The sequence below is a fragment of the Nocardia beijingensis NBRC 16342 genome, assembly GCF_001612785.1.
GTDB classification, from domain to species: domain Bacteria; phylum Actinomycetota; class Actinomycetes; order Mycobacteriales; family Mycobacteriaceae; genus Nocardia; species Nocardia beijingensis.
In genome coordinates, this window is sequence record NZ_BDBC01000003.1 from 229,592 (window position 1) to 344,934 (window position 115,343).

At 70.4% G+C, this 115,343-nt stretch carries 75 protein-coding genes and 1 pseudogene (2 of these 76 running past the window's edge); 36 read left to right on the forward strand and 40 right to left on the reverse strand.

Annotation, left to right across the window (positions count from 1 at the left end; translation table 11 throughout):
• The 7 genes from cobM to NB3_RS02270 form a co-directional block, all read right to left on the reverse strand.
• Window positions 1-715 carry the 5' portion of a precorrin-4 C(11)-methyltransferase gene (cobM, locus tag NB3_RS02240; protein WP_067795892.1) on the reverse strand. The gene continues 53 nt to the left of window position 1, outside the view, so the window shows 715 of its 768 coding nt (coding positions 1-715); the start codon lies at window positions 713-715; the stop codon falls past the left edge of the window.
• Between the two features lie 84 nt (window positions 716-799).
• Window positions 800-1,285, reverse strand: a complete 486-nt coding sequence (locus NB3_RS02245; protein WP_067795601.1) for a hypothetical protein — start codon at window positions 1,283-1,285, stop codon at window positions 800-802.
• Entirely contained in the window at window positions 1,282-2,655 is a 1,374-nt protein-coding gene (locus NB3_RS33885; RefSeq protein ID WP_157111447.1) for an AAA family ATPase, read from the reverse strand. The genes NB3_RS02245 and NB3_RS33885 overlap by 4 nt, the downstream gene beginning before the upstream one ends.
• 131 nt (window positions 2,656-2,786) lie before the next feature.
• On the reverse strand, window positions 2,787-3,212 hold the full coding sequence (locus NB3_RS02255; protein WP_067795607.1) for a PPOX class F420-dependent oxidoreductase: 426 nt from the start codon (window positions 3,210-3,212) through the stop codon (window positions 2,787-2,789).
• A gap of 185 nt (window positions 3,213-3,397) precedes the next feature.
• On the reverse strand, window positions 3,398-3,733 hold the full coding sequence (locus NB3_RS02260; RefSeq protein ID WP_067795610.1) for a zinc ribbon domain-containing protein: 336 nt from the start codon (window positions 3,731-3,733) through the stop codon (window positions 3,398-3,400).
• Between the two features lie 105 nt (window positions 3,734-3,838).
• Entirely contained in the window at window positions 3,839-4,456 is a 618-nt protein-coding gene (locus NB3_RS02265; protein ID WP_067795613.1) for a response regulator, read from the reverse strand.
• A complete protein-coding gene (locus NB3_RS02270; RefSeq protein WP_067795616.1) occupies window positions 4,453-5,619 on the reverse strand; it encodes a sensor histidine kinase in 1,167 nt (388 codons plus the stop codon). The genes NB3_RS02265 and NB3_RS02270 overlap by 4 nt, the downstream gene beginning before the upstream one ends.
• Before the next feature lie 130 nt (window positions 5,620-5,749).
• Here NB3_RS02270 and NB3_RS02275 point away from each other — a divergent pair, with 130 nt between their 5' ends.
• The 4 genes from NB3_RS02275 (at window position 5,750) to NB3_RS02290 (ending at window position 8,943) form a co-directional block, all read left to right on the forward strand.
• The gene (locus NB3_RS02275) at window positions 5,750-6,796 is read left to right on the forward strand and encodes an ABC transporter permease (protein ID WP_067795620.1); all 1,047 of its coding nucleotides are present in this window, start codon (window positions 5,750-5,752) and stop codon (window positions 6,794-6,796) included.
• A 103-nt stretch (window positions 6,797-6,899) separates the two neighbouring features.
• The gene (locus NB3_RS02280; protein ID WP_084485623.1) at window positions 6,900-7,679 is read left to right on the forward strand and encodes an ABC transporter ATP-binding protein; all 780 of its coding nucleotides are present in this window, start codon (window positions 6,900-6,902) and stop codon (window positions 7,677-7,679) included.
• A gap of 28 nt (window positions 7,680-7,707) precedes the next feature.
• Window positions 7,708-8,241 (forward strand): DUF8020 domain-containing protein, encoded by a 534-nt coding sequence (locus NB3_RS02285; RefSeq protein ID WP_084485660.1) that lies wholly within the window; start codon window positions 7,708-7,710, stop codon window positions 8,239-8,241.
• Window positions 8,242-8,466: 225 nt separating this feature from the next.
• Window positions 8,467-8,943 (forward strand): hypothetical protein, encoded by a 477-nt coding sequence (locus tag NB3_RS02290; protein ID WP_067795626.1) that lies wholly within the window; start codon window positions 8,467-8,469, stop codon window positions 8,941-8,943.
• A gap of 12 nt (window positions 8,944-8,955) precedes the next feature.
• Here NB3_RS02290 and NB3_RS02295 read toward each other — a convergent pair whose 3' ends face one another.
• Both NB3_RS02295 and NB3_RS02300 read right to left on the reverse strand, forming a co-directional pair.
• Window positions 8,956-10,062, reverse strand: a complete 1,107-nt coding sequence (locus NB3_RS02295; protein ID WP_084485626.1) for an epoxyqueuosine reductase — start codon at window positions 10,060-10,062, stop codon at window positions 8,956-8,958.
• Window positions 10,063-10,229: 167 nt separating this feature from the next.
• Complete coding sequence (locus NB3_RS02300) at window positions 10,230-10,601, reverse strand: hypothetical protein (protein WP_067795632.1); 372 nt, start codon at window positions 10,599-10,601, stop codon at window positions 10,230-10,232.
• A 257-nt stretch (window positions 10,602-10,858) separates the two neighbouring features.
• Between NB3_RS02300 and NB3_RS02305 the strand changes: the two genes are divergently transcribed.
• Window positions 10,859-12,160, forward strand: coding sequence for a helix-turn-helix domain-containing protein (locus tag NB3_RS02305; protein ID WP_067795635.1), 1,302 nt, complete (start codon window positions 10,859-10,861; stop codon window positions 12,158-12,160).
• Between the two features lie 73 nt (window positions 12,161-12,233).
• Here NB3_RS02305 and NB3_RS02310 read toward each other — a convergent pair whose 3' ends face one another.
• The 4 genes from NB3_RS02310 to NB3_RS02325 all read right to left on the reverse strand — a co-directional run bounded on the left by NB3_RS02310 (window position 12,234) and on the right by NB3_RS02325 (window position 15,497).
• The gene (locus NB3_RS02310) at window positions 12,234-13,046 is read right to left on the reverse strand and encodes a class I SAM-dependent methyltransferase (protein WP_067795638.1); all 813 of its coding nucleotides are present in this window, start codon (window positions 13,044-13,046) and stop codon (window positions 12,234-12,236) included.
• A 10-nt stretch (window positions 13,047-13,056) separates the two neighbouring features.
• Window positions 13,057-13,518, reverse strand: a complete 462-nt coding sequence (locus NB3_RS02315; RefSeq protein WP_067795641.1) for a GbsR/MarR family transcriptional regulator — start codon at window positions 13,516-13,518, stop codon at window positions 13,057-13,059.
• A gap of 32 nt (window positions 13,519-13,550) precedes the next feature.
• Window positions 13,551-14,492 (reverse strand): alpha/beta hydrolase, encoded by a 942-nt coding sequence (locus NB3_RS02320; RefSeq protein ID WP_067795644.1) that lies wholly within the window; start codon window positions 14,490-14,492, stop codon window positions 13,551-13,553.
• 90 nt (window positions 14,493-14,582) lie between these two features.
• Window positions 14,583-15,497, reverse strand: a complete 915-nt coding sequence (locus tag NB3_RS02325) for a LysR family transcriptional regulator (RefSeq protein ID WP_174553154.1) — start codon at window positions 15,495-15,497, stop codon at window positions 14,583-14,585.
• A gap of 141 nt (window positions 15,498-15,638) precedes the next feature.
• Between NB3_RS02325 and NB3_RS02330 the strand changes: the two genes are divergently transcribed.
• Complete coding sequence (locus NB3_RS02330) at window positions 15,639-17,015, forward strand: MFS transporter (RefSeq protein WP_067795651.1); 1,377 nt, start codon at window positions 15,639-15,641, stop codon at window positions 17,013-17,015.
• Window positions 17,012-17,758, forward strand: coding sequence for a 3-hydroxybutyrate dehydrogenase (locus NB3_RS02335; RefSeq protein WP_067795654.1), 747 nt, complete (start codon window positions 17,012-17,014; stop codon window positions 17,756-17,758). Before NB3_RS02330 ends, NB3_RS02335 begins: the two co-directional genes overlap by 4 nt.
• Window positions 17,759-17,766: 8 nt before the next feature.
• Here NB3_RS02335 and NB3_RS02340 read toward each other — a convergent pair whose 3' ends face one another.
• Window positions 17,767-18,360, reverse strand: a complete 594-nt coding sequence (locus NB3_RS02340) for an SACE_7040 family transcriptional regulator (protein WP_067795657.1) — start codon at window positions 18,358-18,360, stop codon at window positions 17,767-17,769.
• Window positions 18,361-18,453: 93 nt separating this feature from the next.
• On the opposite strand from NB3_RS02340, the gene NB3_RS02345 reads away from it, so the two are divergent.
• The 6 genes from NB3_RS02345 (at window position 18,454) to NB3_RS02370 (ending at window position 26,663) form a co-directional block, all read left to right on the forward strand.
• Window positions 18,454-20,052, forward strand: coding sequence for a carboxyl transferase domain-containing protein (locus NB3_RS02345; RefSeq protein WP_067795660.1), 1,599 nt, complete (start codon window positions 18,454-18,456; stop codon window positions 20,050-20,052).
• Between the two features lie 5 nt (window positions 20,053-20,057).
• The gene (locus NB3_RS02350) at window positions 20,058-22,106 is read left to right on the forward strand and encodes an acetyl/propionyl/methylcrotonyl-CoA carboxylase subunit alpha (RefSeq protein WP_067795894.1); all 2,049 of its coding nucleotides are present in this window, start codon (window positions 20,058-20,060) and stop codon (window positions 22,104-22,106) included.
• A complete protein-coding gene (locus NB3_RS02355) occupies window positions 22,103-23,263 on the forward strand; it encodes an acyl-CoA dehydrogenase family protein (RefSeq protein ID WP_067795663.1) in 1,161 nt (386 codons plus the stop codon). The genes NB3_RS02350 and NB3_RS02355 overlap by 4 nt, the downstream gene beginning before the upstream one ends.
• Entirely contained in the window at window positions 23,260-23,745 is a 486-nt protein-coding gene (locus tag NB3_RS02360; protein WP_067795667.1) for a MaoC family dehydratase, read from the forward strand. The genes NB3_RS02355 and NB3_RS02360 overlap by 4 nt, the downstream gene beginning before the upstream one ends.
• 124 nt (window positions 23,746-23,869) lie before the next feature.
• Window positions 23,870-24,682 carry an HpcH/HpaI aldolase/citrate lyase family protein gene (locus tag NB3_RS02365; RefSeq protein WP_084485629.1) on the forward strand — a complete coding sequence of 271 codons (813 nt, stop codon included), beginning with the start codon at window positions 23,870-23,872 and terminating at the stop codon, window positions 24,680-24,682.
• Between the two features lie 31 nt (window positions 24,683-24,713).
• Window positions 24,714-26,663: an acetoacetate--CoA ligase gene (locus NB3_RS02370; protein ID WP_067795673.1), complete on the forward strand. Its 1,950-nt coding sequence runs from the start codon at window positions 24,714-24,716 to the stop codon at window positions 26,661-26,663.
• On the opposite strand, the gene NB3_RS02375 is transcribed toward NB3_RS02370, so the two are convergent.
• The 3 genes from NB3_RS02375 to NB3_RS02385 all read right to left on the reverse strand — a co-directional run bounded on the left by NB3_RS02375 (window position 26,664) and on the right by NB3_RS02385 (window position 27,717).
• Window positions 26,664-27,137 carry a PIN domain nuclease gene (locus NB3_RS02375; RefSeq protein ID WP_067795676.1) on the reverse strand — a complete coding sequence of 158 codons (474 nt, stop codon included), beginning with the start codon at window positions 27,135-27,137 and terminating at the stop codon, window positions 26,664-26,666.
• A complete protein-coding gene (locus tag NB3_RS36655; RefSeq protein WP_084485632.1) occupies window positions 27,134-27,343 on the reverse strand; it encodes a type II toxin-antitoxin system VapB family antitoxin in 210 nt (69 codons plus the stop codon). Before NB3_RS36655 ends, NB3_RS02375 begins: the two co-directional genes overlap by 4 nt.
• Before the next feature lie 191 nt (window positions 27,344-27,534).
• A complete protein-coding gene (locus tag NB3_RS02385) occupies window positions 27,535-27,717 on the reverse strand; it encodes a hypothetical protein (protein WP_067795679.1) in 183 nt (60 codons plus the stop codon).
• A 210-nt stretch (window positions 27,718-27,927) separates the two neighbouring features.
• Between NB3_RS02385 and NB3_RS02390 the strand changes: the two genes are divergently transcribed.
• The 4 genes from NB3_RS02390 to NB3_RS02405 all read left to right on the forward strand — a co-directional run bounded on the left by NB3_RS02390 (window position 27,928) and on the right by NB3_RS02405 (window position 33,493).
• Window positions 27,928-29,268 carry a cytochrome P450 gene (locus NB3_RS02390; RefSeq protein ID WP_067795682.1) on the forward strand — a complete coding sequence of 447 codons (1,341 nt, stop codon included), beginning with the start codon at window positions 27,928-27,930 and terminating at the stop codon, window positions 29,266-29,268.
• A gap of 280 nt (window positions 29,269-29,548) precedes the next feature.
• Window positions 29,549-30,790 (forward strand): TetR/AcrR family transcriptional regulator, encoded by a 1,242-nt coding sequence (locus tag NB3_RS02395; protein WP_067795901.1) that lies wholly within the window; start codon window positions 29,549-29,551, stop codon window positions 30,788-30,790.
• A gap of 149 nt (window positions 30,791-30,939) precedes the next feature.
• Complete coding sequence (locus NB3_RS02400; protein WP_067795903.1) at window positions 30,940-32,184, forward strand: TetR/AcrR family transcriptional regulator; 1,245 nt, start codon at window positions 30,940-30,942, stop codon at window positions 32,182-32,184.
• Between the two features lie 421 nt (window positions 32,185-32,605).
• Window positions 32,606-33,493, forward strand: a complete 888-nt coding sequence (locus NB3_RS02405; protein ID WP_067795684.1) for an aldo/keto reductase — start codon at window positions 32,606-32,608, stop codon at window positions 33,491-33,493.
• A gap of 78 nt (window positions 33,494-33,571) precedes the next feature.
• Here NB3_RS02405 and NB3_RS02410 read toward each other — a convergent pair whose 3' ends face one another.
• The gene (locus NB3_RS02410) at window positions 33,572-34,408 is read right to left on the reverse strand and encodes an SDR family NAD(P)-dependent oxidoreductase (RefSeq protein WP_067795687.1); all 837 of its coding nucleotides are present in this window, start codon (window positions 34,406-34,408) and stop codon (window positions 33,572-33,574) included.
• 69 nt (window positions 34,409-34,477) lie between these two features.
• Window positions 34,478-35,176, reverse strand: coding sequence for a DUF2306 domain-containing protein (locus NB3_RS02415; RefSeq protein WP_084485635.1), 699 nt, complete (start codon window positions 35,174-35,176; stop codon window positions 34,478-34,480).
• A 91-nt stretch (window positions 35,177-35,267) separates the two neighbouring features.
• Here NB3_RS02415 and NB3_RS02420 point away from each other — a divergent pair, with 91 nt between their 5' ends.
• Window positions 35,268-35,993, forward strand: coding sequence for a TetR/AcrR family transcriptional regulator (locus tag NB3_RS02420; protein WP_067795692.1), 726 nt, complete (start codon window positions 35,268-35,270; stop codon window positions 35,991-35,993).
• A gap of 154 nt (window positions 35,994-36,147) precedes the next feature.
• Here NB3_RS02420 and NB3_RS02425 read toward each other — a convergent pair whose 3' ends face one another.
• Together NB3_RS02425 and NB3_RS02430 are read right to left on the reverse strand one after the other, a co-directional pair.
• Window positions 36,148-36,414, reverse strand: a complete 267-nt coding sequence (locus tag NB3_RS02425) for a hypothetical protein (protein ID WP_067795694.1) — start codon at window positions 36,412-36,414, stop codon at window positions 36,148-36,150.
• A gap of 6 nt (window positions 36,415-36,420) precedes the next feature.
• Window positions 36,421-36,609: a hypothetical protein gene (locus NB3_RS02430; RefSeq protein ID WP_067795697.1), complete on the reverse strand. Its 189-nt coding sequence runs from the start codon at window positions 36,607-36,609 to the stop codon at window positions 36,421-36,423.
• 256 nt (window positions 36,610-36,865) lie between these two features.
• On the opposite strand from NB3_RS02430, the gene NB3_RS02435 reads away from it, so the two are divergent.
• The gene (locus NB3_RS02435) at window positions 36,866-38,212 is read left to right on the forward strand and encodes a helix-turn-helix domain-containing protein (protein ID WP_067795700.1); all 1,347 of its coding nucleotides are present in this window, start codon (window positions 36,866-36,868) and stop codon (window positions 38,210-38,212) included.
• A gap of 74 nt (window positions 38,213-38,286) precedes the next feature.
• Here the strand turns inward: NB3_RS02435 and NB3_RS02440 are convergent, their stop codons facing one another.
• The 10 genes and pseudogenes from NB3_RS02440 to mftA all read right to left on the reverse strand — a co-directional run bounded on the left by NB3_RS02440 (window position 38,287) and on the right by mftA (window position 88,276).
• Window positions 38,287-38,505, reverse strand: a complete 219-nt coding sequence (locus NB3_RS02440; protein ID WP_067795702.1) for an MbtH family protein — start codon at window positions 38,503-38,505, stop codon at window positions 38,287-38,289.
• A 33-nt stretch (window positions 38,506-38,538) separates the two neighbouring features.
• Complete coding sequence (locus NB3_RS02445; RefSeq protein ID WP_067795705.1) at window positions 38,539-63,786, reverse strand: non-ribosomal peptide synthetase; 25,248 nt, start codon at window positions 63,784-63,786, stop codon at window positions 38,539-38,541.
• On the reverse strand, window positions 63,786-66,293 hold the full coding sequence (locus NB3_RS36900; protein WP_307693328.1) for a condensation domain-containing protein: 2,508 nt from the start codon (window positions 66,291-66,293) through the stop codon (window positions 63,786-63,788). Before NB3_RS36900 ends, NB3_RS02445 begins: the two co-directional genes overlap by 1 nt.
• Entirely contained in the window at window positions 66,191-81,565 is a 15,375-nt protein-coding gene (locus NB3_RS02450; RefSeq protein ID WP_307693329.1) for a non-ribosomal peptide synthetase, read from the reverse strand. Before NB3_RS02450 ends, NB3_RS36900 begins: the two co-directional genes overlap by 103 nt.
• A gap of 390 nt (window positions 81,566-81,955) precedes the next feature.
• Window positions 81,956-83,326: a GAF domain-containing protein gene (locus tag NB3_RS02455; protein WP_067795708.1), complete on the reverse strand. Its 1,371-nt coding sequence runs from the start codon at window positions 83,324-83,326 to the stop codon at window positions 81,956-81,958.
• Between the two features lie 125 nt (window positions 83,327-83,451).
• A complete protein-coding gene (mftG, locus tag NB3_RS02460; RefSeq protein WP_067795710.1) occupies window positions 83,452-84,903 on the reverse strand; it encodes a mycofactocin dehydrogenase MftG in 1,452 nt (483 codons plus the stop codon).
• Between the two features lie 72 nt (window positions 84,904-84,975).
• A complete protein-coding gene (gene mftF, locus NB3_RS02465; RefSeq protein ID WP_067795713.1) occupies window positions 84,976-86,376 on the reverse strand; it encodes a mycofactocin biosynthesis glycosyltransferase MftF in 1,401 nt (466 codons plus the stop codon).
• Between the two features lie 231 nt (window positions 86,377-86,607).
• A complete protein-coding gene (gene mftC / locus NB3_RS02470) occupies window positions 86,608-87,918 on the reverse strand; it encodes a mycofactocin radical SAM maturase (RefSeq protein ID WP_307693357.1) in 1,311 nt (436 codons plus the stop codon).
• 51 nt (window positions 87,919-87,969) lie between these two features.
• Window positions 87,970-88,164, reverse strand: a pseudogene (mftB, locus tag NB3_RS36665) (mycofactocin biosynthesis chaperone MftB); the annotation flags it as partial.
• Between the two features lie 16 nt (window positions 88,165-88,180).
• Window positions 88,181-88,276, reverse strand: coding sequence for a mycofactocin precursor MftA (gene mftA, locus NB3_RS34750; RefSeq protein WP_157111451.1), 96 nt, complete (start codon window positions 88,274-88,276; stop codon window positions 88,181-88,183).
• Window positions 88,277-88,675: 399 nt separating this feature from the next.
• Here mftA and mftR2 point away from each other — a divergent pair, with 399 nt between their 5' ends.
• Complete coding sequence (mftR2, locus tag NB3_RS02480; RefSeq protein WP_084485638.1) at window positions 88,676-89,314, forward strand: mycofactocin system transcriptional regulator MftR2; 639 nt, start codon at window positions 88,676-88,678, stop codon at window positions 89,312-89,314.
• Window positions 89,315-89,375: 61 nt separating this feature from the next.
• Window positions 89,376-90,431 (forward strand): ferredoxin--NADP reductase, encoded by a 1,056-nt coding sequence (locus NB3_RS02485; RefSeq protein ID WP_067795720.1) that lies wholly within the window; start codon window positions 89,376-89,378, stop codon window positions 90,429-90,431.
• A 33-nt stretch (window positions 90,432-90,464) separates the two neighbouring features.
• On the opposite strand, the gene NB3_RS02490 is transcribed toward NB3_RS02485, so the two are convergent.
• From NB3_RS02490 to NB3_RS02505, 4 genes are all read right to left on the reverse strand, one after another.
• Complete coding sequence (locus tag NB3_RS02490; RefSeq protein ID WP_067795723.1) at window positions 90,465-91,202, reverse strand: DNA alkylation repair protein; 738 nt, start codon at window positions 91,200-91,202, stop codon at window positions 90,465-90,467.
• Window positions 91,203-91,322: 120 nt separating this feature from the next.
• Window positions 91,323-92,084, reverse strand: coding sequence for a glutamate racemase (locus NB3_RS02495; RefSeq protein WP_067795725.1), 762 nt, complete (start codon window positions 92,082-92,084; stop codon window positions 91,323-91,325).
• 302 nt (window positions 92,085-92,386) lie between these two features.
• Complete coding sequence (locus NB3_RS02500) at window positions 92,387-93,940, reverse strand: FAD-dependent monooxygenase (protein WP_067795730.1); 1,554 nt, start codon at window positions 93,938-93,940, stop codon at window positions 92,387-92,389.
• A 253-nt stretch (window positions 93,941-94,193) separates the two neighbouring features.
• Window positions 94,194-94,769, reverse strand: coding sequence for a dihydrofolate reductase family protein (locus NB3_RS02505; protein ID WP_067795733.1), 576 nt, complete (start codon window positions 94,767-94,769; stop codon window positions 94,194-94,196).
• A gap of 72 nt (window positions 94,770-94,841) precedes the next feature.
• Between NB3_RS02505 and NB3_RS02510 the strand changes: the two genes are divergently transcribed.
• Window positions 94,842-95,420, forward strand: coding sequence for a TetR/AcrR family transcriptional regulator (locus tag NB3_RS02510; protein WP_067795736.1), 579 nt, complete (start codon window positions 94,842-94,844; stop codon window positions 95,418-95,420).
• A 90-nt stretch (window positions 95,421-95,510) separates the two neighbouring features.
• Here the strand turns inward: NB3_RS02510 and NB3_RS02515 are convergent, their stop codons facing one another.
• A complete protein-coding gene (locus NB3_RS02515; RefSeq protein ID WP_067795739.1) occupies window positions 95,511-96,707 on the reverse strand; it encodes an NAD(P)/FAD-dependent oxidoreductase in 1,197 nt (398 codons plus the stop codon).
• Between the two features lie 216 nt (window positions 96,708-96,923).
• Here NB3_RS02515 and NB3_RS02520 point away from each other — a divergent pair, with 216 nt between their 5' ends.
• The 3 genes from NB3_RS02520 to NB3_RS02530 all read left to right on the forward strand — a co-directional run bounded on the left by NB3_RS02520 (window position 96,924) and on the right by NB3_RS02530 (window position 98,952).
• Complete coding sequence (locus NB3_RS02520) at window positions 96,924-97,280, forward strand: SPW repeat domain-containing protein (RefSeq protein WP_067795741.1); 357 nt, start codon at window positions 96,924-96,926, stop codon at window positions 97,278-97,280.
• Window positions 97,280-97,909, forward strand: a complete 630-nt coding sequence (locus tag NB3_RS02525; protein WP_067795744.1) for a TetR/AcrR family transcriptional regulator — start codon at window positions 97,280-97,282, stop codon at window positions 97,907-97,909. The genes NB3_RS02520 and NB3_RS02525 overlap by 1 nt, the downstream gene beginning before the upstream one ends.
• Window positions 97,910-98,160: 251 nt before the next feature.
• Window positions 98,161-98,952, forward strand: coding sequence for a hypothetical protein (locus tag NB3_RS02530; RefSeq protein WP_084485640.1), 792 nt, complete (start codon window positions 98,161-98,163; stop codon window positions 98,950-98,952).
• A gap of 77 nt (window positions 98,953-99,029) precedes the next feature.
• Here NB3_RS02530 and NB3_RS02535 read toward each other — a convergent pair whose 3' ends face one another.
• Window positions 99,030-99,851 carry an alpha/beta fold hydrolase gene (locus tag NB3_RS02535; protein WP_084485642.1) on the reverse strand — a complete coding sequence of 274 codons (822 nt, stop codon included), beginning with the start codon at window positions 99,849-99,851 and terminating at the stop codon, window positions 99,030-99,032.
• 131 nt (window positions 99,852-99,982) lie between these two features.
• On the opposite strand from NB3_RS02535, the gene NB3_RS02540 reads away from it, so the two are divergent.
• The 3 genes from NB3_RS02540 (at window position 99,983) to NB3_RS02550 (ending at window position 103,148) form a co-directional block, all read left to right on the forward strand.
• Entirely contained in the window at window positions 99,983-101,251 is a 1,269-nt protein-coding gene (locus tag NB3_RS02540; protein WP_067795916.1) for an epoxide hydrolase family protein, read from the forward strand.
• A gap of 72 nt (window positions 101,252-101,323) precedes the next feature.
• Window positions 101,324-102,334, forward strand: coding sequence for an adenylate/guanylate cyclase domain-containing protein (locus tag NB3_RS02545; RefSeq protein WP_067795918.1), 1,011 nt, complete (start codon window positions 101,324-101,326; stop codon window positions 102,332-102,334).
• Window positions 102,335-102,380: 46 nt separating this feature from the next.
• Entirely contained in the window at window positions 102,381-103,148 is a 768-nt protein-coding gene (locus tag NB3_RS02550) for an RluA family pseudouridine synthase (RefSeq protein ID WP_067795748.1), read from the forward strand.
• Between the two features lie 385 nt (window positions 103,149-103,533).
• On the opposite strand, the gene NB3_RS02555 is transcribed toward NB3_RS02550, so the two are convergent.
• Entirely contained in the window at window positions 103,534-104,136 is a 603-nt protein-coding gene (locus NB3_RS02555; protein WP_067795751.1) for a TIGR03086 family metal-binding protein, read from the reverse strand.
• 52 nt (window positions 104,137-104,188) lie between these two features.
• Between NB3_RS02555 and NB3_RS02560 the strand changes: the two genes are divergently transcribed.
• From NB3_RS02560 to NB3_RS02570, 3 genes are all read left to right on the forward strand, one after another.
• Complete coding sequence (locus NB3_RS02560) at window positions 104,189-104,623, forward strand: MarR family winged helix-turn-helix transcriptional regulator (protein ID WP_067795754.1); 435 nt, start codon at window positions 104,189-104,191, stop codon at window positions 104,621-104,623.
• A gap of 163 nt (window positions 104,624-104,786) precedes the next feature.
• The gene (locus NB3_RS02565; protein ID WP_244891738.1) at window positions 104,787-105,572 is read left to right on the forward strand and encodes a metallophosphoesterase; all 786 of its coding nucleotides are present in this window, start codon (window positions 104,787-104,789) and stop codon (window positions 105,570-105,572) included.
• 66 nt (window positions 105,573-105,638) lie between these two features.
• On the forward strand, window positions 105,639-106,316 hold the full coding sequence (locus NB3_RS02570) for a phosphodiesterase (RefSeq protein ID WP_067795757.1): 678 nt from the start codon (window positions 105,639-105,641) through the stop codon (window positions 106,314-106,316).
• On the opposite strand, the gene NB3_RS02575 is transcribed toward NB3_RS02570, so the two are convergent.
• On the reverse strand, window positions 106,313-107,374 hold the full coding sequence (locus NB3_RS02575) for an AraC family transcriptional regulator (RefSeq protein ID WP_067795760.1): 1,062 nt from the start codon (window positions 107,372-107,374) through the stop codon (window positions 106,313-106,315). The two genes, NB3_RS02570 and NB3_RS02575, sit on opposite strands and share 4 nt — an antisense overlap.
• Before the next feature lie 85 nt (window positions 107,375-107,459).
• Between NB3_RS02575 and NB3_RS02580 the strand changes: the two genes are divergently transcribed.
• The 4 genes from NB3_RS02580 to NB3_RS02595 all read left to right on the forward strand — a co-directional run bounded on the left by NB3_RS02580 (window position 107,460) and on the right by NB3_RS02595 (window position 113,200).
• Window positions 107,460-108,926, forward strand: a complete 1,467-nt coding sequence (locus NB3_RS02580; protein WP_067795763.1) for a flavin-containing monooxygenase — start codon at window positions 107,460-107,462, stop codon at window positions 108,924-108,926.
• A 78-nt stretch (window positions 108,927-109,004) separates the two neighbouring features.
• Window positions 109,005-111,131 (forward strand): ATP-binding cassette domain-containing protein, encoded by a 2,127-nt coding sequence (locus tag NB3_RS02585; protein WP_244891739.1) that lies wholly within the window; start codon window positions 109,005-109,007, stop codon window positions 111,129-111,131.
• Complete coding sequence (locus NB3_RS02590) at window positions 111,131-111,871, forward strand: energy-coupling factor transporter transmembrane component T family protein (protein WP_067795766.1); 741 nt, start codon at window positions 111,131-111,133, stop codon at window positions 111,869-111,871. The genes NB3_RS02585 and NB3_RS02590 overlap by 1 nt, the downstream gene beginning before the upstream one ends.
• A gap of 675 nt (window positions 111,872-112,546) precedes the next feature.
• Window positions 112,547-113,200, forward strand: coding sequence for a DUF8020 domain-containing protein (locus tag NB3_RS02595; RefSeq protein ID WP_067795768.1), 654 nt, complete (start codon window positions 112,547-112,549; stop codon window positions 113,198-113,200).
• A 123-nt stretch (window positions 113,201-113,323) separates the two neighbouring features.
• Here NB3_RS02595 and NB3_RS02600 read toward each other — a convergent pair whose 3' ends face one another.
• On the reverse strand, window positions 113,324-114,592 hold the full coding sequence (locus NB3_RS02600) for a lipase family protein (RefSeq protein ID WP_067795770.1): 1,269 nt from the start codon (window positions 114,590-114,592) through the stop codon (window positions 113,324-113,326).
• Between the two features lie 249 nt (window positions 114,593-114,841).
• Between NB3_RS02600 and NB3_RS02605 the strand changes: the two genes are divergently transcribed.
• Window positions 114,842-115,343, forward strand: the 5' portion of a protein-coding gene (locus NB3_RS02605; RefSeq protein WP_067795772.1) for a cysteine hydrolase family protein. The gene runs 143 nt beyond the window's last position; 502 of the gene's 645 nt are visible here — the first part of the coding sequence; the start codon lies at window positions 114,842-114,844; its stop codon lies off the right edge, out of view.

A 115,343-nucleotide genomic window follows, 5' to 3' on the forward strand; every position in this document is an offset into this window, starting at 1 on the left:
GGGATTCCGCGCACGACACCGAGGGCGTGAGCGCACGGCCCACCAGGATCACCGCGGCCTGCCGCAGCCCGGCGGCCTCGACCTGGTCGGCGATGTCGTGCAGGGTGCCGCGCAGCACCAGTTGGTCGGGCTGGCTGGCGCGGTAGACGACGGCGACCGGGCAGTCCGGGCCGTAGTCGGCGGACAGCTCGGCAGCCAAGCCACGGATGCGGGTGATGGCCAGGTGCAGTGCGAGCGTGGCGCCGGTGGCGGCGAAGTTCGCCAGCGCTTCGGACTCCGGCATCGCGGTGGAGCGGGCCTGCGCGCGGGTCAGCACGACCGACTGGACCAGCTCGGGCACCGTCAGCTCCGCGCCGAGCACCGCCGCCGCGGCGGCATAGGCGGGCACGCCCGGTGTGACGTCCCACGGCACCCCGTGCGCGTCCAGCCTGCGGGTCTGCTCGGTCAGCGCCGAATACAGCGACGGGTCGCCCGAGCACAGGCGGGCCACGTCCCGGCCGTCCCGGTGCGCCCGCACCAGACGCTCGGTGATCTGGTCGAGGTCCAAGTGCTGGGTATCCACCAGCTCGGCATCCGGCGCGCAGTACGCCAGCACGTCAGGGTCCAGATACGTCCCCGCGTACAGGCACACAGGCGACGCGCGCAGCAACTCGACCGCGCGCACCGTCAACAAATCGGCCGCGCCCGGCCCGGCCCCGATGAAGTGCACGGTCATGCGCGCGAGTGTAGGCACGGTGGGCATCAACCAGACGTCCGACTACGTTCACTGCACAAGCGAACGCCTCCAGCCCCAGTGCTGTCAGTCCGTCCCCGCCAGGGGACTGTAGGCGCGTAGCCCGTCGTCGAGGGTCCATATGGTGGTCGGTATTCGCGAACGCATCTCGAAACTCTGTCGCTCCGCCAGCACGCACAGATCTCCCAATCCGACACCATTCTGGGCGTGTGTCACGTAATCTGCCCCGGAATCAGCGCCTTCGAGCAATCTTTCCAGGAATTCCTTATTCCAAGGCACGTCGTGAAGCACCCACGGCGCCTTTCCGGCGCAGATCAGTTTCAGGATATCTTCCAGCCGCTGGGCTGTCTTTCTACGCAGCCCGCCATTGGACAACTGCGCAATGAAATTCCCCGTTTCTATCACAGCGGTGATCGGCAAGATGAACCGCTGATCCAGAGCGATCCGCTTTTTCAGCTCTTCTCGTACTTGCTCTGCGGCTTGGTCACGCCCAGGCACCGGAACAAGATTGCACAGAATGCTGGTATCAATGAAGACGACCTGCTGTATCAACGGATACCCAGCAATCTCTCGAACTCGCCGAAATCACCTGCGTCTTCACCAGGTGCGCCGACCAACTTCCCGGCACTTATTGCCTTTCCGAGCGATCCTTCGGCAAGCGCTGTGGTGTACCCAGGTACTTCCATCAACCCCGTCAAGAGACTGTAACCGGTGTTCGGATCTCGATGACAGACCACGACGTTTTCGTTGAGCGACCCTTCGGCGGCATCGAGGATCGCAGGACTGTGCGTGGTCACGAGCACGCTCGTTCCCGGCGTATCACTGCTCGTCCTGACTAGATCGAGCACGCGCCGAGCTTGTGAAGGATGGAGACCGTTCTCGAGTTCTTCGATGACGATGAGTACTCCGCCACCAAGTTCTTCTTCGTCGGCCAATTCCGTGCGCGCCCGAACCAAAGAATCGACATCCAAGCCGTATCGGGACGACAGTAGCGCGGTCGCAATCGCGGTGAATCGCAAGAGGCCGTCGCTCATCTCCCGCGCCGGAGTTCGTTCGATTATTCTTTGTTTCCCGTGTTTTTCATCGAGCGCCAGCATCACGTCACCCAAATCCGACGAAACAAAACTTATACTTTGCACGCCTTCGTCGTCGGCAACCGCTCGAACCAGACCCTGGACACGATCGAATGCGGCTGGGTCACGAATCATCAACGTTCGCAGTGCAGCCGAAAGATTCTCACCCGTCCGTCGCAGCTCCGCATCTCGCTCGGGAACGAACCCACGCATAAGATGGGGCACAGGATCGAGGTGGAAAATTCCCCTCAGCGCTAGTAGCACCGCCTCCACCCCTCTGATTACCGAGAGTTCAGCGCCGTTTGTCCCGGCAAGCGCGAGCGGTACCTGACCGATGATCAGCCGACTGTCCCGAAAAGTAAACGGGGTGTTCGGACCACGCTTACCGTTGTGCAACTCAGCCACGATCCCGGTGCCGGGCGCACCGGGTTCGCGAGTCTCGATGAGCGATCCATAGGTAACCCTGCCGCTCCGCACCGCCTTCGCGGGACCACACAGCTTCTCCGCCACCACACGTAAATCGGGCTGGACCTCGACCGCAAGGTCGTAGTCGTAGCGATCGCCATCGAGTTCGACTGAGCACCCGAGTTCAAAGCGCTGCGTCCCATGCGGTGGACAACCCGCCGATCCGCCCCTGACCATGCCTCCCTCACGCCTGCGGCCGTCGAGCGCGTCCGCCAAGTCCTCGCCTTCGGCGAGACGCGCCAGAACCTCCAGACCGTCGAAGGCGTTCGACTTTCCGGAGCTGTTGCGGCCAATCAGAATTGTCGTGCCCTTCAGCGGCAAAGTCGCACCGCGAAACGACTTGAACGCGGTCAGGCGCAACTCGATAAGGCGAGATGGGATCACACCGTCAGCATATGCGGCCAGTGTTCGCCAAGGCCTCTACTATTCACCGATCTCGATGCTCGCACAGCAACTCGACCGTGCGCTACTGACGGATCTGCCGCGCCGGCCCAGCCCGTCCGTCGATGCCCTGTTCAGGCGGTGGCGTCGAAGTGGGCGATCACCTTGTCGGGGCGGAGGCGGACGACGAGTTCGCCGGGGACGCCGTTGCGCTTGCCGAATTCCTCGGCGCGGTCGGCGCCCATGTAGCGGCCGCCGATCTCGGTGGCGGTGCGCAGCAGTTCGTCCGGGTCTTCCGAGAGCGTGACCGTGCCCCGCAGCTGGACCGACGCGTAGGGCGGCTCCTCCAGGTCGACGCACACCGCGACGCGCCCGTCCCTGGCGAACGCCTTGCCCTTCACGGTGGACTTGCCGGTGTTGAAGACCAGTTCGTCGCCTTCGACGACGAACCAGACCGGCGTCACCATCGGACTGCCGTCGGCCGCCACGAACGCCACCTTGCCGGTGCGGGTGCCGTGGGTGAGAAACTCGCGCACTTCGGGATCGGAAAGAGAGGCCATCTGCTCACCCTAGGTGTCGCTTCGCGATCGCTCGGCACGGTTGATCAGATCGGCACCGTTCGGCTGATGGCGGTCGTTCGATCCGCTGCGGACCACGGTTGAACTGCGTCGACGCGGTAAGGGCCCGCAAGCGAAGCCTGGGGGTCGATGCGCCGGGCTGCCTCGGTTGTCGCGCGTACGCCGGGTCAGCGCGGCCAGTTGGTGTCGGGCGTGTGCGGCGCGGGCTGCTGAGGCCACTGCGCGCCGGGGCCGCCCGCGGCGGGCGGCTGGTATTGGCCACTCTCGGCGTTGGCGCGGGCGAGCAGGTCGGCGACCTGCGGTCCGGCGACCGGCGACGACGCGCCGCACCAGGTGCAATCCACGTGGTGTTTGGTGCTGATCGGGAAGAGCGGAATGAAGAAGAGCGTGAATTTGGTGACGAGTTTGCGCAGCGCGTGGGCGGCGGGATTGCCGCAGCGACCGCAGATCAAGGTGATCATGGCGAGCGTGTGGACACGCTTCTGCCAGCCCCAGATCAGCATGTGAAACCCCCAGAGATAGAGAATCCGATGCGGTCACAGTAGTGGATCCGACAGGCGTCGGCCGCAGTCCCGAACGGCGGCATCGCGAACTCGGTCGCGTCCACATCACAGCATGCCGCGTTCGCGCGCCCGCGCCACCGCCGAGGTGCGTGAGCGCACGCCGAGCTTTCCGTATATATGCACCAGGTGCGACTTGACGGTGGTCTCGCTGAGGAACAGCTGTCTGGCGATCTCGCGGTTGGACCGGCCGTCGGAGACCAGGCGCAGCACTTCGATCTCACGCCTGCTCAGCGTGGTGTCGGCGCGGCGAACCCTCGTCATCAGCTTGGACGCCACGGCGGGCGAGAGCACGCTGTCCCCCGCCGCGGCCGCCCGGACCGCGGCGAGCAGTTCGGCGGGCGGCGTGTCCTTGAGGATGTAGCCGCACGCGCCCGCTTCGACGGCGCCGAGGATGTCGGCGTCGGTGTCGTAGTTGGTCACCACGAGGACGTTCGGCGGCGTCGCCAGTGCACGCAGCCGCGCGGTCGCCTCGACTCCCGACCGCCCTGACCCGAAACTCAGGTCCATCAGCACGAGATCGACCGGCGTGGTCGCGCAGAACGCGACAGCGGCCGCCGCGGTGGCCGCCTCGCCCACGACGGTGATGTCGTCGGCGACGTCCAGCAGCGCCCGCAGACCGGCGCGAACGATCGCGTGATCATCGGCGAGCACCAGGCGGATCACTCGCGCGCCTCCGTTTCGAGCGGGAAGGACACCGTGACCGCCGTGTGCCCCGGTTCGGATTCCACCGCCATGACGCCGCCCTGCTCGTGTACCCGCGACCGCATGGCGGCCAGTCCGAACGATCCCGACGGGCTTCGCTCGAGCACTTCGGCAGCGATGCCGACCCCGTCGTCGACCACGTCGAGATGGACCGCGTCGTCCGCATAGGTGAGCGTCACGCGCATCCGGCTCGCACCGGCGTGGCGGATCACGTTGGAGACCGCGCCTTGCGTGATCCGGACCAGCGCGGCTTCGATCGGCATGGGCAGTCGTTCCGGCGGGCCCTCCACGACGAACCGTGCGTCCAAGCCGGGCGTGGCGGCGCGCTGGGTGATCCGCTCCAGCGCCTCGGCCAGCGACTGCCCCTCCAGCGCGGCCGGAGCCAGCTCGGCGACGAGGCGTCTGGTCTCGGCGAGGTTCTCCGCGGCCGCCTCCCTGGCGAGCCGGATCCGTTGCAGCGCGGGGTGATCGGGCGCTTCCTGCTCGACGGCGTGCAGCAGCAGTTGAATGGAACTGAGCCCCTGCGCGACCGTGTCGTGGATCTCGGCGGCCAGCCGCTCACGCTCGGCGAGTTTGCCCGCCGTGCGCTCCCGTTCCGCCAATGTCGCTCTGGCGCTGAGCAATTCGTCGATCAAACGCTGCCGGTCCGCGGCCTCGCGGAACAACGCCTGATAACCGAGCCCGATGCCGACCGCGACGGCCGCTCCGATGACCGGCCCGACGACACCGGCCGCCGACCAGCCCCGATGCAACCCGAAACCCACGACCGCGACAGCGGTCGCGGCGGCCACGGCGCAGAGGTTCCATGGGCGCGGCAACAAGTGCAGGTACAGGAAGAACAGGCCGAACGCGAGGTAGCCCGCGTCGGGCGCGAGCACGACCAGCCCGAGCCACAGCGCCGTCAGCGCGCCCAGCCACGCCGGGATCGCGCGTCGTCTCCCGGCGAACGCCGCACCCGCGAAGTACGTCGTGAGGAAGGCCGCGGTGAGGCCGACGGTCGCGGCCGGATGCGCGGCGCCGGGCAGGACCGCGCGCACCGCGACAACCACCGCCAAGCCGGCCATCAGCACGTGCAGGCCGAGCCGCAACGTGGTGAAAACCGGGGTCAGCGGGGACGAGTGCACGGTGCCAGCTTATGGACGGCTATCGCGGCGACATCCATCGAAAGGCGGAAAATCACCGCCGACTTTCGTTCGTCCGCCCTTCCTCCCCCGGCGCGATGGAAGCGGCCCGGCACGGCGCGAGGGTGAAGACATGTTCGTCGCACTCCGAGACCTCCGCGCCGCTCGTGGCCGGTTCGCACTGATCATCCTCGTCGTCACGCTGGTGGCGGTGCTGGTGAGCTTCCTCAGCGGGCTCACGGCCGGACTCGCGCACCAGAACGTCTCGGCCGTCGCGTCGCTGCCCGGTGACATCGTCGTCTTCGCCGACACCGGCGGCGCTCCCTCGTTCGACGGGTCCGTGCTGACCGAGGACCAGATCACGGCCTGGCGCGCCGCCGCCGACGGCGTGACGCCGGTGGGCATCGCTCGCGGCAAAGCGACCGGTGACGGCCGCGCGCAGGCGCAGGTCGCTCTGTTCGGCACGGACACAGCCTTCGGCAACCACTCGGCGACCGAAGCGGGCACAGTGCTGCTCAGTACCGGCGCGGCCGCCGATCTCGGTGCCGCGCCCGGCGATTCCGTCGCGATCGGCGGACGCGCCTTCACCGTGGCGGCCGTGCGCGGCGACGACTGGTACAGCCACACGCCCGTGGTCTGGACGACGCTCGCCGATTGGCAGGCGCTCAACCCTCGTTCCGGCGCGGCCACCGTGCTGGCGGTGTCGGGGGCGGCCAATCCGGAGGCGGTGAACTCCGCCGCGCACACCAGGACCGTCGAATCGTCCGCCGCGCGGGCGGCGATCGGCTCCTACCAGGCCGAGAACGGCTCGCTCACACTGATGACCGTCCTGCTGTTCGCGATCTCCGCGCTGGTGATCGGCTCCTTCTTCACCGTGTGGACCATTCAGCGGATGCCCGACATCGCCACGCTGAAGGCATTGGGCGCGACCTCGGGCGCACTCGTCCGCGACGCCCTCTGCCAAGCGGCGGTCGTGCTCGCGACCGGTATCGCGGCAGGCCTCGGGATCACCGTCGCCGCGGCGGCGCTACTCGGCGACGCGGTGCCGTTCGTGCTGAATCCGGTCACCACGCTGCTGCCTTCGGCCGCTCTCATCCTCCTCGGACTGCTCGGAGCGGCATCCGCCCTGCGCTTCCTGTTCACCGCCGACCCGCTCACCGCACTCGGTGGGGGCCGCTGAACCACGGCGCGCCAGCACCGCACATTCCGACCATCGATCGCAACCGACACGCACCCTGCGAGCACCCGCGCCGCTTGCCCGCCCACGCCACCGGAGTTCCCAGATGACCACACTCACCCTCGCGGACGTAACGCTCACCTACCCTGACGGCGCGGGCCGCCTCACCGCGCTGGACCGAGTGAACCTGCGCGTTTCCTCCGGCGAGATCGCCGCCGTCACCGGCCCCTCCGGCTCCGGCAAATCGAGCCTGCTCGCCGTGGCCGCCACCCTGATCCGCCCGGACTCCGGGCACCTCCGACTCGACACATCGGACGGACCGGTGGATCTCGCCACCGTGAGCCGCCGCGAGGCCGCGGCACTGCGCCGTTCGTCCATCGGCATCGTCTTCCAGCAGCCGAACCTGATTCCGGCGCTCACCGCCCTCGAGCAGATCGAAGTCATGGCGCACCTAGGGCAACAGATCGGCACCTCGCGCCGCCGACGTCGCGAACTGCGCGCTCGGGCATCGGCTCTGCTCGATTCCGTCGGCCTGGCCGACCAGCGGGACAAGCGCCCCGCCCAACTGTCCGGCGGCCAACGCCAACGCGTGAACATCGCCCGTGCCCTGATGAACGACCCGTCCCTGCTGGTGATCGACGAACCCACCAGCGCGCTGGACACCGAACGCGGCGCGGCGGTGATCGACCTGATCGTGTCGGTCGCCCGCGACCACGCGACCGCGACTCTTCTGGTCACCCACGACCGCTCCCACCTTCACCGGATGAACGCCGTTTACCGCATGGTCGACGGACGCCTCGCACCCGAAACCGCTCCGACCGGTAATCCACCGTTCGACCCCGATCGGCATTCTGCCGCTGGAGTGAATACCGCCGCCACGGCGTGATCGGCGGTCGGGAGACAATTTCCGATTGGTGGCTACCGCCCTGTTGGCCGTCGCGTCGACGGGCATAGCGATGGCCACGGCACACGGTGAGGGCACCCTGGCAGACCTCACGGTGAACGGGGTGGATGGACCGATCTCCTACACGACGACCCTCGCGGCGGATCACCGCACCGCCACGGTCGATCTGGCTTCGGGACGGTTCGAGGTGACACCGGCAGCGGTCAACGTGCTGTCCGACGACGGCGCGATCGTCGGTGCGATCCCGACGACGCTGCGGATGGAGAACGGCCAGAACTTCAGCGTCATACCGTCGGTAGACCCGTCGGCAAGGACGCTGACGCTCACGCCGGCGGCAGGTGTTCCGTCACCCGCCGCGGTCACACCCGAATTGCAGGGCCTGATGCATGACGCCCTGTTCGGTGGCGCCTTGGTGGGCGCGGCGATCGGTTGCGCGATCGGCATCGCCATCGGCATCTGGTTCTTCGTGGTCGGCGCTGTCGTCGGCTGCGCGGTCGGCGCTGCCATCGGAGCCTGGATCGGCTTCTTCTTCACGCCGTTCTGATCGATACGGGAGCAATCCCATCCAGGTGTCGGCACAGGCCGGGCGGATCACGAATCCGCCCGGCCTTATCAGTCGGGATGGCCGTCGAGTCGGCGAACCGATACCCGCGTCGATCGCCCACCGCCTGCCGCACCGCCCCGCCTTACGACCATGCCGCGTGCAGCCGAGGCCCATGAGCGATGGCCAGGGTTGGCGAATAAATAAGCGTGCGCATATCATCTACGAATGCTTACCAATGACTCGGACAGCCGCTCCGACAACAAGACCAGCGAGCCTGTTCAACAGCCGTTTTCCGACGGCACCGTGCTGATGCCCTGGCAGGCGGGTCCGCTCCACGACACCGGAGGCGCGGTGTTCGTCAGCGTGACCGACTTCCTGGCCGCCTCGGAGGAAGACGTGCAGGCGATCTACCAGACGGCGATGCGCCTGGGACGGAACTGGCCGGTGATGCACGGCGCGGTCGGCTTGTGGCTGTGGGGTCGGCCGTCGGAGGCGCGCGGCGGCTCCATCTCGGTGTGGGAGACCGAGCGGGACATGCGGCGGTTCGTGCGATGGCCGGTGCACGCCGCCATCATGCGGAAGTGGCGCGGCCGAGTCGGTCTTGCCACCGACTCGTGGCAGGCCGCGAAGTTCGAAGCGGAGGAAGTGCTGGCACGGGCGCGGAACACGATCGAACTGCGCCCGCACCCACAGGCGGGGTGACGCCCCCGGTGCTCAGTCCGCCGTGCCGCGCGGGCGAGGCCGGGGGCCGATCTGATCGAGCAGCGTGTTCACCTCGTCCGGGAAGCCGTTCGTCACCGGCTTCGGCGTCTTCGCCGGGAAACGGCGGGTGACGTGCTCCTCCGCGGCGGACCCCGGCAGCACGTAGACGGGTTCGGACTTGTTCTGCAACGGCCGCACCACCTCCGCCAAATGCCCCTTCCGGTCGTCGAGGAAAGCTCCGATCACATCCTCTCCAGCCGGGCAGACGGCCATGCAGTAACCGGCCTTGTAGTTCGGTTTGAACGACAGACTCTGCCACATCGAGAACGACTCACCCGTGGTCACGCGTTCGCGATACTCGGCGCGGTCGGCGCTGTCGGCGATGGTTTCGGCCCAGTCGGTGAATCCACCCATGAATTCTCGATAGTTGTGCGTATAGCACGCCTGGAAATCGAATCCGCCGTCGTCGGTGATCGCGCCGACCGGGCAGGCGGACACGCACAACTTGCACTCCAGGCACGGGTTGAAATCCAGCGCGGCGCTCGGCTCGTCGACCACGGCATCGGTCACTACGGTGCCGAGCAGGATGAAGTTGCCGAACTTCGGATGGATGACGTTGCGGTGAATGCCCATCACGCCCAGGCCCGCAGCCTGTGCCACCACTTTGTGCGCGATCACCCAGACGCGACCGGGGAATTGATCGACCTCCATCGGATATCCCGGCGCCGGATACACGGCGCGGTAGCCCGCGTCCTGGAGTGCCCGCGTGATCCGGCGCGAGACCTCATTCGTTTCGTCGTCGGCGTGGTTGAACTCGGTATTGGCCAGGCTGCGCTGGGGGCTGCGCAGATTGTCGCGATTCATTCGCACGCAGAAGGCGATGTATGTGCGTGCCGAGGGCAGTATTCCGCGCGCGTGCTCGCGTTCTTCGGCCACGCGCGGATCGTCGACCGGAACGAAGCCCACGTCGTCAGCGCCCGCGGCAAGACAGATTTCGCGCAGCTGGGCGGTCGACAGCACCGGATCGGGCGCGGGCCGCGGGTGCTGCGCCATCCGCTGAACGGTCGGATGCTGCGCCAACCGCCGCGGACTCCCTGGTTCCTGGTTCGTTTCCGACATCGAACTCTCCTATCCCTGCACGACCGAGACGGCCTCGAAGAGATAGACGTTCCGGGACAGCGAAACTCATCGCGGGACCACCGCTGGGTTCTTGTCGGTTCCCATCTTCCGAGACGGGCGGTCGTCGCATCGGTGACGACCCAGGCGAGGACAGCTCGGCCACCGGGTCAGGGTGACCGCCGTTGGCGTCCGTCCGATCCCCTATGCGCACCCGAAGGGCCACGCGGCGGGGTCGGCGCCATCCCCCGCGGCCGGATGTGCCGGGATTCCAGCGTGATCAGCGCACATACCGCCATGATCTCCTCCGCTCGGAATTCCACATGTTCCAGCGTCGGAGTGATCACCGCGACCGCGCCGACGCGAACCACCACGGTGCGCAGCGCCGCGAGCGAAGCGGGCGCGGTCGGTCCGGCGACCAGAGTCCGCGCCAAATCGAACCCCGACGCCTTCGCCAGCGCGCGGATTTCCATCTCGTGCCTGCGCGCGCGGCGTCCGGAGATATCGCGGCGCAGATATCCGACCACTTTCGGCTTCATCATCACCTCTCGTTCGATGGGAGCGCCCGCCGCCGGGGGCTCTCGCCCCCGTCCGCGGCTCACCGCGTCCGAAGTGCCGTGCCCGGCACGGCATCACCCCGGCGGCGCGCGCACGTCAAAGCCTCGAGGAACGAAGGGTTCACCGCGACGCTGTCAAGCGCGCGCGACCAGGTGTGCGACATCTGCGGTTGTCGCACCTCACCTGCGTGATCGTGCTTAAAGTCCGCCCATACACCGGATTTCGGCTCAGGGGGACCAAAGTGACGGACAACGAGATCGACGGCGTGTGGAAATCACCGCGATTCCGCAAGTTGCTCGCCGAGGGGCGGCCCGGTCAGGCCCTCGCCCTTGTTCGCAGAGAAATGGGTTTGTCCCAAGCTGATTTCGGCGCACTCCTGCATTGGGACCGCACCCACGCGGGCCGGGTGGAGCGAGGGGAGGTTGGAACCATCTTCGACGTGCGTGAGTTGGTCCGCGCCGCCGACGCACTGGGCGTGCCGCGCACGGCATTGCTTCCAATCTTGCTGGGGGCGGCCGATCCGAGGACCATCAAGGGTGGGGGTGAAGGAGCCGACGATATGGACCGCAGACAATTCGGCCTGGCAGCGACGATCACGACGTTGGCGGCGAGCGCTCCGGCAGATATGGCGCCGACGCAGGTCGGGTCCAGCCATGTCGGCTACATCCAGACACTGACTCGACGTATGTGGCAGCACGACAATCATTTCGGCGGTGGGGATATCGCCGAGTTCGCACTCCGTCAATACGGTTTGGCTCGTCGTCTCCTCGACCACGGCACCTTTGGCCGGGACACCGGCGTACGGTTGTTGGCCGAGACGAGCCGGCTCGCTCGGTGCGCCGGCTGGCTCTGTCTCGACGCCGGTCGCCCGGCCGTCGCCCGGCGGTGCTACATCGAAGCGGTACTGATGGCCGAGCAAGCCGACAACGACGAGTTGCTCGCCAATGCGCTGGCCAGCCTGACATTCCTGACCACGGACAGGCCGACCAGCCGTGAGCCCGTGCGGCTGGCCCAGCGCGCCAGCCACCTGGCTCGAAGTATCCCCTCGGCCCGGCTCAATGCCGTTCGCTCCGCGCGGGAGGCCGTCGCGCACGCTGCGATCGGGGAACGACAGGATTTCGAGAAGGCGATGACGCGCGCCTGGCGTGAGGTCGACCGCGGACTCGACGATGTCGACGAGCCGGTGTGGCTGCACCACGTCACCCCGTTCGAGATCCGGTCCATCGAGGCCAGAGGCCGCGTCTATTTGGGACAGCACGACCGCGCGGTGGGCATCTACCGGGAAACCCTCGGCCATCACGGCCAGCGTCCGCGGGACGAAGCGTCCTACCGCGCCTACTACGCCGCCGCCCTCACCGGCCTCGGCGACATCACCACGGCGATCACCGAAGCCCACACCGCCCTGACCCTCCTGGAAGGACCCGTCAACTCCCCCCGCCTCCTGGCCGAACTCCGCCCCGTCCGCGTCGCCGCCACCCACACCAGAGGCGACGACGCCGAACACTTCCGCCACCGCTTCGACGCACTCGCCCACACGGCGTGACCTGGGTTCGACCGGATCTGTGCGGTTGCAGCGCAGCCGGCACTGCCCTCGCGGTGCTGAACAACGAACTCGGCTAGAAGGCGTATCGGAGTATGCGGTTGGCTTGCCGGGACAGTGCCGGGCTCAGGGCTGTGGCGCGGGTTATGGCGCGTAGCGGTTGGGGGAAGAGGGCGACTTCGGGGGCTCGGGTGAGGAGTTGTTCTTCGATCAATTTCAGGCCAGCGCCCCAGGTTTCGGGTTCGTGGGGGTCGTCGAATCCTTGGGCGGCGCTGATGCCGAGGGCTTTGATGGAAGGGTGGTATTTCATGGCCCAGGCGGCGAAACGGGTGTAGCCGTTGAGGGCGAGTTCACCGGCGGGGAAGTGTGTGGTCGCCTCGCGGATCAGGGTGTGGAAGGTGTCGCCGGGCAGGAAAGGCAGCAGGCCCTCGGCGACGATCATGGCTGGTCGATCGGCGGGCAGCTGCTCGGTCCAGCCCGGTTGGGTGAGATCGACGCCCAGCAGATGGGAGCTGTGCGGAAGCAATTGCGCGCGCAGTTCGATGACTTCGGGGTAATCGATGTCGTACCAGTCGACGTCGGCGGATGGATCGCATCGGAGCATGCGGGTGTCCAAGCCGCAGCCCAGATCGAGTACCACCGCATTTCGGTGCGTCGCGGTGAACGCTCGTACCGCTTCGTCGAGTTTCTTCCCGCGTAGCGCCGTTCCGCAGATGAGGCTGGGTTTCAGCTTCAGTTTGGTGTAGTCGTAGTCGATTCGGTCGGCCAGCTCGGCCTGGTGGGTGTCGCCCAGGATCGGGGTGCGCGTGGTCGCGTCCACTGCTCGGGCTCGCAGGGTGAGGAGCAGGGTTTCCTGAATCGGGTTCAGATCGGGTCGGATTCGGAGCACGATCGGTCCTTCATGTCGTGGTGTCCTCGGACCGGGCGGCGATGTCGCGCAGCCAGGTCAATGCCTGCTGAGCGGCCCGGATGCGTTCGGTGAGCGCGGGATCGGCGCCGCCGACCAAGGCGAGTCCGTCCTCGGCGATGTCGCCGAAGGCGCCGAGGCCGGCGATCTTGCGATGGATGACCTTCTCCCAGGCGTCGTCCTCGATGCGGTAGTAGGCGGTGCGGTCGCCGGGGATCCGCACCTTGCGGACGAGGCCGATGGTGGTCAGCAAGCGCATGTTGGAGGTCAGCGAGGCGCGGCTGGCGTGGATCGCCTCGGCGATCCGGCCCGCGGATTGCTCAGGCGGATCGCAGATCATCAGAAGGCCGAGAATGCGGCCGGTGATGGGAGGCAGTCCCCATTCCTCGACGCAGAAGGTAGCGACTCGCTCCACCCACTTCAGCGTGGCGTCCTGTGGGTCCGTGTCCGGCATGCTGTGTCCTCCTGCGCTGTCTTTCGGCTCGATTACTGTGGCACAGCGGTCACCGACTCCCAGGTAGGCGCCGGGGTGGGAGTGATGATGCGGGTCCGGCGCAGGTGCCGGTCGAACCACTCGACGGCCAGAGCCATGGCCTCCTCGAGCCCGGGACCGGTGTAGAGACCGAGCACGTCGTAAGGCAGCACCTCGAGTCGTTTCGGCTCGCCGGCCTTGGCGAACGCGCTCTGCGCCTCCTCGAGCATGTGGTACGGGTCCCAGCCGCCGTTGGCGATCATCAGCAGCGGGGTCGGCGCCAGGCGATGAATGATGTCCTCCGGTGCGAAGGTCAGGAGATGTTCCGCGGAGTCGAGGGTCTTCTCGTTCCGGTAGTTCGGGAACATCTCGGCGGCGAGATCCGGTGTGTTCTCGACGTTTTCGCCCTGCAGCGTCAGGTGCGGCACCCGAGCGCTGTCGTGGCCGGCATATCGGCGCTGCCAGTCCTCGTCCAACCGGTCCCGCAGCGCGCCGACTCCCTCCCTGCCGAGCAGCCGCTCCAGATAGCGCCATCCGTTCCACACGCTCGGGCTCTGCACCACAACGCATTTCACGCGCCGGTCCAATACCGCGGCTTGCGTCGCCACCGAGCCCCCGATGCTGACCCCCCAGACGCCGATCCGATCCGGGTCCACCTCCGGGCGGGTTTGCAGATACGACACCGCGCTACGGAAATCTTCTGCCTGTCGCTGTGGGTAGTCCTGGCCGCGAGGCTCCCCCGCGCTGGCCCCGACCGTGCGATAGTCGATCGCCAATACCGCGAACTTCGCCCGCACGAAATACGGTGCGAAAACCCGCAACGCCTCCTTCACCATCACCCCGGAATGCCCCAGCACCAGAGCGGCGACCGGGCCGTCCGCCGCGGGTAGATACAGATCGCCCGCACACGCGGTGCCGAGGCTGTTGAACGTCACGTGCTCGATCTCTAGATCCATCAAAGCTCCCTTCGTTGCTAGTCGTTTCAGTCTCCACTGAAATGACTAGCAATGTCAATCTCTCGGCCGATGCCGCCGAAGCGACTCCGATCACCGACGACCGAGGAGGGTGTCGCGCTGATCGGCGACCACGGCCCGGATCGCCGTCACGACGGCGGCCACTTCCGGGCGGCGCAAGGTTTCGGTGCGGGCGACCAGCCAGTAGCCGAGCGTGACGGTCACCGAATCCGCCAGCACCCGAACCAGATCCGTGTGGCGATCGGCCATGAAGCAGGGCAGCAGCCCCAGGCCCGCCGACGCGCGGGTGGCCTCCACGTGCACGAAAACGTTGGTGGAGGTGACCGATTCACGCATCGCGGGCACGAAGCTGGAGGCCAGATCGAGGTCGTCCACCTGGAGCATGGAGTCGATGAAGTAGACCAGCGGATATTGGGACAGGTCCTCGACCGTCGCGGGCGCGCCGTGCTCGCGCAGGTATTCGCGGGAACCGTAGAGGCCCAGACAGTAGTCGGCCAGATGAGTGGCGGTGGCGCGGTGCACTTGCGGCTCGCCCACCACGATCTCGAGATCGAGCCCCGAACGCTGTTGTGAGGCGCGCCGGGTGATCGCCACGATCTCCACCGAGATCTTCGGATGCCGCCGCTGCACCTCCGCCGCCGCGGGCGCGGCGATGTAGGCGCTGAAGCCGTCGGTCGCCGAGAGCCGGACCACTCCCTCCAGCACCCGGTTGCCCTCGGCGTCCGCGGCCAGCGACTTCACCGCCGTCTCCACCGCCTCGGCGGCGGCCAGCGCCTCCCTGCCGAGATCGGTCAGCTCCCAGCCCCCGGTCACCCGGGTGAGCACCCGGCCGCCGAGCGTGTGCTCCAACGCGGCGATGCGCCGGGAGATGGTGGTGTGGTTGATGCCCAGTTCCTCGGCCGCCGTCACGAACCGGCCGGAGCGCCCGACGGCCAGCAGGACGAGAAGGTCGTCCGCGCTGGGACGACCGGGAGAGGCCGGGCGCATATCTGCATCTTTGCAGAGACGCACTGCACAAATGGTCATTGCGGCACGATTCCTCTGCACCAATACTCGGTGCAGCCAAGCATTGTGGGGGCCGTCACATCGGGATCCGAAGTGTGGCCCCGGGCACGAAGGAGAAGTGCGATGAGGGAGCACGACGCCGTAGCGGCGGATTCGGGCACGACGACCAGCGGTCTACGCCGCGTGGTCGCCGCGTCGATGGCGGGCACGGTGGTGGAGTGGTACGAGTTCTTCCTGTACGGCACCGCCGCCACGCTGGTGTTCAGCAAGGTGTTCTTCGCCAAGGGCACCAGCGACTTGGACGCCATTCTCGCCGCGTTCGTCACCTACGCGGTCGGTTTCGCGGCGCGACCGCTCGGCGGCGTGGTGTTCGGGCATTTCGGTGACAAGTACGGCCGCAAGAAGCTGCTCCAGTTCAGCCTGGTGCTGGTGGGCAGCGCGACGTTCCTGATGGGCTGCCTGCCCACCTTCGGGCAGATCGGCTACTGGGCGCCCGCGCTGCTGGTGGCCCTGCGGTTCATCCAAGGCTTCGCGGTCGGCGGGGAGTGGGGCGGCGCGGTGCTGCTGGTGGCCGAGCACAGCCCGAGTCGCGGTCGCGGATTCTGGGCGAGCTGGCCGCAGGCGGGCGTGCCCGCGGGCAACCTGCTGGCGACGGTGGTGCTGCTGGTGCTCACCTCGACCCTGTCGGACGAGGCGTTCCTCGGCTGGGGCTGGCGCGTGGCGTTCTGGCTGTCCGCGGTGGTGGTGCTGATCGGCTACTACATCCGCACCAAGATCACCGACGCGCCCATCTTCGTCGCGGCGCAGCGGGAGGCCGAGCAGATCAAGGCGACCTCGCTGAGCGTGGTGGAGGTGCTGCGCCGTTATCCGCGCGGCGTGTTCACCGCGATGGGGCTGCGCTTCGGCGAGAACGTCATGTACTACCTGGTGGTCACGTTCACGATCACCTACCTGAAGACGCAGGTGCACGCCGACACCCAAGTGATCCTGTGGTGGCTACTGGCCGCGCACGCGGTGCACTTCGCGGTGATCCCGCTGGTGGGCGGCCTTTCCGACCGCATCGGCAGGCGACCGGTCTATCTGATCGGCGCGCTCACCGCGGGCACCTGGGGCTTCTTCGCCTTCCCGATGATGGACAGCGGCCACAACGCGGTCATCATGTCCGCCATCATCATCGGCCTGATCTTCCACGCCTTCATGTACGCCGGACAGCCCGCGATCATGGCCGAGATGTTCCCCACCCGGATGCGCTATTCCGGTGTGTCCCTCGGCTATCAGGTCACCTCGATCGTGGCCGGTTCGCTGGCGCCGATCATCGCCGTCCGGCTGCTGAACACCTACCACTCCGCGGTGCCGATCGCCTGGTACCTGGCGGGCGCGGCGGCGGTGAGCGCGATCGCCGTGCTCGTCGCACGAGAGACGAAGGGGCTGACCTTGGAGAGCATCGATCACGCCGACGCCGAGACCGTCGGCGCGCGCACCGAAGTGACCGTGCGATGAGCGATCTGGCGGGGCGCAGCGCCCTGGTCACCGGCGGCGCGAGCGGCATCGGCGCGGCATGCGCCCGCGCGCTCGCGGCGCGCGGCGCCACCGTCACGGTGGCCGACGTCGACGAGGTCGGCGCGAAGACCGTGGCCAGGGAACTGGGCGGGAAATCGTGGGCGGTGGATCTGCTCGACGTCGCGGCGCTGGAGGAGTTGGAACTCGAGGCCGACATCCTGGTGAACAACGCCGGGGTGCAGCACGTCAGCCCGATCCAGGACTTCGCGCCGCAGCGCTTCCGCGACCTGCTCACGCTGATGGTCGAGGCGCCGTTCCTGCTGGTGCGCGCGGCGCTGCCGCACATGTACCGGCAGGGCTGGGGGCGGATCGTCAACATCTCCTCGATCCACGGCCTGCGCGCCTCCGAATACAAAGTCGCCTACGTGACGGCCAAGCACGGGCTGGAGGGGCTGTCGAAGGTCACCGCGCTGGAGGGCGGTCCGCACGGCGTCACCAGCAATTGCGTGAACCCCGGCTATGTGCGGACGCCGCTGGTGGACAAGCAGATCGCCGATCAGGCCAAGGCCCACGGCGTGCCCGAGCAGGAGGTGGTGGAGAAGATCCTGCTCACCGAGAGCGCGATCAAACGGCTCGTCGAGCCGGAGGAGGTCGCCTCGCTGGTGGCCTGGCTCGCGTCGCCGGAGGCGGGCATGGTGAACGGCGCGGCCTACACGATGGACGGTGGGTGGAGCGCGCGATGAGGGCGCGCTCACCCCAGCGCGGTCAGCGCCATCCTGCGCAGCACCGGCCGGGCCCGCGCCGCGGTCGCCTCGCTCGCGCTGTGCGGGGTGGAGTTGATCAGTCCGAAGGCGGCGTGGGCCTGCACCCGCGCCGCCTCTTCGGGTAGGTCCGGATGCAGCTCGCGCAGCACGCTCACCCAGATCTCCACGTATTGGCGCTGGGTGCGGCGGATCTCGCGGCGGGCGGGGGCGGGCACGTTGTCCAGGTCACGGTCCTGGATGCGGATCAGTTCCGGCTCGCCGAGCGCGAAGTCCAGGTGGTGATCGACCAGTCCGGCGAGCGCCTGCTCGGCGGAATCGGTGCCCGCGACCACCTTCTTGCCGCCGTCGAGCAGGCGCTGGCTCACCCCGACCAGCAGTTCGACCAGCAGCGCCTCCTTGTTCGGGAAGTGCCGGTAGACGGCGGGGCCGCTGATGCCGACGGCGGCGCCGAGGTCGTCCAGGCGCATGCCGAGGAAGCCGCGGTCGGCGATCAAGCGCGCTCCCGCTTCCAGCAGTTGCGCCCTTCGCTGCGCCTTCAACTGCTCGCGACGCGTGGGCGCGACGGATTCGGCACTGGTCACACGCGGTCCTTTCCGCCGATCTGGACAGTTCGGTTAATCAAGACTAACCTGAATTCCAGTTATCGTCGACTAACTGGACGACAGGATGGCGTGATGACCGTTACCGAAGAGGCCGTCGGGAACCGTGCCGCGCACGCGGCGCTGGTCGACGACCTGCGCGCCCGGCTGGCCGCCGCGGCGCTGGGCGGACCCCAGAAGGCGCGCGATCGTCACGTCGCGCGCGGCAAGTTGCTGCCGAGGCAGCGAGTGGACCAACTGCTGGACCCGGGGAGCCCGTTCCTCGAACTCTCCCCGCTGGCCGCGACCGGAATGTACGGCGACGAGTCCCCCGGCGCCGGGATCATCACCGGGATCGGCCGGGTCTCCGGCCGCGAATGCGTGATCGTGGCCAACGACGCGACGGTCAAGGGCGGCACCTACTACCCCATGACGGTGAAGAAGCACCTGCGCGCGCAGGAGATCGCGTCGCAGAACCGGCTGCCGTGCGTCTACCTGGTCGACTCGGGCGGCGCGTACCTGCCGCATCAGGACGAAGTGTTCCCCGACCGGGAGCATTTCGGGCGGATCTTCTACAACCAGGCGACCATGAGCGCCAAGGGAATTCCACAGATCGCCGCGGTGCTCGGCTCGTGCACCGCGGGCGGCGCCTACGTGCCCGCGATGAGCGACGAGGCCGTGATCGTGCGCGACCAGGGCACCATCTTCCTGGGCGGCCCGCCGCTGGTGAAGGCCGCGACCGGCGAGGTGGTCACCGCCGAGGAACTCGGCGGCGGCGAGCTGCACTCGCGTACCTCCGGCGTCACCGACCATCTGGCCGAGGACGACCAGGACGCGCTGCGCATCGTGCGCCGCATCGTGGCCACACTCGGCCCGCGCACGCCGGTGCCGTGGGACGTGCGGCCCGTCATCGCGCCCGCCGCGCCGGAATCCGAGCTCTACGACGTGGTTCCTGTCGATCTGCGCACCCCTTATGACGTGCGCGAAGTGATCCACCGGCTGGTTGACGGCACGGCCGAGGGCGAGAGCGGCTTCCACGAGTTCAAGGCCGAATACGGCAAGACCTTGGTCACCGGGTTCGCGCGCATCCACGGGCATCCGGTGGGCATCGTCGCCAACAACGGCGTGCTGTTCAGCGAATCCGCCATGAAGGGCGCGCATTTCATCGAGCTGTGCGACAAGCGCAGCATCCCGCTGCTGTTCCTGCAGAACATCACCGGCTTCATGGTCGGCCGCGACTACGAGGCGGGCGGCATCGCCAAGCACGGCGCGAAGATGGTCACGGCGGTGGCCTGCGCGCGGGTGCCCAAGCTCACCGTCGTCATCGGCGGCTCCTACGGCGCGGGCAACTACTCCATGTGCGGGCGCGCGTATTCGCCCCGTTTCCTGTGGATGTGGCCGAATGCCAGGATCTCGGTGATGGGCGGCGAGCAGGCGGCGTCGGTGCTGGCGACGGTGCGCGGCGACCAGCTCGACAGCAGCGGTCGGCCCTGGTCTGCCGAGGACGAGGAAGCGTTCAAGGCCCCGATCCGGGAGCAATACGAGAGCCAGGGCAATCCCTATTACTCGACGGCCAGGTTGTGGGACGACGGCGTGATCGATCCCGCCGACACCAGAACCGTGCTGGGGCTCGCGCTGTCGGTGTGCGCGCAAGCTCCGCTCGAGCCGGTCTCCTACGGCGTTTTCCGGATGTGATGACGATGCTGAACAAGTCCGTTCCCGTCGGGTTCGATACCGTGCTCGTCGCCAACCGCGGTGAGATCGCGGTCCGGGTGATCCGCACCCTGCGCGCGTTGGGCATCCGCTCGGTGGCCGTCTACAGCGACGCCGACGCCGACGCCCGCCACGTCCACGAAGCCGACACGGCGGTGCGCCTCGGCCCGGCCCCGGCGCGGGAGAGCTACCTCGCCATCGACCGGGTGGTGGCCGCCGCCGTGCGCACCGGCGCGCAAGCGGTGCACCCCGGCTACGGATTCCTCTCGGAGAACGCCGCTTTCGCCGCCGCGCTGGCCGAGGCTGGGATCGTGTTCCTCGGGCCGCCTGCCCGCGCCATCGAGGTGATGGGCGACAAGATCACCGCGAAGAACACCGTCGCCGCGTTCGGCGTCCCGGTGGTGCCCGGCATCGCCACACCGGGCCTGACCGATGACGATCTGATCGCGGCGGCCGCCGAGGTCGGCTATCCGGTGCTGGTCAAGCCGTCCGCGGGCGGTGGAGGCAAGGGCATGCGACGGGTCGACGATCCGGCCCGGCTTCCCGAGGCGCTGCGCAGCGCCCGGCGCGAGGCCGCGGCCGCGTTCGGGGACGACACGCTGTTCCTGGAACGCTTCGTCACCCAGCCGCGCCACATCGAGGTGCAGATCCTCGCCGACCAGTTCGGCAACGTGCTGCACCTGGGCGAGCGCGAATGCAGCTTGCAACGCCGCCACCAGAAGGTGATCGAGGAAGCGCCGTCGCCGCTGCTGGACGCGGCCACCAGGGCCAGGATCGGCGCGGCGGCGTGCAACACCGCGCGCAGCGTGGATTACGTGGGCGCGGGCACGGTGGAGTTCATCGTCTCCGCCGACCGGCCCGACGAGTTCTTCTTCATGGAGATGAACACCCGCCTGCAGGTCGAGCATCCGGTCACCGAGCTGGTCACCGGCGTCGACCTGGTGGAATGCCAGGTCCGGGTGGCGGCCGGGCAGAAGCTGGCGGTGGCGCAGGACGACATCCGCATGGTCGGGCACGCGATCGAGGCCAGGGTGTACGCCGAGGACCCCGGTCGCGGGTTCCTGCCCACCGGTGGCACGGTGCTCGACCTCGACGAGCCCGTGGGCGACGGAGTCCGGGTCGATTCCGGCCTGCGGATCGGCACCCGCGTCGGCAGCGACTACGACCCGATGCTGTCGAAGGTCATCGCGCACGCCGCCGACCGCTCCGCCGCGCTCGCGAAACTCGATCGGGCGCTGGCCGACACCGTGCTGCTCGGCGTGACCAGCAACATCGAATTCCTGCGCTTCCTGCTCGACGACGAGGACGTGGCCGAGGGACGGCTTGACACCGGTCTGCTCGACCGGCGCCTCGCCGACTTCCGGCCCGCCGCGGTAGGCGACGACGAGTTCGTCGCCGCGGCGGCCTGGCACTGGCTGCGCCGCTGGCCCGCCGCGCCGCGTGACCCGTGGGAAGTCCCGTCGGGCTGGCGGATCGGGGCCGACGCGCCGACGCCGATCCGGCTCGCGGGCGGCGAACGGGTCGAGCACGTCTATCTCTCCGGCACCCCGGACGACGGCACGGTGCGGGTCGACGACGGCGAAAGTCGTTCGCTGACCGCATCGTTCATCGCATCCGGCGATCGGTGCGCCGGCGTTCTCACACTCACACTGGACGGACTGCGCCGCACCTACCGGGTCGCCGAGCAGGACGGCCTGCTGTGGGTGGCCGGACCGTCCGGCATCGCGACGCTGCGCGAAGTGGCGGAGGTCAACGTGCGCGGCGGCGACGAGCACGTGGGCGACGCCGAGATCCGCTCCCCCATGCCCGGCTCGGTGATCGCGGTGCCGGTCGCCTCCGGCGCCACAGTGGAAGCGGGCGATCCGGTGGTCATCGTGGAGGCGATGAAGATGGAGCACTCGCTCACCGCGCCGGTCGCCGGAACCGTCGAACTGCTGGTCGAACCGGGCGCGCAGGTGCGCCTGGACCAAGTGCTTGCGCGCGTCGTCGCGCAGGCCGCGACGAATCACCCCGAACGAGAAGGAATCCCCGCATGACCGACTTCCTGTCCACCGGCACGCTGCCGGAGGAGTACCGCGACCTCGCGCTGACCGTGCGCGACTTCGCGCGGTCGGTGGTCGCTCCGGTGGCGGCCGAGCACGACGCGAACCACACCTTCCCGTACGAGGTGGTCGCGGGGATGGCCGAGATGGGCCTGTTCGGACTGCCGTTCCCGGAGGAGTACGGCGGCATGGGCGGCGACTACTTCGCGCTGTGCCTGGCGCTGGAGGAACTGGGCAAGGTCGACCAGAGCGTGGCGATCACACTGGAGGCGGGCGTCTCGCTGGGCGCGATGCCGATCTATCGCTTCGGCGACGACAAGCAGAAGCAGGAATGGCTGCCGCAGCTGACCAGCGGCCGCAACCTCGCCGCGTTCGGGCTCACCGAGCCGGGCGCGGGCAGCGACGCGGGCGGCACCAGGACCACCGCCGTCGCCGACGGCGGCGAATGGATCATCAACGGCAGCAAGCAGTTCATCACCAACTCCGGCACCGACATCACCAAGCTGGTCACGGTGACCGCGGTGACCGGGACCACCGGCGGCAAGAAGGAGATCTCCACCATCCTGGTGCCGACCGACACGCCCGGCTTCGTCGCCGAGCCCGCCTACAACAAGGTCGGCTGGAACGCCTCCGACACCCATCCGCTCAGCTTCACCGACGTGCGCGTGCCCGAGGAGAACCTGCTCGGTGAACGCGGGCGCGGCTACGCGAACTTCCTGCGCATCCTCGACGAGGGCCGCATCGCCATCGCCGCGCTCGCGGTCGGGGCCGCGCAGGGCTGCGTGGACGAGAGCGTGCGCTACGCCAAGGAGCGCGAGGCGTTCGGCCAGGTCATCGGGCGCAACCAGGCCATCGCGTTCAAGATCGCCAGGATGGAGGCGCGGGCGCACGCCGCGCGCACGGCCTACTACGACGCGGCGGCGCTGATGCTGGCGGGCAAGCCGTTCAAGAAGCAGGCGTCCATCGCCAAGCTGGTGGCCAGCGAGGCCGCCATGGACAACGCCCGCCACGCGACGCAGATCTTCGGCGGCTACGGGTTCATGAACGAGTACGCCGTCGCACGGCACTATCGCGACAGCAAGATCCTGGAAATCGGCGAGGGGACGACGGAGGTGCAGCTGATGCTGATCGGACGGGAGCTGGGCCTGTGACCAGGCGGACAGTCGTGCAGCGCGGCCTGTGGTTCGAGGAGTTCGACACCGAGGTGGTCTACGAGCACCGGCCCGGCCGCACCATTACCGAGGCCGACAACGTCCTGTTCACCACGCTCACCATGAACACCCAGGCGCTGCATCTGGACGCGGCGTTCAGCGAGCAGTTGCCCCCGTTCAACCAGCGGCTGGTCAACTCGATGTTCACCCTGTCCACCTTGATCGGGCTTTCGGTGGCGCAGCTGACCCAGGGCACCATCGTGGCCAATCTGGGCTTCTCGGAGGTCGCGTTCCCCAAGCCGCTGTTCCACGGCGACACCATGTACGCCGAGACCGTGGTCACCGACAAGCGCGAGTCGAAGAGCCGTCCCGGCGAGGGCATCGTGACCTTCGCGCACACGGCGCGCAACCAGCACGGCGACATCGTCGCGACCGCGGTGCGCAAGACGCTGGTGCGCAAGGCGCCGGAGGGCGCGGCATGAGGGGGCCGGGTGCGCGGCAGCCCGGCGTCGGCACACCGGGCTCCGCACATACCCATGACCAACCCCGCATGAGCGGTCGGACCTCGGGATGGCAGTGCCGCGCGCATGCCGGAGGTGATGCGGCGTGAGCTGGGAGATGGCGGGCCCGGCGTGGTTGTTCTGCCCGGCCGATCGTCCCGAACGCTTCGCGAAGGCGGCGGCCGCGGCCGATGTGGTGATCCTCGACCTCGAGGACGGCGTCGCCGCGCACGACAAGGCGGGGGCGCGCAAAGCGCTGCTGGACAACCCGCTGGACCCGGAGACCACGGTGGTGCGGGTCAACGCGGCGGGCACCGAGGATCACACGCTCGACCTGGCCGCGCTCGCCGAGACCGCCTATCGGAGGCTCATGCTGCCCAAATGCGAGTCGGCCGAGCAGATCGCGGCGCTGGCCGAATACGAAGTGATCGCGCTGATCGAGTCACCGCTCGGCGCGCTCACGGTCGGCACGGCGATGACGGCGCCCAACGCGATCGGCGTCATGTGGGGCGCGGAGGATCTGGTCGCCGGGCTCGGCGGCACCGCGAGCAGGCGCGCCGACGGCGGCTATCGCGACGTGGCCCGGCACGTGCGCTCCACCGCGCTGCTGGCCGCCAAGGCGTACGGCAAGTTCGCGCTGGACTCGGTGTACCTGAACATCCGGGATCCGGACGGGTTGCGAGCGGAGGCCGAGGACGCGGTCGCGGTGGGTTTCGACGCCAAGGTCGCGATCCACCCGAGCCAGGTGCCGGTGTTGCGAGCCGCCTACGCACCCTCCGGCGAAGAAGTCGCCTGGGCCCGCCGAGTGCTGGCGGAAGCGCCGAACCACCGCGGCGTGTTCGCCTTCGAAGGCAGGATGGTCGATGGCCCCGTGTTCCGGCACGCCGAGCAGATCGTGCGGCGCGCCGACCGCGCCTGAGCACCGAGTTTCCACAGTCGAGAGGACCGCGATGCAACCACAATGGGTGCCGACCGAAGCCGACATCGCCGCGGCGAGGATCACCGACTTCGCCCGATTCGTGGCCGAACGCACCGGTGTGCGCGCGGCCGACTATCACGCGCTGTGGCAGTGGTCGGTCGAGGATCTCGCCGGGTTCTGGCACGCGCTGTGGGACTACTTCGAGCTCGGCGACATCGCGGGCGAAGTGCTGGCGAGCGCGCAGATGCCCGGTGCGCAGTGGTTCCCCGGCACCCGGCTGAACTATGTGGACCAGGTGATCCGGCAGCTGCGCACCGACCGGCCCGCGATCAAGGCGGTCAGCGAGGACGCGCCGATCCGTGAGGTGTCCTGGGCCGAATTGATCGACCACACCGCCGCTTTCGCGCGAACGCTGCGTTCGCTGGGTGTGCGGCCGGGCGACCGGGTGGCGGGTTACCTGCCCAACATCCCGGAGGCGGTGATCGCGTTCCTGGCCACCGCGAGCATCGGCGCGGTCTGGAGCGCCTGCGGACAGGACTACTCGCCGAAAGCCGCGCTGGACCGGCTCGGGCAGCTGGAGCCCACCGTCCTGGTCACCGCCGACGGCTACCGCTTCGGCGGCAAGGCGCACGACAAGCGCGACGACATCGCCGCGTTGCGGGCGGGCCTGGACTCGCTGAAGGGCACGATCGCGATCTCCCGGCTCGGGCTGGACGTGCCGGACACGACCTCCTGGGACGAGGCGGTGACCACCACGGACGCGCTGCCTCCGGTGATCACCACCGAGGCGGTGGACTTCGACCATCCGCTGTGGATCGTGTTCTCCTCCGGCACCACGGGCCTGCCGAAGGGCATCGTGCACGGCCACGGCGGCGTGCTGCTGGAACACCTCAAAGCCGTTGCCCTGCAATCGGACATCGGCCCCGACGACACCTTCTTCTGGTACACCAGCCCGAGCTGGATGATGTGGAACTTCCAGATCGCGGGCCTGCTCACCGGGGCCACCATCGTCACCTACGACGGCAGCCCCACCGCGCCCGCGCCGGACGCGCTGTGGCGGATCGCCGCCGAGGTCGGCGCCACCGTCCTCGGCGCGAGTCCCGGCTACGTGCTGGCCTGCATCAAAGCGGGCTCGGTGCCGCGCGCCGACCACGACCTGTCGGCGCTGCGCACCGTCGGCATCACCGGCTCCTCGCTGCCCACCTCATCGGCGCTGTGGCTGGGCGAGAACGTCGGCGAGCACGTCCAGGTCTCCTCGATCAGCGGCGGCACCGACGTGGTGTCGGCGTTCATCGGCGGCGTGCGCACCGTGCCCGTGTGGCCGGGCGAGCTGTCCGCGCCCTTCCTCGGCGTCGCGCTGGACGCCTACGACCCGGAGGGGCGGCCGGTGCGCGGCGAGGTGGGCGAACTCGTCGTCACCGCGCCGATGCCGTCCATGCCGGTCTCCTTCTGGCGCGACGAGGACGGGAAGCGTTATCACGACGCGTATTTCGACATGTTCCCCGGCGTGTGGCGGCACGGCGACTGGATCACCATCACCGACCACCACAGCGTGATCGTGCACGGACGCTCGGACTCGACGCTCAACCGGCACGGCATCCGAATGGGCAGCGCCGACATCTACCAGTCCGTCGAACGGCTCCCGGAGATCGCCGAAGCGCTGGTGATCGGCGCCGAGCAGCCCGACGGCGGATACTGGATGCCGCTGTTCGTCACCCTGGCGCCCGGCGCGGATCTCACCGACGAGCTGAAAGCACGCGTCACCAGCACGATTCGCACCGAGGTATCCCCCCGCCACGTGCCCGACGAAATAATCCTGGCCCCCGGCATCCCGCACACCCGCACCGGCAAGAAGCTCGAGGTGCCGATCAAGAAACTGTTCCAGGGCGCCGACCCGAGCCGCGTCGTCGAACGCAGCGCCGTGGACAACCCGGACCTGCTCGACTGGTACGCCACCATCCGGCCCGGCGGGCGCGGGTGACTACGACTGCGCGCGTCCGGGACCGCGTACGGCGACTTCCTGGTTGAGGCTGCCCTGTGGCACCACCCAGACATGGGGCTGCCTCGTCACCGACGCGATGTGTTCGAAATCCGCGTCATAGTGGACCAGTACGGCCCCGTGGAACTCGGCGACCGCGGCGGTGAGCAGATCCACGATCCCCGCGGCTCGGTGGTGACCTTTGCGCGCCATCAATTGCTGAACTTCGCGCGCACGGTCGGCGATGGTCTCGTTGATCGGGAGGTTGACGTAGAGGGAGCGCCGTCGTTGTGCGATGTTCTGCACGTCGGCGAGGTTGCGCCCCGAGTAACCGGCCTCCAAGTCCACCGTCACGCAGGTCGCGGCCGCACGGTCGGCGATCAGGCCGGCGATGACCGTGCGTACCGGCTCATGCGCGAGCCTGGCGCTCGCGGAGGTGTCCACCAGATGCAAACGGAGCGGAGTGGTCTCGGTCAACGGCGGGCCTCGCGCATGACGTCCGCGTCACCTATGTCAGGGCCGACTCCGAACCCGTACGGGTCGGTCAAGACCTGCTCGATCCGGCGGCGCCGGTCGGCGACGAATTCCAGCGCCGCGTTGACCGTGTCCTTCTTGGTGGTGGTGCCCAACTCCTTGGCGGCTAAGGCTAGAGCTTCGTCGTTGAGATCGATCATCGTCTTCATATATGCAAGGATATATCCAGCGAAACCTTGGCAGCAATACTGCGCACCGGCGTGGTCGCACCCGGCGCGGGAAGTGCACGGTCACGGTGCGTGCGGGTGGGCTGCGCGCGACGACCCGCCCGACCTGGACTGAATGGGGATGCCGAACGTGAGGCTTCCAGGCTGTTACGAGTTCGGCTGCGGCGCAGGATTTATCCGCGGTAGGCGCGGCCGCCGATGGACGCGGTGAAGACCGCCGCACGTGCGCCGCGGGCGGCTTCCAGGTTGCGCTTCTCCTGCGGGGTGAGCCGATAGCGCGCCGTGATCCGCCGCATCGCGGCGATCACGGCGCCGAGCACCGGTATGGGGTCCACCGGGCGCAAAGCCAACGCCATGACGAACTCCTTACCAGAAAGACGAACCGGTACAGGCGAATTCGGCTGAATCTGAGCGGCGGCGTTCAGGCGCAGCGCATTCGGTACCCCGGTCGGGACGAGCGAGCGCGCCGGTCGGCGATCCGGCTTTGGCAGGGGCATGGACCGGCGTCCTGGTTTCTCCTAGCGTGGAGGCGACAGTCGGTTCGACATCCGCGTGGAGGTGGCATCGTGGCCGCACAGGACGTCCGAGAACGTACCGGGCCCGCGGGGTTTCCGCCGGGCCCCGCGCTGCCGCCGCTCGTGCAGAGCGCGTTGTTCCAGCGGGACCGGGCCCGCTTCCTCACCGCGATGGCGCGCCGCCACGGTGACGTCTTCACGCTGCGGATCCCGCCGTTCGCCGACCGGGTGGTGGTGTACTCCCGCCCGGAACACATCAAGGAGATCTTCGCGGGCGATCCGCGCGACCTGCACGCGGGCGAGGGCAACCAGATCCTCGGCACGATCATGGGCCCGCACTCGCTGCTACTGACCGACGAAGCCGAGCACGCGCGGGCGCGCAGGTTGCTCATGCCCGCGTTCAACGGCGCGTCGCTGCGCGGCTACCGGGCGCTGATCACCGAGATCGCGGCCGCGCAGGCCGGCAGCTGGGCGGCAGGCTCCACGGTGCGCATGCTGGACCGGATGAACGCGCTCACCCTCGAGGTGATCACCCGGGTGGTCTTCGGCGTCACCGACGAGCGGACCAGATCGGAGCTGAACCCGCGCCTGAACCGGATCGTCCACCTGAACCCGCTGATCTTCCTCGGATTCAAAAGCGACCGATTGCGCCGGATCGGGCCATGGAAAAGCTTCGCCGAGAACCTCGCGGCGGTGGACGCCTTGCTCTACGCGGAGATCGCCGAACGGCGGCGGGCGGCCGATCTGACCGGGCGCACCGACGTGCTCTCGCGCCTGCTCCAAGTCGGCGACGGCGACGCGCCGCTCACCGACGCCGAACTCCGCGATCAGCTCATCACGTTGCTGCTGGCCGGGCACGAGACCACCGCGTCGGCGCTGTCCTGGGCGCTCTACGAACTCGCCGCCGATCCCGAGACCCAGCGGCAGGCGGCGGAGGCGGCGCGCACCGGCGACGAGCGATATCTGGACGCGGTGCTCAAGGAAGCCATGCGATTGCACACCATCATCTCCGGCACCAATCGAAAACTGACCAGGGACATGACGATCGGCGGACAGCGGCTTCCGGCCGGCACCGTGGTCGCCACGTCGATCGTCCTCGCACACCGGCGTACCGAGGCCTACCCCGACGTCGCCGTCTTCCGCCCGGCCCGTTTCCTCGACGGCGAAGTGGCGCCGAACAGCTGGCTGCCGTTCGGCGGCGGCGTGCGGCGGTGCATCGGCGCGGGATTCTCGCTCCTCGAAGGCACGACGGTGCTGCGTGAAATCCTCGTCCGCCACACTCTTTCGCTTCCCGCGGGAAGCGCGCGGGAGCGCGGCAAGATCCGCAACATCACCACGGTGCCGAGCGGCCGGGCGCGGGTGGTCGTCGACCGGCGGACAACCAGTATGTGAACAATCATTCTTTGCCGCTTCAGCTCTTGTACTGGAAATATATTCGTGTAAGTTTGTCTCTGTTCGACAGAACTGGACCACGGAACGGCGCGCATGGTGCCCCGCGCTTCGGCCGAGTCCGGTCGTCGACCTCCGGACGCGGCGGCGCGCGCATCCCGCCTTGTCGCGTGCCGCCGCACACCGGAGAACAGGTACAGCTCCCGGGGGCCGCTCATCCCCGGGAGCCGTATCCCGTGACACGGCGGGCCCGGTATACGGCCAGGTCGTTACGATGTTCGTCATGAGTGTCGACAATCGCCGTACGGCGCGGAAGGCGAGCAGCGGCGACTCGGCACCTCGCGAGATCCGGCGCAGGCCGAAGAACCGCCGGGCACAGATCGCCGCGGCCTCGGCCGCCGCGTTCGGCGCGCTCGGCTACCACGGCGTGAGCATGGACGACATCGCCTCCGGGCTCGGCATCAGCTCGGCCGCGCTGTATCGCCACTATCCGAGCAAGTACGCGCTGTTCCGGGAGGAACTGCTGCGCGTCGGCCAGGCGATGACCGAATCGGTCGAGCTGCCCGACGAGGCGGCCGAGTGGACGGCCGAGCAGCGGTTGCGGCACGTGCTCGACGCGCTCATCGCGGTGACCATCGACAACCGCCCCACCGTCACGCTGGTGCGCTGGGAGGTCAGGTACCTCGAGCCCGACGACCAGATCACGCTGAACGAACAGCAGGCCACGGTGCTCGGCGCGCTGGGCAGCCAGCTGGCCGCGCTGCGCCCCGATCTGACCGAGGAAGACGTGCGCGTGCTGCGCGCCGCGCTGCTCAGCACGATCACCAGCATCGCCGACCACCACGCCGCCCTGCCCGCGAAAGCCCTTGCTCGCCTGCTGCATTCGGCTTGCTGGTCGGTGGCGCACGCGAAGCTGCCCGCGACGCGCGCGGTGGAGCCGGTCGCGGTGGTCGAGATCCCGAATTCGTTCAAACACGAACTGCTGCTGCGCAAAGCGGTGGAGTTGTTCCACGAGCGCGGCTACCCCAACGTCAGCGTGGAGGACATCGCCACCGCCGCAGGGCTTTCCGCGGCCTCGGCGGTGTACCGGTTCTACCGGGGCAAGAGCGACATCCTGGCCGCAGCGTTCCGCCGTGCGGCCGAGCGGGTTTCCGGCGCAGTCGGCCCGGCGGTGGCGGCGGCCACCGATTCCGAGGACGCACTCACCGCGCTGATCAACCAATACGTCGCAGGGTCTTTCGCCGAACGCGCCCTCACCTTCGTGTATTACACGGAATTTCAGCATGTTCCCGCCGAGGAACGCACGGTGCTCCGCAATATCCAGCGGCTCAGCGTCGAGGAGTGGGCTCGGTTGCTGCGCGAGGTGCGCCCGGAGCTCGCTCCGGCGGAAGCGCGCATCCTCGTTCACGCGGCCTTCGCGCTGGTCGTCGACCTCGGCCGCTCCTTCGGCAACGAACCGCTGGCCGCCCAGGACCGGGTGCGCCTGCTGATGCAGCTGGTGCTCTTCGGACGACCCGCGCGATAGCCAGATAAGTTAGCCGAAATTCTCGACTTGGCGAATACATAGTGCGACATGAAGGCGAGATCACCGAATTTTTGTGATCTACCATTCATTTCTTCCCCACACCGGGTAGCGTCGATGTACCGAACGTTGTGTTGGGCTACCATCGCGGCATGGGTGCCCAGGACCGCCATGCCGCGGACAAGGCGGCCGACGGGACACCGGCACGGGTGATCCGGCGCCGACCACGCGACCGCCGAGCCCAGATCGCGGCGGCGTCGGCCGAGGCGTTCGGGGCGCTGGGCTACCACGGCGTCAGCATGGACGACATCGCCTCGCGGCTCGATATCAGCTCCGCGGCGCTGTACCGCCACTATCCGAGCAAATACGCGCTGTTCCGCGAGGAAGTGCTCCGGTTGGGCACGGTCAGCGCGGAAGCGGTCCGGCTTCCCGACGCCACGGGACTGCCCGCCGAGCAACGGCTCGCACGGGTGCTCGACGCCCTGATCGAGGCCGCGATCGCCAACCGGCGCAGCGCGGCACTGCTGCGCTGGCAGCGGCGCTATCTGGAGGAAGAGGACGCGGCGACGCTGGCCGATCAGCTCGCCGGCGTGAACGCGACGCTCACCTCCCTGCTCGCCGAGACCAGGCCCGCGCTGGCGAAGGCCGACCGCGCCGTGCTCGCCGCGGCGGAGCTGAGCGTGCTCAGCAGCATCGGCGACCATCACGTGTCGATCCCGGTGCGGGCACTTACCACGCGATTGACCGCGGCCTGCCGTGCGCTCGCCGCGTGCGAACTGCCGCCCCCCGGCAGCGCCGAGGCCGAGCACGGCACCGCGACCGAGATCCCGCTGACCTTCAAACACGAGCTGCTGCTGATGCGCGCGGTCGAACTGTTCCACCAGCGCGGTTACCCGAACGTCAGCGTGGAGGACATCGCCAACGCCGCCGGACTGCCCGCCTCTTCGGCGGTGTACCGGTTCTACCGGGGCAAGGGCGACATCCTCACGGCGGCGTTCCGCCGGGCCGCGGATCGGGTGTCGGCCGCCATCGGCCCTGCCGTCTCCGCCGCCGAGACGCCCGAACAAGCGCTCGACACGCTGATCGAGTTGTATGTGGCGGGCTCGTTCGCCGAGCGCGAGCTGACCTTCGTCTACTACGCCGAGATCAGCAATGTGCCGCCGGAGGAGCGCACCGTGCTGCGCAACATCCAGCGCCTCAACGTGGAGGAATGGGCCAAACTGCTGGCCGAAGTGCGGCCCGAGCTGTCCGCCGCCGAGGCGCGGCTGCTGGTCCACGCCGCTTTCGCCCTGGTAGTCGACCTTGGCGAACGCTTCGGCTCCACCGACCCGGCCTGCTCCCCTCGCCGCGTCATCCGCCTGATGCAAACGATCCTCTTCGACCGGCCAGCGCCGTAGCCCGGCGCTCCACGGCGACGTCCACCGATCTACGGACGGAGGCGGTAACGCACCGGCTCAGCCCACGACAGCGCGTCCACCGTGAGCGGCACATGGATGCGGCGAATCGCGAGTGCGGCCCGCGACGGTGTGCCACTCCGCCGACGTCGACCAGCCCGGCGAGCGGGAACTGGCGCACCGTGGATGAACCGCCGCCCAAGCGGACGTCTCCTGTCGGCTACCTGGGCGTGGCCGATGGCCGGACTTCAGGCGCAGGTCCTCGGCCGTGCTGGAGGACGCGGACGGTTTACGCCACCGGCGAACAGCGCGGCGGGAATCGACCTCGTGACGGTGCTGTTGGGGCAGGAAGAGCGATCGGCCCGACCGGCGCGGCGTTCGTAGAGCATCGATGCAGTTTTCCGACTTCGGAAGGACGAATCCCATGAGCACAGATCTCGACGCGCAACCCGCCGCGGCCTCCGGAACCTTCGCCATCGGCGGCGATCTTCCGGTGCGTCGGCTGGGGTATGGCGCGATGCAGCTGACCGGCCCCGGCGTGTGGGGTGACCCCAAGGACCCGGACGAGGCGGTGCGGGTGCTGCGGCGCGCGGTGGAACTCGGCGTGAACTTCATCGACACCGCCGACTCCTACGGCCCGTTCGTCAGCGAGCAACTGATCCGCAAGGCGCTGCACCCGTATCCGGAGGGCCTGGTGATCGCCACCAAGGCCGGTCTCACCCGGCAGGGCCCCAACGAGTGGCGTCCGGTCGCGCGGCCCGAATACCTGCGTCAGCAAGCCGAACTCAGCCTGCGCCATCTCGGCGTCGACCGGATCGACCTGTACCAGCTGCACCGCATCGACCCGCAGGTGCCGCTGGCCGATCAGCTCGGTGAACTCGTGGCGCTCCAGCAGGAGGGCAAGATCCGGCACATCGGCCTGTCCCAGGTGACCGTCGAACAGCTGCGGCAGGCGCGCGAACTCGCCACCATCGTCTCGGTGCAGAACCTGTACAACCTGGCCAACCGCGCCGACGAGGACGTGCTGAACTACGCCGAGCGGGAGAACATCGGCTTCATCCCGTGGTTCCCCATCGCCACCGGCGAACTCGCCGCCCCCGGCGGTCCGCTGGCCGCCATCTCCACCGAGCACGGCGCGACCCCGGCCCAGCTCGCGCTGGCCTGGCTGCTGCGCCGCTCCCCCGTCGTGCTGCCGATCCCGGGCACCTCCAGCGTCGCGCACGTCGAGGAGAACATCGCCGCCGCGCGCATCGAATTGACCGACGCGGAATTCGAGGCGTTGTCGGCCGCCACCGGGTCTGCCGGGAAATAGTCGGCACGGCCGTCGGAGGGGGCACCCGGTGTGTGCGGGTGCCCCCGAACGCGACCAATTAGTGGTTCGCGTGTGTTTTCAGGAATCGAAGCCGGTATTCAACCCCAGCTCGGCGGTCGCATCCAGCTCGGCGGCTACTCGCGCCAGCTTGTCCCGGATACCTTGCACGGCGTCCGGGCCCAGTGCCAGGCGCAGCGGTGCGCCGGGCCGGCGGACGGTGGCCAGGACCGCGGCGGCGGCTTTGCCGGGGTCGCCTTCCTGCTGCTGATCGGACTCGGGCAACCCGTCGCGGACCACGCCCGCGGTGGCGGCGTAGTCGGGGATCGCGGAGCTGATGGCCAGCGCGGCGGGTTTGGCGAAACCGGTGCGGAACGCGCCGGGCTCGACGATGAGCACCTGAATGCCCAGCGGCTCGACCTCCTGGGCGAGGGCTTCGCTGGCCAGCTCCAGCGCGCCCTTGGCGGCACTGTAGATGCCGACGCCCGCGAAGGACATGAACCCACCCATGCTCGTCACCTGCACGATCGCGCCCGATCGGCGCTCCCGCATCTGGGGCAGCACCAACCGGGTCAACCGCAGCGGGGCGTGGAACATGACCTCCATGGCGGCGCGCTCATCGGCCTCGTCGGTTTCCTCGATCGCGCCGACGATGCCGTATCCGGCGTTGTTGACCAGCACGTCCACGCGCCCGGCCTCCTTCACCGCGCGCTCGGCGGCCGCAGGGTCGCGCACGTCCAGCGTCACGACCCGCACCCGATCCGGCTGCGCGGCGACGAGTTCGGCCATCGTCTCGGGGCGGCGCACGGCCGCCACCACCTCGTCGCCTGCCGCGAGCACGGCGCGGGTGAACGCCGCACCGAAGCCGCTGTTGGCGCCGGTAATCAGCCAGCGCCGCACCGTGTTCTCCGTAGTCATGATCGCTCCTTCTCACTTTCCCGGCCCGATGAGCGCGGTCGCTTCAAATATCGATGCCGCGGCGCCGCGTCATCGGGGAACCGTCGCGGGGCGGGGGCGCCGGTCCAGCCACCATTGCGCGATCAGCAGCGACGAGGTCCAGCCCAGCCAGGTGCCGATGCCTGCGATGGTCTGGACGAGCAGCGTCTCGTCCCCATGGAAGGTGGTGTCCAGCAGCGGGTTCAGCAGCAGGAACAAGATCGCCCCCAGTACGCGGTTGAGCATGATCGACAGCGTCAGCGCGAAACTGCGGATCATCCACCGCCGGTGGTCGCCGAACCGGCGCTCACGGGCCGCCCGCAGACCGGCGAGCGTCGTGATCAGCCACAGCAGCGCCAGCATCACATTGCTCACTCGGGCGACCGGGCCGAACGGGCTGGTCGCGCCGATCACCACCCCGGCGAGCCCGGCGGGCAGCACACCCGCGAAAACATAAGCGCGGCCGATGATTCGATGCAGCCGCGGATGCCGCCCGCGAAACCACGGCCAGACCTGGAAGCCGCAGCTCAGAATGGCCGTCGACGCACAGATCACGTGCACCACCAGCAGGGGGTAGTGCAGGGCGAAACCCGGGTCGGGCACGCGCGACAGTGAACGATCGAAAGTCAGGTAGGGCGGAAGGGAGAACGCGACGAACGCGAACACCAGCACCAGCAGCGGTCCCACCCGTGGGCGTTGCCACCAGGAAGTATGGGCGAGGCGAGGCGATTGCCGGGTCGGAACACTCATGAGGGACCATCCGGGGAGTAACCGAGAAGCATGACTGCGTATAAGATACGCAATTGCGTATGCCATACGCAATGCCCATGAGGAGTGACTTGTGAGCGATGAGCTACCCGCGGTCGCGCGGTTGTTGTGGTCGGGCCAGCGGGCATCAGGGCGCGGGCCGCGGCCCGCGCTGACGCTCGACCGCATCGTCACCGAAGCGATCGCGGTGGCCGACGCGGACGGCATCGGGGCCCTGTCGATGCAGCGGGTCGCCAAGCAGCTCGGCGCGGCCACCATGTCGCTCTACCGGCACGTCCCCGGCAAGGACGACCTGATCTCGCTCATGCTCGACGCTGTGATGGCGACACCGCCGCAGCTGCCGTCCGGCGGCTGGCGGCCCGCGATCGAACAATGGGCCCGTGCCATGCGGCAGCTGTATCTGCGCCACCCCTGGGTGCTGGCCGTCGGCACGGGCAACCGCTACATGGGACCGAACGAAGCCTTGTGGGGAGAAATCGCCACGCGCGCATTGCTCGACGGAGGCCTGCCACCGAGCCTGGTGACCGAAACCTTGCTGTCGATGAGCGCGTTCACCGCGGGAGTGACCCGCCTCGAGATCGACCCGACCAAAGGGCGTGACGCTCCCGGCCACGCGGGGCCGGTCCTGGATCCTGCGGTGCTGACCGAGTTCGGTGGCATCGAGCGCTTTCCGGCCCTCGTCGCCGTCGCCACCGAGAGTGCGCCGGAACGCGTGGGTGCGCACGCCGCCGCAGCAGCGGTATTCGAATTCGGGCTCACCGCCCTCATCGACGGCGTCGCCAACCGCATGCGCGGATGATCTCGGCACCGGGGCGTCCTCGTAGCCCCGCGGTACGGGGATACGAGGACGTCGGCGCTGTCGGGGCTCCCTCGCCGTAGTCCCGAGCAGGGGGGGTGAATCTCGTCGGGGGGCGGATCACGCCGGCCGACGAGTTCGGCACGCCGACGCGAGGTCAGCGCGAGTATCCGTCGGCCCGGTTGTCCGGGACGACGCGGCCGGAGGCGACCAGGGCGCGGAAGGCGGCCCGCTTGCGCGGGCAGACGTCGGCGCGGCACGGCCGGTGGCCCTGCATCACCCGGTGCGCCTGTTCGACGGTGAACGGCTCATCGGGCGGCCGGTGCGCGTCCTCGGCGCCGCCGTCCGGCAGGCAGGAGCCGACGCCGAGGATCGCGGCCACCAGCAAGGTGCACACGCCGAGCATGCTCAGCAGCGGATTCACGACCGCTCACTGGTCTGCGGCCTGACGGGAACAGAAGGCCGACGCGGATAGGTACTGCCTGCACTGGGCACCGTGCCCGGCGTGGACGGCGCACAGGAAACGCGCGCGGTCATAGGTCAGGCCCAGCGGCTCCTGCGTGCAGTCGCGGCCCTGGATCAGCCACAGCTCTCGGACATCCGAGTGCAAAACGTCCATCGTCAACCTCCATCAGCGCAGTGCACCCGGCATCGGGAAGGCGCCGCCGGAGCCGCGCTCGACACGGATGGATCGGGCCGTGTCGGGACCGTGCGCCGGGCTCCGGGCAACGGGCGCCCTCGACAGGGTTTGGGCGGACCCCCGATGCCGGGTGCGATTCAACAGTGCGCGTTGCGATTCGGTAGATAACAGACCCGAATGCGGTAATTGCGAGTACTTTCCGTTTGTAGCGGCCTGGAGCGAGGAAGAGAGACCTATGGTGGAGGTCGACTGGACGGGCGAAGCTGTACATGCGCTTCGCACGGCGATGAAGCGAAGCCGTTACGAATTCGCGCGTCTGGTGGGCGTCACACCGCGCACCGTGGTCCTGTGGGAGAACGGCCGAACAACCCGGATGCACGCCGCTAGCCAGCGTCTCCTGGACAGGGTCCTGTCGGGCGTCGATTCCGTCGTCGCCGAACGATTCGAACGCGCGATCACCACGCGCCAGGAGACGGCCCCCGACTACGAAAGCGCCGATTCGGCGCCCGAAAGGCACACCAAGCTCGGTAGGGAAATCGGGCTCGACAAGGAAGTCGAGGAAGACGACGTGAGAAGGCGAGAACTGCTGGCCTGCATCGGCGCGGGCCTGGCAGGCCAGGCGGCGGACCTGGTGGCGAGTGAACCCGAACGGATGCTGGCTACCCTCGACGCTGGGTCGATCAGCGAGCGGCGGCTGGCATTCCTGGAGCAGTCGGCCGAGGTCCTGGGCACGCGGGTGGTCCAGGTCCCGCCGCACGAGCTGTTGCAGACGGGGCTGGAGCAATTCCGTTTGGTGCGTGGCTGTCTCGGCGAACGGCAGCCGACCCATCATCAGGTGCGGCTGGTGCGCACGGCGGGGCGGCTGGCGAACGTGGTCGGCGAGATCCTGTTCAACGAGGGCCACTTCGGTCAGGCCCGCATGTGGTACGCCACCGCCATCCACGCCGCGCAGGACATCGGCGACCGCTATTCGGAGGACATCGCCCTGGCCGGGCTCGCGTATTTGCCGACGTATAGCGATAAACCGAAGGAAGTTTTGCAGTTACTCGACGGGCGCTTGCAAGAAAATCCGTCCTACGGCCCGGCCGCCGCGTGGTTGTGGGGAATGGCGGCGCGTGCGCACGCCAGTCTCGGTCACGCCGATGAATTCGCACGGTGTATAACCCGATCGGCGTCGGCGTTGGAAGACGTCGGCACAGAAGACCTTTCGGTCGGTATCTTTTCTTTCCGCCCGGAGAAACTCGCTTTTTATCAGGCGATCGGATATTCCCGTCTCGGTCGCGCCGAGGAGACCGCCGTGGCGGCCGCCCGCGCGATGGCGCTGTACGACCCGTCGGAGACCATGGAACCGGCCTTGGTGCGCTTCGAGCACGCCACGGCGCTGCTGGCCTCGGGCGAGGTCGAGGAGGCGTGCGCGGTGGCCACCGGCGCCATCACGAACGCGCACACCTACGTCGGGCTCACGGTCACCAAGCGCGCCAGACAGTTCGACTCGGCGCTCGGCGGCCTGCGCACCAAAGCCGTCGCGGAATGGCGGCAGCACGCGCACGCGGTGATCGACGCGGCGCGCGCCGAGGTCTGAGTCCGCGGAGACGAGGCGGGGCGCACCGGTCGGCAGGGGGGATGTGGACCGGCGCGCCCCGCGCATTCAGGTGGTCATTTCCCCTCGCTGGACATGGCCTCGATGAGCGACTTGGGACGCATGTCCACCCAGTGCGTCTCGACGTACTCCAGGCAGGACTTGCGGTTGGCGGCGCCGTAGGCGATGGACCAGCCGCCGGGGACGGCGGCGAAGACCGGCCAGAGCGAGTGTTCGCCCTCCTGGTTGATCAGGACGTAGAACTTGGCGTTGTCGTCGTCGAACGGGTTGGTCATTTCGGATTTCCTTCCTGAGTCGGTTCATGGGGGCTAGGGGCGGTCGGTGTCGGCCAGCGCCGTGGTGAGGACGTGGCCGATGCGAGCCAGCGCGGATTCCGAGGTCATCCGCCAGTGCGAGGCGTGCACCGCGTGGTTGTGCACGGTGCCGTCCACGGCGTCCGCCCAGCTCGCCGCGCCCGCCGCGCCGGTGGGGTCGTCCAGCGCGGCGGTGAAGTACACGAGGTTGCCCTTGTAGGGGCGGGGGCGGTAGCGCCGGATCAGCTCGAGCGACCCCGCGCCCGCGCCGAGCACGCGGTCGAGGCGGTCGGCGCCGAAGGAGGCGAACGGCTCGGGTAGGTCGGCGATTCTGCGGGCCAGACGGGGCAGGTCGAGGTCGGCGTCCTCGTCGTCGGCCGCTTCGCCGAGCAACCCGCCGAGCAGGTCGGCGACCGGCAGCGCCGCCGCCGCGTCCGCGGCGACCCGCAACGAGCTGTCCATCATGGCCAGCACCGCGACCCGCTGGCCCTGCTCTTGCAGCTGCACCGCGACCGCGTGCGCGAGTACGCCGCCGAGCGACCAGCCGAGCAGGTGATACGGCCCTTCGGGCTGCACGGCGCGGATCTCGCGCACGTAGCGGCTCGCCCAGTCGTCGATGGACTCCGGCAGCGCCGCCGCCGAGTTCAGCACCGGCGACTGGATGCCGTACACGTCCCGGTCCTGTTCCAGGTGCGCCGCGAGACCCGCGAACGACCACGCGACACCGCCTGCCGGGTGGATGCAGAACAGCGGCTCCCGCGCGCCGCCGGTCCGCAGCGGAAGCACGACGTCGAACGCGGCGGCCGCGTCCACCCGGCCGCGACCGGACCGGTGCTGCTCCAGCTGGGCGATCAGCCGGGCGGGCGTCGGCGCGGCGAACAGCCACAGCACCGGGATCTGCTCGCCGAGCGCCCCGCTCAGCCGGGCGGCCAGGCGGGTGGCCAGCAGTGAGTTGCCGCCGCGCTCGAAGAAGTTGTCGTCCAAGCCGACCCGCTCGGCGGCGAGTACCTCGGCGAAGCCCGCGCACACGGCACGCTCCAAGTCGGTACCGGGGGCGCGGAATTCCCGCGCGTGCGTTTCGGGCCGTGGCAGGGCGGCGCGATCGACCTTGCCGTTCGCGGTGAGCGGCAACGTCTCCATCTGCCGCAGCGCGGCGGGGACCATGTAGCTGGGCAGGACATCGGCCAGCGCGGCCCGCACCGCGCCCGGCTCGAGCCGCTCGGCGGCGGTGAAATAGCCAGCGAGGATGCCGTTCTCGCCGTCGGTGTCGTAGGCGACGACGATCGCGGCGCCGATCTCGGGCAGCGAGCGCATGGCGTGCTCGATCTCGGCGAGTTCGATGCGGTAGCCCCGGATCTTCACCTGGAAATCGCGCCGCTCCACGTACTCGAGGTTGCCGTCGGCGGACCAGCGCACCATGTCGCCGGTGCGATACAGGCGGGCGCCCGGGGGGCCGAACGGGTCGGCCACGAACCGCTCCGCGGTGAGCGCGGCGCCGCCGTGGTAGCCGCGGGCCAGCTGCGCTCCGCCGAGATACAGCTCGCCGGTCACCCCGGCGGGCACCGGGTGCAGCCGGTCGTCGAGGACGTAGACCCGGTTGCCGGATTGCGGTGTGCCGATGGGCACCAGCGCTTGCCGGACGCCGGCGGCGGTACGGAACCGGGTCACCGATACCGCGGCTTCGGTGGGACCGTAGAGATTGTCGATCCTGGCCGTGGTGAGCGCCTCGGCCCGCCGCAGGGTCGCGGCGGGCAACGCCTCGCCGATGACCAGCAGTCGGCGCAGCGAACGCGGCAGGCGGCGCTCACCGGACGCTTCGGCCAGCAGCGCCAGCAGCGACGGCACCAGCGTCAGCGTCGTCACCGAAGCGCGGCGCACCAGATCGAGCAGCCCCGCCGGGTCGCGCTGCGCCTCCTGGGGCGCGAGCACGAGCCGGGCGCCGGTGCGCGGCGCCCACCAGTACTCCCACACCGACAGGTCGAACGCGGCCGAGGTCAGCACCAGCACCGCGTCGTCATGGCCGAGCCCGTACTCCGACTGCATCCAGTCCAGCTGGTGCGCGACCGCCGCGTGCGGCACCGCGACGCCCTTCGGCGCGCCGGTCGAACCGGAGGTGAAGATGACGTAGGCGGTGTTCGCGGGCGACAGCGCGGCGATCCGTTCGTCGTCGCGCACCGGACCGTCGGAGACGGCGCCCGCGACGGTCGAGATATCCAGCACCACACTGTGTTCCGACGCCGTCGTGGGCAGCATCGGCACCCGCGCCGAGGTCAGCACCAGCTGCGGCGCTGCGGCGGCCAGCACGCTCGCGGTGCGTTCCAGCGGATGCGCCGGATCGAGCGGCACGTACGCGCCGCCTGCCGTCACCACCGCGTACATCGCGACGAGCAGGTCTACGCTGCGCGGAATGGCCAGCGCCACCAGCTTCTCCGGGCCGATGCCGCGCCCGATGAGGACGCGGGCCAGGCGATTGACTCGCGCGCCGAACTCCTGGTAGGTGACCGTCGCGTCGTCGTCGACGATCGCGATGGCATCCGGCGACCGGGCCGCCCGCTCCTCGAACGCGGCGACCAGCGTGGCCGGGGCGAAGGCGAGCTCGGCCCGGTTCCAGGTGACCAGCACGCGCTCGGTCTCCGCCGGGTCGAGCAGCGTGAGATCGCCGACCGGCAGCCGTGGGTCCGCGCAGACCGCGTCCAGCAGTCGTTGCAGGCGAGTGGCGAAACCGGCCACCGTGGACTCGTCGAACAGGGCGGTGGCGTAAGTGATCGACGCCGCCATGCCTGCCGGGGCCCCGTCGGGGCCGTAGCGATCGGTGACGATCAGGTGCAGGTCGAACTGAGCGACCTCGGAGTCGAAATCGGCCGCGGTGGCCGTCAATCCGTCCAGGGAGAAGTCGGCCTCCGCCTGGTTGTGGAAGGAGAAGCCGACCTGGAACAGCGGGTGGCGGGCGGTGGAGCGCTCCGGGTTGAGCACCTCGACCAGACGCTCGAACGGCACGTCGGCGTGCGCGAAGGCCGCGACGTCGGCGGCCCGCACGCGAGCGAGCAGGCCGGTGAAGTCCTCGCCCGCGTCCACCCTGGCGCGCAGCACCAGCGTGTTGACGAACATGCCGACCACGTCGTCGAGTTCGGGCGCACCGCGTCCGGCCACCGGAGTACCCACCGCGATGTCCGAGGTGCCCGACAGGCGAGCGAGCAGCACCGTGAACGCCGCGTGCAGCACCATGAACAGCGTCGCGCCGCAGGCCCGGCCGAGATCGGCCAGCCGCGCGTGCACCTCGGGAGCGATCGCGAAATCGACGTGCCTGCCGCGCGTGGAGACGACGGCCGGGCGCGGCCGATCGGCGGGCAGACTCAGTTGCGCGGGCAGCTCGGCCAGCGTCTCGGTCCAGAACCCGATCTGCCGTGCCAGCGGCGAATCGGGATCGTCCTCCGCGCCCAGCATGTCGCGCTGCCACGCGCTGAAATCGGTGTACCGCACCGGAAGCGGTGACCAGTCCGGCGCGACGCCGCGTTTGCGCGCGGCGTAGGCGGCCATGACGTCGCGCGCCAGCGGCGCCAGCGACGAGCCGTCCGCGGCGATGTGATGCACCACCACCACGAGCACGTGCTCGGTCCCCGCCGCGTCGCCGTCGACCGGAGCGAACAACCGGGCGCGGACCGGGACGGTCTCGGTGACGTCGAAGCCGCCGCCGACGAAATCGGCCACCGCCGCGGCCAGGTCGTCGGCCTGCACGGCGATCGGCGCGAGCACGGGCGTGCTGTCCGCGACGGGCAAGACGACCTGCACCGGCCCGGACGCGTGCAGCGGATACACGGTGCGCAGCACGTCGTGGCGGGCGACCACATCGCCGATCGCCGCGTTCAGCGCCGCCACGTCCAGCTCGCCGGTCAACCGCACCGCCAGCGGGATGTTGTAGGCGGTGGACTGCCGATCGAGGCGGTTGAGGAACCACATGCGCTGCTGGGCGAGCGACAGCGGCATCGGACCGGTCACCGCGCGCCGGGTGAGCGCGGCACGCGCGGAGGTGCCCGAGGCGTCGTCCAGCGCGCGGGCCAGCGCTTCGACCGTCGAGTGCTCGAACACCGCGCGGACCCCGACGGCGACCGAGAGCCGGTCACCGAGCCGGGCGGCCAGCTGGGTCGCGGTCAGCGAATTGCCGCCGCGGGCGAAGAAGTCGTCGTCCAGGCCGACGCCGCCGTCGAGCCCGAGCACCTCGGCGATCGTCCGCGCCACCGCCCGCTCGGTCGCGGTGCGGGGCGCGCGGAACTCGGCGGCGCGGAACTCGGGTCGCGGCAGGGCTTTCCGATCCAGCTTGCCGACCGGGGTCAAGGGCAGCTCATCGAGCACGAGCACGCTGCTCGGCACCATGTACCCGGCGAGCGACCGCGCGGCATGCGCCAGCAAGTCGGCGATGTCGATCGTGCGACCCGCCGCAGGCACCACGTAGGCGACCAGCGACACCGCGCCGGAAGTCTCGGTATGGCCGACGGTGACGGCCGCGCGCACCGTCTCGTGCGCCGCGAGCACGGCGTCGATCTCACCGAGTTCGACGCGCAGGCCGCGCACCTTCACCTGATGGTCGGATCGTCCCACATAGCGCAGTGCGCCGGAACCGGTCCACCGCACCAGATCTCCGGTGCGATACAGCCGCCCACCTTCGGGCCCATAGGGATCGGCGACGAACCGGGACGCGGAAAGCCCTGGTCGCGCATGGTATCCCCGGGCCAGGCCTGGACCGCGCAGGTACAGCTCGCCGGTGACGCCGATGGGAACGGGTCGCAACCCGCCGTCGAGCACCACCGCGGACATGCCGTGGATCGGGGCGCCCAGATCGAGCGGATCGCCGGGCCGCAGCGCCGCGCTGATCGTCGCGATGACGGTGGTCTCGGTCGGGCCGTAGGTGTTGTGGAACGACCGGCCTGGCGCCCAGCGGCGCACCGTGTCCTGGCCGTAGGACTCGCCGCCGACCGTGAGCTGCCGCAGGCAGTCCAGCTCGGCCGGGTCGAGCGTGGGCAGGACGGCCGGGGTGAGGAACGCGTGCGTCACCCGCTGGTCGCGGATCAGCGCGGTGAGTTCCGCTCCGCCGTAGACACCGGGTGGCGCGATCACCAGCGCGGCCCCCGCGGACACGGCCAGCAGCAGTTCCAGCATGGACGCGTCGAAGCTGGGCGAGGCCACGTGCAGCACGCGCGCGTCCGCGGTGACCAGGTACCGGTCCCGCTGGGCGATGGCGACTCCGGCGAGGCCGGTGTGCGTGGCGACCACGCCTTTGGGCGTTCCGGTCGAGCCGGAGGTGTAGATCATCCAGGCCGGGTTCGCGCATCGCACGGGACGGACCTGTTCGGCGGCGGTGATCGGCGCTCCGCTGTTGCGGCGCATCCGCGCGGCGGTGGACGGGGCGTCGAGCACCAGCCAGTCGACGTCATCGGGCAGCGCCGCGCGGCAGGTGGCGATCGTGAGGCCGAGCGCGGCGCCGGAGTCGGTCAGCATGTGCGCGATCCGTTCGGCCGGATAGGTCGGGTCGACCGGGACGAAGGCGGCGCCCGTCTTGGCCACCGCCCACACCGCGAGCACGGAGGTGATCGAGCGCGGCACCGCGACGGCCACCACGTCCTCGGCCCCGAGTCCGTGACCGACGAGCATGCGCGCCAGCCGCGACGACTGCTCGTCCAGCATCCGGTAGGTCAGCTGCCGCTCGCCCGCGACCAGCGCGACCGCGTCGGGGTCGATCGCGACCGCGGCGGCGAGCAGGTCGGCCAGGGTGCGCGGTGGCACCGGCGCGTCGCCCGCGCGGCCGAGCAGGTCGGCGCGTTCGGCGGGCGCGAGCAGGTCGGCGGCGGCGATCGGCGCGTCCGGACGGGCCGTGAGCGCGCCGAGCAGCCTGCCGAAGCGGCGCAGCAAAGCGCGTGCGGTGGCGCCGTCGAACAGGTCGGTGGCGTAATCGAGTTCGACCGCGAGGTGGCCGTCGGCGTCCGGCTGGGCGGACACGGTGAATTGCAGGTCGAAACGGGCCACCGGCTCGTCGAATTCGACGGGGGAGAATTCGAGGCCGGGCACCGTGAAGGCGTCCGCGGCCGCGTTCAGGTAGCTCAGCGCCACGGTGAACAGCGGATGCCGAGCCGGGGAACGCTCGACCCCGAGTTCGTCCACCACCCGGTCGAACGGCACGCTCGCGTGTTCGAACGCCGCGAGGTCGACGGACTTGATCCGGGTGAGCAGCTCGCTGAAGGACTCGTCGGCGCGCACGTCGGCGCGCAGCACCACGGTGTTGACGAACATGCCGACCAGGTCGTCCAGCGCCGCGGCGCCCCGCCCGGCCACCGGTGTGCCGATCGGGACGTCGCCGGAGCCGGACAGCCGCGACAGCAGGACGGCGATGGCGGCGTGCACCACCATGAACGGCGTCGCCTCGTGGCGCAGCGCCAGCTCGCGCACCCGCCCCGCGACGCCGCCGCCGATCCTGGCCCGCACGTTCGCGCCGCGCTTGCTCGCGACCGCCGGACGCGGACGGTCGGTGGGCAGGTCGAGCTCGCCGGGCAGGTCGCGCAGTGTCTCGGCCCAATACGAGAGCTGCGGCGCGGCAGCGGTTTCCAGCTCGGCGGCTTGCCACAGGGCGTAGTCGGCGTACTGGGCGGTGAGGGTGGGCCAGACCGGTTCCGTGCCGAGCACGCGGGAGAGGTAGGCCGTCAGCAGATCGCGCAGCAGCGGGCGCATGGAGTAACCGTCGGCGGCGATGTGGTGCACCACCGCGACCAGTACGTGACTGGTGGCGTGTTCCCGCAGCAGTGTCGCGCGCACCGGAACGGCGGCGGTGACATCGAAACCCGCGTCGAGGAATTCGGCGATCCGGTCGTCGGCGGCGCGACCGTCCAGCGCTTCGACCGTCAAGCGCACCGCGGCGGCGTCCGCGGGCAGGATCACCTGGTGACCCGCGCCGGTCGCGTCGGCCGGGTACACGGTGCGCAAGGTCTCGTGCCTGGCCACGACGTCGGCGAACGCGCCGATCATGGCGTCGGCGTTCAGTTCCCCTTCGATGCGCAGCGCGACCGGGATGTTGTGCGCGGCGGACGCCGGATCGAGCCGGTTGAGGAACCACATGCCGCGCTGGACCGGCGCGAGCGGAATCCGGTCCGGCCGCGAACCGGCCACCAAGGGCACCGCATGTTCGGTCGCGGCGGCCTGCGCGCCGAGCAGTGCGGCCAGCGTCCCTACCGTCGGCGCGTCGAACAGCAGCCGCACCGGGACGCGGCGACCGAGCCGGTCGGCCAGCCTGGCCGCGACCCTGGTGGCGCTGAGCGAGTTGCCGCCCAGGGCGAAGAAGTGGTCGTCCACGCCGATCGGCCCCGCGCCGAGCACCGTTTCGAATGCCTCGGCCACCAGCCGTTCGGCCAGGGTGACGGGCGCGAGATAGGCGGCTCGGTCGAAGACGGGGTCCGGCAACGCTTTCCGGTCCAGCTTGCCGGAGGCGTTGAGCGGGAAGGCGTCCAGCGTGACCAATGCCGAGGGCAGCATGTACGACGGCAGCGTGCGCGCGGCGGCGCGCAGCACCTCGGCGTCCGACAACTCCGTGCCCGGCTCGGCGGTGACGTAACCGACCAGGTGGTCGTCGCCGGTGACGGTGGTGACCACCCTGGCCGCCGCCTGCGCCACCCCTGGCGCGGCCGCGAGCGCGGCCTCGATCTCGCCGAGTTCGACCCGCTGACCGCGGAACTTCACCTGGAAATCGGTGCGGCCCAGGTACACCAATTCGGCGGCGTCTCCCCGGGTCTGCCAGCGCACCAGGTCGCCGGTCCGGTACATCCGCTGCCCCGGCGCGCCGAACGGGTTGGCCACGAACCGGTCGGCGGTGAGGTCCGGCCTGCCGTGGTAGCCGCGCGCGAGCTGCACACCCGCGAGATACAGCTCCCCCGCGACGCCGGGCAGCGTCGGGCGCAACCGCGAATCCAGCACGTAGACCCGGCTGTTCCATTCCGGATTGCCGATCGGCACGGCGGTGCGGTCGCGCTCGCCCGTGACCTCGCGGTGGGTGATGCTGACCGCCGCTTCGGTGGGGCCGTACAGGTTGTGCAGCCGTGCGGCGCTCACCGCGCCGAACGCCCGCACGGTCTCGGCGGGCAGCGCCTCGCCGATCAGGAACACCGTGCGCAACGACGCGAGCGCGGCGCCGCGCCCGGTGGAGGCGACGTATCCGGCGAAGACGCTCAGCATCGACGGCACGAAATCGGTGACGGTGACTTGTCTTTCATCGATCACCGAGGTGAGGTAGGCCGGGTCGCGGTGGCCGTCGGGAGCGGCCAGTACGAGCGTCGCGCCGACGCGCAGCGGCAGGAAGTACCCCCACAGCGACACGTCGAACGTGGTCGCCGTCTTCTGCAAGTACACATCGTCGGCGGTGAGCGCGTACCGCGACTGCATCCAGGTCATCTGGTTGACGATCGCGGCGTGCGACACGCTGACGCCCTTGGGTTTCCCGGTCGATCCGCTGGTGAAGATCACGTACGCCGGGCTGCCCGGGTGGATCGGCCCGCGACGCTCGTCGGCGGTGATCGGGTCGTCGGAGTAGCGGTCCAGGGCGACGGCGTCGACCAGGACGGTGGCGACGGATTCGCCGGTATCGATCCGGTCGGCGGTCGTGGTGAGCACCACCGCGGGCATGGCGGTACCGAGGATGTGGGCGATGCGCCGCGCGGGGTGATCCGGGTCGATCGGCACGTACGCGCCGCCCGCCTTGAGCACCGCGTACATCGCGATCACCAACTCCGGTGCGCGCCGGATCGCCAGTGCCACCAGCGCTTCCGGGCCGACGCCCGCCGCGATCAGGTGGCGGGCCAACCGGTTGGCGCGCCGGTCCAGCTCGCCGTAGGTCACGGTGGCCGCAGGCGACGCGCCGTCGGGCACGAACACCAGCGCCGGGTCGTCCGGCGTCGCGGCGGCCTGCGCCTCGAACTCGTCGAGCAGCAGTTCGTCGGCCAGCGCGGTGTGCGCGGAATCGTTCCACTCGGTGACCACGCGACGCAGTTCGCCCGCGTCGAACAGATCGATGTCGCCGACCACCTGTTCCGGGTCGGCGGCGACCGCGGCCAGCAGGCGGGTGAAGCGCGCGCCGAAGGTCGCCACGGTGGCGGCGTCGAACAGGTCGGTGGCGTAGGTGAAGCGCAGCGCGTCACCGCTGACGGTGAGCTGAAGATCGAACGGCGTGGTCTCGTAGTCGAAGTCGTGCTCCGTCACGGTGACGCCGGCCATGTCCAGGGTGACCGGCGCGAGGTTCTGGAAGAACAGCGCGATCTGGAACAGCGGGTGCCTGGCCTGCGAGCGCGGCGGGTCGAGCGCCTCGACCAAGCGCTCGAACGGCACGTCGGCGTTGGCGAAGGCGTCCAGGTCGCGCTCGCGCACCCGGCCCAGCACAGCGGCGAAGGTGTCCGAGCCGGGGACCTCGGTGCGCAGCACCAGCGTGTTGACGAACATGCCGATGAGGTCGTCGAGTCCGGCCTCGCCTCGGCCCGCGACGGGTGCGCCGATCGCGATGTCGGCCGTGCCGGACAGCCTGGCCAGCAGGGTGGCCAGCGCGGCGTGCACGACCATGAACGGTGTGGCCTCGTAACGCGCGGCCAGGTCGGCGATGCCGGCACCGATTTCCGGCGGGAGCGCCACGGTCGTGCTCGCCGCGGCGTGCGAGGCGACGGCGGGACGGGGCCGGTCGGCGGGCAGGTCGAGCTGGGCGGGCAGGGCGCGCAGCGTCTCCCGCCAGTACGCCAGCTGGCGCGCGGCCACCGAACCGGGGTCGTCCTCGGCGCCGAGCACCTCGCGCTGCCAGAGCGCGTAGTCGGCGTAGTGCAGGCCGAGTTCGGTCCAGTCCGGGGCGGTTCGGGTCGCGCGGGCCGCGTAGGCGGCGGCGAGATCGCGGGCCAGCGGGCCCATCGAGAAGCCGTCGGCCGCGATGTGGTGCACCACCAGCGCCAGCAGGTGATCGCTGTCGGACCGGGTGACCAGGCCGATGCGCAGCGGCACCTCGGCGGTCAGGTCGAACGGGGCGGCCACGAACTCCCGCAGCGCGCCCTCCGCCTCCAGCGCCTGGATCGCTGGCGCCTCGTCGACGTCGAGAATGCGCTGGTAGCCGATGCCTTCGTAGTCGGGATAGACGGTGCGCAGCGTTTCGTGCCTGGCGACCACGTCGCCGACGGCGGCGGCCAGGGTGCCGGGGTCGAGGTAGCCGGTCAGTCGCACCACCACCGCGATGTTGTGCACGGTCTCGGCGGGATCGAAGCGGTTCAGGAACCACATGCGCTGCTGCGCGGGCGACAGCGGTATGCGCTCCGGGCGCGGCCGCGGCGCGAGGGCGGGCTTGCCGCCGGTCCCCGCGAGCCGTCCGGTCCGCGCGGCCAGCGCGGTCACCGTCGGCGCCTCGAACAGCAGGCGCACCGGGATCTCGGCGTCCAGCTCCGCGCCGAGCCGGGCGGCGACCTGGGTCGCGATCAGCGAGTTACCGCCGAGGGCGAAGAAGTCGTCGTCCGCCCCGACCCGCTCGACGCCGAGCAGCGCCGCGACGATCCGCGCGACGGTGGCCTCGGCGCGGGTGACCGGAGCCCGGTAACCGGCGGTGGCGACCTGCGGCGCGGGCAGCGCCGAGCGGTCCAGCTTGCCCGATGCGTTGACCGGGAGCCGCTCGAGCACGACGAACGAGCTCGGCACCAGGTACGCGGGCAACACGGCGCTCAGCGCGGCGCGCACGTCATCGGTGTCGATCGTGTGGCGGCCGGAGGCCACCAGGTAGGCCACGAGTCGATCACCCAGCCGTTCGTCGGAACGGACCAGCACCACCGCCTGCGCCACCGCGTCCAGCGCCAGCAGCGCCGACTCCACCTCGCCCGGCTCGATCCGCAGGCCGCGCAGCTTCACCTGGAAGTCCGTACGACCAAGGTATTCCAGCTCGCCCTCGGCGGTCCAGCGGACGAGATCACCTGTGCGGTACATCCGCGCACCGGCGGGTCCGTACGGGTCGGCCACGAACCGGTCGGCCGTCAGCTCCGGGCGCGCCACGTAACCCTGGGCCAGTTGCGCGCCCGCGAGGTACAGCTCCCCCGCGACGCCGACGGGCACCGGCCGCATCCGGGCGTCCAGCACCAGGAGGCGGGTGTTGGCCACCGGTCTGCCGATCGGCACGGACACCACGTCCTGATCGGTCACCTCGTGATAGGTGACGTCGACGGCGGCCTCGGTGGGGCCGTACAGGTTGTGCACCCGCGCTCCGATCACCTCTCGCGCCCGCTGCGCGGCAACCGCGGGCAATGCCTCGCCCGATGCGAAGACGTTGCGCAGCGTAGTGCACTTTTCCGTGCGCGGATCCGCCAGGAAAACGCCCAGCATGGCGGGTACGAAGTGCGCGATCGTCACGCGCTGCTCGATGATCAGCCGCGCCAGATACGCGGGGTCGCGATGCCCATCTGGACGGGCGACCACCAAGCGCGCGCCGAAAGCCAAGGGCCAGAAAAATTCCCAGACCGAAACATCGAAGGTGGCCGGGGTCTTCTGCAGCACCACGTCGTCCGCGGCCAGCGGATAGGCCGACTGCATCCAGGTGAGGCGATTCACGATCGCCGCGTGGGTGACGGCCACGCCCTTCGGACGGCCGGTCGATCCTGAGGTGAAGATCACATACGCGGTGTGGCCGGGGGCGGGAGCACCGAGCCGGTCGGTGGCGGTGAGCGGGTCGGCGGAGTAGCGCGACAGGTCGAGCCGGTCGACGCGGACCTGCCGTGCCGCGCCCGCGTCCAGGTCGAGGCCCGAGGTGAGCACGCACACCGGCCGCGCGGTGGACAGCACGTACTCCAGCCGCTCGGCCGGATGGTCGGGGTCGAGCGGGACGTACGCGCCGCCCGCGATGGTCACCGCGTAGACGCCGACTACCAGGTCCAGCGACCGTCGCATGCCGAGCGCCACCGGTGTGCCGGGGCCGACGCCCTGGGCGGCCAGCCAGCGCGCCAGCCGCCGCGCCCGCGCGGCGAACTCGGCGTAGGACAGGGTGCGCCCCTCCACCGTCACCGCGGGCGCGTCCGGAGTCCTGGCCACCTGGGCCTCGAACAGCGAGATCAGCGTGGCGGCCGGGTCGACGGGGACGGCGGTGTCGTTCCAGCGGTCGAGCACGAGGGCCCGTTCGGCGTCGTCCATGAGGTCGAGGTCGCCGACGCGCACCGAGGGGTCGGCCACCGCGGCACGAAGCACGCGCGTGAAGCGAGCGCCGAACGTCTCGACGGTGGCGGGGTCGAACAGGTCCGTGGCGTATCGCAGCACGCCGCGCAGCGCGTAGCCGGTCTCGACGCGGTGTTCGGTCAGTTCCACCGCCAGGTCGAACTGCGCGACGCGGTTGTCCAGCGGATAGGCCGACACCGTGAGACCGGGCAGGCGCAGCACGGTGTCGTCGTGCTGCTCGAAGGTGAGCAGCGTCTGCACCAGCGGCGAATGCGCTTGTGAGCGAACCGGGTTCAGCTCCTCGACCAGGCGCTCGAACGGCAGGTCGGCGTGGGCGAAGGCCCGCACGTCGATCTCGCGCACCCGGCCGAGCAACGCGGCGAACGACGCGTCCGCCGCGATCGGCGTGCGCAGCACCAGGGTGTTGACGAACATGCCGACCAAGTCGTCCAGCGCTGCTTCGCTCCGGCCGGCGACGGGCGTGCCGATGGCGACGTCGCCGATTCCGGTGAGCCGGGCGAGCAGGGCGGCGTAGGCGGCGTGCAGCACCATGAACGTCGAGACGCCGTGCCGCCGGGCGAGTCCGGCGATCGCGCCGGTGAGGTCGGCGGGGATCGCGAATTCGACGGTGGCGCCGCGCCCCGAGGCCACCGCCGGGCGTGGACGGTCGGCGGGCAGTTCCAGCACGGGGGCGAGTCCGTCGAGTTCGGCCCGCCAGTAGGCGATCTGGCGCGACAGCGGCGAGTCCGGATCGTCGGCGGAGCCGAGCGCCGCGCGCTGCCAGAGAGTGAAGTCGGGGTATTGCACGGGCAGCGGCGGCCACGACGGCGCCTCCCCCGCGACGCGCGCGGTGTAGGCGGTCATGAGGTCGCGGGCCAGCGGCGCGGTGGAGACGCCGTCGGCGGCGATGTGGTGCACCACCACGGCCAGCACATGGTCTTCGGGCGTGACGCGGAACAGGCTCGCGCGCACGGGGATACCGGTGCGCAGGTCGAAGCTCGGGCCGATCGCCGCGAGCACCGCGTCGCGCAGGGTCGGCTCGGTCACCTCGATCGGGTGCGATGGCAGTTCGGGCACGTCCGCACCGCTGCGAACGACCTGGGCGGGCCCGTCGGCGTCCGCGGGGAAGACGGTGCGCAGCGATTCGTGCCGCTCGATCACGTCGCGCACGGCCGCGCGCAAAGCCGCGAGGTCCAACGCGCCGGTGAGCCGGATGGTGATCGGGATGTGGTAGACCGCCGAGTCGGGGTCCAGCCGGTGCAGCAGCCACATCCGGGTCTGCGCCAGTGACAACGGAATGCGCTCGGGTCGTTCGCGGGGGACGAGCGCGGGCCGGTCGACGTCCACCCGTTCCGATCCCGCCACTCGCAGGGCGAGTTCGGCGACGGTCGGCGCTTCGAACACCTCGCGCACGGTCAGCGCGCATCCGAAAGCCGCGTTGACCCGCGCGACCAACCGCATGGCCAGCAGCGAATTGCCGCCGCGGGCGAAGAAGTCGTCGTCCGCGCCGATCCGCTCCGCCCCGGTGAGGTCGGCGACCAGCGTGGCGAGCACCGCCTCGGTCCCCTCCCGTGGCGCGCGGAACGCTCCTGTCGCGCCGATGAGTTCGACGGCGGGCAGCGCCGACCGATCGAGCTTGCCCACCGTGGTCAACGGCATCTCGTCGAGCACGACGATGTGGGCGGGCACCATGTAGGCGGGCAGTTGGGCTCGCGCCGCGTCGAGCACCGCCTCGGGCGTCAGGCCCGCGCCGGTGACGTAGCCGACCAGACATTCCTGTCCCCCGCCGTCGCGGGTGACGAGCACCGCCGCGTTGGTCACGCCGGTCGCGGCGGCGAGGACGGCCTCGATCTCGCCCAGCTCGATCCGCTGGCCGCGCAGCTTGACCTGGAAGTCGTTGCGGCCCAGATACACCAGATCGCCGTCGCGGTTCCAGCGCACCAAGTCGCCGGTCCGGTACATCATGCGGCCTGGCACGCCGAACGGATCGGCGACGAATCGCTCCGCCGTCAGGCCGGGGCGGGCGTGATAGCCGCGCGCCAGCTGGTCGCCCGCGAGATACAGCTCGCCCGTGACGCCGATCGGCACCGGGCGCAGCCGGGCGTCCAGCACGTAGGCCCTGGTGTTCCAGCACGGGCGGCCGATGGCCACGTCACGCCCGGATTCGGCGTCGGCGTTGGTGAATTCGTGGTAGATCGCCGAGATCGCGGCCTCGGTCGGGCCGTAGGCGTTGTGCACCGCGCCGTCGAAGCTGCCGCGCAGCGCGGCGAGCAGGTCCGGGGTGAGCGCCTCGCCGCCGCAGTGCAGGTGCCGGAACGACCGCAGCGCGTCGCCCATGCCCTCGCCGATCAGCGCGGCCAGCACCGAGGGCACGTACTCCGCGATGGTGATCCGGTGTTCGCGCAGCAGAGCCGCGAAGTAGGCCAGGTCCAGGTGCCCGCCGGGCCTTGCGATCACCAGCGGCGCGCCGACCGCGATCGGCAGGAAGCATTCCCACACCGACACATCGAAGGTCAGCGGAGCCCGTTGCAGGATGCGGTCGGACGCGGTGACCTGGTAGCGGAATTCCAGCCAGCGCAACTGGTTCATGATCGCGCGGTGGGTGACCGCGACGCCCTTCGGCCGCCCGGTTGAGCCGGAGGTGAACAACACGTAGGCGGTGTTGTCCGGGCGCAGCGCGGCCGTACGCTCGGCATCGGCTATCGGGCCGTCGTCGAGGTCGTCCGAGTCGAGATCGGCGAGATCGAGCACCGGCACACCGTCGAGCGCGGGCAGCGTCGCGCCGCCTGCGGTCAGCACCAGCCGCGGCGCCGCGCTCGCGACGATCTGCGCCAGGCGTTCGGCCGGATGCGCCGGATCGATCGGCAGATACGCCGCGCCCGCGCGCACGATCGCGTACATCGCCACGAGCATGTCGATCGAGCGCGCCGCGGCCAGCCCGATGATGTCCTCCGGGCCGGCACCGGCGTGCATCAGCCTGCGGGCCATGCGGTTCACCCGGGAGGCGAATTCGGCGTAGGTCACCGCTTCGTTCTCGTAGCGCACGCCGACGCGGTCGGGCGTGGCCGCGACGCGGGCGGTGAGCAGGTCGTCGAGCGTCTCGGCGGGCAGCGGGTGCGCGGTGGCGTTGCGGTCCGACAGCAGCAGGCCCCGTTCGGCAAGTGACATCAACTCGACCGCTCCGACCGTGGTGCGCGCGTCGCGAATCATGGCGCGCAGCACCCGTTCGAAGGCGGCGATGAACCCGGCGACGGTCGGTTCGTCGAACAGGTCGAGCGCGTAGTGCAGGTGCACGTCGATGCCGTCGGGCGCGCCGTCGGGGGTGTAGCGGTCGGTCAGCGTCCAGTCCAGATCGAGCTGGATCGGCGCGGCGCCCACCTCCAGCGCCGCGATGGCCAGCCGGTGCAGCCGGAACTCGGGCGCGGTCTGGTTCTGCAAGGTCAGCGCGACCTGATACAGCGGAGCGTGTGCCTGCGAGCGGACCGGGTTCACCACCTCGACCAACTGCTCGAACGGCACCGCGGCGTGGTCGAAGGCGGCCAGGTCGGCCGCGCGCACCGACTCCAGCGACTCGGCAAGGGTCGCGTCCGGATCGACCTCGGTGCGCAGCACCAGCGTGTTGACGAACATGCCGACCAGCTCGTCCAGCGCTTCCTCGCCGCGCCCGGCGACCGGAGCGCCGATGACGACGTCCCGGCCCGCGCCGTAGCGGCTCAGCAGCACGGCCAGCGCGGTGTGCAGCACCATGAACGGGGTCGCGCGGTGCGCGGCGGCGAGTTCCTGGATCTGCTCGTGCAGGGCGGCGTCGAGCCGTCCGGTCAGCGCGCCGCCCCGGTTGGTGGCGACCGCGGGGCGGGGCCGGTCGGACGGGAGCGTCAGCACTTCGGGCAGCCCGGCCAGCCGATCGGTCCAGTAGGCCAGCTGACCTGCCAGCACCGAGGCCGGGTCGGCGGCGGAGCCGAGCGCGGCGCGCTGCCAGATCGCGAAGTCGGCGTACTGCACCGGCAGCGTTCCCTGCGCCGGAGCCGTGCCCGCGCACCGCGCGACGTACGCGTTGGCCAAGTCCCGGGTGAGCGGGGCGAACGACCACCCGTCGGCGGCGATGTGGTGCACGACGAACAGCAGGACGTGCACTTGATGTGCGCCCTCGGCCGCCTCGTCCGCCACGCGCAGCAGGCGGACGCGCAACGGTACCTCGGCGGTCACGTCGAATCCGGCTCGCGCCGCGGCGGCGACGAGTTCGGGCACCTGCGCCGCGGGCACCGGCCGTGCGACCAGTTCGACCAGCTTCGTGCCCGCTGGCAGCACCAGCTGCGTAGCGCCGCCGTCGTGTTCGGGATAGATCGTGCGCAGCGTTTCGTGCCGGGCGATCACGTCGGCGATCGCCGCCTCCAGGGCGGGCACGTTCAGCGCTCCGGTCAGGCGCAGCGCGAACGAGATGTTGTACGCGCCGCTGGTGGTGTCGAACCGGTTCAGGAACCACATGCGCTGCTGCGCGATCGACAGCGGAATGGACCCGCCGCGCTCCTGCCGGGTGAGCGGCGGCAGCGCGACAGGCCCGGTCTCGGGGAGAGCGTCGACGGTGATCCGCCGCGCCAGCGCCCGCACCGTCGGCGCGTCGAAGACCGTGCGCACCGCCACCTCCGCGCCGGTGGCTTTGCCCAGCCGGGCGGCGAGCTGGGTGGCGCTGAGCGAGTTGCCGCCGAGGGCGAAGAAATCGTCGTCGGCTCCCACCTCGGCGACGCCGAGCAGGGCCGAGAACGTCGCGGCGACCAGCTTTTCCGCTTCCCCGCTCGGCGCGTCGAACACCGCGGCGGCGACCGCGGGCGCGGGCAGCGCCGATCGGTCCAGCTTGCCGGACGCGTTCACCGGGAACCGGTCCAGCACCACGACCTCCTGCGGCACCAGGTAGCCGGGAAGCCGCTCGGCCACCGCGTCGCGCACCGCCGCGACATCGATCGGTCCGTCCGTCACCACGTAGGCGACCAGGCGCTCGCCCACGCCGCGATCGTCGCGTACCACGACGACGGCCTGCGTGACACCGGGCGTCGCGAGCAGCACCGACTCGATCTCGCCGAGTTCGACGCGCAGGCCGCGAATCTTGACCTGGAAGTCGCCGCGACCCAGGAACTCCAGCTCGCCCGTCGCGGTCCACCGCACCAGGTCGCCGGTGCGGTACATCCGTTCGCCGGGCGTGCCGAACGGGTCGGCGACGAACCGGTCGGCGGTGAGGTCGGGGCGGCCCAGATAGCCGCGCGCCAGTTGCACGCCCGCGAGATACAACTCTCCCGGCACACCCGTCGGCACCGGCCGCAGCCGCGCGTCGAGCACATAGGTTCTGGTGTTCCAGATCGGCACACCCATCGGCACGGTCTCGAAGTCGGTGTCGCGCACTTCGTGGAAGGTCACCTCCACCGCGGCCTCCGTCGGGCCGTACCCGTTGTGCACGCGCGCACCGGTTCCGCGCATCCGCTGGGCGACGCCGACGGGCAGCGCCTCGCCGGAGCAGAACACCTCGCGCAGCGACGGCACGTCGAAGTCGCCCGCGACGAAGACCGCCAGCATGGACGGCACGAAATGCGCCGCGGTGACGCCCTCGGCGCGGATGACGCGCGCCAGGTACGCCGGGTCGCGATGCCCGTCCGGCCGTGCCAGCACCATGCGCGCGCCGACCTGCAACGGCCAGAAGAACTCGGGCACCGACACGTCGAAGGTGGCGGGCGTCTTCTGCAACAACACATCCCCCGGCCCGAGCGGGGCATACGCGGACTGCATCCAGCGCAACCGGTTCACGATGCCGCGGTGGCTCATCGCCACGCCCTTCGGCTTGCCCGTCGAGCCGGAGGTGAACAGCACGTAGGCGATGTCGGCCGGGCGCAGCGGAGCGCGCCGGTCGGCGTCGGTGAGCGGGGTGTCCTGGTAGCCGGACAGGTCCAGCCGGTCGATCCGCGTCTCGGGCAGGCCGCAGTTCAGGTCCGCACCGGCGGTCAGCACGCACACCGGCGCGGCGGTGGCGAGAATGTCGGCGGTGCGTTCGGCCGGGTGGTCGGGGTCGAGCGGCACGTATCCCCCACCGGCGACGGTGACCGCGTACATCCCCACCACCAGGTCGACCGATCGGCGCATCCCCAGCGCGACCAGCGATTCCGGCCCGACACCCTGCGCGACGAGCCACCGAGCCAGGCGGTTGACCCGTCCGGCGAATTCGGCATAGGTGAGCGTGGCCGAGGGAGTAGTCGAGGCAGGGTCATCGGGCGACAGCTGGGGCGCGGTCGTCGCCTCGAAAGTGATGGCGGGCGCGTCCGGTGTGCGAGCGACTTGGTCGGCGAACAACGATGCGAGCGTGTCTGATTCGGGCACAGGATGCGCGGTGTCGTTCCATTCCCGCAGTACGCGAGCGCGTTCGGCGTCCGACAGCAGTTCGATGTCACCGATCCGCGCACCGGCGTCGGCCACGACGGCGGCGAGCATCCGCTGGAAGCGCTCGGCGTAGGACTCGGCCGTCGCGGCGTCGAACAGATCGGTCGCGTAGCGCACGACACCCGACAGCCGCGCCGAATCCGCGTGTTCCGCCACGATCAGGTGCAGGTCGAATTTCGCTCCGGTATCGGGGATCTCGACCGGCCGCACCGACAGCCACGGCACCTCGACGGCTTCGCCCGAGGCCGGCGTCGCGGTCTCGAAGCTGAACATCACCTGGAACAGCGGGTGCGCGCCCGAGGAGCGGTCCACCGCCATGGCGTCCACCAGGCGCTCGAACGGCAGGTCGGCGTTGGCGAACGCGGCCAGGTCAGCGTCGCGCACCTCGGTCAGCAGCGCGGCGAACGAGGCGTCGGCGGCGACGCGGGTGCGCAGCGCGAGGGTGTTGACGAACATGCCGACCAGGCCGTCGAGCGCCCGCTCCCCGCGTCCGCCGACGGGCGAGCCGATCACGATGTCGGCGCTGCCGCTCAACCGGGCCAGGGTGGCGGCGAAGGCCGCGTGCAGCGTCATGAACAGCGTCGCGCCGCTGCGCCGGGCCAGCGCGCGCAAGCCCGCCGCCAGCTCGGGCTCGATGACGAAATCGACGGCAGCGCCCTCGTGCGAGGGGATCGCGGGGCGCGGATGATCGGCCGGGAGGGGCAGTTGCGCGGGCGCGCCGTCCAGCACGTCGCGCCAGAAACGCAACTGCTGACAGGCGAGGTCGCCGGGAACGTCCTCGGCGCCCAGCAGCTCCCGGTGCCACAGGCTGTAGTCGGCGTACTGCACCGGCAGCGGTTCCCAGTCCGGTCGTCCGCCGGTCAGGCGCGCTCGGTAGGCGCGAACCAGATCGGTGACCAGCGGGACCATCGACATGGCGTCGGCCGCGATGTGGTGCACGACGAACACCAGCAGGTATTCGTCGCCGGTGACGCCGCGCGCCTCGTCCACCCGGTCCACCGCGAGCAACGCGACCCGGCACGGCAACTCGGCGGTCACGTCGAAGCCGGCGCGCACGATGCTCGCCACGGCGTCCTCCGCCGCGCGGCGGTCGATCGGCGCCGGGTGCAGGCTCAGGCCGATGTCGGCGGCGTCGAGTACGGACTGGCACGGGCCGTCGCCGGTGTCGGGGTAGGTGGTGCGCAGCGTCTCGTGCCGGTCCAGCACGTCGAGCACGGCGCGCTCCAGCGCGGTCACGTCGAGTCGGCCGGTCAGCCGCAGCACGATCGGCAGGTTGTAGACGCTGTCGGCGCCGTCCTGGCTTTCGACGCGGTTGAGGAACCACAGGCGCTGCTGCGTGGGCGAGAGGGGCACCCGCTCCGGTCGTTGGCGGCGCGTCAGGGGAAGCCGCGCGGCCCCGGCGTCACCGAGCCGCTCGACGGCGGCGGCGAAGCCTTCCACCGTTGGCGCGTCGAACAGCGCGCGCACCGGCACGCGCACGCCCGCCGCCTCGCCGGTGCGTGCGCTGACCCGCGTGGCGTCCAGCGAGCTGCCGCCGAGGGCGAAGAAGTCGTCGTCCAGCCCGGCCCGCTCGACCCCCAGCACCTCCGCGAACACGGCGGCGACCAGACGTTGCGCGGCGCTCACCGGCGGACGGAAGCGCTCGGCAGCGAGCACCGGCGCAGGCAGCGCCGCGCGATCGAGCTTGCCGCTGGTGTTGCGGGGGAACTCGTCCAGCTCGACCACCGCGGTCGGCACCATGTAGTGCGGCAGGCGTTGCGCCACAGCGGATTTCACCGCGTCCGAATCGAGCGTCGCGCCGGGCGCGGCGATCACATAGCCGGCCAGGAACTCGCCAGCCGGTCCGGTGACCAGCCGCGCCGCCGCCTGGCCGACCCCGTCCGCCGCCAGCAGCGCGGCCTCGATCTCGGCGAGCTCGATGCGCTGGCCACGGAATTTGACCTGGAAATCGGTGCGTCCCAGATAGATCAACTCGCCGTCGCGGCTCCAGCGCACCAGATCGCCGGTGCGGTACATGCGCGTGCCCGGCGCGCCGAAGGGGTTGGCGACGAAGCGGTCGGCGGTGAGGTCGACGCGGCCGTGGTAGCCACGCGCCAGCTGCGCTCCCGCCAGGTACAACTCGCCCTGCACGCCGATCGGCGCGGGCCGCAACCGGCCGTCCAGCACATAGACCTGCGAATTCCATTCCGGTTCGCCGATCGGCACCTGCGGCGAATCCACCTCGGTGACCTCGCGGTTGGTGATCGACACCGCCGCCTCGGTGGGGCCGTAGAGGTTGTGCAGGCCCGCGGCGCACACCCGCCGGAACGCCGTGACCGTCTCCGGCGACAGCGCCTCGCCGATGACGAAGACGTCGCGCAGCGAGTCGAGTTCGCCCGGCTCGGCGTGCGCGGCGAACACCGCGAGCATCGATGGCACGAAGTCGGTGAGCGTGACGCGGTGGCGGGCGACGGTTTCGGCGAGATAGCGCGGATCGCGGTGCCCGTCCGGTGCGGCCAGCAGCACGGTCGCGCCCGCCCGCAACGGCAGGAAGTAGCCCCACAGCGAGACGTCGAAGGTGCTCGCGGTCTTCTGCAAGTAGACGTCGCCGACGCGCGGACCGTACTCCGCGTGCATCCAGGCCAGCTGGTTGGCGATGGCCTGGTGGGTGACCGCCACACCCTTCGGCTTGCCCGTCGACCCGGAGGTGAAGATCACGTAGGCGGGGTGGCGCGGGTGCAATGTGCCGTGGCGTTCGCGGTCGCCGATCTTGCCGGAGGGGTAGGCGGAGAGATCGAGTTCGTCGAGGTGATACACCGGCGCGGCAGCCGTCGCGGGCAAGGCGAACCGAGTGGTGGTCAGTACCGCGTGCGGGCGCGCGATGTCGAGGATGTGGCCGATGCGTTCGGCCGGGTGCGCCGGGTCCACCGGAACGTACGCGCCGCCCGCCCGCGCCACCGCGTACATGGCGACCACCAGTTCGACCGAGCGCGGCAGGGCCAGCACGACCAGCGCTTCCGGCCCGACGCCGATACCGATGAGCATTCTGGCCAGCCGGTCGGCGCGGTCGGACAGCTCGGCGTAGGTGAGCCGCTCGTCGTCGGCGACCACCGCGACGGCATCCGGGGTGCGGCGCGCCTGCGCGTCGAAACCCTCGTGCAGGAACCGATCGGGCACCTTGTGCCCGCTGGCGTTCCAGCTCGCGGTGACGTAGTCGAGCTCGCCCGCGTCCAGCAGCGGCAGGTCACCCACCGGCGCGTCCGGGTCGTCGACGGCCGCGCTCAGCAGCCGGATGAACTTCGCGGCGAACTCCCGCACCGTCGGCGCGTCGAACAGATCGGTGGCGTAGGTGAATTCGGCGCGGTAGCCATCGGCGGCGTCCGAGACCGTGAGCTGGAGGTCGAACTTCGCGAAACCGGAGTCGAAGTCGACCTGCTCGGTGTCGAGACCGGGCATGGTGAGCGCGATCGGCCCGATGTTCTGCATGAACAGCGCCACCTGGAACAGCGGATGCCTGGCGGCCGAACGCGGCGGGTTCAGCGCCTCCACCAATTGCTCGAACGGGATGTCGGCATGGGCGAAGGCGCGCAGGTCGCGGTCGGCGGCGTGGGCGACCAGGTCGGCGAAGCCGATGGCCGCGTCCACTCGGGTGCGCAGCACGAGGGTGTTGACGAACATGCCGACCAGGTCGTCCAGCGCGGCCTCGCCCCGGCCTGCGACGGGCGTGCCGATGGCGATGTCGGCGGTGCCGGACAGCCGGGCCAGCAGGGCGGCCAGCGCCGCGTGCAGCACCATGAACGGCGTCGCGCGCACGCGCGCCGCGAGCGCATCGACGCCGGAGCGCAGTGCGGCGTCGACGGCGAACTCGTAGGTGGCGCCCCGATACGAGGGCGCGGCCGGACGCGGCCGATCGGCGGGCAGATCCAGTTGCGCGGGCAGTCCGGCCAGTTCGGCGCGCCAGAAGGCGAGTTGACGCGCCGCGACGGAATCGGCGTCGGCCTCCGAACCGAGTACCCGTTGCTGCCACAGCGCGTAGTCGGCGTACTGCACGGGCAGCGGGGCCCACTGCGGGCCGCGGCCGTCGCGCCGCGCGGCATAGGCGGTGGCCAGGTCGCGCATCAGCGGCCCGAGCGAGAAGCCGTCGGCCGCGATGTGGTGGACGACGAGCACGAGGGTGTGGTCCTCGGGCCCGCAGCGCAGCAGGCGCACCCGTACCGGGATCTCCTCGGCGACGTCGAAGCCTTGCGCCGCCGCCCGGCGGATCGCGGCGGCCAACCGCTCCTGCGGCACCTCGGCGGGCGACAGGTCGAACACCGCGTGCACCCGCCGCACCGATTGCGCGGGCCCGTCGGTGGTCTGCGGATACACAGTCCGCAGCACTTCGTGCCTTGCCACCAGATCGGTGATCGCCGCCGACAGCGCCGCGACGTCCAGCGGGCCGCGCAGGCGCAGCGCCACCGGGATGTTGTCCACGGCGGCGGCGCCGAGGTCGCGGGCCTGCTCGGTGTCGGCGTCGAACCGGTTGAGCAACCACATGCGCCGCTGCGCGGGCGAGAGCGGAATCGGGTCCTGGCGCAGACCGGCCACCAACGGCGGACGCGGCATGGCCGGACGCGCCGACGCGGCCACCGCGGCCACCGCGGCCACGGTCGGACGGTCGAAGAAATCGCGCACGTCGACGGTCGCGCCGATGGCCGCGGCGATCCGGGCGATGGCGCGGGTGGCGAGCAGCGAATTGCCGCCGACGGCGAAGAAGTCGTCGTCCGCGCCGACCCGCGGCAGGTCGAGCAGCTCGGCGAAGATCGCGGCGACCGCCGCCTCGGCCTCGGTTTCCGGCGCGCGATACGCCGATGCGCCGGAGCCGAAGTCCGGTTCGGGCAGCGCCCCGCGATCCAGCTTGCCGTTGGCGTTCAGCGGCATCGCCGCCAGCGGCACGAGCAGCGCGGGCACCATGTACTCGGGCAGCTCGCGGCGGACGGAATCCAGCACCTCGGCTGTCGCCACCCCAGCACCGACCACGTAGCCGACCAGATGATCGCCGCTCGTGTGCCGGTGCAGCACCACCGCCGCCTGGGTGACGCCAGGATGGCGCAGTAGCGCCGCCTCGACCTCGCCGAGTTCGATCCGCAGGCCGCGCACCTTCACCTGGAAATCGGTGCGGCCCAGATATTCCAGCTCGTCGGGCCCGCCTTCGGCGCCGGGCGCCCAGCGCACCAGATCGCCGGTGCGGTACATCCGCTCCCCGGCCGGTCCCTCCGGATTCGCGACGAATCGTTCGGCGGTCAGGCCGGGGCGGGCGAGGTAACCGCGGGCCAGTTGCACACCCGCCAGGTACAGCTCGCCGACGACGCCGCGCGCCACCGGACGCAGGCCGTCGTCGAGCACCAGCAGTTCCGTGTCGTCGGCGGCGACGCCGATCGGCACGCCCGCCACGTCCGCGCCGGTCACCTCGTGGCCGGTCACGTCGACCGCCGCCTCGGTGGGCCCGTACAGGTTGTGCAGCGTCGCGCCGCAGATGTCGCGGAAGGCCGCCGCGGTGGCGGCGGGAAGCGCCTCACCCGAGGCGAAGACCAGCCGCAGCGAGTCCATCGCGGCCCCTGCCTCGGCGACGAAGACCGCGAGCATGGAGGGCACGAAATGCGCTACGGTGACGCCGCGTTCGGCGATCACGCGCGCCAGGTAAGTGGGGTCGCGATGACCGTCCGGTTCCGCGACGACCAGCCGGGCGCCGATCTGCAACGGCCAGAAGAACTCCCACACCGACACGTCGAAGGTGAACGGCGTCTTCTGCAACACCACGTCGTCGGCGCGCAACCGGTACATCCGTTGCCGCCAGCGCAGATTCGCCACGATCGCGCGGTGCGACACGGCCACGCCCTTCGGCCTGCCGGTCGACCCGGATGTGAAGATCACGTAGGCGAGGTCGTCGGCCGACCGGGCGACCGCGGGCGCTTCCGAGGCAGGCGCGCCCGCGAATTCGTCGATCCGCAGCGTCGCGACCACGCGGCCGAGATCGGGTTCGTCGCGCGTGGTGGTGAGCACGAGCACCGGTTCGGCGACCGCGAGCACATACGCGATGCGATCGGCCGGGTGATCCGGGTCGATCGGCACATACGCGCCGCCCGCCCGCAGGATCGCGTACATGCCGACCAGCAGGTCGATCGACCGCCGGACGGCCAAGCCCACCAGCGCGTCCCGCCGCACGCCGAGTTCGACCAGGTGATGGGCCAGCGCGTTCACCCGGCCGTCGAATTCGGCGTAGGTGAGCGTGCTGCCCGCGTATTCGACAGCGATCGCGTCGGGCGTCCGCGACACCTGTTCCTCGAACAGGCTCACCAACGTCTCGACCGGCGCGGTGGTGGCCGGAAGGCCGGGCACGGTCGCGAGCGCGTCGTCGAGCAGCGCGTCCAGCATCGCGCCGAGCGCGCCGTCACCGGATTCCAGCAGCGCGGGCAGGAGACCGGAGACCACCACCGGGACCAGCGCGTCCGCGCCGACCCCCGCGCCCATGACTTCGGACAGCGCCGCGAGTTCGCCGGCCAGTTCCGCGTAGGTGACGGTGCGTTCCCCGTGCCGCAGCGCCACCCGCCGCGGGTCGAGCCCGGCGACGGTCGCGACGAGACCGGGCAGGTCATCGATGCCGTAGCCGCGGCGCACGGCGTCTGCGTGGGTCATCAGCGGTGTCCTTCCGAATCGATGGCCGCCGCCGAGTCGGCGAGCAGCGCCTCGGCGGTGGCGGGCAGGGTCCGCAGCAAGGCCGCCAGACCGCTGCCGCCGAGGGCGGCGAGCAGGCCGGGCACCAGCCCGGCGAGCGAGACATGGATCAAGGCTTCGGGTGTGGCCGCCGCGCCCATCGCCTTGGCGACGGTCGCGAGCTGGGCGTCGAGTTCGCCGAAGGAGATCAGCCGGTCACCGTGCTCGAACGCGATGGCGGCGGCGTCCGCCCGCGCCGCCCGGGCGATCAGCGCGGGCAGCTCCGCCACCGACGTCGCGGGCCGCGGCAGCCGTTCGGCCGCGGATCGGATGTCGATCGCGCGAACGGCCACCGCCGGGTCCGCGGCGACCGTCTCCAGCACTCGCAGCAGCCGGTCACCGAACGCGTGCGCGGCCGGCTCGTCGAAGATGTCGGTCGCGTAGCCGACGCGCAGTTCCAGACCGGCGCGTGCGCCGTCGGCGGCGAAGCGCTCCAGCACGGTCACCTCCAGGTCGGATTTCGCTTCCGCCAGCGGGAGATCGATCGCCTCGACCGTCAGTCCCGGCAGGTCCACCGCCGTCCGCGGCAGGTTCTGGAAGGTGAGCAGCACTTGGCACAGCGGCGCGTGCGAGCCGGAACGGGTGACGCCCAGCGCCTCGACCACCTGCTCGAACGGGACGTCGGCGTGCGAGAACGCCGCCAGGTCCCGCCGGGTGACCTGCCGCAGCAGCTCGCCGAAACTCGCCCCCCCCGGGTCGAGCTCGGTGCGCAACGCCACGGTGTTGACGAACATCCCGACCAGCTCGTCCAGCTCACGGACCCCGCGCCCGGCGACCGGGACGCCGACCGTGACGTCCCCCGCGCCGGACAGCTTCGCCAGCAGCACCGCGAGCGCGCTGTGCACCAGAGTGAACAGCGTGCCGCCGTGTTCGCGGGCCATTCGCTCCAGGCGGACGGTGAACTCGGTGTCGATCGCACGGACGACGCTCGCCGCCCGCGTGCTCCGTCGGGCCGGTCGCGGGCGGTCGGTGGGCAGGGCGAGCAGTTCCGGCGCGCCGGCCAATTCGGTGCGCCAGAAAGCGAGTTGACGCGTCAGCAGGCTGTCCGGGTCGGCCGCGTCGCCGAGCAGTTCGTGCTGCCAGGCGCTGTAGTCGCGGTACCGGATGGCCAGGGGCGCCCAGTCCGGGGCGTGCCCGGCCGACCTGGCCAGGTAGGCGCGCACCAGATCGGCGGTCAGCGGTGCGATCGAGTACCCGTCCGCGCCGATGTGGTGCAGCACGACAACCAGGACGTACTCGTCGGCGGCGGTGGCGAACAGGGCGGCGCGCACCGGGGGCGCGGCGGCGAGGTCGAAGCCCGGTGACACGAATTCGGCGATGCGCGAGCCGAGTTCGGTCACCGTCACCGGAATCGGCGTCAGCTCGACCGGTGGAGCGGGCACGACCTCCTGGACCGGTCCGGAGTCGGTGTCGGGGTATCTGGTGCGCAGCGTCTCGTGCCGGTCGAGCACATCGCCGAGCGCCGCCGTCAGCGCCGCCACGTCCAGCTCGCCGCGCAATCGCAGCGCCGTGGGGATGTGGTAAGCCGACGAGTCCGGCGCGAGCCGGTCGACCACCCAGATGCGCTGCTGCGCGGGCGCGAGCGGCGCCGGTCCGGCATCGGCTCGACGGACCAGGACGGGCCGCGCCGCGCCGCCGTCGACGGCAGCGATGCGCTCGGCGAGGGCGGACGGCGTCGGGGCTTCGAAGACCGCGGCCACCGCGACGTGGCCGCCGAGTGCCGCGCCGAGCCGGGCCGCGAGCCGGGTGGCCATCAGGGAGTTGCCGCCCCTGGCGAAGAAGTCGTCGTCCGCGCTCACCGTGTCCACGCCGATGACCTCCGCGAACGCGTCCGCGACCAACCGCTCCAGCGCACCGGCCGGTGCGCGGAAGGCCGCCTCGGCGAACACCGGCTCCGGCAGCGCGGCGCGATCGATCTTGCCGTTGGCCGTGAGCGGCAGCGCGGCCAGCACGACGACGGCGGCGGGCGTCATGTATCCGGGTAGTCGGGCGGCCACCGCCGCGCGCAGCGACGCGGCCAGGTCGGCGTGGGCGGCCGGGTCCGCTTGCGGCGCCGCGGCGTACGCGATGAGCCGTGCCCCGTCGCGCTCGTCGGCCTTCGCCACCGCGACGGCCGCGGTCACCCCCGGCTGCCGCAGCAGGGCGGCCTCCACCTCACCGAGTTCGATGCGGAAACCGCCGATCTGCACCTGGAAATCGGCGCGTTCGAGGTACTCCAGGGCGCCGTCGGGACGCCAGCGCACGATGTCACCGGTGCGGTACATCCGCTCGCCCGCCGCCGCGCCGAGTTCCGCCGCGAACGGATCGGCCACGAACCGGTCCGCGGTCAGCGCGGCACGGTTGTGGTAGCCGCGCGCCAGCTGCGCCCCGGCGAGATACAGCTCGCCCGGCACCCCGATCGGCGCGGGCCGCAACCGCCCGTCCAGCACGTAGGCCCGGCTGTTCCAGGCGGGGAGCCGATCGCAACGGTGTGCTCCGGCTCGGTGTCCACCGCGAACGCAGTGATCGACACCGCCGCCTCCGTTGGACCGTAGAGGTTGTCCAGCGCGGTCCGGTCGCGGTGGCGGCGCACGAAGTCGGCGGCTGTCGCCGGGGGCAGCGCCTCGCCGATGGCCAGCACGTGGCGCAGGGTTTCCGGCAGCGCGGCGCCGGGCTCGGCCGCCAGCAGCATGCCGACCAGCGCGGGCACCGCATGCAGCACGGTCACGCCGTGGCGGCGCAGCAGTGCGCGCAGCAGGTCCGGGTCGCGTTCCGCGCCGGGCGCGGTGACGATCAGCCGTCCGCCGGTGACCAGCGCGGACCAGAACTCCCACACCGACAGATCGAAGGTCGCGGGCGTCTTCAGCAGCACGCGATCGTTCGCGCCAAGGCCGTATCGCGCTGCCAGCCAGAGGAGCTGGTTGACGATCGCGGCGTGCGGAACCGTCACGCCCTTGGGCAAGCCCGTCGATCCGGAGGTGAAGACGATGTACGCCGGATGCTCCGGACGCAGCGGACGGACCCGTTCCGCGTCGGTGATCGGCGTCGCGGCGAACTCCGCGCGGTCGGGTCGATCGACTTCCACCACGGCGCAGCCGGTTTCGAACGGAAAACCATCGCGCGAGGTGGTGAGCACGACAGCAGGCGCGGCGGTGGTCACGATGTGGGCGATCCGCTCGGCGGGATGATCGAGATCGATGGGCACATAGGCCCCGCCCGACCGCACCACGGCGTACATCGCGACCACCAGTTCGAGCGAGCGGCGCATCGCCAGCACCACCGTCGACTCCGGTCCGACACCCGACGCGATGAGCCTGCGGGCCAACCGGTTCACCCGGTCGTCGAACTCGGCGTACCGCAGCTGTTCGCCGGTCGTCGCGTCCACCAGCGCGACCGCCTCCTGGCTGCGCGCGGTCCGCGCGTCGATCAGATCCGCCAGCGTGGCCCGTGGCACCGGGTGCCTGGTCCGGTTCCATTCGGCCAGCACCTGCGACCGATCGGTGCCGAGCAGGTCGATGTCGCCGACCGGCAGTTCCGGCCGTGCCGCGACCGTTTCGAGCACGCGGCACAGTTGGGCGGCGAACCGGAGCGCGGTCGCCCGCTCGAACAGATCCGTGGCGTATCCGAGGGACAGCTCGATGCCGTCGGGCTCGCCGTCGGCGTCGTAGGAGTCCACCGCGAACAGGTGCAGATCGAATTGCGCTACGCCGCTGTCGAAGTCGAACTCGCGGACGTCGAGCCCCGGCAGCCGCAGCTGTCCGCGTTCGTGGTTCTGGAACGAGTAGCCGACCTGGAACAGTGGGTGCCGTGCGGTGGAGCGCACCGGGTTGAGCACTTCCACCAGACGTTCGAACGGCACGGTCGCGTGTTCCAGCGCCGCCAGGTCGGCGGCCCGCGCCCGGCCCAGGAGTCCGGCGAACGACTCGCCGCCGTCGACGCCGACGCGCAACACGAGGGTGTTGACGAACATACCGATGACGTCGTCCAGTTCGGCCGCGCCGCGTCCGGCCACCGGCGTGCCGACCGCGATGTCGCCTGCGCCCGACCAGCGCGCGAGCAGCACCGCGAACGCGGTGTGCACCACCATGAACAGCGTCGCGCCGTGCCGTCGGCCGAGTGCGGCGAGATCCGCGTGCAGCCGTGGGCCGATGGCCAGCGGAACCTTGTCCCCGCGCAGGGTCTGCTTCGCGGGGCGGGGACGGTCGGTGGGCAGCGCCAGCTGATCCGGCAGTCCGGCGAGCGTCCTGGTCCAGAAGCGGATCTCGCGCGCCGCCAGCGAATCCGCGTCGTCCTCGGCGCCGAGCAGTTCGCGTTGCCACAGTGCGTAATCGGCGTACTGCACGGTCAGCGGTGCCCAGTCCGGCGCGGCGCCGTCGCGGCGCGCGGTGTAGGCGGCGATCAGGTCCCGGACGAACGGCGCGATGGACGAGCCGTCGGCGGCGATGTGGTGCAGCACCGCGGCGAGCACGAACTCACCTCGCGCACCAGTGCGGAGCACGCGGAACAGTCGTATCCGCACCGGGATCTCGGCGGTGCCGTCGAAGGTCGTCTCCGCCAGTTCCCGCACCCGCCGCGGCAGCTCGGCTTCCGGGACATCGATCGGCCGCAGCGCCGGAGTCGCGGCGGGTTCGACGAGCTGCACCGGTTCGCCGTCGATCTCCGGGTAACGGGTCCGCAGCGTTTCGTGCCGGGCGACCACGTCGCCGAGCGCGGCCCGCAACGCGGGCACGTCCAGCTCACCGGACAGCCGCAGGGCCACCGGGATGTTGTAGGCGGTGGAGGACCGATCGAACCGGTTGAGGAACCACATGCGCTGCTGCGCGGGCGAGAGCGGCACCCGCTCCGGACGCGCCGCCGCCACCAGCGCCGGCCTGCTGCCTCCCATCGCCACCGCGCTCGCCGCCGCCGCGAGATCCGCGACCCTCGGCGCTTCGAACAGCGCCCGCACCCCGACCGTCCGGCCCAGCGCCGCGCCGATCCGGGTGACCGCTTTGGCGGCCAGCAGGGAACTGCCGCCGAGCGCGAAGAAGTCGTCGTCGGCGCCGACGCGCTCGGCGCCGAGCACTTCGGCGAACACCTGCGCCACGACCCGCTCGCTCGGTGTGGACGGCGCCCGGTATGCGGTCGATTCGAACCGTGGCGCGGGCAGCGCGGCGCGGTCCAGCTTCCCGTTGACCGTCAAGGGGATGCGCGGCACCGGGACGATCGCGGCGGGCACCATGTGCTCGGGCAGGCGATACGTCAGGGCCTGGCGCAGCGCGGCCGGGTCGATCGAGTCGTCCGCGGCGACCACATAGGCGACGATGCGCGCTTCGTCCACCAGGTCCGCGCGCACCACCACGGCCACTTCACGCACCGTTTCGGACGCCTCCAGCAGCGCGGCTTCGATCTCACCGAGTTCGACGCGGAAGCCGCGCAGGTTCACCTGCTGGTCCGCCCGCCCGAGGTACTCCAACTCGCCGTCGGCGGTCCAGCGGGCCAGATCGCCGGAGCGGTAGGTGAGCGACCCGTCGTCCGCGTACGGGTCCGCCACGAAGCGGCCCGCGGTCAGGGCGGGACGGTGCAGGTAGCCGCGCGCCAGCTGGCCGCCGGAGACGTAGATCTCGCCCGGCACCCCCACCGGGACCGGCCGCAACCGGTCGTCGAGCAGCCGGACGGTCAGCCCGGGCAGGCCTGCGCCGATCACGCTGGCGGAGCCGGTGCGTCCGTCGATCTCGCGATAGGACACGTGCACCGTGGTCTCGGTGATGCCGTACATGTTCACCAGGCGGGGTGCGTCCGGGTAGCGGGCGAACCACCCGGACAGCCGCTGCGGTTCCAGCGCCTCGCCTCCGAAGATGACGGTGCGCAACGCGAACGCGGCCGGTTCCGGCTCGGCCAGGTCGGCCGCGACGAGTTGATAGAACGCCGACGGGGTCTGGTTGAGCACCGTGACCCGCTCGGCGATCAGCAGTTCGCGGAACTGCCGCGGCGAGCGCGAGGTGTAGTAGTCGACCACCACCACCGTCGCGCCGGACAGCAGCGGGCCCCACAGTTCCCACACCGAGAAGTCGAAGGCGTAGGAGTGGAACAAGGTCCACACGTCCGCCGGGCCGAAGCCGAAGCGCCGCCGCGTGTTGTCCAGCAGCCGCAGCACGTTGCGATGCGGCACCACGACGCCTTTCGGCCTGCCGGTGGAGCCGGAGGTGTAGATGACGTATGCCGCGTTGCCGGAGCGCAGCGGAGCGCGCCGGTCCGCGTCGGTGATCGGCACGCCGCTGAATTCCGTGAGGTTCGGCGCGTCGACGTCGATCACCGGTCCGCCGAACCAGCCGCGCGGCAACTCGGTGGCGGCTCCGGCGATCGCGCAGATCGGCCTGGCGTCGTCCAGGACGTATTCGATGCGGTCGTCCGGATAGGCCGGATCGATCGGCAGGTAACCGCCGCCCGCTTTGAGGACCGCGAGCAGGGCGACCACCAATTCCGCCGAGCGGGGCAGCGCGACGGCCACCAGCGTCTCCGGCCCCACGCCCGCGGCGACCAGCCGTCGCGCCAACCGGTTGGACCAGTCATCGAGTTCGGCATAGGCCAGCGACCGCGCGCCGTCGCGCACCGCGACTGCGGCCGGGTCCAGCGCGGCGGCCCGCGCGAAACGCTCGGCCACGCTGCCGGTGACGTCCGCGACGCCCGCCGCACCGACCGGCCATTCGTACAGGGCGCGATGCTGCTCCTCGGCGCTGAGCAACTGGATGTCGCCGACGACCACCGTCGGATCGGCGGCGATGGCGGCCAGCACCTGGGTGAACCGCCTGCCCAGCACGGCGATCGACGGCGCGTCGAACAGGTCGGTGGCATAACGGATCTCGATCCGCATGCCGTCGGCGCGCCCGTCCTGGTCGTTCGACTCGAGCACGGTGAACTGGAGGTCGAATTCGGCGACCGGCGCGTCGAACTCCTGAGCGCGCACCCGCAGGCCGGGCAGCTCCAGGTCGGGCAGGGTGAAGTTCTGGAAGGTCAGCGCCACTTGGAACAGCGGATGACGGTTGCGCGCGCGGGCGGGCGCGAGCAGTTCGACGAGCCGTTCGAACGGCGCGTCGGCGTTCGACAGCGCGTCGAGATCCTGCTCGCGCACCGCGTCGAGCACGGTCTCGAACCTGGCTCTGGTGTCGACGGCGGTGCGCAGCACCAGCGTGTTGACGAACATGCCGACGAGCCGGTCCAGCGCCGCGTCACCGCGTCCGGCGACCGGGGTGCCGATCGCGATGTCCGAGCCGCCCGACAGCCGGGCCAGCAGCACCGCCAGTGCCGCGTGCACCGTGCTGAACAGCGTGGTCTCCCGTTTGCGCGCCAGCTCGCCCAGTTCGCTGTGCAGGTCGGAATCGATCCGCAGGCGGTGGGTCGCGCCGCGATGGGAGGAGACCGGCGGACGCGGGCGGTCGGTGGGAAGTTCGAGTCGCTCCGGCAGGCCGTCCAGCGCGGTGCGCCAGTGGTCGAGCTGCCGCTCGGTGTCGGCGAGGTCGGCCTGCCAGAGCGTGTAGTCGGCGTACTGCACCGGCAGCGGTTCCCACGCGGGGGCGGCGGCGGACCGGCGCGCCGCGTAGGCGGTCATCAGATCCTCGGCCAGCGGCCCGAGCGAGAACCCGTCCGCGGCGATGTGGTGCAGCACCAGGGCGAGCACGTACTCCGTGCCCGGTGCGTCGTCGATCGCGAACAGCGCCGCGCGCAGCGGGGTGTCGGTGGTGACATCGAAGGGCGCGGTAGCCAGCTCCCGAAGCCTCTCCGGCACAGCCGTTTCGGTCACTCGCGTGACGGGAAGGCCGGGCGCGGCCTGGGGCAGCACCCGTTGTTCGGGCCCCTCCGGGCCGTCCGGGTAGACGGTGCGCAAGATCTCGTGCCTGGCGGCCACGTCGGCCAGGGCCGCGGTCATCGCCGTGACATCCAGCTCACCGGCCAGGCGTAGCGCGACCGGGATGTTGTCGATCGCGTCGGCGGGCGCGGCTTGCCCGGCGGCGTGGAAGCGGTTGACGAACCAGACGCGCTGCTGAGCCGGAGACAGCGGGATGCGCCGCGGCCGCGGGCGGGGACGCAGCGGGACGCGTCCGCCCGCGCCTCGGTGCGTTTCGGCGCGGACGGCCAGCGCGGCGACCGTCGGCGCGTCGAACAGCGCCCGCACCGGTATCCGGGCGTCCAGTGCGGCGCCGAGCCGGGCCGCCACCCTGGCCGCGGTGAGCGAATTGCCGCCGAGGGCGAAGAAGTCGTCGTCCAAGCCGACCCGATCGACGCCGAGCAGCTCACCGTACGCGGCGGCGACGAGTTTCTGCACCGGTGTGGCGGGCGCGCGGAATCGCGTGGGCTCCACCACGGGCGCAGGTAGGGCGCGGCGGTCCAGCTTGCCGGACGCGTTCACCGGGAACTCGGGCAACACCACGTAGGCCGAGGGGATCATGTACGCCGGGAGACGCCGCGTGAGCGTCGCTTCGAGCGCCCCGAGGTCGAGGTCGACGCCGGAAGCGGGCACCAGGTAGGCGACGAGCCGCTCGCCGGTACCGGCGTCGTCGCGCACGAGCACGACTGCCTGCGCGATCTCGTCCACAACCGTGAGCGCCTGCTCGATCTCACCCAGCTCGATCCGCAGACCACGCAACTTCACCTGGAAATCGGTGCGACCCAAATACTCCAGCTCACCGTGCTCGGTCCACGCCACCAGGTCGCCGGTGCGGTACATCCGCGCACCAGGCTCCCCGAACGGGTTGGCGACGAACCGGTCACTGGTCAGATCCGGGCGCGCCACATAACCACGTGCGAGCTGAACACCCGCGAGATACAACTCACCCGCGACACCCACCGGCACCGGACGCAGGCGCGCATCCAGCACGAACACCTGCGTGTTGAACACCGGAGCACCGATCGGCACCGACTCGGTATCCGCGTCCACCACCTCATGGAAGGTGACATCGACCGCCGCTTCCGTGGGACCGTACAAGTTGTGCAGCGACGCACCGGTCAACTCCCGCAAACGATGCGCGGGCTTCGGCGGCAACGCCTCACCGGAAGCGAACACCAAACGCAGCGAATCACACTGCGCCACAGCCGCATCGGCGACGAACACCGCGAGCATCGACGGCACGAAGTGGGTGACCGTCACCTTCTCCGCGCTGATGACCTCGGCCAGGTAGGCCGGATCACGATGCCCGTCGGGCTTCGCGACGACCAAGCGGGCACCGACCTGCAACGGCCAGAAGAACTCCCACACCGACACATCGAAGGTCGCAGGCGTCTTCTGCAACACCACATCAGCGGGCGTCAGCTGGTAGGCGGTCTGCATCCACACCAGACGGTTGACGATCGCCGAATGCGAAACCGCAACACCCTTCGGACGACCCGTCGAACCCGACGTGAAGATCACATACGCGCAGTGCGACGGCGTAAGCGGGCCCAGCCGGTCCGCGTCGGTCAGCGGCGCACCGGAGTAATCGCCGGTGTCGAACAGGTCGACATCCAGCACCGCCCACATCCCCGCGTCCTGGCCGGACAGGTCGAGTCCGTCCACAGATCGAGTCAGTACGCAGACCGGACGCGCCGTCCGCAGCATGTCCGCGATCCGCTCGGCCGGATGCTCCGGATCGACGGGGACATAAGCTGCCCCGGCCGCGAGCACCGCGTACAGGGCGACGACGAGATCGACCGACCGCCGCATGCCCACCGCCACCGGCTTGTCCGGCCGCACGCCGACGGACACCAGCAGCCTGCCCAACCGGTGCACCCGGTCCGCGAACTCGGCGTAGGTGAGCGATGCGCCGTCGCAGGTCACCGCGATCGCTTCGGGCGTAAGCGCCGCCTGCGCCTCGAACAGCGATACCAGCGTCGCGTCCGGATCCACCGGACGCCCGGTGGCGTTCCAGGTGTGCAGGACGCGGGCGCGCTCCCCTGGGCTCAGCACGTCGATCGCGCCGACGGGCGCCTGCGGGTCGGCGGCCACCGCGTCCAGCACCCGGCGCAGGCGCAGCGCGAACGACGCGACGGTGGCGGGGTCGAACAGATCGGTCGCGTATTCGAAGACCGCCGCGAGGCCGGACTCGTCCTCCGTCAGCGACAGGTGCAGATCGAATTTCGCCGTCCGCGTGTCGATGTCGAGCCCGGAGACGGTCAGGCCGGGCAGCTCGAGGTCGGTGCGCGCGGTGTTCTGCAGGTCCAGCATCACCTGGAACAAGGGATGCCTGGCCGCCGACCGCTCCGGCGCGAGCACCTCGACCAAGCGCTCGAACGGCGCGTCGGCGTTGGCGAAAGCGGCCAGGTCGCGATCGCGCACCGCGGCGACCAAGCCGGTGAACGTCAGCTCGGGGCGGACGTCGGCGCGCAGCACGACGGTGTTGACGAACATGCCGACCAGCTCGTCCAGCGCCCGCTCGCCGCGACCGGCCACCGGGGTGCCGATCACGATGTCGTACTGCCCGGACAAGCGGGCCAGCAGCGTGGCGAACGCCGCGTGCAGCACCATGAACAGCGAGGCGTTCGCCCCGTCCGCGATCTCGCGCAACCGGCGCCGCGTCGCGGCATCGATGGTGAACGGATGGCGCGCGCCGCGACCCGACGCGACCGCCGGGCGCGGCCGATCGGCGGGCAACGTCGTCACGTCCGGCAGACCGGCCAGCTCGCCCTGCCAGAACCGGATCTGTTCGGCCAGTATCGAACCGGGGGCGTCCTCCGAGCCCAGTGTCTCCCGCTGCCACAGCGCGTAGTCGGCGTACTGGACGGCAGGCGGCGTCCAGTCGGGCGCGCCGCCCGCGCGTCGCGCGACGTAAGCGCGCATGAGATCACGGGTGAGCGGCGCCAGCGACCAACCGTCGGCGCTGATGTGATGCAGAGCGACGACGAGCACATGCCGCTGCGCGCCGAGGCGCAACAGCAGAAGGCGCACCGGCGGCTCGCGATCGACCCGGAACGGCGTGGCCACCGATTCGCGAATCCGCTCCGTCAGCCGCCGCTCGTCGATGGATTCGGTGACCAGCGCGACCCGCGCCTCCTCGACCGGAAGCACCAGTTGATACGGGATGCCGTCCGCCGCCGGGTAGATCGTGCGCAGGGACTCGTGCCTGGCGAGCACGTCGAGCACCGCGTCCGCCAGCGCCGCCTGGTCGAGCGCGCCGTCCAACCGGATGGCTGCCACCAGATTGTCGGCCACCGAGTCCGCGTCGAACTGGTTCAGGAACCACATGCGCTGCTGCGCGTAGGACAGCGGGATCAGCGTGGGACGCGGCCCGGCGACCAGCGGCGCGCGCGTGCGCGTCCGGCCGCCGGACAGGTGCGCGGCCAGCGCCGCCACGGTCGGGTACTCGAACAGTGCCCGCACCGGCACGTCGGTGTCCAGCGCGTCCGCCAGGCGGGCCGCGATCTGCGTGGCGACCAGCGAGTTCCCGCCCAGCGCGAAGAAGTCGTCGTCCGAGCCGACCGGATCGACGCCGAGCACCTGCCCGAACACCGCGGCGACGGCCCGCTCCCCCGGCGTGCCCGGCGCACGGAAGGTCCTGGTGACCGGCACGGGGTCGGGCAGCGCCTTGCGGTCCAGCTTGCCGGAGGGAGTCAGCGGCATCGCGGCGAGCGGGACGTACGCGGTGGGCACCATGTACGACGGCAGCACGGAGCGCAGCCGCTGCTCCAGCTCCGCGGCGAGCCGGTCGGGGGCGATCGCGCCGACCACGTAAGCGGCCAGCGTCTCCCCGGTCGGCTGCGCCACGACCCGCGCCGCCGCCGCGCGCACGTCGTCCATGGCGAGCAGGGCGGCCTCGATCTCGCCCAGCTCGATCCGCTGCCCGCGCAGCTTCACCTGGAAATCACCGCGGCCCAGGTACTCCAGCACCCCGTCGCGGCGGCGGCGCACCAGATCACCGGTCCGGTACATCCGGCTGCCCGCCGGTCCGTACGGGTCTGCGACGAAACGCTCCGCGCTCAGGTCGGCGCGGCCGTGGTAGCCGCGCGCCAGCTGCACGCCGGACAGGTACAACTCGCCGACCACGCCGTCCGGAACCGGTCGCAACCGATCGTCCAGGACCATGGCCCGGCTGCCCGGCACGGGACGCCCGATCGGCGCGGGACCGCTCGCGGCCGGATCGACGGGGGCGTACGTCGCGTGCACGGTGAATTCGGTGGGGCCGTAGAGGTTGTGCAGCCGCGCGTGACTCACGGTGGCGAACGCGGCGGCGGCCTCACCGGTCATCGCCTCCCCCGCGACCAGCACGGTGCGCAGGGACGCGACCTCCTCCGGCGCGGCGGCGTCGGCGAACACCGTGAGCACGGACGGAACGAAAGAGGCCATCGTGACGCGGTGCGCGGCGATGGTCGCGGCGAGATACCGGGGATCGCGGTGCCCGTCGTGGTCGGCGACCACGATCCGCGCGCCCCGGGTGAGCGGCGCGAACAGCTCCCACACCGACACGTCGAAGGTGGCCGGGGTCTTGAACAGCACGACGTCGCCCGCGCCGATCCGGTATTCGCCCGCGATCCACTCGATCTGGTTGACCACCGAATCATGCTGTACCGCCACGCCTTTGGGACGTCCGGTCGATCCGGAGGTGAAGATGACGTACGCCACGCACGACGCGCGCAAGGGGGCGAGGCGATCCACGTCGCCGACCGGCGCGGCGGAGTACCCGGCGACCGCGGGATCGTCGGCCGTGACCACCGGTGTCGCGGGCAGCCCCGCGAGCGCGCAGCGATCGGCGAATCCGGCCGCCTCCTCCCGCGAGCGGGTGAGCACGCACACCGGGCGGGCCGCGGCGATCACCTGGGCGACCCGGGCCGCGGGCTGGTCCGGGTCCACCGGCACGTACCCGCCACCCGCGGTCAGCACCGCGTACGCGGCCACCACCAGATCGACCGAACGCCGCATGCCGAGCACGACCAGCCGCTCGGGGCCGACGCCCGCGGCGATCAGCCGCCGCGCCAGCCGGTTGACCGCGCCCGCGAACTGCGTGTAGGTCAGCCCGCGCTCGGCGTCGAGCGCCGCGACCGCGTCGGGAGTGCGGCGCACCTGCGCCTCGAACGCGTCCAGCAGCGTCTGCGCCGGATTGTGGGCGGCCGCGGGAGCCAGCCCCGCCTCGAGCGCGCGTGCTCGCTCGTCCTGATCGAGAAGTGGCAGGTCGCGCACCGCGATCGTGGGATCCGCGGTGATCGCCCACAAGAAGCCGATCAGCCCGCGCGCGTACCCCGCGATGGTGGCTTCGTCGAACAGATCGGTGGCGTAGGTGAATTCGGCGGGAACGCCCGCCGGTGCCGAACCTTCCCCGAGTCCGGCGCCGGCGGCGTTCTCGGTGACCGTGAGCTGGAGATCCAGCTTGGTCACTCCGGTGTCCAGGGTACTGGTGACGACCGACAGTTCGGGCAGTTCGAAGGCGATTGCCTCGGCATTGTCGAACGCGAGCAGCACTTGGAACAGCGGGTGGCGCGCCTGTGAGCGTGGTGGATCCACCGCGGCGACCACCCGCTCGAACGGCAGTTCGGCATGGCCGAAGGCGGCGAGGTCCCCCGCGCGCACCCGCGCCAGCAAGGCGGTGAACGGCTCGGCCGCGTCGATCCGGGTCCGCAGTGCCAGCGTGTTGACGAACATGCCGATCAAGTCGTCGAGCGCGCGGTCGCCCCTGCCCCCGACCGGGGTGCCGATCACGATGTCGTCGCCGCCGGACAGCCGGGCCAGCAAGGCGGCCAGCGCGGCGTGCGTCAGCATGAAGGTGGAAACGCCGTGCGCGCGGGCGAGTTCGTTCATCCGCGCGACCAGTTCGCCGGGGAACTCGAAGCCGAACACCGCGCCGCGACCTGAGGCCACCGCCGGGCGGGGCCGGTCGGCGGGCAGGTCGAGCTGGTCGGGCGCGCCCGCGAGCGCATCGGTCCAGAAGGACGACTGCGCGGCCGCGAACGAATCGTCCGCGCAGCCGAGCAGCTCGTGCTGCCACAGGCTGTAGTCGGCGTACTGCACCGGCAGCGGAGCCCAGGTGGGCGCGCTGCCGCCGCGACGCGCCCCGTAGGCGGTCATCACGTCGCGGGCCAGCACGCGCAGCGAGAGCCCGTCGGCGGCGATGTGGTGCAGGGCCAGCGCGAGCGCATGACTGCCGTCGTCCACCGCGAAGACGCGGGCCCGGATCGGGATCTCGCGTTCCAAGTCGAAGCCACCGGCGGCGAACGCGCTCAGACGCCCGTCCAGCTCGGCGGCGGCGATCGCCTCCGGCGCGCCCGCGACCTCCGCCACCGACAACACGACCTGCCGCGCCGCGGGACCCGTGCCGTCGCCCGGCAGCGCGGGGAAGATCGTGCGCAGCACCTCGTGCCGGATGACCAGATCGTCGAGCGCCTGCCGCAGTGCGGTGACGTCCACCGCGCCGCGCAGCCGCACCACGAACGGCATGTTGTAGCTGGCGCCCGGCTCGAACCGGTTCAGGAACCAGATGCGCTGCTGCGCCGGAGAGAGCGGAACCAGCGGCGGCCGTGGCCGTGCCCGCAGCTGCGCGACCAAGGACGCGCCGCCGGATCCACCGGCCCGCTCGACGAGTCCGGCGAGTTCGGCCACCGTGCAGGCGGCGAACACGTCGCGGACTCCGAGCGGGCAGTTCAGGTCGGCGGACAGCCGGGCGGCGACCTGCGTCGCCACCAGACTGTTGCCGCCGAGTGCGAAGAAGTCGTCGTCGCGACCGACCAGCTCGTTACCGAGCACCTCGGCGAACACCCGCGCGACGGCCAGCTCCACGGGGGTCGCCGGCGCGGTGTAACCCGTCGAAGCCCTGCTCGGAGCCGGTAACGCGGCGCGATCCAACTTCCCCGACGCGTTCACCGGCAAGGTGTCCAGCAGCACGTAGGCGGCGGGCACCATATAGCCGGGCAGCGCCTCGGCTGCCGCGGCGCGCAGCCGCTCGGGCCGCACCGCACCCGGTCGCGCCGCCACGACGTAGGCCACCAGCTGCGCGCCGACCCCCGCGTCGTCACGCACCACGACCACCGCTCGGTCCACCCCGTCCACCCCGGCGAGCACGGCCTCGATCTCGCCCGGCTCGATGCGCAGGCCGCGCAGCTTCACCTGGAAGTCCGTGCGTCCGAGGTACTCCAGCTCGCCGTGCGTGGTCCAGCGCACCAGGTCACCGGTGCGATACATCCGGTCGCCCGCCCGCGCGGGCCCGGCCGGGCCGCCGAACGGGTCGGCCACGAACCGCGCCGCGGTCAGCTCCGGTCGCGCCACGTAGCCCCGGGCGAGCTGTACCCCCGACAGATACAGCTCGCCCGGCGCCCCGACCGGCACCGGCCGCAGCCGCGAGTCGAGAACATAGAGCCTGGTGTTGAACACCGGCGCGCCGATCGGCACCGAGAGGGTATCGGTGTCGGTGACTTCGTGAAAGGTGACGTCGACCGCCGCTTCCGTCGGACCGTACAGATTGTGCAGGCGAACACCGGTGAGTTCGCGCAACCGCTGGGCGAGCGCGGCGGGCAGCGCCTCCCCTGAGGCGAACACCGTGCGCAGCGGCGTGCGGAACGCGGCGTGCTGATCGGCGAGGAACGCCGCGAGCATCGAAGGCACGAAATGCGCTGTGGTGACGCCGTGTTCCGCGATGACCCGGCGCAGATAAGCGGGATCGCGGTGCCCGTCCGGCTGGGCGAGCACCAGCGTCGCGCCGATCTGCAACGGCCAGAAGAATTCCCACACCGAGACGTCGAAAGTGGCCGGAGTCTTCTGCAGCACGACGTCTCGCGCCGATAGTCGATAGGTCTGCTGCATCCACACCAACCGGTTGACGATCGCGCGGTGGGTGATGGCGACGCCCTTGGGCAGACCGGTCGATCCGGAGGTGAAGATCACATACGCCGGGTGCTCCGGTCGCAGGGGCGCGACTCGTTCCCGGTCCCAGATCGGCCCCGCACCGTCTGTGTCGTCGGCCTGGTCCACCCGCACCACCGGCAGGCCGGACAGCTCCGGCGGCACCTCGTCCCCGGCGATCAACGCGCACGCCGGACGGGCCGTGGCCAGAATGCGCGCTGTGCGCTCCGGCGGATGATCCGGATCCAGCGGAAGGTAGGCGCCGCCCGCGGCGAGCACCGCGTACATCGCGATCACCAGCTCCGGCGAGCGCGGCAGGTGCAGCGCCACCAGCGTTTCCGGCCCGACGCCCACCGCGATCAGCCTGCGGGCGAGCCGATGGCCGCGCGCGGCCAGCTCGCGATAGGTGAGGTCCGGCGCACCGGCGGCCCGCAGCGCCACCGCGCTCGGCGTGCGGGCCACCTGCGCCTCGAACATCGACACCAGCGTCGCCACGGGAGCGAAGCCTGCACGGCGACCAGGCAGCAGCGCTTCCACGTCGAAACCCGTCTCGTTCCAGATCCGGGTGCTGACCTCGAGTTCCAGCTCGGTCGCGACCTCGACGGCGGCGAGCGCGGTGTCCGGCTCGGTGGCGACCAGGCGCTCCAGGTAGCGGAGGAACCGGGCGTGCTGCCGTGCGACGTCGTCGGCGGTGTACAGGTGCGGATTGGCCTCGAAGTCGACGTGCACGCGATCCCGGTCGCCGTAGTAGACGTTGAAGCTCAGGTCCTCGACCGGGCCGGTGGACAGCACGTGGTACCGCCCCGCCGTGTCGCCGAGGGTCAGGTCGCTGCGGAACAGCATGATGTTGGCCAGCGGCCCGAAGAGCCCGCGCCGCGCCGGACCGGCGGCGCGCTCGGCGTCCCGCTGGATGTCCTCGTGGCGGTAGCGCTGGTGGCGCAGCGCCCCCGCGACCTCGACGCGAGTGGCGCGCAGCAACGCGCCCCAGCTGCCGTCGACCGGCAACCGCAGCGGCACGATGTTCGACAGCATGCCCGCCGAGCGCCGCAGCGCCGCGGTGGTCCGCGCGGTCACCGGCAGGCTCAGCACGGCCTCGTCCCGGTCGGTGAGCCGTCCCAGATAGGCGGCGAACGCCGCGAGCAGCACCACCGCGAGCGTCGAATCCTGGCTCGCGGCAAGCGCGTTCATCCGCTCGACGAGCTCGGGCGCGAGAGCTCGCCCCGCGGTGAGGTTGGTCGCGCGGCGGTGCGCGCAGCGACCGGTGAGACTGGTCGGGCCTTCCAACCCGGCCACCCGCCCGGCCCAGTGGGCGCGATCGGATTCGAACCGGGGGCTGTCGCGGTAGGCGAGCTCGGCCTGGGTCAGTGCGGCGAGGGTGGCGGGCCGCACGGCTTCGGGTTCGGTGCCGAGCACCCGCGCGGTGTACCGCTCGGCCACCCGCATGGTGTTGGTGAGCGCGCCGTAACCGTCCAGCACGATGTGATGGGCCCGCAGGTACCAGAAGTACCGTCGCTCGGCGACGCGCAGCACCGCTCCTGCGAACAGCCGGTCGGTGCGCAGGTCGACCGGCGCGCCGGCGTCCGCCCGCATCCAGGCGTGCGCCGCGGCCACCGGGTCGGTCTCCGCGCGCAGGTCGATCAGCGGGATGTCGACCGACAGGCCGAAGTCGACGTACTGGTGCGGGACGCCGCCGGATTCCCCGATCCGCACCAGCACCGACTCGTACTCGCGGGCCGCTTCGACCGAGACCTCTTGCAGCAGCGCGGCGTCCAGCTCACCGCGCACGTCCACGTACTGCGCCACGTTGATCGGGATGTCCGGATCGAGCAGCTGCGCGTACCAGACGCCGAGTTGCGCGGGCGCCAAGGCGAACGGCTCGGCCCCGGACGGCTCCGGCTCGACGGAACGCGGCGGCAACGCGCTGGACCCACCCAACTCCGTATCGTGCACCAGAGCCTCCTACCCGGCGAAACAGCGGCTGGCCGAACGTTTTCCAGCAGCACGAACAGGCCGCTGCACCCGGCTGCCCAGCCCGGACGCATGGCATCGGCCACCACGTGCGATTCGATGAGAGCGCGAACGGTGCTCGGGCACGCTCGCGCGGAAAGCCGCCAATCCTCCAACGTCATCGCCGTGGAGCGGGCGCCACGGCTATGTCAGCTACGTCACACGGGTTCCGATCCGTGCAGTGCGAACATTAGGCGCTTCGTTAATAAAAAGGAACAATTTGCACTAAAAACTTCTGGACGGTCGTCCAGCGCGGCTACCAGGGCCGGGAGTCCAGGGCAAAGCGCAATGCGCGGTCACATCCGACCGCGGCGACACCGATGGCTGTGCAGATTATGGGCCGAAACGTTGCATTCGCGTTGCATCGGCCCCGAGGCGGCGATCCAGCACCCGGATCTTGGCCTCGATCTGCGCGTACAGCGGCGAATCACGATCGACCGTGGCCCGGTAGGCCGCCCATGCCGCGGCGTCGTCGCGACCCTCAGGGCACGCGGTCCACCGGCGCAGTACCGCGGCGTCGCCCGAGGCCAGCACCGCGGTGCGCAACCTGACCCGCAGTTCGTCGCGAATGTCGATGATGCCCGGCGCGGTCGAGCGCGGCAGCACGGGCCCGGCATGGAGCCGTAATGCGGAATCGACATCACCGGAGTCGAGCGCGGCGCGCAACGCCTCCACATCGGTTGCGACGGGAACGCGCAAACGGTAAGGGCGCGAATCGAACACGGCCGGACCGACCACCGCCCGCAACCGCGACACCGCGGCGCGGATGGTGCCGTTGTCCAGATCGGTGTCGTCGAGCAGCAGCGCGAGGTGATCGGCGCCGAGCCCCTCCGGATGTTCCGCGAGCAACAGCAGGATCTCGGCGTGCCGCTGCGACAGGGGCACCCGGTCCTCCGCGACGCTCAGTTGCGGCTGCCCGAGACCGAGCACGTCGAGCGCGAGCCGGCCCGCCGGGTGCGGCTGCCCAGGGTCGCGCCTGCCGTGACCGTCCGCGTGACGCTCGCCGGAGCGCATCGCGGTGAGCAGCAGGTCCATTTCCGCGGCCGTCGCGGTGGCTTTGACCAGGGCGAGGATCTCCGGTTTCGCCACACGGACACCGCCGGCGATCATCAGCACACCGACCAGCCTGCCGTCGGGGTCGTGCACCGGGGCCGCGGCTCCGGTGATCTGGTGCATCCGGTGCAGGAAGTGCTCGGGGCCGTGGATCCACGCGGCGCGCCCGGTGCGCACCACCAGGCCGACCGCGTTCGTCCCGATGCGGCGCTCGCTCAGATCGTCACCGGCGCGCAGGCCGATCTCCGCGGCGGCCGCCACCTGCTCGGGGCCGCCGTGCACCGAGAGCACCCGGCCGAACTGATCGGCCACCACGACGATCAAACCCGTTCTGGCCGTGTCTTGTACGAGCAATTTGTCGATCAGCGGCATCAGCGCGGCGACCGGATGGGCCTGGAGATAGCGCTGCAGGTCGGCGCCGCGCAGACCGCGGCCGTCCACCGCGTCCATCGGGTCGACGCCCCCGCGCAGGCTACGTAACCAGGACTCCAGCACCGCGGGACGCAGCAGACCGGCGAGGCGGGCAAGTTGATCGCCACCCGCGCCGAGATATCCGTGCGCCTGCGCGGCGTAGACTTCGAGCGCACCGAGTTGGGCGCCCGGCTCCACGCCCGGCCGTGGGGGTCGCCCACCCGCGATGTTGCTGACCATTTGCCTTTCTTTCCGCCCCAAACTGTACCGGCGCATTCTCGGCGGCAGCGGCCGATGTTCGGCTTTGTCCGCCAGGTCACACCTGGTGCGCATCCAGGAAAATTGTGACCGAACCGTCTTTCACTTCATGCGGACAGGTATGCGGCCGCCTTTTCCGCGATCATCATGGTCGTGGCCTGCGGTCCCCGGCCGAGTGGCACCGGGACGACGGACAGATCCACCACGGACAACCCGGTGACTCCGAGCACCCGGCACCGCTCGTCCACCACGGCCGCCGCATCGTTCTCCCGGCCCATTCGGCAGGTACCGGACAAATGCTGCGAGGTGGCGAGATTCGCGCGTAACCAGGCGTCCAGACCCGTCTGCCGCGGAATCGGATCGACCGGCCGCGCGTTCATTCGTCGCAGCAGCCCGCCCGCGGTCGCCACCGCGTCGCGCAATCGGGCGCGGTCCGCTTCGGCGGTCAAGTAGCGATAGTCGATCAGCGGGGCGGCGGCGGGGTCGGCCGACCGCAAGCGCAGCACCCCGGAGGATCGCGGGCGCATCAGGGTGACGCCAAGCCGGTGCACCCCTGGCGTGAACGACACAGCGTAGGGCCGGACTTCGACATCGTCGACCTCGAGCACCACCTCCAGCGGGACGGTCGGCGGCTGGGCGAGGTCGAGCAGGTAGGAGATGCCCACTTCCGGATGGTCGCCGAGCCAGGCGCCGACCGGGGCGGCGTGCACGACGGGGATGCCGAGGGAGCGTAGCTGTTCCGGGTCGCCGACGCCCGAACGCAGCAGCAGCGTTGCCGACTCGATCGCGCCCGCGCAGAGCACGATGCGGTCGGCCCACTCGACGCCGCTCTCGCCGTCGCGGACGTACTCCACGCCCACCGCACGGGTTCCGTCGAAGCGGATGCGCGTGACCAGGGTTTCCCCCGCGACGCTCAGATTCGGGCGGCCCAGCGCGGGCAGCAGATAGCCGAGCGCAGGACCGATTCGCCTCCCTTGATCGCAATTGCACGGCACCACGCCCACCCCCTCGCCGCTGTCGGGCGCATTCAGATCGGGTATCTCGGCGAAGCCGGACGCGAGGCACGCCTCGGTGAACGCCGCACTCACCGGCGCGGGAGCCGAGCCGCGCACCACGGGGATCGGGCCGCGATCGCCGTGCCAGGGCTGCTCGCCGAAGTCGAGGTCACGTTCGATCCGGCAGTAGAGCGGAAGCACGGCGTCGAACGACCAGGCGTCCGAGCCGCCGATCGCCCGGCTCCACGCGTCGAAGTCCGCCGCCGTGGCGCGGACGAAGTAACCGCCGTTGACCGCCCCCGACCCGCCGATCACCTTGCCGCGCACGATGGTCGCGGGCATCGGCGGGTCGTCGGCGAGGGTCACCTCGTAGCGCCACAGCCATTCCACCTCTGGACCGATCGGCAGCGCCGCGGCGTCCAGCAATTCGGCGGGCATCACGTCGCGGCTGGTCCACAATCGACCGGCCTCGAGCAGCCGCACCGTGTGCGCCGGATCGGCGCTCAACCGCTCCGCCAGAACACACCCGGCGGTACCGCCTCCCACGATGAGCGTGTCGGCCATTCGGACTCCCGTTTCGGTATCTCGTCGCGAGGCTGCGGGCAAGATCCAGGTCATCGCGGGCGATCGGGTCGGTCAGCGGGATGGTGTGGTCGGTTTCAGCGCTTCCACGCTGCGCGCGCGGAACGCGCCCAGCCACAGGCCGGTGCCGTAGGCGATGTCGTCGAGGCGCTTGTAGACCGCGTAGCGCACCGGATCCAGCCCGCCCGCGTCGCGATGGGTGAACCAGTCGGCCAGGCCGTCCGCGACGGCCATGGTGACGGCGATGCGCCGCACGCGCCCGGAGAAGACCATCGCCAGCACCGTGATCGGCCAGTAGTGCCTGCACATCGCCGAGGCCAGCCGCCACAGTCCGGCGAAGAAGCCGCGCGCCAAATAGATCGCCGCGATCCTGGTCGGGTTGTCCAGCTCGGTGAAGACGCGGCGCAACCGGGCCAGCGCGGTGATCAGCGTGACGATGCCGCCGAGCAGGCCCCACTTGGTGAGCGTGGCGAACAGGAACGCGGCCAGCAGCGTCCAGGACGGCACCGACAGCGGCGACACCGTGCCCGCGTGCCGCTCGCCCAGCGGCGCCGCGCCGGTGCCGTAGAACAGCTTGCGGCCGAACCACGCGCGGAACGACACCCGGTGGTCGTGGGCCACGTGGGCCGCGGGCTCGTAGCGCAGCCGCCAGCCCGCCCGCTCCAGCCGCCAGCACAGGTCGACATCCTCGGCGACGTGCATCGACTCGTCGAAGCCGCCCTGCTCCAGCAGCGCCCTGCGCCGGGCGAGCAGCGCCGCGCTCGGCACGTAGGACACCAGACCGCGCGAGTGCACCGCCGCCTCGCGCCTGCCCAGGTCAAGCGAGGAGCGGGTGTGCTCGTAGCGCGCCAGCGCGTTGGACTCCGGGTCCAGCGCGACGATCCGCGGCGCGACCAGCGCCACCCCCGGGTCGCTGAAGTGGCCGAGCATCACCTCCAGCCACCCGCTGCGCGGCACCACGTCGGAATCCAGGAACGCGACGAAGTCGGTTGTCGCCGCCCGTAAGCCGGCATTGCGCGCGGCCGCGGGGCCCTGCTTGCGGTCTTGCCGCAGCACGGTCACCCGGCACCGGGTGCCGCGGTTGCGCGGTATCCGGACCGGCTGGTCGGACCCGTCGTCGACCACGATGACGTTGTGCCCGCGCAGCGCGGCGAGCAGCCGCGCCAGCCCCTCGGCGTTGTTGTGCAGCGGCACGATGACGGTGACATCCTCCGGCGAAGGCAGCAACCGGGGGCGTGGGTTGGCCACTCCGGAGTCGAGCAGCCGTCTGGCAACGACGGCGGACTTCGGATCGGTCACCTCGAGGTACCCGTCGCCGATCATCTCGGCGGCCTCCGGGGCAAGCCGCAGCAACCTGGCCGGCGAACCGCCGATCAGAAGCCGCCCGCCGGAGTATGCGCGTACCCGAGGATCGATCCGCACCCCGAATCCATCGGGCAGGCGATCATGGCGCATTCCTGGCATGCTAGGCGGACTTTCGCGGGCAGACATCAACACTCGGGAAAAATCGGCGGAATTCCGGGCGAAACCGGCCCGCCACCGGAACGGGCGCGGGACGCACGCGATGCCGAGTGTTCGCCCGCACCCACTTTCCAGCATCCGGCAACGCGACGGCTAACGCCCGGTCCGCGACCGGGCGATAGCCAAACCCACCGCAGTAGCACACTTTCAGCAAACTTCACGGCTTCAGGCCAGCGGGCTTTCGTCGCAGGCTCGCGCGGGGCGGCGTTCCGGCGTGAATCCGGCCGGGCGCGTCGCACTCAGCGTCAGCGGGACCGGCGCGCTCCCACGCCCGCCCGCGCGTGGCGTGACCCGGCGGGAATGGTCGACCGACGAACGCGGGATCATCCGCGCCGTGTCTGCCAACGCCGCCTCGCCGTAGCCCTGGACGCACTCCGGGTCCGGTCCGTCGGCGGGCAGCCCGGTGAAGAACTTCGCCGCCATGCAACCGCCCCGGCAGGCGTCGTAATGACTGCACGACGCGCACGCGCCGCCGCCGCTGGGCTCGCGCAATTCCCCGAACAGTTCCGAGGACCGCCACACGGCCTCGAAACCACCGTCGCTCACCACGTTTCCGGCGCGGAACCGGTCGTGGATGGCGAACGGGCACGCATAGACGTCACCCACCGGGTCCACCAGGCAGACCACCCGGCCCGCGCCGCACATGTTCAGGCCGGGCAGCGCCTGGCCGAACGCCGACAGGTGGAAGAACGAGTCGCCGGTGAGCACGCCATCGCCGTTGCGCAGCAACCAGTCGTAGAGGACGCGCTGCTGGTCGGGCGTCGGATGCAGCTCGTCCCACACGTCCGCGCCACGGCCCGACGGCCGCAGCCTGGTCAGACGCAAGGTGGCGCCGTACTTTTCGGCGATGGCGCGGAACTGGTCGAGCTGGGCGATGTTGTGCCTGGTCGCCACCACCGACAACTTCGCGTCCCTGAACCCCGCGGCGGCGAGGTTCTCCAGCGCGCGAATGGCCATGGCGTAGGAGCCGGGGCCGCGCACGGCGTCGTTGACCTCGGCGTCGGCGCCGTCCAGCGACACCTGTACGTCGACGTAGTCGCTGGCCGCCAGCCTGGCCGCGACCTCGGGGGTGATCCTGACGCCGTTGGTGGAGAACTTCACGCCCACGTGGTGCGCGGTCGCGTAGTCGACCAGCTCCCAGAAGTCCGGGCGCACCGTGGGCTCGCCGCCGCCGATGTTCACGTAGAACACCTGCATGCGCTCGAACTCGTCGATCAGCGCCTTGCACTGCTCGGTGCTGAGCTCGCGCGGATCACGGCGTCCCGAGGACGACAGGCAGTGCACGCAGGAAAGGTTGCAGGCGTAGGTGAGTTCCCAGGTCAGGCAGATCGGCGCGGCGAGACCGGACTCGAAGCGGTCCACCAGGCGGACCGCCGCGTCCGACGGCGGGACCACCCCCGCCGTCGACGGCGGCGCCGTGGCCGCGCTCGCGACGGAGGGTGCCGTCGGTGCGCCGGCCGGCGCACCGATGATCATGTCGGATTCGGCGAGCTGTGTCAGCGCTTCGGCGTAAGCCGCCGCGCTCGCGTCCGCCACGCCCGCCGCGCGCATGGCCGCACGGGCCGACGCGTGCTCCGGCAGCGACCGGACGATCTCGACGATCCGCGGACTCTTCAGGAAGGAGAGCTTGCGCGTGCCGAAGTGGTAGAGCAGCGCGCCGAACGGCTCCGGACGCAGCGCCACTCGCGGATGCAGCTGCCAGCGGGTATCGAGATCGAGCATCGTCGTCGACCGCCCGTCAGTAGACGCCGCACATACCGTCGATGGACACCTCTTCGATGAGGCTCTCCTCGACCAGCGGCGCCTCTTCGGCCGACCGCGCGGCGGCCTCCATCCGTCCGGTGTTGTCGGTGTCTGCGTGTCCGGTGGACCCGTATTCCGGCATGGCTACCTCCGCGAGGACGATCCGTGTGCGAACTGCACGGCGCAGTTCGTGCTCACACAATAACGTCATGAACTGACAAAAGAACAGGTTTCAATCGTAGTTCCGGCGATCGGGAGGTACGGGCCGCCGCGCGCGGGGCGGGAGCCCGCCGCGTCCGGGAGCCGAGCGGAACAGGCGGCGACGCGGCCGACGCACGGCGCTCTAGACTGCGGGTGGCAAGCAGCTGAACAGAATGTGACGGGCGGCACGCCCGCAGCGGTAGAGGTGGCATGGGAGTCGGACGAATGCAGGCGAACGGGGGCGGCGGCACACCGTCGTGCGCGCGACGGGCTCGGAGGCGGAAGCGCCTTGCGTAATCACGGAGGGCCCGCGAGCACCACGAACGGCACGCTGTCGGAGTCCGAGATCGTCGAGGCCGCGCTGCGGGTGGTCCGCGAGGACGGCGTGGAGAAACTGTCGATGCGGCGACTGTCGCGCGAACTCGGCGTCTCCCCCATGGCGCCCTATTACTACGTCGCCGACAAGCGCGAGTTGCTCGACCTCGTCGCCAGCGCGGCGCTCACCGGAGTGCGCACGCCGCCAGCGGAATCCGGCCCCTGGCAGCATCGGCTGCGCGATCTCGTCGACCAGATCGACGAGAAGCTGCGCAAATATCCCGGCCTCGGTGACATCCTGATCGAGCAGATGCTGGGCAAACAGCTGGACCTGATCGCGGCGATCATGGACATCCTCGACGAAGCGGGGTTCGGCGACCGCAATATCCTCGCCGCCTACGCGACCATCCACACCTACCTGTTCGGCCGCAGCCGGGTGAACCCGCGCGACCGCTCCGCACCGGCGGACGTCACGCTCCCGCCGGTCGTCGAGCGGGCCACCCGGTACATCGGCGACCTGCGCGGACGCTACTCCTACGACTTCGGCATGGAGGTGCTGATCGCCGGCCTGGAGGCCCAGCTTGTCCGCCAGGCGACCACCGACGTACGATGAAACTGAAACACGTTCTAGTTTTGGTGTCGCGGGATGCCCGTGCCAGGTTCGAGAGGACGACATGACCACTGTCGAGGTTCCCCACGGCTCGCGCTCGGTCGTGCTGCGGGTGTCCGCGGTCATCGCCGAGACGGCCGACACCCGCTCGCTGGTCTTCGACGTCCCCGACGAGCTGGCGGAGAAGTTCCGTTACCAGCCGGGCCAGTTCCTCACCCTGCGCATTCCCAGCGACCGGACCGGCTCGGTGGCGCGCTGCTACTCCCTGGCCAGCTCGCCCTACACCGACGACCGCCCGAAGGTGACCGTCAAGCGGACCGACGGCGGCTATGGGTCGAACTGGGTGTGCGACAACGTGAAAGAGGGCGACCGGATCGAGGTGCTGCCGCCGTCGGGCGTCTTCACCCCCGCGGACCTCGACGACGACCTGCTGCTGTTCGGCGCGGGCAGCGGCATCACGCCGGTCATGTCCATCCTCAAGTCGGCGCTGGCTCGCGGCACCGGCCGCATCGTGCTGGTCTACGCCAACCGCGACCACGAGTCCGTGATCTTCGCCGGTGAGCTGCGCGATCTGGCGGAAAAGCACCCGCAGCGGCTCACCGTGATCCACTGGCTGGAGTACCTGCAGGGTCTGCCGACGGCCGACGCGCTGGCCACCCTGGTCGCACCGTATCGCGGCTACGACGCGTTCATGTGCGGGCCGAAGCCGTTCATGGACCGGGTGCACGACGCGCTCGCGCAACTGGGCGTGCCGCGCAGCCGCACGCACGCCGAGGTGTTCAACTCGCTGGCCGGCGACCCGTTCGCCGACCAGGCGCCGGTCGAGATCTCCGCGGAGGAGGCGGCCGACGCGGCGACCGTCGAGGTCGAACTCGACGGCGAAGTGCACGAATTGGCCTGGCCGCGCAAGCAGACGCTGGTGGACATCATGCTGGCCAAGGGATTGGACGTGCCCTACTCCTGCCAGGAAGGCGAGTGCGGTTCGTGCGCGTGCACCGTGCTCGAGGGCAAGGTCGAAATGGACAACGCCGAAATCCTCGACCCGGAGGATATCGAGAACGGCTACATTCTCGGCTGCCAGGCGCACCCGGTGACCGACCACCTGCGCATCCAGTTCTGAGCGATTACGAGATTTGCCGACCCTTTGCGGCGCCTATCGCGCGCGGTATTCGGCGCGGAGTTCGGGCGGCAGGTGCTCGGTCGCATAGCTCAGCGCGGTGCGTCCCATGGCGGCGGCGTGCCGGTCGAGGAAATCGGTCAGCAGGGCGCGGTCGACGCGCTTCCCGACTTCGCGCAACATCCAGCCCAGCGCCTTCTGGATCAGATCGTGCCGGTCGCCGAGCAGCAGTTCGCCCAGCGCGAAGGTGGTCGAGGCGTCACCGGCCTTGATGAAGGCGAAGGTGGACAGCAGTGCCACCCGCCGCTCCCACAGCGACTCCGAGCCCGCCAGCTCGAACAGCAGATCACGCGGTTTGTCCAGCAGCCATGGGCCGACGATGTTCTCCGCGGACACGTCTACGAGATCCCAGTTGTTCACCCGGCCGCGGCGCACGGCCGCCAGATACAGCCGCACCATGGCGCCGCGCGCCGCGTCGTCGAAGGAGCGCGGCCTTGACGCCGCGGCGAAGCGCGCGTTCAAGATCACCAGCGCGGCGAACCGATCCTCGTGCACGTCGCTGTCGAGCAGCCGATCGATCTCCTCGAGCGGAAGCGCCGCGAAACGCTTGGCGACCCGGCGGCTCGCCGGAACCCGGACGCCGAGGAACACGTCGCCCTCGCCGTACTCGCCGGGCCCGGTCTTGAAGAACCGCCGCAGGTTGGCCGCGTCGGCCGGGTCGGCCAGTTCCCGCAGCGCCGCGCGCACGTCGTCGGCGGTCACCGAGTCGGTCATCGAGCCATGCTCCTGTTCCCGAATGCCCCGTGCTCCCTCTGCGCCGCGCCTTCGGCGAAGCCCGCACCGCACTCGGTGGCGCCGGTCGTCAGCACGGGGGACGCGGTGCCGAACAGTGGTTCACCCTTGCGCACCCAGCACGCGGCCGGACTCGAAGGCTGCCGCGCTGGCGGGCAGGTCGCCTGGGCGTCCGCTGTTCAGCACCCGGATCTCACCGTTGCCGGTGCTCGGGCGGCCCAGCGCCTCGATGCGCCGAATGGTCTGGGCCGCGACGGCTTGGGCGCTGTCGAACAGCCGGACGCCGGTGGGCAGCGCGGCCACGATCGAGTCGGTCACCAGGGGGTAGTGCGTGCAGCCGAGCACCACCCCTTCCACGCCGGGCGGCGTCCGCTCCGCCGCGCCTGCGATCGCCTCGTCGGCGGCGGCCAGATCGCCCCGGTCGATCGCGTCGGCCAACCCGTGACACGCCACCCCGACCACGTCGGCGTCACCGCCGAATTTCGCGATCAGGTCGGCTTGGTACCGGCTCGCCGTCGTCGCCGCGGTGGCCCACACCGCCACCGACCGGCACACGGCCGCCGCAGGCTTGATCGCGGGCACGGTGCCGATCACCGGCACATCGGGTCCGACCTCCGCCCGCACGTGCTCCAGCGCCGTCACGCTGGCGGTGTTGCACGGCAGGACGATCACCTCCGCGCCCGACCGGAGCGACGTCCGCGCGGCGTTCACCACCCGCTCGACCACCCACTCCTCCGGCTTCGGCCCCCATGGCGCGCCGTCCGGGTCCAATTGCAGCAGCAGATCCACATCGGGCCGCAACTTGCGCAACCAAGCGGCAGTGGGCAGCAACCCCAGACCCGAGTCGATGAGCGCGACGATCACCGCACCACCGTATTACAGCCCTGCGACAGCCCCACAGCCGTGCGCGACCCCGGCGACAGCCGCCCCGGCGCGGGGAAACCGGCCGAACCGCCGCACTCGTTCGGTGAAGGAGTACGACAGCAGGGCCGCCGACTGACGCCGAACAAGGGGACGGCAGGAGCGTCAGCCACCGGCCAGAATCGCCGCTGCCGCGGGTGTGCCGAGCCGAGCCACCTCTGGCGCGAGAAACCGGCCGAACCGCCGTCCCCGCTCGGCAACGGAGTACGACAGCAAGCCACCGACTGGCGCGGAACAGGAGGGCGTCAGCCGTCAGCCGGGATCGTCGCTGCCACGGGTGCGCCGAACCAGAACGACAGCGCTGCTCGCAGACCGCGCTCGGCCGCGCCGGTGGGTTCGTCGATGGTCGCGGCCCAGGCGATGTGGCCGTCCGGGCGGATCAGCAGGGCGTCGGCCGTGCGGTTGTCCGCTTTCGCGGTGCGGATGTCCACGCGGTGCCGCGGGTCCCGGGCGGCATCGCGCAGATCCGCGCGGTCGGCGAGATCGAGCAGGACTGGCCGTGCGGCGTGCAGGAGTTCGGCGACACTGGTCGTCCCGTCATCGGTGCTCAGGGTGAGGTCGGGCGCGAAGGCGCCGGTCAAGGGATGATCGTTGGGGTTGGGCAGCGGGTAGCGGATATCCGCGCCCGCGATGAGGGCTGCCATGCGCCGCAGCGGCTGTTCGTCGGTGAGAAGTTCCTGGAAGACCTCCCGCAACGCTTCGGCGGCCGGGTCGTGCCCGCGCCGCAGCGCGACCTGCGCCTGGGTGTGCAGCATGGTGCGCGCTCCAGCGAAACGGCGTTCCTGGTCATAGGTGTCCAGCAGGCCGTCGGGCGCCCACCCCTGCACCTCGGCGGCCAGCTTCCAGGCCAGGTTGACCGCGTCGAGCATTCCGGCGTTGAGTGCCACGCCCGTGGCAGGGAACAGATGGGCCGCGTCACCGGCGAGCAGGACCCGGCCGGCGCGATACCGTTCGGCCTGACGGGCCTTGAAGGTGAAACGCGACAGCCGAAACGTGTCGGCCACCGGCAGATTCGCGCCGAGCACGCGACGGATGCTCTCCTGCAGCTCGGCCACGGTCATCGGCACGTCGTCGTCGTATTCGACGGTCTCGTCCTCGATCGTGTAGACCGACAACACCTCCGACGCCGGCGAGGCGCCCATCCCGAACAGGCCGCGGTCCGTCCGCGTGAAACCCGCTCGGATGCTTCCGAAGCCGGGGAGTTCGAGGTCGCCGTTGTCGAGCCGGGTCACCGAACCGGGCACGGTGATCTGGGCCAGCCGATTCACCTCCGGATAGACGGTGCCGGGAAACGCAATCCCGGCCAGGTCGCGCACCCGGCTGCGCGCGCCGTCGCAGCCGACCAGATAGCGGGCGGTCACCCGGTACGGCCCGTCCGGCCCGCCGACCTCGGCGGTGACCGCGTCGGCGTCCTGCCGCAGGTCGACCACCTGATGTCCGCGCCGGATGTCGACGCCGAGTTCGCCTGCGCGTTCGGCGAGTAGTCGCTCGAGTTCCTGTTGCGGCAGCGGCAAGGCGTGCAGCGGGGACTCGGGCAACTGGGTGAGGTCCACGTGCACGCCGCCGAACGGGAAACGCGGAGCGGGAATCGGATCGGTGCAGGCCGCCTCGAACCGATCCAGCAAGCCCCGGTAGCGCAACAGCTCCAGGATCTGCCCGCCGAGACCACCGGCCTTCGGGGTGTCGCGCGGCTGCGACTGCCGCTCCAGCACGAGCGGCCGCACTCCGGCCAGGCGCAGCTCGGCGGCCAGCATCAGGCCGGTCGGGCCCGCGCCCACGATGATCACGTCGGTTTGCATGTCTACTCCCATTCCGGCCGGGCCGCGGCCGACGATCATTCGGACAACCAGGTCGTCGCTCGGGCTACCGCGCCCCGTACCTGCCGTGCCGGGGCCATCCGCTCTTCGAATTGGTCACCGCGCGCGGAGGTACGGGACGAGTCGCGAAGCGCTGCTGGTTGCTCTGGGCCGGGAAGGTGCTGCGTTGCTTTCGCATATGGGTGCCGCCTTTCGAAAAGCTGGTGAAAAAGAGATGCCGGAAACTCCGGCCGGATCAGGCGCGGTCGAACCAGGTCACCTGCGCGCCGTTGCTGAACTCTCGGCGCTGGGTGACCTCGAACCGCGTCGGCTGGAAATCGCCGGTGAACGCCCGGACGCCGTCACCGGCGATCACCGGGTAGCTCTTGATGATCAGCCCGTCGACCTCGCCGAGGAGCTGACCGGCCAGCTTGCCGCCGCCGCAGAGCCAGATGTCCAGGCCCGCTTCCTTCTTCAGTCGCCGGACCAGTTCGACCGGATCGGTGTCGACGATCTCCACCTGCGGGTTGTCCACCGGCGCGAGGGTGCTGGAGAAGACGTACTGCTTCAGATGGTTGTACGGGCTGGCGCAGCCGATCGCGAGGCCCGGTTCGTAGGTGCCGCGGCCCATGACCAGGGTGTCGAAGACCTTGTTCGGCGTGTCGATGGGCAAGCCGACCGATTCGCGGAGGGGCGTCGGCACCGTCTCCGGATACCGATCGTTGATCCACGCCATCATGTCGTCGCCCACCGGATAGAAGTCGACTTCGCCCTGCGGCCCCGCGATGTAGCCGTCGAGGGAGACGCCGACGTAGTAGATAAGCTTTCGCAACTTGACCGCCTAGCGTGTAGTACTCTGAACGAAGTGATTTGAACCGTAGTACTACACATGGAGTGGTGTCAAGTGGTGCGCACGAATCCGGAACGCAGACAAGCTCTGCTGGATGCATCGATCGAGGTCCTAGCCCGCGAAGGGGCACGAGGACTGACTTTCCGCGCGGTCGATCAGGAGGCGGGCGTGCCCGCCGGAACCGCGTCCAATTACTTCCCCAACCGGGACGCGCTGCTCGTCCAAGTCGGCAACCGCTACTACGAGCGGCTGATCCCCAGCGACGAGACCATGGCGAGATCACGCGGACCGCAGACGCGCGAGAGCATGATCGAACTCATGACCGAGGTGGTCGACCGGGTCTTCCACTTCCGGACCGGCTATCTGGCGATCCTCGAACTGCGGCTGGAGGCCACTCGGCGCCCCGAATTGCAGGCACTGCTCACCGAGCGGGTGCGCGCGGATCTGGACTTCAACATCGCCAATTACCAGGGGTCGGAGCTGCCCGGCGACGAGGACGCCGTTGTGCTGCTCTACCTCGCCCTGAACTGGCTCATCCTGGAAAGACTCACCCTCCCAGGCATCTTCGACGAGCAGCGGGCCGCCGAACTGGTGCGCACGATCGTGGAGCGCGCGATACCGGCTACCCCGTAGGTCGCAGGGACCGGACGCCCGTCACCGGCTCGCGAACTCATCGAGGTTGGACGCTCGCCCCGCACGCCCGGTGTCGCCACAGGCGTGCACTCAGCTGGGCGCGAGCAACTCGGTGACCGGAGCGCCGGACGCGATCTTGGCGCGGGCCTTCATCACCTGGGCGGTCATGCCCGCGCCGACGACGCCGGTGAGGTTGCCGCCCTGGGAGTAGTAGGCGAGGAATTTGCGGCCGTCGTCGGAGGCGATGTGCACCTCGTCGGACGGACGCGGGGTGCCGAGCGCCTGGATCTTGACGTCGTACTGGTCGCTCCAGAAATACGGGACGCGCGCCGCCGTCGGCCGTTGCGCGCCCAGTAGCGCGCACGCGACCAATTTGGCCTGTTCACCCGCGTTGGTCCAGTGTTCGACGCGCTTGCGCGCTCCGGTCTCGTGCAACCAGGCCGCCACGTCGCCGACCGCCCACACGCCGTCGGCGGAGGTCCGCCCCACCTCGTCGGCGAGCACACCGCCGCCGGCCGACGGGTCGGCCAACGCGATCCCGGAATCGCCGAGCCATTCGGTCACCGGCCGCGAACCCACTCCGATCACGACGAGGTCGGCGGCGATCTCGGCGCCGTCGGACAGTCGCGCGCCGCGCACCCGCCCCGCGTCGTCGCCGAGCAGGGTGTCCACGCCGATGCCGCAGCGCAGATCCACCCCTTCCGCGCGGTGCATCCGCGCGACCAGTTCGCCCACGGCTTCGCCGAGCACCGAGGCCAGCGGCGTCGCCTGCGGTTCGACCAGCACGACGTCCACGCTCCTCGCACGGAAACTCGCGGCGAGTTCACAACCGATGAAGCCCGCGCCGACGACGAGCGCCGTCTCGGCGCCGCTCAGATCGGCGCGCAGGGCGACGGCGTCGGAATGACCGCGCAGCACGTGCACGCCGCGCAGGTCGGGCAGACCGGGCAGGCGGCGCGGGCGCAGACCGGTGGCGATGACGAGCTGGTCGTAGTCCAGCGTGGCGCCGTCGGCGAGGCGGACCTGGCGCGCCACGGTGTCGACCCCGACGGCTTCGGTGCTCAGGCGCAGATCGATCTGCTTCTCGGTGTAGAACTCGCTCGGACGCAGTGTGGTGTCGTCGGTTTCGCCGCGCACGAACTGCTTCGACAGCGGCGGCCGGTCGTATGGCAACCGCGACTCGTCGCCGACCAGCACGAGTGGACCGGCGTAACCCGCACGGCGCAATTCCTCCGCGGTGCGCAGGCCGGCGAGGCCTGCTCCGACGATCACGATCGGCGCGGTCATGCGGCCATCCCTTCCCTGGAATCCGGCCGCCGATTCCACGGAATCGGCGGTGCGACGAAGCTCACCCTAACTGTTGCTTGGTTCATTCCTCTGTGAGGGCCGTCACGCCGAGTGACGGGACAACCGTCGCGCAACCGTGTCCGTTTCGGTGTTGATCGGGCGGTCAATCAGGACTAAACCGAGGTCAGGACATACGCACAGCCTGAGGAGGTACACATGTTCACCGAGAGCCGCGCGCAGGATCTCTTGGCCGTCGTGCTCGGAGCCTTCGCCGCACTGTCCCCGCTGTGGGTGGACCACAACGACAACGCCATGTGGTCGCTGATCGTGCTCGGCGTGCTCATCGCCCTGACCGGTCTGGCCCAGATGTCCCGTCCCGAGATGGCGGCGGCGGACTATGTGATGGGCCTGTGCGGCGCGCTGCTGTTCCTCTCGCCATGGGTCATGGACTTCACCGAGTACCGCAGCGCATCCTGGACCGCATGGGTGGTCGGAGTCGTGACGGCGGTGGTCGCGGTGGCGGCGCTGCCGACGGTGTCGGGGCGTCTGCACGACATGGCTCCGCATCACTGATGCAGCGGCCGGGCGCTCGGCGCGCCGGGCGTCGCCGCAGCGCGAAAGCCGACGGCGACGCCCGGCAGCTGATCCTCGACGCCGCGGAGGAACTCTTCGCGGCACAGGGATACGACGCCACCGCGACGGCGGCCATCGCCGCCGCGGCGCGCGTCCCCAAAGGACTCGTCTTCTACTACTTCCCGACCAAGGACTCGATCCTGTCCGCCTTGATGTCCGAGCGGGTGCCCGCGCAGCCGATCGATGACCTCGGCACCGTGGTCGCGCCGGGCGATCCGGCGACGAGCCTGGTCAACCTCGACGCCGCGCTGAACCTGCGCGACCACCGCTCGTCGGTGCTGCGGGTGATCCTGTGGCGGGAGGCCGACACCCATCCCGACGTGCGGCGGCAACTGCGGCGCCTGCGCGACCAGATGCTCGAGGTGACCGCCAAGGTGCTGCAGGCCAGCGCCCCCGGCCCCGTTCGCCCTGGCACCGTGCGCGCGTGCGCAGCGGCCTGGGTCTCGGCGATGTTCGCGATCGCGAGCACCGACCGCCTGCACGCGCTCGACGGCGTGCCGCTGCCCACCGCCGACGAAGTGCTGAACGTGGCCCAAGTGGTCGCGGCGGGCATGACCCAGCTGGGCTGACCTCCGGAGTTGTCCACAGCCCGAGTGTTGTGCACATGCGCCGCCGCGACGGGCGTCGCGAGGTCGCCGGTCGATCACGATTGCCGGTATGGAAGCACCGCAACTGATCTCGCGCCGGCAGGCGCTGGCCTCCGGTCTGTCCGACGACGCTGCACCGCCTGTGCAGCACCGGGAAATGGCAGCGGCTGCGCGCCGGGCACTACCTGAACTCGCCGGGCTCCGGTCTCGGCGCCACCGGCAGGCATCTGCTGATGACGCTGGCCACCGCGGAATCCACGTCGGACTCCGCCGTCACGAGCCACTGTTCGGCGGCGGTGCTGCACGGGATGACAACCTGGGGCATCCCGCTCGACCGGGTCCATCTGACCAGGAGCCGGATCAACGGCGGCAGGCTGAGCAGGCGGGTCGTGGTCCATTCGGCCCGGATGGAGCCCGACGAGATCACCCTGATCGATGACATCCGAGTGACCACCCCGGCGCGAACCGTGCTGGACATCGCCCGTTCGGAGGGATTCGAGCAATCGGTCGCCCTGGGGGATTCCGCGCTGCGCCAGGGCCTGACCACCACGGCGGAACTGGGCGAACACCTGCGCCGGGCCCGGCGCAGGCCCGGATGCCGTCGCGCCGCGCTCGTCCTGGAGTTCCTGGACGGCCGCAGCGCGAGCGTCGGCGCGTCGCTGAGCCGGATCCTGCTGCACCGGGCCGGTCTTCCGGCTCCCGAAGTGCGAGCTCGCGTCTTCTCCGATGAGGAGATCTGTGTCGGCCGTGTCGATTTCCTGTTTCCCGATCTCGGCGTGATCGGCGAGTTCGATGGAGGCGATCATCGCACCGCCGCACCGCGCGGCCCACTGCCCGCCGCTCGCGTGGTCACGGCGGAGCGGGTCCGCGCGGATCGGCTCCGCGACCTCGGCTGGGCGGTCGTGCGCTGGACCTGGAGCGATCTGTCCGCCCCCGCCCAACTGACCGATCGTCTCGACGCGGCGATCCGCACGGCGGCGGGCACTCGCCGGCGCGGCTACTGGACTCCCACGCCGAGACCATGACCCGGCCGAGCCCGGTCCGTCTCCCACGCGCCGTCGCCCGCGCTCGCCTCGGTGGCCGCACGCCCACCGATGGCAGGTCAGGCGGGACGGTCGAGGAACTGGGTCACGTCGATGGCGAAGCGCGGGCGCCTGATCGCGCTCACGTGGCCCGCGCCCGGATAGATGAGCAGGTGGGAACGGGGGATGCCGTCGGCGGTCCGGCGGAAGGTGGCGAGGCTGTAGGCGGCGTCTCGTTCACCTCCGATGACCAGGGTGGGCGCGTGGATCTCGCCGAGGCGGTCGGTGAGGTCGAACTCGTCCTCGGCGCGGAGAAAGGCATACGTGTCGGCGGGCTCGCGCGGGCGGCTCAAGGGGTCGAGCAACCACATGAGCGCCGCGGCGAAACGGGCGGCGACGGGCGAGGAGACGCTGCTGGACGCGAGATGGTGCGCCGCCCGGCGTCCGCGCAGAACCGCTTCGGCGTAACGCATCTGTCCTTCTTTGGCGACCGGATCCAAGCGGCAGCCCGACGACGCGACGACGAGGCGGCGCACGACATCGGGATGGTCGGCGGCGAGTTGCAGCGCCACCGAACCACCCGACGAGATGCCGAGCACGTCCACCGGCTCGTCGAACTCGGCGCGCAGCGCGTCCGCGTGCTCGGCCGCGATCCGCGCCATCGTGGTGCCCTCGGCCATGCCGGGCGCACGGCTCACCGCGTAGACGCGGAAGTTCCGCGCCAGCGGCCGCAGCACTTTCACCTCGGAGGCGAGCATGTGCCCGCGGGGATTCGCGTGGTCGGGACTGAACCACCGGAGCAGGACCAGCGGCCGGCCGGAGCCGAGGGCGAAGTACGGCATGCCGTGCTCGAGCACGCCTTCGGCGATCTCGGGCCGCGCGGCCCGCCCGGTCTTGCCCACAACGCCCTCCGCTCAGCGGTCCCTCCGCCCTCCCGACGCTAGCGGAGCGTGCCGTCGGCTGCGATGACCTCCATGGTCATGCCGTGGAATGCGCCACGGCCCGCGATGAACGCGCGGAGCATACTGGCCCGGTGAGTCAGGAAACCTCTTCGCGCGCAGCCGGGACGCGGCCTTTCCCGCTCGATCCGACGCCCATTCATGTCTCCGACGACGTGCTCGACGACCTGCGCAGACGGCTGGAGCTGACGCGCTGGCCGGTCGACGCGGGCAACGAGGACTGGTTCTATGGTGTGCCGCGAGGCTACTTGCAGGAGCTGGTCGAGTACTGGCGCACCGATTACGACTGGCGCGCGGCCGAGGCCGCGCTCAACGCCTACGAGCACTACTTCGTCGGAATCGACGGAGTACCGGTGCATTTCCTGCGCAAGCCGGGTGTCGGCCCCGACCCGACGCCGCTGATCCTCACCCACGGCTGGCCCTGGACCTTCTGGCACTGGGCGAAGGTGATCGAGCCGCTGGCCGACCCGGCGGCGTTCGGCGGCGACCCCGCCGACGCCTTCGACGTCATCGTCCCGTCCTTTCCCGGATTCGGCTTCTCCGCGCCGCTGCCGGACAACCCGGACATGAACTACTGGAAGGTCGCCGACCTCTGGCATGTGCTGATGACCGAGACGCTCGGGCATGCGAAGTACGCCGCGGCGGGCTGTGACGTCGGCGCGCTGGTCACCGGGCAACTCGGGCACAAGTACGCCGACGAGCTGTACGGCATCCACATCGGCTCGGGCCAGAAGCTCACCCTGTTCAACGGCGACCGCGCTTGGGACATCACCGGCGGCATGCCCATCCCGGATGGCTTGCCCGCCGCCGTGCACGACCGGATCCTCGAACTGGAACGGCGTTTCGCCGTGCACTTGACCGCACACATGCTCGAACCGAGCACCCTCGCCTACGGGTTGTCCGACTCACCGGCCGGGCTGCTGGCCTGGCTGTTGCAGCGCTGGGTGAAGTGGAGCGACAACGGCGGAGACATCGAGTCGGTCTTCGGCAAGGACGACCTGCTCACGCACGCGATGATCTTCTGGGTCACCAATTCCATCGGCACGTCCATCCGCACCTACGCCAACAACAATCGTTATCCCTGGACGCCGTCGCACGACCGGCAGCCGCCCGTCGAGGCGCCGACCGGCATCACCTTCGTCGCCTACGAGAACCCGCCCGGCGTCGGCACCGACCGCCGCGTGCAGGCCTTCGCCGACAGCGATCGCGGCGATTGGTACAACCACGTCAACCTCACCGTTCACGAGCGCGGCGGTCACTTCATCCCGTGGGAGATCCCCGCCGAGTGGGTCGACGATCTGCGCCGCACCTTCCGCGGACGCACCCCGTCCACCGCTGGGTGAACGGTCCCGGCCCGTATGTGAACTGCCCCAATGGAAGCCGCCGCGCCGGATTCGGCCCGTAAGGTACCGATCATGGTGCCCACCGAGAGGTCCGAGTTGGTGCGATCGGCCGTCGAGTCCTATCTCCTCGGCGGAGCGCGGCGGTACAACCGCACCGAGGTCGCCGAGCAGTCCGGGGCGACGACGGCGCTCACCCGGCGATTGTGGACGGCGCTCGGTTTTCCGTCGAGCATCGGCGACGACGCGGTGGACTACGCCGACGCCGATGTGGCGGCGGTGCGCGACTTCGAGCAGTTGAACGTCCTGGCCTCGGCCGACGCCAAGCAGCAGGCGGCGACCGCGCGCACGCTCGGCCAAGGGATGGCGCGCCTGGCGGAGTGGCAGGTCGACCTGGTGCTCGCGGAGATCGAGGAGCGCATCGCCCGAGCCGAGCCGGGGGCCGACCCAGAGGAGACGGCGCGCGTCGCCACCGAGGGCGCCATCGCCACGCTGGAGCAACTGAACACCTACGCGTGGCGGCGGCATCTGGCCGCGTCGCTGTCCCGGTCGCTCGACCCGGGGACGAGCGCGGGCGAGTCGGTGCGCGAACTGGCGGTAGGTTTCGCCGATATGGTCGGTTACACCAGGCTGACCAGGCATCTGCATCCCGACGAGCTGTCCATACTGCTGGAGGCGTTCGAGTCGACCACGACCGCCGCCATCACCGAGAACGGCGGATGGGTGATCAAGAACGTCGGCGACGAGGTCATGTTCGCGACGGAGACCGCCGCCGAGGCCGCCCGGATCGCGCTGGCCATCCAGGAGTCCACCATGATGGTCGGCGGCACCCCGGAGTTGCGCGTCGCCCTCGCTTACGGCCCGGTGCTGCAACGGTTCGGGGATCTGTACGGCTCGGTGGTGAACATCGCCTCCCGGCTCACCGGCGTCGCGCGGCCGGGCACCGTCCTGATCGACGACCACGCCGCCGCCGAACTGGACAGCGACCCGGCCTTCGCGATCAAGCACCTGCGCAGCGTCCGGGTGCGCGGCTTCAATCGCCTGCGTCCGCACCTGCTGCGCCGCAACGGCCGCAACGGCAGGTAGCCCGACCGCGTGCCACCGGCCGCGGCGTCCGCCCTAGGCTCGTCCGGTGGACAAGGACTGGTCACAGCTACGCGCGCGCTGTCTCGTCGAGGAGGACGCGGCGATCCTGGCCCTGCACAAGCCCGCCGGGATCTCCGTCATGGGTGAACGCCACGACACCGATCTCGTCGAGCTGGCCGCGGCCACGGGAGAAACGCTGTATCCGGTGCACCGGATCGACAAGGTGACCTCCGGCTTGATCCTCTTCGCGAAGGAGCTGCGCGCGCACGGCGAGCTGACCAGGCAGTTCAACAAACAGACCGCCGACAAGGCGTACCTGGCCGTCGTCGCGGCCACCGGCCTGCCCGACACCGGCGTGTTCGATCTGCCGCTCAGCGTGGGACGGAAGAACCGGGTGCGGATCGCGGCGCCGCGCGAGAGCATCCGGCAGGAGGCGGGCCGCTGGTTCGTCGACGACGCCGACCTGCTGCCCGCCAAGAACTACCCCTCGCTCACCCGGTTCGCGACGGTGCTGCGCGGTCCCGCACACACCGTTCTCGCCCTGCGCCCGGTGACCGGCCGTCGCCACCAGATTCGCGTCCACCTGGCCTGGACCGGCCATCCGATAGTCGGCGATCCCCTGTTCGACCGCTCCGGCGCGCACCCGCGCACCTACCTGCACTCGTGGCGTCTCGGCCTCACCGCTTCCTGGCGCACCCCGCCGGAACTGGCTCTGGCCGCCGAACCCGACGCGGCCTTCTGGGAGCCGCTGCGCGAATCCGCCGACCCAGCGGCCCTCGACCGCGCGGCCGACCTGTTGCGGACGCTCGACTAGCCGCACCGCGTCACCCGTTCGTCCCGTCGGCGACCGTAGCGACGTACCGAGACGATGGCCGGGCCCGAAGTCTCATGCACATCGGTTCACAGCGAGCGTCCGAGGGGCACGACCGCGAAGCGGCAGTTCTCCCGAGGCCGCCGCCCGACCGGACGCCGCGCAACGCGAGCCGGTGTCCTTCGTTCGGTGAGCGCGCCGTGGCGGCGATTCCTTCCCCCAAGGTTTCCCGGTTCCGCAGCCGCGTACGCCGGACGGCACGAGAAGGCCGTTGTGAGCCAGTCCGTACCGGCGACACGGCGCGGCCCGGACCGGTTGGGTCGTCCACAGTCGTCCCCAAGCGCCGACGTGCACAGAGCGCCAGCGGTCCGCCGAGCTACCGAGCGGATCAGTTCGGCCACTCCGGCGAACGGCCGAGGAGTAGAAGGATGCGCTCGAAGGCGGGCGTCTGCTCCGGCACGGACAGCGCCGGGGCGAAGGCCGCACCGGGGGCGGAGCGTTCCGGCCCGTCGGGGACGGCGAGCGCGACGGTCAGCGCGGCCTCGGCCACGTCGACATCCGGGGTGACGGTCTCGCCGATCGATCGCGCGACATCCCAAGCGTGCACGACGCTGTCCACGAGGTGGAAGCCGATCACGCGCACGGCCGGGATGCCCTGGCCGGGCAGGACCTCCGGCAGCACGAGCGAGCGCTCGAACACCCCGTCGGCGGCGAACGCGGAGAGCACGTCGTCGGCCGAGGCGCGATAGTCGGCGACCGGATCGGCGGAGGCGCGCACGGTCCAGTCCTCGAGATCCTCACTCCCCCGCGCGGCGGCGGCGAAGCCGTGATTCTGCGCGATCATGTGTTCCAGCAGGTCACGAAGACGCCAACCCGCGCACGGTGTTTCGGCGTCCAGCTGGTCAGGGCGGACGCGGGCGACCGCGTCCACGCTCGAACGCACCGAACGGGCGTGCTGGTCGCGCAATTCTTTCAATCGATCAGTAAGCATGAGCTTATCGTATGCGCAAGCTTACGGTTTTGCCAAGCAGTATCGTCGACCCATGCCGAACGCCCGTCCCGATCTCGCCGCGATGATCGTGCCGCTCGGGCGGGCGCTCATGGCCCTCGAACTGCCCATCCTGGAGCGGCACGATCTGTCCATGTGGGGTTACTCCGTGCTGCTCGGCCTCGGCGCGGAACCCGTCTACACCCAGGCGGCGCTGGCCAGAGCGATCGGCGCGGACAAGACCCGCATCATCGGCGTGCTCGACGAGTTGCAGCGCCGCGGCCTGATCACGCGCGAAGCCGACCCGGCGGACCGGCGGGTCAACCTCTTGTCGCTCACTCCGGCGGGACGCACCCTGCGCGACCGCGTCCAGCGCGAGATCCAGGCCGGCGAGAACCGGCTGCTGGAGCGACTGCCCGCTCCGGACCGCGACGCGTTCCTGCGCGCACTGCGCGCCCTGTCCGACACAGTGTCCGAGCAGCAGAGATAGCGAGACTCACAGTGTGACCCCGCCCACAACTCGGTGGGCAACGGCCGCTCGGTGGCGAGCGTCATGACGACGCGTAATACGCAGGTCAATTAGCCTGATGACGTGCCGCGGACGCGACGCGCGCGCCATCTGACGCAATGCAGCGAACCCCTAGCGAAAGCGAATGCCGATGATCCTGGTTGCTCAGGTCAGCGACACCCACTTCGATCTCGGCAACCGCAACGCCCAGCGTGTGCGGCGGGTGATGGCCTACATCGCCGGGCTGCGCCGCAGGCCGGACGCCATCCTGGTGACCGGCGACATCACCGACTCCGGCAAACCCGAGCAGTTCGCCGAAGCCAAGGCCGCTTTCGACAGCGAGATCCCGATCTACGCGATTCCGGGCAACCACGACGACCGCGCGGGCTTCCGTACCGCTCTGCTCGGCGAGTCCGCCTCCGAGGCCCCGATCAACCACGCGCATCGCGTCGGCGATCTCACCGTCGCACTGCTGGATTCGAGCGTCCCGGGTCAGCCGGGTGGGCGACTCGCGGAGGAGACCTACGCCTGGCTGGGTGACGTGCTGGACTCCGCGCCCGCGGGCAAGCCGATCCTGCTCGCGCTGCACCACCCGCCCGCGCACCTGTTCAGCCCGATCGTCGACGTGATCTCGCTGGCCGATCCGCAACGGCTCGCCGATCTGGTGGCCGGTGACGACCGGATCGTCGGCGTGGTCACCGGCCACGCGCACTCCGCGGTGGCGACCACCTTCGGGGGACGCCCGCTGCTGGTGGCCCCGAGCACCGCGTCGGTGCTCAGCGGCGAGTGGGAACTCGACCTGCCCGACCACGTCATGGACTACGCGCCCGACCCGGCGGTGGCGCTGCACGTCATCGGGGACGATCACCGTCTCACCAGCCATTTCCGGACGGTTCCGATGGGTGGCCGGATCGGCGTGCAACCGGCCTGACGGCGTTTACCCGGCCCGAGCCGGGGCAATCGGGAGGCACACGACGCCTACCCGGGAGGATTCGCCATGGTCGATCTACCAGCCGCAGTGGTGAAGAACGCGTTCGCGGCCGGAGCCAGGATCCGGCATGCGCGGGTGTTCCACCCGGCGGGCTTGCACCTGGCCGGACGTCTGCACGCCGAGCCCGAATTCGAGCCGCTGTTCGGCAGCGGCGATCGCGCGGTCATCGCGCGGGTGTCCAAGGGCATCGGCCTGCCCAACGGACTGCCCGATGTGCTCGGCCTGGCGTTCCGGGTACTCGATCGCGACGAGCAGCCTTGGGATTTCGCGCTCGCCACCACCGGCCGGGGACCGCTGGGACGGTTCGTCATCACTCCCGCGCGCGGCTGGGCCAGCGCACGGTACGGCTGCCTGATGCCCTACCGGATCAGCAACTCCTCGCCCACCTGGTTCTTCGCCGAGCCGGACAGCGTGCAGCCCACGTCCGCGTCGCTCGAGGCGATGCAAGCGCACTTGGACGAGGACCTGGTCAGCTTCACGCTCACCGCGGGCCGCCTCGGCGGGCCCACCTGGCGGGTCGCCGAACTCACGCTGCGTCCCGCCGAATCCGCCGAGTACCGCACGGATTACTTCGATCCGATGCTCAATCACCCGGCCGAGGTGGAGCTGTTTCCTGCCGCCATCGGCAAGATCCGCGAGCTGGCGTACACCGGCAGCAGGAGCGGACGGGGCGAGGAGAGTTAACGCCGGACGGCGCGTTCGCGGCGATAGGCCGCCGGTGTGTTACCGGTCCAGCGCTTGAAGGCGAAGATGAACGTCGACGCCTCGGCATAGCCGAGCCGGATGGCGACGTCGCTCACCGAGAGCGGTGTGGCGGTGAGCATCTCCTCCGCCAGCGCGCGCCGCACTTCGTCCAGCAACGCGCGGTAGCTGGTGCCCGCCGCGTCGAGGTGCCGCCGCAGGGTGCGTGTGCTCATGTTGAGATCATTCGCCACGGCGTCGATGCCGGGCGGAGCGGCGAATCCGTCCGCTCCGCCGCGCGGCACCAAGCGTTCGCGCACCTCGGCCGCGATGCCGGTACGCGCCCTGCGGCGGTGCACCAGTTCCCGGCACTGCGCCAGGCACATCGCCCAGGTCTGCTCGTTGGCCTGCGGCAACGGCTGTTCCAGCAGCATCGGTTCGATCGCGAACAGGTTGTGCGGCATGTCGAAACGCGGCGGCACGAGGGTCACCTCGGCGATCCGCTCCGCGTAGCCGGGGTCGGGGAACCGGAATTCCGCCCTGGTCAGCGGCAGGCGGGTGCCGAGCAGATCGCTCATCACCTGGTGCATCGCGGTGACGTCGCGTTCGACGAGGAATTGGCGCACGTCGATCGGCACCGACTCGTCGTGCACCACCGCGACGAATTCGCGCTCGCCCCACTCGGCCACCGGGATGCAGAAGGTGAAGCTGAGGTCGAGGTAACGCAGCGCGAAGCTGATCGCCTCTCCGAGGGTCGGGCTGCTGACGCAGGCGAAGCCGAAGATGCCGAAGGTGGTGATCCGGTAGCGGCGGCCGACCTCCACGCCGAGCGCGGGCCGATCGGCGAGTTCGCGCACGAGATTGCGGATGACCGCCAGTTCGGTGTGCGCGTCGATCTGCACGTCCGGATCGCGCAATTGCCGCTCGCCGAGCGCGGTGCCGATCAGCATGCGCGCCGCGGGCACGCCGTGTTCGGCCGCGTAGCCGACCATCAACGCCACACTGGCCACACCGCGCGGAAAGTTCCAATCGCGGATATCCGGATCCTGCACCCGCTCCACGCGGACATTATGGCCGAATTTCTCTATGCGCCGACACGGCGGCTCTTACAGTGGAATCATCTACGGTCGCAGTGAGGAGGCTCACATGACAGCGCGCCATCGGCCATCCGTCCTCGTCATCGGCGCCGGCTTCGGCGGCATCGGCATGGCGATCGAGCTGCGTCGCAACGGCTTCGACGACATCACCATCCTGGAGCGGGCCACCGACATCGGCGGGGTCTGGCGGGAGAACACCTACCCCGGCGCGGCCTGCGACGTCCCCTCACCGCTGTACTCGTATTCGTTCGAACCCAAGCCGGACTGGCCGCAGCGATACTCGGGGCGCAGCGCCATCCATTCCTATCTGCGCGGCGTCGCCGAACGCCACGACGTGCTGTCTGCAATCCGGTTCGGCACGACCGTCAGTGACGCCGAATTCGACGACGCCACCGGCCGCTGGACCGTCCGGTCCACGGACGGAAGGAGCTGGGTCGTCGACGTGCTGATCTCGGCGGTGGGCCAGCTGTCGCGTCCGTCGCTGCCCGCCATTCCCGGCATCGACACCTTCACCGGCCCGTCGTTCCATTCCGCCGAGTGGGACCACGACGTCGACCTGCGCGGCAAACGCGTCGCCTGCGTCGGCACCGGGGCCAGCGCCGTGCAGTACATCCCGGAGATCCAGCCCGAGGTCGCCCAGCTCACGCTGTTCCAGCGCACACCGCCCTGGGTCGTCCCGAAGTTCGACACCGACTACTCGCCGATCCAGCACAACGTGTTCGCGCGGGTGCCGGGCGCGCTGCTGGCCGAACGGTTCGGGTGGTGGTCGATCGCGGAGTTCATCTCACTCGGGTTGGTCGAAGTGCCCGCCATCGCCCGGTGGGTGGCCCACATCGCCTCCCGGCACCTGGCCGAACAGGTCGAAGACCCGCAGTTGCGGGCCAAACTCACCCCGGACTACCCCATCGGATGCAAACGCGCCCTGTTCTCCAACGACTACTACCCCGCGCTCACCCAGCCCAACGTGCGGGTGGAGACCACCGCGATCACCGAGATCACCCCGCAAGGCGTACACACCGCCGACGGGACTACGCACGAAGTCGACGTGATCATCTACGGCACCGGTTTCAAGGGCACGGAGTTCCTCTGGCCGATGGAGATCCGGGGCCGCGGCGGACGCAGGCTGGCCGACGCGTGGGCCGACGGCGCGCACGCGTACTACGGCATGGCGGTACCGGACTTCCCGAACTTCTTCCTGGTCTACGGGCCGAACACCAACCTCGGCGTCGGCTCGATCATCTACATGATCGAGTCGCAGACCCGCTACATCCGCCAGGCGGTGCAGTGGCTCGCCGACCACCCCGGCCTCTGCGTCGACGTCCGCGCCGACCTGGAAGAGGACTACAACACCGCCCTCCAGCAGCGCCTCGACCGCACTCCGTGGAACTTCTGCTCGAGCTGGTACCGCAACTCCGCCGGCCGCATCACCAACAATTGGCCGGGCTCGCAGACCAGCTACCGTCGCCGCACCCGTCGCTTCGACCCACGGCACTACACCCGCACGCCCGTCTCGTGACGAGCGCGCCACGCGAGCCCGCCCCGCCCGGATCTCGCCTCGACCCGCCACCGCCCGCCGGGCTGGCAGACTTGTGCTGTGAATGAACTGGCCCGTCCGGGCGGATCGGATGTGCGTGGTCCGCTGCGTCCGATCGAGTTGGCTACCGGCGCCGTGCTGGGCGGAGCCGCCGTCGGGCTGGTGACCATCGGATCGGTCGTCCCGTTCGCCGCCGCGCTGCAACTGGTCGGCGCGGTGCCGATCGGGCTGATCGCGCACCGCTTCCGGCTGCGCGCCCTGGTCACCGCGACGATCGCGGCGACGCTGGTCACCTTCGTCGCCGCGGGCGTCGCGTCCGCGACGGCGCTGGTCGCGTCGGCCACCGTCGGCGGGATCATCGGCGTCGTCAAGCGGCGCGGCGGCGGGATCGTCACCGCGTCCGGGCTCTCGGTGCTCGCCGGGCTGGCCTGGGCCGCGTTCGCCGTCGGGTCGCTTTCGCTGATGTCGACCACGCGCGAACTGCTGTTCGACAACATCCGCAACGCCTCGCGCGGCGTGCAGGATCTCGCGGCCCGCCAGGAGCAGCTGGCGCCGCTCGGGCAACTCGCCGCAGACCTGACCGACTCGGTGCTGCACTGGTGGTGGGCATGGATCGGCGGCAGCGTCGCGCTCGGCATGGTGGCCACCGGGGTCTTCTCCTGGTATGTCCTCGGTTCGGTGCTGGATCGGCTGGCTTGGCTGCCCGGCCGGGACCGGCTGGACGCACCGCACGACGACCGGCCCGTGGCACCGCTTCCGGTGACGCTGCACGACGCGGGCTTCCGCTATCCGGGAGCGGCGCGCGAGGCGCTGCGCGGCGTCGACCTGACCGTCGATGTCGGCGAGTTCGTCGCCGTGGTCGGGCACAACGGTTCGGGCAAGTCCACCCTGACCCGCTTGCTGGCTGGGCTGCCGCCCACGTCGGGATCGGTGCGGCGGCCCGGGTCGGCCGGGCTGGGCAAGCTCGGCGGGACGGCGCTGGTCCTGCAGCGGCCGGAGAGCCAGACCCTCGGCGTGCTCGTCGCCGATGACGTCGTGTGGGGATTGCCCGCCGAACTCGCCGCCGAGGTGGACGTGGACGCGCTCCTCGGCGAGGTCGGGCTCGCCGGAATGGGAGCGAAGGAGACCGCGACGCTCTCCGGCGGACAGCAACAGCGGCTGGCGGTCGCCGCCGCGCTGGCCCGGCGGCCCGCGCTGCTGATCGCCGACGAGGCGACCTCGATGATCGATCCGGACGGGCGGCGGGAACTGGTGGACCTGCTGGCCTCGCTGCCGAAACGCCACGCGATGGCCGTGGTGCTGGTGACCCATCACGAGGCCGACGCCGCGGTCGCCGACCGGGTGGTGCACCTGGCCGGGGGACGCACCGTCGCGCGGCTGCCCGCGTGGCCGCGGCCGGCGCGGGACCAGCGGCGCAGGCCGATGGGCGCGCCGATCCTCGAACTGCGCGAGGTCCGGCACACCTACAACCGTGCGACGCCGTGGGAAGCGCCCGCCCTGCACGGCGTCGACCTGTCCGTGCGCCAGGGCGAGGCCCTGCTGATCGTCGGCGGGAACGGCTCGGGCAAATCCACCCTCGCCTGGATCATGGCGGGCCTGATCGAACCGAGTTCGGGCCGATGCGAGCTGCGCGGGAAGCCGATCGGCAAGCAGATCGGCCGGGTGGGGCTGGCGTTCCAGCATTCTCGCCTGCAATTGCAGAAGCAGACCGTCGGCGCGGAGATCGCGGACTGGGGCGGCCGCGCGACCGGTTCGGGGGCCGTCGGCCGGGCGCTGGACGCGGTCGGTCTGGACCGCTCACTGGCCGCGCGCTCGATCGAGGAACTCAGCGGCGGCCAGGCCAAGCGGGTCGTGCTCGCGGCGATCGTGGCCAGCCACCCCCAAGTGGTCGTGCTCGACGAGCCGCTGGCCGGTCTCGACCCGGAGGGCAGGGCCGACATCGTGGAACTGCTCGCCCGGTTGCGGGATTCCGGATTGACGCTGATCGTCATCTCGCACGACGTGGCCGACATGGCCGCGGTGTGCGACCGGACGGTGCAGCTGCGGTCGGGACGCATTCTGGGTGCGGAGTCCGCGCCGCAGACGGCGCAGGCGCCGAGCGACCCGGCCGCGCGAGCCGATGCCGGTCCCCGCTCGGTGCGCGCGCACGGCGAAACCGCATGGCGGTTCGAGCACGGAGGTCGATGATGAGCACCGTTCTGCTGCGCCAGGTCCCGGTCGACAGTCCGGTCCATCGATTGTGGGCCGGCACCAAGATGATCGGGGTGTTCCTGATCAGCCTGCTGCTGATGTTCCTGCCGTCCTGGCCGGTGCTCGGTGTGATGGCGGCGTTCCTGGTGCTGGTCGGCGCGGTGGCCCGGCTGCCGCTGGGCACGGTGCCGCGGCTGCCGTGGTGGTTCTGGGCGCTGCTCGTCGCGGGAGCCGTGATCAACGTGCCGGTCGGGGGGACGGCCGTGCTGCGTTATGCCCAGGTGCTGGCCTTCGGCCTGATCCTGGTGGCGGCCTCCTTCCTCATCGCGTGGACCACGCCGATGGGCGACATCGCGCCCGCCCTGGCCAAGCTGGGCGCTCCGTTGCGCCGGTTCGGGGTGCCGGTGGACGAATGGGCTGTCGTGGTAGCGCTCACCTTCCGCGGTCTGCCGCTGCTCATGGAGGAGATCCGGGTACTGCGCGCCGCTCGCAGGCTCCGGCCCAAGGACCGCATGATGATCGCCCGCGCGGCCGACAACCCGCTCATCGACATCCTCACCGCGGCCATGGCGGTGTCCACCCGCCGCGCCGGTGAACTCGGTGAGGCGATCACAGCGCGCGGCGGCACCGGGCAGCTCACCGCCCGTCCCAGCGCACCCGGCCTGCGTGACGCTGTCGCGCTCGCGCTGGTCGTCTGCGTCTGCCTCGGCTCCATCGCGCTGCACGTCGCGCTGTGAGCGCGGGCCAAGAGTCGACGGAGGCGCGAATGCGGGGCCCGAACCGGGCCTGCGGTCTGTTGCCACCCCCGATGGGTGCAGGGAAATTCCGGCGGACAAATTCGCTGAGAATTTGCAGACCGAGTGGTATCCAACGAAAAGTCTCCGCACGCGACCCCGGATGCGCCTCCTGCTCGAGGTTTGCGTCTCCAATGCATAGCGGTTGATCTCCTTGCGGCGAACCAGGACCGATCGGAGCCACCACCCGCGTCTCCAGGTTCGCAGTCACACAGGCGAGACGGCGCAACCCTTCCCGCACTCCGTGTACCGCAAACGAAAATCCTTGACCTACTGCGGCTTCCGCCTAAGGGCGGCGCAATATGAATGATCCGAGACGGATGCCCCAATTCGGGGCATCCATCTACACGCGCCCCCCGCGGAGCCCAACCGGCACGGCCGAAGTCCTTCGAAGCGAGACACGAAAATAGCCGATTGCTATATAACTAGGCTCAACAAAAGTCGGAGGATTACCCTCTGAATCCGTGTCCCAAACCCCCTGGGCCACAGTACAGTTATCACTCGGAAGTAACTGTCTTTTGGATCACATCACGGATGTACGCGTCGGCGGGGGAAGGAATTCCGGCGTGTCCCGCGTTCTCTAATGCTTGAACCCTGATGAAGATTGGAAACCGAGAAATGATTCTCCGGAGAGTCACCGCCGCCGCCGCTCCACTCGTCGCCGCCCTCGCGGTGGGGGCGGGCGTCGTGCACGCGGAACCGGCCGCGGCGCCGGTGCCCGATATCGGGTACGAGGCCCACCTGGTCGGCGACAAGATCGTCACGACACTCACCGCGGGCACGTTCGACGTGCGCGGCGACGCCGTCGACATCAAGGACGCCGCGGGCGACGTCGCGGTCACGCTGCCGCTCGCCTTCCGTCAGGACGGGCTCGAATACCCCATGGCGCACGTGGTGCGAGACGCGGGCCGCGTCCTGGAACTGACCGTGGTCAAGGACGCGGCGCAGGCCCGTCCGGTGGCGACGCCGGTCGCGTCGCCGTTCGAGAACCAGCGCGCGATGGACGCCTTCCTGTCGCAGTTCGGCATCGCCACCGCGGTCGGCGGGTTCATCGGCACCGTCATCGGCGCGCTCGTCGGATTGACCGGCCTGATCGGCGGTCCCATCGGGATCGGCACCGTGGTCGCCGGTGCCGGCATCGGCGGCATCATCGGCACGATCGTCGTCGGCGGACCGGCCCTGATCATCGCCGGTATCGATCTGATCAGCACGCTGGCCGCCCCGCCCGGCACCACCAAGTGGATGGACACCACCGGGCGTCCGCAGAACTGATCGGCGACTTCGGCACGACGCGCACCGAATCGGCAAGCGATTCGGTGCGCTTTCGTTTGTGCGCGGTCAGCTGCGACGCCGCACGCGATCACGCACCGGTCCGGAGCCGTCGCGCCGGTCCCCTTATCGCTCGCGGCATCCTGGAGCCACCGGCAGACCGGCGAACCGGTCGGCGAGAAAGTTCATCGCGCCCGGCGCCTCACCGATCGCCGCCGGGTTGTGCGTGGGCAGCATCGAATGCACCGAGGTGAGGGTCGCGCCCTGCGCGCAGTACCGGCCGACCAGGTCGGTGAAGCCCGCCACGGGAATCACGTCGTCGGTGCGGCTGTGGTACAGGTACATCGGCGCCTCCGGCGCGCTGCCGCCGAGTTCCTGCGCATCGGTGGCGGCACGGAAATCCGGGTGCGCGAACACATCCGGCACGGTGGTGAAGTCGGCGATCCGCGCGCCTGCGTAGATCGGCACCAGATCGGACCCGCACGCCGCGCCGTTCGCCGCCAGCGCCGCGCGCCCCTGCTCGTCGAGCAGGTCCAGTACGCCCGTCGCGGGATCGTTGCGGGCGAGCGCCAACAGGATGAGCAACGCCAGCCCGGCCTGCACGGTGCCGTCCGCGTCGCGCGCGATGGCAGGCCAATCCGCCGGAATCCCACCGGACGTGATGCCGGCGAACCGCACGTCCGGCGCGTACCACGGCTGCAGCTGCGCGGCCCACAGCGTGGCGAACGCTCCACCGGAGTAGCCCCACGCGCCGATGGGTGTCGCGGGCCCGAGCCCGGCTTGCGGCAGATCACGCGCCGCCCGGATGCCGTCCAGCACGCCGCGCCCCGAGTTCACTCCGTCCAGGAAGCGCGACCGCGGCCCCTCGTAGTCCGCGGCCACCACCGCCCACCCGCGCCGCAGCGCCTCGGCCATGAACGGGGTGTCGATCAGCGTGTTGACCGCACCGGTGTCCCAGCCGCCGCGCAGCGCGAACGACGGCGCGCACCGTGTGCCGAGACTGTCCTCCGGCACCTGGTACGACAGCAGGGGCCGAGCGCCGGGGCCGAACCACGGCAGCATCGGGACCAGCACGGTCGCCACGTCGGCGACGGGCTCGTCGCTCGAGTCGGTGCTCCGGTATTTCACCTGCCAGGCCGAAATCGGCAGGGGCAGCCCGAACAACGCGATCGGCCGGGAATCCAGCACGGCGCCGTTGTGGTGCAGAGCGAGATCGGCGGGAGCGGCGTAGAAAGGGTCCAGATCGGGCGGCGGTAGCTCGGCGTGTGCCGCGGGGGCGGCGGCCAGACAGGCGGCCAGCACGAGCAACACGGATAGCACGACCCGCGGGATCGTCTTTCGCACAAGATGGTCGCTCGCCTGCGCGAAGACAGGCGCCGCGTGAACAACCTTCATCAGGGCCTCCCCAGTCCGGGCGAGGCGGCGAGTGTCCCGGCACTGGCGGCGCCGGCAGCTGGCCTACCTGCTTCAACCGTACTGCCGGGTCGACCGGCCCGGCAACGGTCTACCGCAGGTCACACCCACCGCCGCCGTTGTCCGCCCGGCTGGTTACAGTGTTGGCCAAAACGCCCCCAGCGCAAGCGAATAGCTGCCCGGCGCGACCGGCGTCGGCAGCGCGAGCGCGACGAAGAGGAGTAGCCGAGCATGCGGCATGGCAACGGACTGGACATCCCGGAAGGACTCGCCGACGTGTGCGCGCCGGACCGGATGGCGGTGATCGTCTACGACATGCAAGTCGGTGTGCTCAGTCAGTTGCCGGACGGCCAGGAGATCATCGAGCGGGTGGCCGGGGTGGTCGACGCGGCGCGCTCCGGCGGCTACCCGGTGGTCTTCCTCCGCCATTTCTTCCTGCCCGAACGGCTCAGCGGGACCTTCGCGCTGCGCATGGCCATGAACTGGCAGCAGGTGGATTCGGTGGACAAGGTGCGCTTCATCCTGCAGCGCGACACGCCGGCCTTCGAACTGGTGCCCGAACTGCGGCCGCGCGCCGACGAGGTGGTGTTCGACAAGACGTCGATGTCCGCCTTCGAAGGCACTCCGCTGGCCTCGATGCTGCGCGACCTGCGTATCGGCGCGTACGCGATCGCGGGTGTCGCTCTGGAGATCGGCATCGCGCCGACGGTCACGCATTTTACCGATCTCGGAT

What these genes read in the sequence shown, in the direction of transcription:
- NB3_RS02515 (WP_067795739.1), bottom strand. Translation starts at nt 96,707, where the DNA reads ATGACCGCGCCGATCGTGATCGTCGGAGCAGGCCTCGCCGGCCTGCGC.
- NB3_RS02455 (WP_067795708.1), bottom strand. Translation starts at nt 83,326, where the DNA reads ATGGTCAGCAACATCGCGGGTGGGCGACCCCCACGGCCGGGCGTGGAG.
- NB3_RS02355 (WP_067795663.1), top strand. Translation starts at nt 22,103, where the DNA reads ATGACCGACTTCCTGTCCACCGGCACGCTGCCGGAGGAGTACCGCGAC.
- NB3_RS02260 (WP_067795610.1), bottom strand. Translation starts at nt 3,733, where the DNA reads ATGCTGATCTGGGGCTGGCAGAAGCGTGTCCACACGCTCGCCATGATC.
- NB3_RS02385 (WP_067795679.1), bottom strand. Translation starts at nt 27,717, where the DNA reads ATGGCGTTGGCTTTGCGCCCGGTGGACCCCATACCGGTGCTCGGCGCC.
- NB3_RS02410 (WP_067795687.1), bottom strand. Translation starts at nt 34,408, where the DNA reads ATGACTACGGAGAACACGGTGCGGCGCTGGCTGATTACCGGCGCCAAC.
- NB3_RS02520 (WP_067795741.1), top strand. Translation starts at nt 96,924, where the DNA reads ATGTTCACCGAGAGCCGCGCGCAGGATCTCTTGGCCGTCGTGCTCGGA.
- NB3_RS02445 (WP_067795705.1), bottom strand. Translation starts at nt 63,786, where the DNA reads ATGACCCACGCAGACGCCGTGCGCCGCGGCTACGGCATCGATGACCTG.
- mftC (WP_307693357.1), bottom strand. Translation starts at nt 87,918, where the DNA reads ATGATCATCGGTGCGCCGGCCGGCGCACCGACGGCACCCTCCGTCGCG.
- NB3_RS02545 (WP_067795918.1), top strand. Translation starts at nt 101,324, where the DNA reads ATGGTGCCCACCGAGAGGTCCGAGTTGGTGCGATCGGCCGTCGAGTCC.
- NB3_RS02555 (WP_067795751.1), bottom strand. Translation starts at nt 104,136, where the DNA reads ATGCTTACTGATCGATTGAAAGAATTGCGCGACCAGCACGCCCGTTCG.
- NB3_RS02400 (WP_067795903.1), top strand. Translation starts at nt 30,940, where the DNA reads ATGGGTGCCCAGGACCGCCATGCCGCGGACAAGGCGGCCGACGGGACA.
- NB3_RS02415 (WP_084485635.1), bottom strand. Translation starts at nt 35,176, where the DNA reads ATGAGTGTTCCGACCCGGCAATCGCCTCGCCTCGCCCATACTTCCTGG.
- NB3_RS02330 (WP_067795651.1), top strand. Translation starts at nt 15,639, where the DNA reads ATGAGGGAGCACGACGCCGTAGCGGCGGATTCGGGCACGACGACCAGC.
- NB3_RS02600 (WP_067795770.1), bottom strand. Translation starts at nt 114,592, where the DNA reads ATGAAGGTTGTTCACGCGGCGCCTGTCTTCGCGCAGGCGAGCGACCAT.
- NB3_RS36655 (WP_084485632.1), bottom strand. Translation starts at nt 27,343, where the DNA reads ATGAAGACGATGATCGATCTCAACGACGAAGCTCTAGCCTTAGCCGCC.
- NB3_RS02320 (WP_067795644.1), bottom strand. Translation starts at nt 14,492, where the DNA reads ATGGATCTAGAGATCGAGCACGTGACGTTCAACAGCCTCGGCACCGCG.
- NB3_RS02490 (WP_067795723.1), bottom strand. Translation starts at nt 91,202, where the DNA reads ATGACCGACTCGGTGACCGCCGACGACGTGCGCGCGGCGCTGCGGGAA.
- mftF (WP_067795713.1), bottom strand. Translation starts at nt 86,376, where the DNA reads ATGCGCCATGATCGCCTGCCCGATGGATTCGGGGTGCGGATCGATCCT.
- NB3_RS02440 (WP_067795702.1), bottom strand. Translation starts at nt 38,505, where the DNA reads ATGACCAACCCGTTCGACGACGACAACGCCAAGTTCTACGTCCTGATC.
- NB3_RS02430 (WP_067795697.1), bottom strand. Translation starts at nt 36,609, where the DNA reads ATGGACGTTTTGCACTCGGATGTCCGAGAGCTGTGGCTGATCCAGGGC.
- NB3_RS02395 (WP_067795901.1), top strand. Translation starts at nt 29,549, where the DNA reads ATGAGTGTCGACAATCGCCGTACGGCGCGGAAGGCGAGCAGCGGCGAC.
- NB3_RS02525 (WP_067795744.1), top strand. Translation starts at nt 97,280, where the DNA reads ATGCAGCGGCCGGGCGCTCGGCGCGCCGGGCGTCGCCGCAGCGCGAAA.
- NB3_RS02315 (WP_067795641.1), bottom strand. Translation starts at nt 13,518, where the DNA reads ATGCCGGACACGGACCCACAGGACGCCACGCTGAAGTGGGTGGAGCGA.
- NB3_RS02560 (WP_067795754.1), top strand. Translation starts at nt 104,189, where the DNA reads ATGCCGAACGCCCGTCCCGATCTCGCCGCGATGATCGTGCCGCTCGGG.
- mftA (WP_157111451.1), bottom strand. Translation starts at nt 88,276, where the DNA reads ATGGAGGCCGCCGCGCGGTCGGCCGAAGAGGCGCCGCTGGTCGAGGAG.
- NB3_RS02335 (WP_067795654.1), top strand. Translation starts at nt 17,012, where the DNA reads ATGAGCGATCTGGCGGGGCGCAGCGCCCTGGTCACCGGCGGCGCGAGC.
- NB3_RS02255 (WP_067795607.1), bottom strand. Translation starts at nt 3,212, where the DNA reads ATGGCCTCTCTTTCCGATCCCGAAGTGCGCGAGTTTCTCACCCACGGC.
- NB3_RS02350 (WP_067795894.1), top strand. Translation starts at nt 20,058, where the DNA reads ATGCTGAACAAGTCCGTTCCCGTCGGGTTCGATACCGTGCTCGTCGCC.
- NB3_RS02580 (WP_067795763.1), top strand. Translation starts at nt 107,460, where the DNA reads ATGACAGCGCGCCATCGGCCATCCGTCCTCGTCATCGGCGCCGGCTTC.
- NB3_RS02500 (WP_067795730.1), bottom strand. Translation starts at nt 93,940, where the DNA reads ATGCAAACCGACGTGATCATCGTGGGCGCGGGCCCGACCGGCCTGATG.
- NB3_RS02300 (WP_067795632.1), bottom strand. Translation starts at nt 10,601, where the DNA reads ATGATGAAGCCGAAAGTGGTCGGATATCTGCGCCGCGATATCTCCGGA.
- NB3_RS02295 (WP_084485626.1), bottom strand. Translation starts at nt 10,062, where the DNA reads ATGTCGGAAACGAACCAGGAACCAGGGAGTCCGCGGCGGTTGGCGCAG.
- NB3_RS02485 (WP_067795720.1), top strand. Translation starts at nt 89,376, where the DNA reads ATGACCACTGTCGAGGTTCCCCACGGCTCGCGCTCGGTCGTGCTGCGG.
- NB3_RS02325 (WP_174553154.1), bottom strand. Translation starts at nt 15,497, where the DNA reads ATGCGCCCGGCCTCTCCCGGTCGTCCCAGCGCGGACGACCTTCTCGTC.
- NB3_RS02595 (WP_067795768.1), top strand. Translation starts at nt 112,547, where the DNA reads ATGATTCTCCGGAGAGTCACCGCCGCCGCCGCTCCACTCGTCGCCGCC.
- NB3_RS02290 (WP_067795626.1), top strand. Translation starts at nt 8,467, where the DNA reads ATGCTTACCAATGACTCGGACAGCCGCTCCGACAACAAGACCAGCGAG.
- NB3_RS02275 (WP_067795620.1), top strand. Translation starts at nt 5,750, where the DNA reads ATGTTCGTCGCACTCCGAGACCTCCGCGCCGCTCGTGGCCGGTTCGCA.
- NB3_RS02370 (WP_067795673.1), top strand. Translation starts at nt 24,714, where the DNA reads ATGCAACCACAATGGGTGCCGACCGAAGCCGACATCGCCGCGGCGAGG.
- NB3_RS02435 (WP_067795700.1), top strand. Translation starts at nt 36,866, where the DNA reads ATGGTGGAGGTCGACTGGACGGGCGAAGCTGTACATGCGCTTCGCACG.
- NB3_RS02570 (WP_067795757.1), top strand. Translation starts at nt 105,639, where the DNA reads ATGGTCGATCTACCAGCCGCAGTGGTGAAGAACGCGTTCGCGGCCGGA.
- NB3_RS02405 (WP_067795684.1), top strand. Translation starts at nt 32,606, where the DNA reads ATGAGCACAGATCTCGACGCGCAACCCGCCGCGGCCTCCGGAACCTTC.
- NB3_RS02280 (WP_084485623.1), top strand. Translation starts at nt 6,900, where the DNA reads ATGACCACACTCACCCTCGCGGACGTAACGCTCACCTACCCTGACGGC.
- NB3_RS02590 (WP_067795766.1), top strand. Translation starts at nt 111,131, where the DNA reads ATGAGCACCGTTCTGCTGCGCCAGGTCCCGGTCGACAGTCCGGTCCAT.
- NB3_RS02345 (WP_067795660.1), top strand. Translation starts at nt 18,454, where the DNA reads ATGACCGTTACCGAAGAGGCCGTCGGGAACCGTGCCGCGCACGCGGCG.
- mftG (WP_067795710.1), bottom strand. Translation starts at nt 84,903, where the DNA reads ATGGCCGACACGCTCATCGTGGGAGGCGGTACCGCCGGGTGTGTTCTG.
- NB3_RS02530 (WP_084485640.1), top strand. Translation starts at nt 98,161, where the DNA reads ATGACGCTGGCCACCGCGGAATCCACGTCGGACTCCGCCGTCACGAGC.
- NB3_RS02565 (WP_244891738.1), top strand. Translation starts at nt 104,787, where the DNA reads ATGCCGATGATCCTGGTTGCTCAGGTCAGCGACACCCACTTCGATCTC.